Genomic DNA, 115,343 nt, shown 5'->3' with positions numbered 1-115,343 from the left:
GCGATCGGTTTGCCCATGTCCAGCGTTTCCAGCAGTGCCAGCTCTTCGGCATGGGACTGCAAGAGGTCGGAAAAACGCAGCATGACCGCCTTGCGCACTGCCGGTGCCTGACGCGACCAAACGCCGGATTCGAATGCCGCCCGGGCGCTGGTCACGGCCAGTTCAGCGTCCGCGACATCGCAACTTGCAACCAGGCCCAGCAACCGCCCATCCACGGGACTCACGCATTCGAAGGTAGCGCCTGAACGGGCAGGCCTGTATTGCCCATCGATAAAGGCGCGGCCCTCGATGTCCAGTACCTTGGCTCTGGCTTCCCACTCTGCTCGGGTCAAGTGACTCATGATTGAAGTGCTCCTGGGTTCGGATGAATGCGATCTCGGTTCGCTTAAACATATGGAACCATATCTTTTAACCCATGAGAACCCCAGAGAAACCAAATTCAGCCAGGTTTTTTTGACTTCAGCGCCTTTTCGTCCCTAGAATTCCCCGCCAATGGGCCCTGAAAATGCCTTTGAACTATGAAATAGAATTTTTTGAGTCCAGGCGTCGACGGCGCCGCCAATGAATGAAACGACCATGAGCCCTACATCGAGCCTCATACGCCTCAGTCAGGAAGGGAAAACGGAATCCGTCACCCGCCGCCTGGTTGAAATGATTGACCTGGGGTTGCTGGTCGAAGGTGAACAGCTCCCCAGCGAAAGTACCCTGGCCACCCAACTCGGCGTCGCCACGGTCACCCTGCGCGATGCGTTGGCTGCCTTGCGCGCGCGCGGGGTCATCGAAACCCGGCGTGGACGCAACGGCGGCAGCTTTATCTGCGCAGCCCCACAAACCACCGATCAGGCCTTGTTCGATCAATTGCGTGAAATGAGCACGCTTGAATTGCGTGACCTGGCCGACGAGCATGCAGCCATTTCAGGCGCCGCCGCTCGCTTGGCAGCCCAACGCGCCGGACCTGAGCAGCATGCACGGCTGGGCGGCTACATCGATGCGCTGACCACGGCGCAGGAACGGCTGGAGCGGCGACGCGCCGATGCCAGGTTCCACATCGAAATCGCCGTGGCGTCGCAGTCTGTGCGGCTGACCCACAGCGAGGCCCGTTTGCAGGCGGAGCTGGGAGAGTTGTTATGGCTGCCGTTCGATGAGCAACCGGATCCCCTAGTGATCGAACGGGAACACCGGGCGATTCTGGAAGCCATCATTGCGAACGATGCCAACCTGGCGGGGGCACTGGCCGAAGCCCATGTCGCTCGCGGCGTCCGGCGCTTGACCGCCATACGGTTGCAACAGATGGCGCAAGATGCCTGATGACTGGAACAGAACTTGCTGAACAACTGACTTCAAACACCGCCCGACAGCCTGTTCGTGTCGCCAGCAAACACCGCACTGTCCCTTCCGAGGCATGAGTTAGAGCCATGGATAACGAAATGTCAGCAAATGGGTTATCCCAATGCGCAACGTTGATCAACGCTTCCATTGGTAACGTCTTCAAGGGTCTCAACGACCTGGGCGCCCAGGTATCGAGCATTTGGGAACAGCAACGGTGCAAGACCAAGCGACCCAATCAACGCGACCTCAAGCCATTGCTGGCTGGCGTCCGGCAGATCCTGGATTCTGAAAGCCTCAAGTTTCATGGCGCTGGCGTGGTCTTCGCTCCCGGTGAGCTGGAAAATTGCGAGATGCATTTACAGTGGTGGTGCCGGACCCAGAAAGAACAAATCCAGCCCTTGCAACTGAATCTCGATAGCCGCAGCGATCGTTTCTACGATTACCTGCACATGCCTTGGTACACCCGTCCGCAGCAAACTCGGCAGCCCTCCATAGACGGCCCTTTTGTCGACTTGTACGGCACAGAGCAGTACATCGTCGCCTTCTCAGTGCCGATTTTTTTTGATGATCGCTTCATCGGTGTTGCCGCCGCCGACATCTCCCTGCACTCCTTGGAACCCTTGCTCGTGCGCAGCCTGATGAGGGTCAGCAATGAAGCGCTGTTGCTCAATGCCGAAGGTCGGGTGCTGGCCGCCAATACGGCGAGTTGGTTGGCCGGCGATCTGATCCGGGGTGTACTGAGTCAGGACATGGAACACGCTCGCGTTTTGAGCCTCATCGACACATCGTCCTATTGGAGTGTGGTGGAACGGCCAGTACCCAGGTTCTGATGCCCGGGCGTTTCGATTTCCCCTGTTGTAAGCAAGTCCCCCTGTGGGAGCGGGCTTGCTCGCGAAAGCGGTGGGTCAGCTTGCATCCATTTTGACTGGGCCGACGCCTTCGCGAGCAAGCTCGCTCCCACAAGGATTGTTGGGTTGAATGCAGGGTCCTGGGACGCACTATGCCAAGGTGCCGGCCGTCGCGCACAGCGTCCTACCAAAGCGCGATGTCATAGGTGAAGTAGACCCGATTGCTGTCACGACCGCGGGAAAAATCCGAGCGATAGACGTAGTTTCGCAGCTTGACCCCCAGCCCCTTGAACGTTCCCTGCTGCACCACATAGGCGATCTCTGCGTCACGTTCCCACTCTTTGACCGTGGTGTTGGACTTGCCGTCGTTACCGCTCAGGTAGCGGGTGGAGAACGTCAGGCCCGGCACGCCGAGGCGCGCGAAATCGTAGCCGTAACCGAGCATCCAGGTCTTCTCGTCTTCCTCGATGAACTTGCCGATCCCGACGTTGCTGAAGGAGTACACCGTGGCGCCACTGATATAAGGCAGGCCCGCCTCGCCGCTGAGGGTCTGGTAACCGGCGCTCAGGGTGTGGCCGACAACAGCGTAGGCCAGCGACCCGCTGAGCATGTCGTTGTCGATCTTGCCGCCGTAGGCCGAGCCCGAATCGACACTGTTGAAATAGCGCAGGTCGCTGGTCAGTACCCCGGCGCCCAAAGGCAAATCATGCTGGATGCCGGCAAAACTCTGTCGATAGAAATTTTCCAGCTCGCCATAGAAGTAGCTCAGGCGGGTGTTCTTGCCCAGCTTGTAGTCGGCACCGGCGTAGCTGAAATCACCGGATTCATCGCCGCCGTAGCCGTCGGGCACGATGGGCATGCTGTCGCTCGAATCCCGCAGCTTGAAACGCTCCAGATGCCCGCCGGTGACGGTGAGGTTGTCGATGTCACTGCTGCTGATCTGGGTGCCTTGATAAGTCTGTGGCAACAGCCGCGCATCGTTGTAGATCAGCACCGGGGTCTTGGGCAGCAAGGTGCCGTACTTGAGCGTGGTCTTGGCCACCCGGGCCTTGGCGGTCATGCCCGCGCTGGCGAACTCGTTGGCGGCGCGACCGTCGTCATGCACCGGCAGCAGGCCGGTGCCGCTACGGCCACGCCCGGAGTCGAGCTTGACCCCGAGCAGGCCCAGGGCATCGACGCCGAAACCGAGGGTGCCCGGCGTAAAGTCCGACTGGTAATCCAGCAGGAAACCCTGGGCCCATTCGGTACGCTCGCTCTTGGCCGTCCTCGCCGCCCGGGCGCTCATGCCGTGCTCATCGCGGAAGTTTTCGTTGAAGTAAACGTTGCGCAATTGCAGCTTCAGTTTGCTGTCGTCGATGAAACCTTCGGCGCTGGCCGTGGCCAGGGGCAACAGCCCCAGGATTGGAAACAAAGCCCCGCGGGTAAGCAAAGTGGTCATGTCTAGCTACTCGTTGTTGTTATTGGGCATGCAGGCCGGCGCACACCCGCTTGCGGGGGCGTGTCGGGCAGGAAAACCAAGGTTGTCGGGTAAATCAGGAAAACAGCGTCAGCGCCCCGGTCAGCAGGGCCAGCGCGGTAATCACCAGGGAGGTGAGCACCGCCCATTTGACGGTGGCTTTCTGGAAGTCGCCCAGGTCGCGGTCGACCATGCCCACCAGCAGCAGGGTCGACGCCACCAGTGGGCTCATCAGGTGCACCGGCTGGCCAAGAATGGAGGCCCGGGCGATTTCCACCGGATCGATCCCGTAGGCCGCCGCGGCGTTGGCGAGGATCGGCACGACACCGAAGTAGTAGGCATCGTTGGACAAGACAAAGGTCAGCGGCATGCTGGTAATCGCCACCACCAGCGGGAACAGATGGCCCCAGGAAGGCGGAATCCAGTCGACCAGGGTTTGTGCCAGGGCATCGACCATTTTCGTCCCGGAAAAAATCCCGGCGAAGATGCCTGCGGCAAACACCAGCAGGACCACCGTCATGGCGTTGCCCGAGTGGGCGAGAATGCGTTCCTTCTGAATATCCAGTTGCGGATAGTTGATCATCAGCGCCAGGACGAAACCGATCAGGAACAGGATCGCCGAGTGCATGAGCCCCATCACCAGCGCGACCATCACCGCGACCACCAACAGCAGGTTGACGTAGGCCAGTTTCGGACGTTTGTGTGGTGTGTCTTCCATGATCGCGTTGATGTAGCAATTACCGCCGCCGCTTTGCAGTTGGACGTTGCCGATGCGCTTGCGCTCGGCACGGCCCAACAGGAACGCCGTGAACACCACCCATGCGGCCCCACCGATCATGGTCGGCAGCAACGGCACGAAGTACTCACCGGCATCCAGGCCCAGCGCGGCGATCGCTCGGGTCGCCGGGCCGCCCCAAGGGGTCATGCCGCTCATGATGCTCAAGGAGAGCATGGAAACGGTCGCCAGGATCATCGGGTTCATGCCGATGCGTTTATACAGCGGCAGCATCGCGGCACAGGTGATCATGTAGGTCGTCGTGCCGTCACCGTCCAGCGCCACCAACAGCGACAGCAGCGCCGTGCCCACGGCGATCTTCATCGGGTCGCCATTGACCCGCTTGAGGATCTTGCGGATCAGCGGGTCGAACAGACCGGCGTCGATCATCAGGCCGAAAAACAGGATCGCGAACAACAGCAGTGCCGCCGACGGCGCGACCATTTTCAGGCCATCCAGCATCATCTTGCCGGTGGTCCCGCCAAAGCCGCCAAGCACGGCAAAGACGATGGGCACCACCGTCAGGGCGACGATCGGCGACAGCCGTTTGGTCATTATCAGGAAGGTGAAAACCACCACCATGGCCAAGCCAAGTAAAGCGAGCATAGGTCAGATCTCTTGTTGTTATTGAGTCGCTGATGCAATGACGAGGTCTGCCTGGCTATCCGGCCAGGCGTCGGGAAACCTTGGCGTAGACGAAACCGGAGAAAAGTCGGCGGGCGGTGCGTACCACCGAGGCTCGAATGGTCTCACCCTTTTCGCCGGTGTAGGACAACACGACATCGATACCACCGCTGGGGTGCTCGATGCGAACCTGCTGCAGACGTGGCTCGCTGACGCCACCGATCAGGTTGGCCGCGACACTGCCGTTGGTCACGCAAGCCGTCGCCAACCCGATGGAGCCAGTGATCGCCAAGGCGCGATGACAGCTGTGCGGCATGAAGTAGCGCACCTGGAGGGTCCCGCCAGACGTGGCCGGCGACACCAGGACCGGCTTGGGGATCACCTTGTCGCTGACATCACCCAGGCCCATCGCCAGGCCGGCTTTGAGCCGCAAGGATTCCAGGCGCCGCATGAATGCCTTGTCGGCATCCAGTTCAGCGGGGCTTTCGTCACCGCGCTTGCCCAGTTGGCTGGCCTCGACGATCAGCATCGGCATCGCCATGTCGATGCAGGTCACCGCAATGCCGTCGATCACGTCCAGCGGTTGCCCGGTCGGGAAGAGTTTGCCTGTCTTGCTGCCCGCAGCATCGAGGAAGGTCAGTTGCACCGGGGCGGCGGTGCCGGGCACGCCGTCGATGGCGGTGTCGCCTTCATAGCTGACCTTGCCTCGGGGGGTTTGCACGTCGGAATTCACGAACGTCCCGGTGTTGAGGTTGCGAATACGCACCCGGGTCAGGTCGCCGGTAGCCTTGACCAGCCCCTGCTCGATGGCGAACGGGCCAACGGCGCAGAGCATGTTGCCGCAGTTGGGGGCAGTATCGACCCGACGCTGGGAAACCATGACCTGGACGAACAGATAATCGACGTCGGCGTCCGGGTGCAGCGATGGGCTGACGATCGCCACTTTGCTGGTCTGTGGGCTGCCGCCACCGATGCCGTCGATTTCCAGCTCGTGGCCGGAGCCCATCAGGTTGATCAGCAGCTCGTCACGTTCGGCGATGGCGACCGGCAGATCCCAGGCGAGAAACACCGGGCCTTTTGACGTACCGCCGCGCATCAGCACACAAGGAATTCGCTTCATGAACATTAACTCTTGTTGATCAATCTGGATAATTGATGTTCTGGACACAAGAGTGGCAGGGTTTAAAAAGTGTTTCCAATGCAAAGATCGGAGCAATTATTGCGTTTCACAAATGAATTAATTTACGATGATTGACATCGCGCAGCCCCTCTCCTCTGAGGTAAAACAATGGAATATGAACTCCAGGACATACGATCTTTCGTGAAAATCGCCGAATTGGGCAGTTTCCACGAGGCTGCCGACGCGCTACACCTGTCGCAACCGGCCCTGAGCCGACGGATGAAGAAACTCGAGGAAGGCTTGGGAACCGCCTTGCTCGATCGCACCACCCGCAAGGTCAGCCTGACGAGTGTCGGCCGCGATTTCCTGCCCAAGGCACGGCGCCTGCTGGATGATTTCGACGACTCGATCCTCAACATCCGCGAGTTGGCGGAGCGGCAGATTGGCCGGGTGACCTTGGCCTGCATTCCTACAGCGGCGTTCTATTTCCTGCCTTCAGTGATCCGCCTCTACAACGAGCGCTACCCGAAAATCCGCATCCGCCTGCTCGACCTCAGCGCCAACGAAGGGCTCGAAGCGGTGCTGCGCGGCGAAGCCGACTTCGGCATCAACATGATGAGCGGCCAACACCCGGACATCGAATTCGTGCCCCTGGTCAACGAACCCTTTGTGCTGGCCTGCCGGCGTGACCATGAATTGGCCGAACGCAGCGCGGTCACCTGGTCGGAACTCAGTGATTATCGGCTGATCGGTGTCGGTCGCCTGAGCGGCAACCGCATGCTGCTCGACCACGCACTGTCGGGCCTGAGCTGGCGCCCGCAGTGGTTTTACGAGGTGCAACACCTGTCTACGTCGCTGGGACTGGTGGAGGCTGGCCTGGGCGTGTCGGCAATGCCCAGCCTGGCAATGCCGGCCGGGGACCATCCGACACTGGTCAGCGTGCCGCTGATCGAGCCGGTGGTAAACCGCTCGCTGGGCCTGGTCTATCGCCGGGGCGCATCGCTCTCCCCGGCTGCGGAGAAGTTTGTCTCGATATTGCTTGAACAATGGCCGCAATGAGACGAGAGGCTCCACAGCGCCAGCGCGGTGAGGCTGATCGAGGCGCCCAACGCGCTGACCGCCATCCAGCCCCACAGCGCATACACTTGGGTCGCGGCCACCGCGCCCAGCGCGCTGCCCACTGAGTAAAAACACATGTAGGCACCGACCATGCGACTTTGGGCGTCGGGCCGTGCGGCGAAAATCAGGCTCTGGTTGGTGACGTGCACGGCTTGCACCGCGAAGTCGAGTAGCACCACGCCGCAGACCAGCGCGATCAGGGAAGTCTCGGTAAAGGAGATGGGCAGCCAAGAGAACGCCAGAAGCCCCAGCGACCAGCCGGTAACCCGTTGCCCCCACCCTCGATCGGCCCAGCGACCGGCGCTTCTGGCCGCCAGTGCCCCAGCGACGCCGGCCAGGCCAAACAGGCCGATGGCTGTGTGGGAAAGCGCCAGCGGCGCGGCGCTCAACGGCAGCACCATGGCGGTCCACAGCACCGAAAACGCGGCAAAGATCAGCAAGGCCAGCAGCCCCCGGGTCCGTAGGACCGGCTCGGTCACGAACAGCCTGAACAGTGACCGGATAAGCACCCGGTAAGACTGCCGGTTACGTGGCGGCACGGCGGCAGGCACCACGACACAGAACACTGCCGCGATGACCAGCATCAAGCCCGAGGAAACGAAATAAACCCCGCGCCAGCCCGCCAGGTCGGCGATTACCCCAGAGGTGAACCGCGCCAGGAGAATGCCCAGGACAACGCCACTGGTGACCGTTCCCACAGCCTGCCCACGTTGGGTTGGCGAAGCCAGCACGGCGGCATAGGCCACCAGTACCTGGACGACCACCGCCAACAACCCCATTACGATCATGGCGCCGAGCAACGCCACCCAATGCTGGGCTGCGCCGACCGCCGCGAGCACCATCGCAGACAGCACCAACTGAGCCAGAATCAGTCGTTTACGGTTGAGCCTGTCCCCCAGCGGGACGATGAACAGCAACCCTAGCGCATACCCCACCTGGGTGGCCGTCACCACGCCCCCGATCAATCCTGACGCAACGCCCAGGCTCTCGGCCATCGAGGCAAGCAAAGGCTGGGCAAAGTAGACATTGGCGACAGCCAGTGCGCAGGTCACGGAAAACAATAACGTGAGCGACGGCGAAAGCCCCGGGCACTGCTGCGCACTCAAGGAGCCCGATGCCCTCCTGTAGGAGCTGCCGAAGGCTGCGATCTTTTGATCTTTCACTTGAGATTCAAGCGCTTGAGGAAAGATCGCAGCCTCGCTTCGCTCGGCAGCTCCTACAGGGGAGCAAGCTTCCTCGCCGCGCTGGTTTTCCGAAGGCTGCTGGTTGAAACAATCGGCCTCTGCTGTCATGCACGTCTCCTTGGCGCTAAACTGGTTTCAATTAAAAACCTGATCGAATTGTTGTCCAATTAGGTTTTATTTTGCAACCACAAATTCCGGCCAACTTGGCAGTGCTTTTCCAAAGGGTCAAAACATGGAAACCGCTTCAACGCAAAACAACGAATGCCCAGTGGCCAGGACACTGGACGTGATTGGCGATCGCTGGTCGCTGATGATCATCCGCGACGCATTCGACGACATCCGCCGCTTCAGTGAATTTCAAAAAAGCCTGGGCGTGGCCAAGAACATCCTGGCATCGCGGCTCAAAGCCCTGGTCGAGGTCGGGGTGTTCGATGTTCGCCCCGCCTCGGACGGCAGCGCCTACAAGGAGTACGTCCTGACGGAAAAAGGCCAGGAGATTTTTCCGGTGGTGGTGAGCCTGCGACAATGGGGCGAACGCTTTCTCTTCGAACCGGGAGAAACGCGCTCCGTGCTGTTGGACAACGCGTCCGGCCAGGCCGTCATGCCGATGGAGGTGCGCTCGGCAAGCGGCGCAAAACTTGGGCCGCTTGACTGCCACAGATTGAGACGGGTTGACGGCGAATCGTAAAGCGACAGCAGAACCGCCCTCTGCCAGGACGATTCCGATGTCATTACCTCGCGGCCTTTTGACTCAATCCGGTCAGGGTTTCCAGCAACTCCAGCGCCTGATCGAAATCGAAGCGCTCAGCGTGCTGGACGACCCGGCGTAACTGCTCGGCGAGCCTGGGGTCTGACGTCAACCCAGGTAAGGGGTGCAGGACAGTCAGCGCTTGCGTGTCACTCTCGGCCAGCAAGTCCCTGGCTTGGGCCAACCGCGCCTTCAACTCGGCGTCGGCATGTGACACGGACAGCGACTCGCTGGATGGCGGCTCGGCCAACCCCCCCAGCCCTTCCAGCACCAGGCTCAGGCAACCCTCTACCGCCAACAGCCGATCAACCACGACCTCTTCCCGAGCGTCGGCCAGACAAGCCTGTTCCAGAAGGATGGCCGCCTCCGCGACAGCCTTGGCTCCGATGTTACCTGCGGTGCCTCGCAGGGTATGGGACAGTCGCGTTGCCGCCGAAGGATCTGCGCCGCCTCGTGCGAGCAGGAACTCGGCTCGGAAAGCGCGCTGGCTGGAGTCGAACTTGCGCAGCAGGCGCAGGTAGAGGTCGACCTTACCCATGCAAGTGGCCAGGCCGGCTTTCTGGTCGATACCCGGAAGTTCAGCGGGTAGGTGCTCGCCAGACGATATGGACAGCGCTGAAATTTCCTGCGCCTGAGCGTTGCGACCGGGCTTGGGATGAATCCACTTGGCCAGCGTGACGAACAGACCCTCGACGTTCAGCGGCTTGGAGATATGGTCGTTCATGCCGCACGCCAAGGCTCGCTCGCGGTCTCCCGCCATGGCGTCGGCCGTCATGGCGATTACCGGCAGCCCGGCCCAGTGCGACTGCTCGCGAATTTTGCGGGTTGCGGTATAGCCGTCCATCACCGGCATCTGACAGTCCATCAATACACCGTCGATATCCCCGTCACGCGCCAACTGATCGAGGGCCTCTTGGCCGTGGGTAGCCAGGCACAGCTCGATCCCGGCGCTCTCCAGCAGCTCGCAGGCCAACTCGCGGTTCAGTTCGTTATCTTCGACCAACAGCAAACGCGCGCCACGCAGGCTGGCCATTGCCTGGGCGCTTTGCCCGGATCGCTCGCTGGCCCGGCTGTCGGCCTGGGGGGCCTTGCCGAGCACCGTGCCGATTGCCTCGAGCAGCGTGGACGGCGTCACCGGTTTGGTCAGCACCACCGGCAACTGGATGCCCTGCCGGCTGGCTTCTTCGCGCGCCTCCTCGCGCCCGAATGCGGTGACCATGATGACCGAAGGTGTTTGCGCCAGGTCGGTGACGTACATCTGTCGCACCGTTTCCACACCGTCCATGCCGGGCATGCGCCAATCCATCAACACCAGGTCATAGGGCAGTGCCTTGCGCTCCGCCTCCACCAGCATCCCCAACGCCGCGCGACCACTCTGTGCCACGTCCACCTCGACACCAAAACTGCGCGCCATGCTGGAGAGAATCTCGCGGGCGCTGGCGTTGTCGTCAACCACCAGCACGCGAACGCCGAGTAGCTCATCGGCCGTAAACATTCGCCGCGGCACAGCGTCGCGCTGCACGCCGAGGCTCACCTCGAAATGGAAGATCGAGCCCTGGCCGAGTTCGCTTTCTCCCCAGATACGTCCGCCCATCAGCTCCACCAAGTGCTTGGAGATGGCCAGACCCAGACCGGTGCCACCGTACTTGCGCGTTGTGGAGCTATCGGCCTGGCTGAAGGGTTGGAACAGCCGACTGCATTGCTCGGGGCTCATGCCTATGCCACTGTCGCGCACCCAGAAATGCAACTGTGCCTGTTCCTCGCCGCCACCCAGTCGCTCCACGCCCACCACGACCTCGCCCTGCTCAGTGAACTTTGCCGCATTGTTGCCCAGGTTGATCAACACCTGGCCCAGGCGCAACGGATCGCCGATCAGCGCCGTCGGCAGCCCTGCCGGGGTATTGAACAGCAGCTCCAGGCCTTTGTCCTCGACCTTCAGGCCAATCATGCTGACGAAGCCGTCGAGCACGTCTTCCAAGTGGAAGGGAATAGCCTCGAGGTGCATCCTGCCGGCCTCGATCTTGGAGAAGTCCAGGATGTCGTTGATGATCCCCAGCAGATTCTCCGCCGAGCGGTGCACCTTCTCGATGTAGTTGCGCTGCCGATGGTCCAGCTCGGTGCGCAGGGCCAGGTGGCTCATGCCAATAATGGCGTTCATCGGCGTGCGGATCTCGTGGCTCATGGTGGCCAGGAATTCGCTCTTGGCCCGGGTCGCTTCCTCGGCGATCTCCCGCGCCAGGTGCACCTCGGCCTCGGCGGCCTTGCGATCGGTAATGTCGAAGTACCAGTTGGCGCGAATGACTCGCTCGCGCTGCTCCAGCGTCGCCGCCGAAACCAGTACCTCGAAGCGCTCACCCTCGCGACGCTGCAAAGTGGCTTCGAAGTTCAGCACCGCGCCCTGCTCTGCTGCTGCGACAAAGCGCTGGTGTGCCTGCTGATCAACCCAGAAACGCCCCGGATCGGTGCCTTCGAGTTGAACGATATCGACACCGAACAGGTTTTCGAACTGTGGGTTGCAGTAGGTCGGACGACCTTCAATGTCCCTGATCAACATGGCCACCGGGCTGCTGTCGAGTACCGTGCGCAGTTGTTCCTCACTGACCTTGAGCGCCGCCTGCAACTGGCGACGCTCGGTGACGTCACGCACCGAGGCACACACGCATACCCCACGGCCCTCCAGGCTCGGCAGGCGCGACAGGCCGATCTCCACCGAAAACAGACTGCCGTCCTTGCGTACCCCCTGCAGGTCGTCCAGGCCGGCACCCATCTGCCGAGTATCGCCATGGGCAATGAAGCCGTTGCGCAACTCGACGTGGCGCCCGCGACTCGCGACCGGCACCAGACGCTCGATAACCTCGCCCACCAACTCGCCAGCGCTGTAGCCGAACAACCGATCCAATTGCTGGTTGGTCCGCAGGATGCGCCCGTCAGCCCCCACGACCAGCATGCCGTCCGGTGCCGCCTCGATGATCCCGCGATACCAGGCCTCGGTGGCGCGCAATGCCGATTGCTGGGCTTCGAGCTCCTGGGCCTGGCGCTCCAACTGCTGCGCCTGTTCCGCCATTTCATCGGCTTGCCGACGGGTTTCCGCCAGCAGTACCTGGACGGCCTGATTACGCTCCAGGATGGCCATCGCTGCAGCCAAACGAGGGGTGGCCTCCTGAAGCAGCAGTGACTGATCATCATCCAAGGGTTCTAATCCAGCGAGTTCGAGCACGCCGAGCAGCCGCTCTCCACGCTGAATCGGTTGCAGCAGCAGGCACGTGGCGGGGATCTCACCGAGCTGCGAATGCAGGCGCCAATAGTGTTCAGGCAACGCGTCCATCTGGCGTGCCTGACGATCAACCGCGCATTGGCCCAGCAAACCATCGCCGAATATGACCTGCGCCTGCGGCGGCCGCTCGGAATCGGTGGCATAGCCGCCCATCAGCACCAGTCGGGTAGCGTCCTGATGAGCGCTATAGAGAACGCCCTGGCAAATGCCGAGCAGGTTCGCCATATGCTGTAGGAACACTTGCGCCAGTTCGCCGGGCGCCTCAGCTTGCTGCAGGTCAATCTGTAACTGAGCGATTTGCGCCTTGACCAACCGCTGGCGCTCCAGCTGTTGAGACTCGATTTGCAGTTTGGCGATGGCCCGCGCCAGATCGCCGGTCTCGTTATTCAAGTCCGTATGCGGAATCGGTTGGTCGAGCTTTCCCGCAGCCAACTGGTCCACGGCAACTCGAACTCGGTTGAGCGGGTGGCGGATCGACTGGCTGACCAGCCAGCAAAGCAGCAGCGCCAGTGCCAATCCGCCGAGCAACAGGGTGTAGGTCAGTGCGGTACTGCGCTCGGCAAAGTCGGCAATCTCCTTGGCCGTGTCGCGGATCGAGGCCTCCTTGACCTCAGCGATTGCGTGCAACAGGGCATCGGCCTGCTGATCGAGGCGTTGGAACTCGCTGCTGTTGAGCAGCAACATTGCTTGGCTCTGGCGGCCCAGATCGATCAATGCAAAGGCCCGCTCCCCCTCTCGCTGCAACTGTTGCAGCAGCACATCGAACTCGGCGAGACGTGCCAGGTTTTCCGCGCGCCTCAAGGTTGACTTGGCCTCGGCCAGCGACCGGTGCAGCCGGGTTTGGGTGTTACGCAAATGTTGCAGCGACTCAATGCGCACGTCCGCGCTGTCCGTCCCCACGGCACGCTGCAGCGCCTGCACCAGACGCGGCAGTTGCACCCGGGCTTCGTGCAGGTGCTCCATGCCCACCAGTTCCTGGGTATAGAGATTCTGCATGTCTCGCTTCAGCGACTCTTGAGTACGCAGGCTTTGCACGCCGAGTACCAGGACCAATAGCAGTAGCGTGGCAAAGCCGAGGATCAATTTGTGGCGAAGCGCCAGACGTTCAAGCAGGCTGCGTAATCTGACCATGACATTCCCCAATGACCACGATTAGGAAGTTGGAAAAACGGCTCGCAGTCGTTCGCTCAAGGTTTCTGGGCGATACGCTCCAGAGCGGCCACCTGTTTGGCCATGTCCTGATCGCTGTCGGCGAAACGCTGCGCAATCGCCTGAAACTGTTCGACATTCGCCAGGAAGGTGTCGCAAATATCCGGATCGAAATGCGAGCCGCGCCCCTGCCGAATGATCTCGACAGCCTCTTCATGAGGCATGCCCAATTTGTACACTCGTCGACTGATCAGGGCGTCATAGACATCCGCCACCGCCATCAACCGGGCACTGATGGGAATTTCATCGCCTGCCAACGCTTGGGGATATCCGCTGCCGTCCCATTTCTCCTGGTGGCTATAGGCGATCTCCTTGGCCAGGCAGAGGAAATCCACTTGGACGCCGAGCTGATCCTCTGCGCGCTGGATGGCATCGCGCCCCAACGTGGTATGGGTCTTCATGATCTCGAACTCCTCTGCGGTGAAGCGCCCCGGCTTGAGGAGGATATGGTCCGGAATGCCGATCTTGCCGATGTCGTGCAACGGCGCCGACTTGAACAACAGACGGATCGTTTCGTCGTTGAGGAAATGCCTGAAGCGAGGATGGTCGCGCAACCGTTCGGCCAGCACCTTCACGTAGTGCTGGGTCCGTCGGATATGGTTGCCGGTCTCGTTATCGCGAGTTTCTGCCAGTGAGGCCATGGCCTGGATGGTTACGTCCTGGATGGCCATGACCTCGCGGGTACGCCGCGCCACCTCCTTCTCCAGGTAGTCGTTCTGATCACGCAGGAAGTCCGCCGCCGCCTTGAGCTTGAGCTGGGTATCCACCCGCGCCAAGACCAATGGGGGACTGATTGGCTTGGTGATGTAGTCGACCGCGCCCAGTTCCAAGCCTCGGATCTCGTCCTCGATCGCCGCCAGGGCGGTGAGGAAGATGATCGGAATCTCGCAGGTACGCGGATCATGCTTGAGCTGGTCCGCCACCTCATGGCCGGACAGCCCGGGCATCATCACATCCAGCAGGATCAGGTCCGGTAGCGAATCACCCTGCAGCACCCGCAGGGCTTTCTCGCCACTGTTCGCGGCCTTGACCCGATAGCGATCCTTGAGCAGATCCGTCATCAACATCAAATTATCAGGCGTGTCGTCGACCACCAGAATGGTGGCGTGGGGATAATGGCTCTGTTCGGCACTCATGGCTCGCGGCTCCCTTGCCAGAGATTTGGGCATCCCTAGGAGGGACTTATTTCTGTCCCCTCAATGGCCGTGAGCTTAGCTGCACTTCTGCGAGGCTGCCGCCGATTCCCCGGCCCAGCGCCCACTTCCTGCCGTTGCAGAGGGCCGCTATCCGTTCAGTGTCAGGGACAGGTCCGGGTACCTGGCACACATGAAATCGACAAAGGCCCGCACCTTTGGCGCAGCAAGCCGCCTGGACGTATGCAAGACCCAGAGCTCGGCTTCTTTCCCCGTGACCGTGCCCCACTGGACCAACTCGCCACTGGCCAACTGGGTCCAGGCCATTGACTGCGGGATAAGGGCTGCCCCGCCCCCGGCGACGGCCGCATCGCGGATCATCAGGAACGAAGAGAACCGCAGCCTGGGGATCGGCTCCAGGACCAGGCCGTCATCAAGTGTCCAATGGGTGGGCTCGAAACTGGACACCACGATACCGGGGACTGAGCGAATGGCGCCGGGGGCAGGCATCGGCAGATCAGGCGCGGCCACGACCACCAGTCGGTCCTTGGCGAAGCAGCGGCCGACCAAGCTGCTGTCCGAGCTGGGGTTGATCCGGATGGCGACATCAAATTGTTCCTCGACGAGATCGACCACACGATCCTCGGCAATGACCTCGATCGTGACGTCAGGATAGACCGCGCAAAACTCGGCGCCTATGCGTCCCATCGCAAGCTGCGAGAACAGGACCGGGGCAGCGACACGCAAGCGTCCGCGCGGCGTCGATACGCCCTCCTTCGCCGCCGCCATGGCTTCCGCCACCTCGGCCAATGGCCCTTCGGCCCGGGCCATCAACAGCGCGCCGGCCTCGGTGAGCTTCAGGCCGCGGGCGCTGCGCTCGATCAGCCGGACACCCAATTGTTCCTCAAGGTCAGCGATACGACGCGACAAGGTGGCCTTGGATATTCCGCTGGCACGGCTGGCCTTGCCCAACCCCTCGTTCGCGGCAACGAGGGTGAAATCGATCAGCGCGTTCAGGTTCATGGTGTTCCACTTTTGCAACGGAGTGTCTACATCCTGGCGTCTTCGCTTTAATCCTGCAACACAATATCGTTTGTCCATCGCAACGGACCGACAAGGTCGTAGCGGACTTTTCTGACTTCCCCACCTTTTGGCAGGAGATTCAAAATGAGCATTCTCGTTACCGGCGCCACGGGCACCATCGGTTCACTGATCATTCAACGCCTCGCCAGCGCAGGTGCCGACGTCAAGGCCCTCGTGCGCCAGCCGGGCAAGGGGACTTTCCCGGCGGGCGTTACCGAAGTCGTTGCCGACCTCACCGACGTCCCTTCGCTGCGCAACGCACTGGTATCGGTGCGGACGCTGTTCCTGCTCAATGCCGTGACGCCCGACGAGGTGACGCAAGCCCTCATCACCTTGAACCTCGCTCGCGAAGCCGGCATCGAGCGCATCGTCTACCTGTCGGTGATCCATGCCGACAAATTCACCCAGGTGCCGCACTTCACCGGCAAGCACACGGTCGAGCGCATGATCGAAAGCCTCGACATCCCGGCGACCATCCTGCGTCCGGCTTACTTCATGCAAAACGAATCGATGGTCCAGCAGACGATTCAGAACTACTCGGTGTACCCGATGCCGATCGGCTCGGCAGGTGTCTCCATGATCGATGCCCGCGACATTGCCGACATCGCCGCTGCCGAGTTGCTGCGCCGCGACAGGGCCTCTTCGGCCCTGGATCGGGTGACCCTGGAACTGGTTGGCCCGCACGCACTGACCGGTGCCGCCGTGGCGAATATCTGGAGTGCCGCGCTGGGTCGAGAGATCGCTTATGGCGGTGACGACGTGGCCGCCTTCGAAGCACAATTGGCCACGTACGGCCCCGCCTGGCTGGCTTATGACATGCGCTTGATGATGTCCGGTATCCAGACGCTTGGCATGCAAGCGGCCGAGGGAACCGTGGAACGGCTGCAGGCGATCCTCGGGCGCCCGTTGCGCACCTATGAAGCCTTCGTTCGCGAGGCCGTCGCCGGGGTTTGAACAGCGCAGGGCACTACTTTCCAATCGCCACCAGCGAGTCGAACAACAGTCGTGCGACAGGAGGCAGTGCCCGCCCACGCCGCGATATCAACCCCAGGGTCCTGCTGATCGAGGGGTCGGTGAGTGGCCGAGTGACTAAGGTCGCATGGCCGTTGGCTGGCATCGCCAACTTGGGCACCACACCGACCCCCAGCCCCGCCTCAACCAGGCTGACGAGGGCAGGCACGTGTTTCACTTCGCAAAACGATCGGGGACGAACATCGCGGTTGGCGAGGGCCTGGTCGATCAGGAAACGATTGCCGCTGCCTTGCGCCAGACTGATGTAGTCAACGCCGGTCAGGTCATCCCAAGTCAGCGACGCACGCTCGGTCAGCGGATGACCGACCTGAAGTGCAACGACGAAGGCCTCCTCCAGCAATGGCTGGAAAACCACGTCGGCATCCTGCGTGCCGATGTAGGTCAAGCCAAAATCTGCCTCGCCCCGGGCCACGACAGTCAAGATCGCGGAGGACGATTCATCGATCACTCGAACCCGTATGCCCGGGTATTTGGCGTGGTATTGCCGAATCACATCCGGGAGGAAATACGCCACCGCCGAGGGTACGCAGGCAATGGTGACCTCGCCGGAAAGCCTGTAGGCCAGTTCGTGAAAGCCGATCAGCGCACTCTCAAGTTCGTTCAGGACGTTTCTCGCACGGGGCAGAAAACCACGGCCGATGGTGGAAAGCTCAACCCGTCGCGTGGTGCGTTCGAACAGCTGTACACCCAATGCCAGCTCCAGCTTATCGACTCGACGAGAGAGCGCCGACTGCGACAGGTGCAACGCCTGAGCCGCAGCGCTGAAGCTCCCCAAGTCGGCCACCGCGAGAAAACCGCGAAGATCCGAGAGATCGAAATTCATGCGTTTTCCTCATAGATCGCACTTTTATTTGCATTTCTCTTTTTAATCGTCACCCCTCACCCTGTCAACTCGTCGCCACAACGACGCTCACACCCACCTCATAAACAAGCGGAACTGCGCCGTTCAGCGTGCGTGGATTCGAGTCGGAACGAGCCTATCTTCATGAATGACAACAACGAACATTCTGCTGTCGCGGTTGATGATCTACGCCAACTTGGGCGGCTTGCCTTCCAGGGATTGGGATTGAGCCATACGGCGGCCGAACAGGTCTCCACGGTACTGGTACTGGCCGACTTGTTCGGCTTGACCACCCATGGCTTGAGTCGCATCGAATCCTATGGCGAGCGGCTTGAATGCGGCGGTATCAGTGCCTCGGCCGAGCCTGCAATGGAAACGCTCGCCCCTGCCATCGCACGGATCGATGGGCGTAATGCCGTCGGCCCCTTGGTGGGCATGGCGGCCCTGGAGGCCGGGATGAAGATGGCCAGACAGTTCGGTATCGGCTTGGTCCTGGCGCGGGGCAGCAATCACTTCGGACCTGTTTCCCCGTATTCCTACATCGCGGCCGAGCAGGGTTTCGCCAGCATCATCGGCAGCAACGCGACCACCACCATCGCGCCATCGGGCGGCAGTGACGCCCGCCTGGGCAATAGCCCCCTGGGGTTCGGCGTGCCGAACCCGGATGGCAATCACTTCATGCTGGACATGGCCATGAGCGTGGTCGCACGCGCCAAGATCCGCAATGCACTCACACGCCAGGAACCCATTCCGGATAACTGGGCAACGGATGCCAACGGCAAACCCACCACGGATCCCCGAGCGGCGCTGGACGGTTTCCTGCTGCCGATCGGCGGTCACAAGGGTTACGGGCTTGCACTGGTGGTGGATCTGCTGGCCGGCCTGCTTTCGAATGCTGCCTATCTGACCCACGTGAAATCCTGGGTCGATGCGCCGGATCAGCCACAGAACCTGGGGCATTTCTTTATCCTGATCGATACCGCACGCCTGGGCTCCCCTGACTGGCTGCAAGGCCGGATGACCGACTTCGCCTCGATCCTGCACCAAAGCCCCGCCGTCGAGCCCACCTCGCCCGTCATCGTCCCGGGGGAAATCGAACTGAAGAAAATGCACCGCCATATGCGTGAAGGTGTACCGGTTGACGCGACCACCCAGCGGCTGCTCGACCTGTACGCCAGCCGCGTAGCCTGAGGGGATCGATATGAGCCCATTGAACACATTAATCGCTGCCACTTTCGCACCCACCGGCGTACTTCGGGCGTCAATCAACGTGGGCAATCCGATTCTCGCCGGCCTGGATGAAGCAGGTCATGCGCGGGGGGTATCCGTCGACCTGGCGACCGCCTTCGCTGCGGAACTCGATATACCCCTTGAACTGCGGGTCTTCAAAAGCGCGGGTGAATCTGTGGCGGCGGTTTCCGAAGGCCGGGCCGACGTCGGTTTTTTCGCCATTGACCCGGTTCGCGCCGAACAACTGGCCTTTACCGTACCGTATGTACTGATCGAAGGCTGCTACCTGGTCAGGGACGATTCGCCTTTGCAAGACATCGACCAGGTGGATCAGCCCGGTATCGAACTGGTGGTGGGCAAAGGCAGTGCGTACGACCTGCACCTGACGCGCGCACTGAAGCACGCCACGATCATTCGTTCACCGACCTCGCCAACCGTCGTCGAGACCTTTCTGGCCGAGGGTGCCGCCGTGGCGGCGGGTGTCAAGCAACAGTTGGTATTCGACGCCCAGCGCTTCCCCGGCCTGCGCCTGTTGCCAGGGCGTTTCATGGAGATCCGCCAGGCCATGGGCGTTCCCCAGGCCTATGGCCGGGAAGCCGCTGAACGATTGCGACAATTTGTCGAGCAGGCCAAGGCCAGCGGCTTCGTTGCTGAGGCACTCCAGCATCACGGCATCACGGGCGCCACGGTCGCCCCCTGACCCTTCGCGTCCACTGGCAAGCGACACCCCCCAATAAAAACAAGAGTATCTGACATGTTGGCATTTCTCGGCTTATCAATGGTCGTGGTATTTACCTACCTGATCATGGCAAAGCGGCTTTCGCCCATTGTTGCGTTGATCGTCGTGCCGGTGATCTTTTCGATCATTGCCGGTTTTGCGCTGACCACTGACAAGATGATGATCGACGGCATCAAGATGGTCGCGCCGTCGGCAGCGTTGTTGCTGTTCGCGATCCTGTTCTTCGGTGTGTTATTCGACGCCGGATTGTTCGATCCGATGATCAAGATGATCCTGAAGGCGGTGAACGGCAATCCGGTGAGGATTGCGATCGGCACGGCCATTCTGTCGTTGACCACGGCACTGGACGGCGACGGCACAACGACCTACATGATCACTTGCGCAGCGATGCTGCCCTTGTATAAACGCATTCAGATGAACCCCATGATTCTCGCCAGCATCTGCGTGCTGTCATTGAGCGTGATGGGCGGCATGACCCCTTGGGGAGGACCGGCGACCCGCGTTATCGCAGTGCTCGGACTGGATGCCGCCGAGTTTTTCATTCCACTGCTGCCGACCATGGCGCTCGGCGCGGCCGGTGTGCTTTACGTCGCGTTTGTGTTGGGACGGCGCGAGCGTCGGCGAATCGGCGTCATGACGTTGTCCAGTGGTGGCGATGACTGCTACATCGATTCCATCATCGGCCACGGCGAGCATAAAAGACCGAAGCAGGTGGTGCCCAACCTGATCCTGGTACTGGCGGTGATGGTCTGCCTGGTGACCGGGCTGCTGAATTCAGTGATCAGTTTCCTGCTGGGCTTCATCGTCGCCCTGATCATGAATTACCCACGCCTGGACTTGCAGAAAGAGCGGATGCTCGCCCATGCCGGCAATGCCATGGTCGTGGTACTGCTGGTGTTCGCAGCGGGGGTGTTTGCGGGCATCTTCTCCGGTACGAAGATGGTCGATGCGATTGCCCAGCTGCTGGTCCAGACCATCCCCCCTTCCTGGGGGCATCTGTTCCCACTGGTGGTGGCGATCACGAGCATGCCGCTGACATTTTTGCTGTCCAACGATGCTTATTATTTCGGTGTCGTCCCGATCCTCGCCAATGCCGCGGCGGCTTACGGCATCAGCCCCATGGAAATCGCCCGTGCCTCCGTGCTGGGCCAACCGGTGCATCAAATCAGCCCGTTGGTGGCATCGACCTTGTTGCTGGTGGGCATGATCGATCGAGACCTCGGAGACTTCCAGAAGAGCACGATCAAATGGGCGGTGTTGCTCTCGCTTGCAATGACCGGGTTGTCGCTGCTGACAGGCGCGATCACCTTGTTCACTTGAGAACAACTGATTTGGAGGACCCGGGGATCCATTACTCCTCGGCAGGCCTCATATGAAAAATCGTATAGGGCAGGATCAGCGTATCGGCGACGATACTGAAAGGCAGGTCAATGATTGCAAACGGTGCCAGCGCACGTGAGTAAACGTCGTTGTCGTTCGTCGAGCCCTTGATGATCTCGATATCGGTGGCCGCACCACAGTAAGGCTGGCGGCCGCAGAGTTGCCCCATGCCAAAGGTTTCGTTGGCCGTCGCACAGCCTGCCAGCAGCGCCATGATCAAAGTCATTATTACGATCCGCATGACGCTCGCTCTCCTTGAAAGGCTGGACTGTAGCATGATGGCGGACGACCTAGAGGCGCATGTTGGAAGACAAAAGCGGCAACACCAGGTTCTCCTGTAGGATGCTCACCCTGTCAATCAGCCGCGAATGTGAACAATGGAACTGCACTCGATTCTCGCCTTTACCCTGGTCGCGGCCATCGCCATCGCCAGTCCGGGTCCTGCCACCTTGATGGCGATCAATAACAGCCTGGCCTACGGCCCGCGCTACGCGGTGTGGTCGTCGGTGGGCAACGCCAGCGGGCTGTTCTGCCTGTCGGCCGCCGCGATGCTGGGGCTGGGCGCGTTGCTCGCCAGCTCCGAATGGCTGTTCAACGCCGTGAAAATCCTGGGGGCGGGTTATCTGTTCTACCTGGGCGCCAAACAGCTATTCAAGAAGAGCCCGATACTCGCGCAAGATGTGCAAACGGATGGCACGACCGGCAAGCCATCGCGTTCAAAGCTGTACAAGTCGGCGTTCCTGACGGCCATTACCAACCCAAAGGCAACGATGTTCTTCACCGCCCTGTTCCCGCAGTTCATCGACCAGAGCGCCGCGCTGCTGCCGCAGTTCCTGATTCTGACGTCGATATTCGCCGGCTTGTCGCTGGTGTCCTTGAGCCTGTATGCGGCCATTGCGGCCCAGGCCAAAGGCGTGCTGAAACGGCCCGAATTCTCCGTGTGGATCAGCCGGCTCGTCGGCTCGACCTTCATCGGCTTCGGTGCGGCCATTCTGGCGATGCGTCGACCAGCCGCCTAGGGCGGCTGTAGGCTTGTCCCGGCTCTGCGCCCTTGTGGGCGCAAATCAATAACAGGGGCATCGCGGCGCCCTTGTGGGAGCGAGCTTGCTCGCGATGACGGACTGACATTCACAGCCGCATTGACCGACCCACCGCTATCGCGAGCAAGCTCGCTCCCACAGCGTTCGCGCCGGGCAGAAGAACATGGCCACTCACTCAAGACAGCAGATGAACCCGTGGCGAGGGAGCTTGCTCCCGCCGGGGTGCGAAGCGCCCCCCGGCTCCAGTTGGCCCAATCAATCTGGCGTCCTCGATGTCCGCATTGGGGCTGCTGCGCAGCCCAGCGGGAGCAAGCTCCCTCGCCACAAGGGCTCATCCACAATGGCTCGTACCTCAAGCCTCAAGCCTCAAGCCTCAAGCCTCAAGCCTCAAGTGAACAGCATTTCATCGGATACCGAACCTATACCTTCACCTGGCCAAACCATCCCCTTGCCCGTCGGCCAACGCAGCACCGTTGAGGTAATGATCCCCAAGCAGCCGACGCTGGGTCAGCAAGGCCGGTTCGGGGCTGTCGGGCAAGGGCCGCGGCAGGCTGCGACCGGCCAGCTCGAAATAGACATGGCCGGCCAGGCGCGCGGCCTCGGCGGCGGCCAGGCGAAATGCGATGGCGGCCGACTGGGAGTCGTCGGCGTATGCCAGCAAGGCATCGGCCGCGTCGATACGGATGCGCAATTCGCCGATGGCGGCGATCACCAGGGCTTCATGCCGAGCACTCTGGGCACGCAGAAAGTCGAGCAGCGCCGCCTCGACATGACGGGCATGAGCCAAGTCGCTACGGCCTTGGGAATGTAAGTTGGACATGGGCGATACCTCAGTTCCAGGAGTGACGTTGCGGCTTGATGTCGTTGAGCAGTTGATTGCCGACCAAGTGATATTTCCAGCGCACCGGGTCGTGCAGGGTGTGGGTCCGCGCATTGCGCCAGAACCGGTCCAGTCCTTGACTGGCCGAGACGCTACGGGTGCCGCCCAACTCCAACAGACGGCTGGAAGCCTCCAGGGAAATCTCAGTGGACAGCACCTTGGCCTGGCCGACGATCACCGAGGTTTCAGCCACCCGTTCCTCGCTGGGTTCGGCGACAGCGCGGTCGACCGCGTGCGCCGCGCGACGCAGAATGGCTTCGGCCGCTTGCAGGCGCCAGGCCAACTCACCGATCAGCGCTTGGCCCAGCGGGTCCTGCCAACCGTGTTGCAGCCCGCTGTCCACCCATGGGCGCGCCTGGCGGGCGACGCGCAAGGTCTCGGCGAAGGCGCCACGGGCAATGCCGGTGTCCACCGCAGCCTGGATGATTTGCGAAATCGGGCCGTCGGAGGTGGGTTGGTCATAGGCTTTCCAGGCTGGCACTACGTCGCTCGCCGGCACCCGTACACCGTCGATGCGCACCTGGCCGCTGGCGGTGATGCGCTGGCCGAAACCGTCCCAACTGTCGATCACTGTCAGGCCCGCCGCATCCCGTGGGACGAGGGCGATATGGACGTGCCCTTCCTCATCCACGCCGGCAACCGGCACGATGTGGGCGAACAGCGCACCGGTGCAGTAGGCCTTCTCGCCGTTGAGTACAGCCGTGTCACCGTCGAAGCGGATCTGCGTCTGGAAGGTAGTGACGTACTGGCTGCGCGCTTCGGAAAAGGCATTGCCGAAACGATAGCCCTGCAACACCTTGGCGTAGTAACGGCGCTTCTGCTCCTCGCTACCGGTCAAGCTGAGGTTGCTGAGCACGCCGAAATGGTTTTGCGGCAGCTGACCAAGGGACGAATCGGCCGCGGAAATGATCGCGATCACTTCGCTGAGGGTGGCATAGGACACCTCGGCGCCACCGTACGCCTTCGGCACGCGGATCGCCCACAGCCCGCTGGCGGAAAAGCGCTCCAGTTCCGCCCAGGGCAGCCGCCGCTCGCGGTCGCGCAAGGCCGCCTCGCGGGCGAAATCCTCAGCCAGACGCTGCGCCACCTCAATGGCCTCGGCGTCGCTGCGGATGATATGGGCCGGACTGCGCGGCGCCGGATGGGCCTGCCCAGGCAAATCGAAAGACGGTGAGTCGGTCATGTGCTACTCCATGCATAACGGGTTCATCCAGCGCTAAAGCACAGCCCGTACCAACATTAAAAAGGCTTTATATTCAATACATTGAAGAGATGCCCGGGTACGCTTGAAAGCCCCGGGAGCGGCAAACTGTCGATGAACTGTTGCCCAGCGAACAGTTGCGTCGCGCCTCCCTCAGCGAGCCTTGCCACCCAGGTAGAAATGCTGAAGGTCCTCCCGCGCCGCCAGTTCCGTCGCATCGCCCTCGCTCACCACCCGACCGTTCTCCAGAATGTAGGCATAGCTGACATGGCGCAGGGCGACATTGATGTTCTGCTCGGCCACCAGAAAGCTCATGCCTTCCTCGGCATTGAGCTGCGCGACGATGGCGAAAATCTCTTCGACCAGCATCGGCGCCAACCCCATCGAGGGCTCGTCGAGCAACACCAGTCGAGGCTGGGTCATCAGTGCGCGGCCGATGGCCAGCATCTGCTGCTCGCCGCCCGAGGTCAGTCCGGCCTGAGTCTTGCGCTTGGTCTTCAGCCGTGGGAACCAGGCGTAGATGCGTTCCAGATCCTGCTCCAGCTCACGGCGCGTCGGCTTGCGCAGGAAACCGCCGCTGCGCAAGTTATCCTCGACGGTCAGGTGGGCGAACACATGCCGCCCCTCCAGCACATGGACGATGCCCTGGCGCGCCAGCAGATTGGCCGCAACGCCGGCGGTGTCCTGTCCCTGAAAGACAATCCGTCCACGGCTGACCTGCGCCCGATCAGCCTGGACCAGCCCGGAAATGGCCTTGAGCGTGGTGCTCTTGCCCGCTCCATTGGCGCCGAGCAGGGCGACGATATCGCCTTGGCCGACCCGCAGGGAAACCCCGGCCACGGCGAGGATCGCGCCGTCGTAGATCACTTCGATGTCTTGCACCGCCAGCCACTCACTGCTTTCGGTACCGGCAAGGGTCGCAAAGGTCATGGTTTCTTGCTCCTCGGGCGCAGTCGCACCCGGTCGTGTGTCGCTGTACATGGCTACTGCGCCGCGCAATCGCGGGCAGTCACGCCCTTCTCTTTCGCGTACTCGGCAGCCTTGGCGTCGATCAATGGGCGCAACGTGGCGCGGTCGGCCTGGACCCAGTCGGTGATCAGGTTCCACCGCTGGCCGTCCCATTGCTGCACCTTGGCCGCCCCACCGCCCTCATGGTCGCTGCAGGACAGCCGCAGCGGCTGCATCAACCCAAGAAAACCGATTTCCTTGAGACGCGCATCGTTGAGGTCGAGGTGCTCCAGGCCCCAGCGACCCTCCTCACCGTTGAGCGGACGATTGCCGAAATGCTGCTGCGCGGTGCGGATCGCTTCGACGGCGATGGCAGCATTCACCAGGCCGGAGTTGTAGTAGACGCTGCCAAAACTCTTCGGGTCCTTGAGGTCGCTCTTGCCGGTATCGAGGATGTGCTGGCGAATGCGCTGGTGGATGTCGAAGTCGGCGCCGCCCGGATAGGGGGTCAACGCCAGGTACCCCTTGCCCGCCTCGCCGGCCGGCAGCACGTCTTCGTTGGAGCTGGCCCAGATGTCGCCGACGATGCGCTCCACCGGATAGCCAAAACGCGCCGCGGTCTTGATCGCCACCGGCGTGGACACGCCCCAGGTCCGCAGGAACACCCAGTCCGGCTTGAGTTGCCGCACCTGGCGCCACTGCCCGGCCTGTTCGTTACCCGGGTCGGCCACCGCGATCTGGATGTTCTCGAAGCCGTACTTCTGCGCCAGCAACGCCAGCGGCCCCTGGGTCTCCCGACCATAGGCGGAGTCGTGGTAGACGGTGGCGATCTTCTTGCCCTTGAGCTTGTCCAGCCCGCCCTCGCGCTCGGCCACGTAGTTGATGAACGCCGAGGCCTCGCTGTAGAACGTCAGCATGGCCGGGAAGTTGTAGGGAAACACCCTGCCGTCGGTGGCTTCGGTACGGCCATAGCCGAGGGTGATCAAGGGGATCCTGTCGGCTTCGGCCTTGTCCGCGAGGGCATAGGCGGCCGGCGCGCCATTGGGTTGATAGACCGCCACCGGCGCACCATTGAGACCGTTCTTGAAGCGCTCGTAGCATTCGATGCCCTTCTCCGCCGTCCACTCGGTCTCGCACTCCTGCCAGACCAGCTTGACGCCGTTGATACCGCCTTCCACCTCGTTGATGTAGCGCAGGTAGTCGATCATTCCGGCCCACACCGGAATGCCGCTGGAGGCATAGGCACCGACCCGGTAGGTGGCCAAGGGGAAGAACTGCTCGTTGGCCGCCTGGACAGTCGGTACCAGCGCCGCACAGGCGCCAAGCGCCAGGCCGATGGCGGCGAGGCGACGTTTGAGGGTTGCATGCATGATGGTTTTCTCGGTTTGAGTGCCTGGCCGCGTCATGGCGGCCGGGGGTTGGAAACCTCCTTTCCCTGGGTCGGGTCAAGGTTCGTTGGGTGGTGGGTCGGCGCTCAGAACCGCAGCGGCCAGACCCTGATGCGTTCGCGCAGGTCGCCGAGCAGGCGTGCCAGACCTTCCGGTTCCTTGATCAGGAACCAGATGATCAAGCCGCCGAAGAGCACCTTCTGCAGGTTCTGCAGTTGCCCGGCGTCGACGTTGCCGTTGAACAGCCATTGCCCGGCATGGCTGAGCAGGATCGGCACAAGGCTGATGAAAGCCGCACCGATGAAGCTGCCGGCGATGCTGCCCATGCCGCCGATAATGATGATGAACAGAATCTGGAACGAGCGGTTGATGTCGAAGCTGCCAGCACTGGCTGTCCCCAGGTAGGCGAACGCCCAGAGCGCCCCGGCGATGCCCAGGTAGAACGAACTCACGGCGAAGGCCATGCGCTTGTCGCGCTCGACGGCAATCCCAATCACTGCGGCTGCGGTATCCATGTCGCGGATCGCCATCCAGTTGCGGCCGACCTGGCTGCGCACCAGGTTGACCGCCACCCAGGTCAACAGCACCACGCAACTGAGGGTCAACAGGTAGCGACCGACCGGGGTACCCAGGTTATGGCCGAACAGCTCCAGGCGCGGCGCGCTGATGGTGCCGGACGAGGCGTAGTTGTAGAACCAGGGGAACTTGGCGAACACCCACTCCAGGAAGAACTGCGCGGCCAGCGTGGTGACCATCAGGTAGAAGCCCTTGATCCGCGAACTGGGGATGCCAAACAGCAGTCCGACCAACCCGGCGATCACCCCACCGCCGATCAGCGCCAGTGGCAGCGGCAGGCCAGGCACGCGCAGCAGCAGGCCGTAAGTGGCGAACGCGCCCACCGCCATGAAGCCGGCGGCACCGACCGACGTCTGGCCGGTATAGCCGGTCAGCAGGTTCAGCCCCAGGCCGGCCAGGGACAACACCAGGAAAGGAATCAGGATCGCGTTGAGCCAATAGTCGTTGCCCAGCCACGGCAGCCCGACAAAAGCCACCAGCAGCAACAGCAGCAGGCCCGGTCGCCAGCGTCGGCGCACCAGGGTCAGGGGCGCTTCGTCGAAGCTGGCAGACAGGCGCGGAACAGTAGCGGTCATGGCGTCATACCCGTTCAATGATCCGGTCGCCGAACAGGCCGGACGGACGGATGTAGAGGAAGATCAAGGCAAGGAAATAGGCGAACCAGGGCGTGATGCCTCCGCCGATCAGCGGGCCGATGTACGCCTCGGCGAGGTTCTCGGCGGCGCCGACGATCAGCCCGCCGACGATGGCCCCGCCAATCGAGGTGAAGCCTCCGATGATCAGTACCGGCAGCGCCTTGAGGACCACCAGCGAGAGCGAGAACTGCACACCCTGGCGCGCGCCCCAGAGCAGCCCCGCGACCAGCCCGACCACCCCGGCCACGGCCCAGACGATCTGCCAGATGCGGTTGAGGTTGATGCCCAGCGACAGCGCCGCACGGGTATCGTCGGCCACGGCGCGCAGGGCGACACCGATACGGGTCTTGTTGAACAGCAAGGCCAGCACCGCCACCGTCAGCGCCGACACCCCGGCGGCGATCAGGTCGAACTGGCTGATCATGATCTCGCCGACGAACAGCGGCACGTCCTCGATGCCCAGGTCCAGCGCCCGCACCTGGGCGCCCATCAACCCTTGGGCCAGGCCTTCGATGATGAACGACAGGCCGAGCGTGGCCATGAACAGGGTAATCTGCGAGCGGTTGACCAACGGCCGCAACACCAGGCGCTCGATCAGCAGCGCGCCGACGATCATCACCAACACCGTCAGGAGCAGCGCCAGGGCAAAGGACAGGCCCTGCTCGCGCAAGCTGACGAAGGTCAGCGCAGCGAACAACAGCATGGTGCCCTGGGCAAAATTGAACACGCCGCTGGCCTTGTAGATCAGCACGAAACCGATGGCGACCAGCGAATACAGAGTGCCGGCCAGCAACCCGCCGATCAGGGTTTCCAGAAAGAAATTCATGGGCGAGGCGTCCCCAGGTAGGCAGCGATCACATCGGGATTGGCCTGGACCTCGGCCGGCGAGCCGTCGCCGACCTTGTTGCGCACCTCCAGCAGCGCACTCATGCCGCGCGCTCCAGGTACTGCTGCAACCACGCTGGGCCTTGCAGCACGGCGTCCGCGGGTGCGCTCGGCACCTCGATCCGGCGCAACCGCTGGAAGCCGAGCAGGTGCCGTACCCGCGCCTTGAGCCAGCGTCGCAGGCCACGTCGCGGATCATCCAGGGTCCATTCGCACAAGTGTCGTCGCCAACTGCCCGGCAGTGGCAGGCGCGCTTCGATTTCCGCCGCCAGCGATTCGACTCGCGCAGCGGACAACAGCAAGGCGGTCGGGGCGATCTCGCAGCGATCGCGGCTGGCTGACTCGCAGGTTTCCGGAAACGCCAGTCCTTCGCCGCCCTCCAACCAGCGGCTGAACACATGGGTTAGTCCATCGCGCCATTCGGTGCCCTCATCGACCCACACCACCGCGTCCCCGGCGACCTGGGCCCAGCCCTGGCGCTGGGCGGTCGGCGCCTCGGTGACGAACAGCACCGACAGCGACTGCACCTGCCACAGGCCGCGACTCGCCGCGTTGACCTGGGCCGAATAAAGCTGCAATGGCCACGCCTCGTCCAGGCCGCACTGCAGCCAGTGCGACACGCTTTCGCGGCGCTGGACAAAGGCGAACGCCGGACGGACCAGGCGTAACTGGCGCTGTAGATCCTCACCACGGCTGTCGCGGTCGATCACCACGCTGTGCCCGCCCAGTTGGCGCGCGGCCAATGCCAGGATCAGCAGGCTCGGCTCGAAGGCACCACTGAGCGCCAGCCGCGCACCGGGGGCAAAGCCCTGCTGGCGCAAACCATCGCAGACACGCTCGACCTCGCGTTGCACATCGATCCAGCGCCAGGCCTTCCAGAGGCCGAGGCGCCGATGGCGCAGGGCGATCTGCGTCGGTCGTTCCCTGGCCCAGCGGTGCAAGGCTGCCAGGGCGCTGTCGGTCACGCTGTCGGGCAGCGGCGAATTGAGTTCGTAGACACTCATGGGCTTACTCCTCGCCAACCAAGGCCGGCTCAGCGAGGCGGGTGCGCCGGGCCAGGTGATTCAAGTCCCGATAGCCGGCGCCCGGGTGGCTGGCGGGCAGTCGCGGGCCGTCGCCGAACAGTTTGTCGCGCAGGGTGCCGGGGCGGTATTCGGTCTTGTACACACCGCGCTGTTGCAACTCGGGCACCAGCAGCTCTACTACATCGCGAAAGGTTTCATGAGCCAGGGCGTAAGCCAGGTTGAAGCCGTCCACATCGGTGTCCTCGACCCACGCCTGCAACTCATCGGCCACGGTTTGCGCGCTGCCGACAATCAATGGGCCGAAGCCGCCGATGCCGACCCAATCGGCCAACTCCTGGACGGTCCACTGCTTGTTCGGATCGGCAGTAGAGAACGTTTCCACGGCCGATTGGATGGCGTTGGTATGGATGTGCTTGAGTACTTGGTCGGGCTGGTACTGACCGAAGTCGATGCCGGTCCAGCCGGAGATCAGCGCCAGCGCGCCCTCATAACTGCTGTAGGATTTCAGCTCTCGCCATTTGGCCTGCGCCTTGGCGTCGGTCTCGTCGACGATCACCGTCTGCAGGTTGAAGATCAGCACCTTGCGCGGATCGCGCCCGGCTTCGGCAGCACGCCGGCGTATATCGGCCACGGTCTTTTTCAGGATCACCTTGGACGGTGCCGCTACGAACACGCATTCCGCATGCCCGGCGGCGAAGTCCTTGCCACGACTCGACGCCCCCGCTTGATAGAGCACTGGCGTGCGCTGCGGCGACGGCTCGCAGAGGTGGATGCCCGGCACCTGGAAGTGCTTGCCCTGGTGACGGATCTCGTGGACCTTGCTCGGGTCGCTGAAAATGCCGCGCTCACGGTCGCGCACCACCGCGCCTTCCTCCCAACTGCCTTCGAGCAACTTGTAGAGCACCTCCAGGTATTCGTCGGCGTAGTCATAGCGCGCATCGTGATCGCTCAGCGCCTTCTGCCCGAGGTTACGCGCGCCGCTGTCGAGGTAAGAAGTGACGATGTTCCACCCGATGCGCCCCTTGGTCAGATGGTCCAGCGTGGACAGGCGACGGGCGAAGGGATAAGGGTGCTCGAAGGTCAACGAGGCCGTGAGGCCGAAGCCCAGGTGTTCGGTCACCAGGGCCATCGGCGTGATCAACGCCAACGGATCGTTGACCGGCACCTGGGTCGCCTGGCGGATGGCGGCATCGCCATTGCCACCGAGCACATCGTAGATACCGATCACATCGGCAATGAAAATACCGTCGAACTTGCCGCGTTCCAGCAGCTTGGCCAGGTCGGTCCAGTAATCCAGGTCCTTGTACTGCCAGGCGCGGTCCTTGGGATGCCTCCAGAGACCGGGCGACTGGTGACCGACACAATTCATCTCGAAGGCATTGAAACGAATTTCACGGGGCATGGGGACTCCTGCTCGATAGGCTCGGCACCCTTTCCCGGTGCCTCTCACTGCTCTATCAACACGATTCGTGCCAAGTATTAATTCGTTTACTTACAAAGAGTTAGGTTTGCATCCGATCAATGGAAATGCCTGTATGCGGACACCCTTGTTGATCAACTGTCCGCTGGCAGACAGTGCGTATTCACCCCAAGGGACAGAGCAAGTACTCGGTGAGCGTCGCCGCACACGCAACGATCCCCTCATGGAGCACCATTTCAAAGCCATGGGTGTTTTCCGTCGGAATGGCGATGCAACCTACCCGCGCGGCCACACCCGCACTCATGATGGCGCTCGCGTCGGAGGAAAAATCGACCAGGAGCGCAACTTGTGGCTGATACCCCGAGCGCTGTGCAGCCTTGACCAGGGCGTCCACGACAGAGCGGGTGTAGTAACCCTTCTGATCCCCGGTGTTGATAATCGGGTCTGCCGATAGAACCGTTCCGTATTCCTCCAGCACCGGGCCCACCTCGACCGCGATGGTGGTGTCGCCCGGTACGCGGGCAGCGGCATAGAGCGCACCGGCGTTGGACTCTTCCTCAAGTGTCGTGCAGATGAACCAGACGTCTTGCTTGAGTGCATGCCTTTTGTTTTTCAACTGCTGCGCGGCGGTGATCACTGCTGCCAAGGGCGCCCGGTCATCGAGGAAGTGGGCGGCCACTGTATCTTTCACTTGGAACGGCCGACGCCAGTGTCGGCTGAGCACCACGCGCACACCGGGCCGGACACCGGCGAAGGTCAGTTCTTCCTGGGAGCAGCGGGTGATGACATGGACGTCGCTCCACTGCACCGCCCCTGACAGCACATCCCGCCCTTGGGCGGAGCCACCGGTGTTGTGCATGGAACCATAAGACAGTACGCCGGGCAGGCACTGGCTATCGCCGAGTATGTCTACCGGACAGACACCGAAGCTGATGGGCTGTGCCCCGCCCAGCGCCACGACTTCCAGGTTACCGTCGGGCCTCACTTTTTTTACGATCATGGCAATTTCATCGAGGTGAGCCATGACCCGGATGGGCTGTGTTTGCGAAGCTTCAACCGCCGCCTTGATCAGGCCTCTGATGTTGCCGGCCTCATCGACAAAGACCTCATCGCAGTGCTTGCCCAGCTGCCGGAGGCATATTTGCCGGACTTCATCTTCCTGCCCGCCGGGGCCCCGGGCCAGAAGCAATTCTTCGAGCAAAGGTTGAATGTTCATTGGATGCATCGGATAGGTTCCTGTCACGACCCTTGAACAGCGTAGACCCCACCCGTTTCCCGTCCGTTCAAATCGGTATTCACCCCGTCATGACAGGTCAATCCAGGCCCGAACGGAACGTTTCGATCTTGAGTCCGAATCGATTCATCTTGTTGTACAAGCCACCGCGCGACACGTTCAATCGCTGCGCGGCGAGGCGGATGTTTCCGCGCGTATCCTTGAGGGCGGCGATGATTGCGTTCATTTCATGGGTGCCCAGGTCCGGAGCCGTCCGCGGCTCGGGCGCGCCGCCCCACGCCGATGGCCGCCCTCGCTGTCTGATTTCCAGCGCAAGATCGCCCGGTTGGATCAGTTCGGTCATCGCCAGGTTGGTCGCCCGTTCAATCACGTTTTCCAATTCACGAACATTGCCCGGCCAGTGATAAGCGCCAAGCAACTCCAGCGCCGCGGGCGAAAGGTCCTGCATCGTCTTGCGCAGCGACCGGGCACAACGGGCGAGAAAATGCCGCGCCAGCAACGGCACATCCTCGCGACGCATCCGCAATGGCGGCACCGTCAGGTTCAGCACGTTGAGCCGGTAGTAAAGATCCTCGCGAAAGGCGCCCTCGACCACCGCCTGGCTCAAGTTGCGGTGGGTGGCGGCGATGATACGAACATTGACCCGCAGCGATTTTTTCGCCCCCACCCGTGTCACCTCGCCCTCCTGCAGGACACGCAGCAAGCTGACCTGCGCATCGAAGGACATGTCACCGATTTCGTCGAGGAAGATCGTCCCGCCATCGGCCAGTTCGAACTTGCCGGCCGACCCACCGCGAGCCGACCCGGTGAAAGCGCCTTCGACATGACCGAACAGCTCGCTTTGCACCAGGTCTCGGGGAATCGCGCCGCAATTGACCGCCACGAACGGACCGCCACAACGGTCGCTGGCGTTATGGATGGCCTGGGCGAACAGCTCCTTGCCCGTGCCGCTCTCGCCGAGGATCAGCGTGGTCGAATCACTGCGACTGGCAATCCGCGCCAAGTGCATTGCATCCTCAATCGCCCGCGAGCGGCCCAGGATGGTTTCGAAGGTGTAGCTGGCCTGGGTACCAATGATCCGCCGGGTGATTTCCCGGATGCGCCGGTTCTCGCGCAACGAAACGATCCGCCCGCCTTGCGCCAGCGGGCAGACCGACACCAGGCAAGCCAGATGGCTGCGATCGTGCAGTTCAAAGGTGCAGTCCAGGTCCCGCACGCCTTCCCCGCCTCCGAGCAACACCGCATCGGTCAATTCGCTCTGCCCCAGGCGCTTGAACGGACTGCCGAGCAAGTCATGGCCGACGCGGAACAACTGCCGGGCATAATGGTTGAGGGCCTTGATGCAGCCGCGCTCATCCAATACCACCAAACCCTCGTTGAGCACTTCAAGCACGGTCTGTTGTTCTTCCAGCAAGGCCTGCAGGGTCATCTGCCTGGAGACAGCTTCAGCCGCGGCCTGGACGGTGCCCAGCGTATGAAAATGAAACCAGCCTGGCTCGGCCGTCAAGGTCAACATACCCAGGGTCCGGCCCCGGGCATCGCGGATGGGTGCGGCGGTGCAATGCATGCGGCGCTGGCGCAGGCCAAGCCCGAAATTCTCTTCGGCCAGCACATACACCAAGCGGTCTTCGACAATTGCCAACCCGGTGCAATTGGTGCCCTGCACCGACTCCAACAGTCGGCTGCCAATGGGTGTGAGGTCCAGGCCGCAGAAGTACAACGTGGTGCCTTCGGCATCGGTCAGGTTGATATGGCCCCTGGGGTTATAGGCAAGCAAGCCGTGCATGACTTGCGCCGCTGCGGCGATCAGCAGCCGATTGGCGGCCAGCGTCGCGGTCAAGTCGGCGGGCGCGACAAAACGGTACTCACCGTCTTGCGGATCGAGACCGGCAGTGACGCTGCGCAACCAGGACTCCCAAATCACCCGGCGGATCCCGACAGGGCGCTCGGTCTGCCCTTCCCAGCACGCTCGCCAGGCCTCCTCCAGCGCCGTGCCCGGCCCATCGTTCAACGACGCCGGGCCAAGCGCGGTGAGGTAATCGCGGTCTTCGGCGCTCAATGCTACGGGTTGCTGATCCATTGTCCGGCCCATGTTCATATTTTCAACATGTCAGTATAGACATGTCATCCAAATGAACATTACCTCAAACAAAAACCATTAAATATCAATAGGTTAATTATTGGCATAGCACTTGCTCCCTGCCTGAACAGACGAGGACATTCTTGCCGCCGAGTCGTAAAAACAATAAAGGGAGTCATATTCATGAGCACATCCAAGACCCTCCGCCTGGGTCTCATCGGCGCCGGCCGCATGGGCAGTTTTCACGGCCTGACCGCCGCCCGGCACATCCCCGGCGCATGCCTCGCCGCCATCGCCGACCCAACCCCCGGCCAAGCCGCGCGCCTGGCGACAGAACTGGAGGTGCAGAAGGTCTACACCGATCCCCAGCAGTTGCTGGATGACCCAGACATCGACGCCGTGCTGATTGCCGCCCCGGCGCGCAGCCATGCCGAACTGGTGATCAGTGCGGCCCGGGCCGGCAAAAGCGTGTTCTGTGAAAAACCGATGGCCGTCACCCTGGACGAAGCGGACCGCGCCATCGCCGCCGCTGCAGATGCACAAGTGACGCTACAAGTCGGTTTCAACCGGCGCTTTGCCAGAAGTTTCCGCACCGCTCATCTGGACGTCGTGGCCGGTCGGATCGGTACGCCACAACTGCTACGCTCGCTGACCCGCGACCCGGCGCTGAACAACCCGGCCGCGTCACCGCAATGGGTGATTTTCCTGGAAACCCTGATCCACGATTTCGACACCCTGCGCTACCTGAATCCGGGCGCCGAGGCGGTTGAAGTCTTTGTGATGGCCGACGCCCTGATCGCCCCCGCCTACAAGGACAAAGGTTTTCTCGACACCGCGGTGGTCACGATTCGTTTCGACAATGGCGCCATCGCCACGGCCGAGGCCAACTTCCAGGCCGTGTATGGCTACGATGTCCGCGGCGAAGTGTTCGGCAGCGCCGGCATGCTGACCATGGGCAACGTCAACGACTCCGACCTGCTGCGGTACCTGGCCAATGGAGTCCAGGCCGACACCCAGCGCATGGACACCGACTTGCTGCGTGATGCCTATGTCGCCGAGCTCAACCACTTCGTCAGCTGTGTGCGCAGCGGCGATAAACCGCTGGCCAGTGGTGAGGATGCCCGGGCGGCGCTGGCCATTGCCCGCGCCTGTATCGAGTCCTTCCAACAGGGTAAAACGGTGCGCGTGCAAGGAGCGCTTTCATGAGTTTCATACCGTTCAAACTGGCGATCAGCGCCGAGATGGTCTTCCTCGACCTGCCCTTTACCGAACGGGTCAAACGCATCCACGCGCTGGGCTTCAGCGTCGAGATCTGGAACTGGGCGACCAAAGACATCCAAGCCCTCGCGGCGACCGGCGCAGACTTCACCTCCATGACCGGCTACCTGTCGGGCAACCTGACCGACCCCGACGATATCCGGCAACTGCTCGACAGCGCCCAGGAATCCCTGGCCGTCGCCGCTCATTTGGGTTGCCCAAGCCTGAACCTGCACGGCACCGGCCTGGGTGATCAAGGCTTGCCGGTCAAACCCGTGGCCCAGACCACCGGCCGCATGTGGTTGAGCGCCTGCAAGACACTGGAAAAAATCGCCCGCTTGGGGGAAGACGCGGGCCGGGTGTTCCTGCTGGAAAACCTCAACACTGAAGTCGACCATCCGGGCACGCCTTTCGCTCGCGCTGACGATACCTTGGCGTTGATCGAGGCCGTGGGCAGCCCGCACCTGAAGATGAACCTGGACCTGTATCACGCCCAGATCGGCGAAGGAAACCTGATCGAACTGATCCAGCGCGCCGGCAGCGCCATCGGTGAAATCCAGGTCGCCGACGTCCCGGGGCGCAGGGAACCCGGCACCGGCGAGATCCACTATCCCGCCATTGCCAGGGCCTTGTTCGGCATGGGATACAGCGGTGTCGTCGGCCTGGAAGGCTGGGCCAGCGGTGACAGCGAGGTCGCGCTCGAGCGTTTCAAGCAGGCCTTCACGCTGGATGGATAAAGCCCGCGACGAACTCAACACGCGGCAGATTTTCATCTCCTGGTGACGTTTCAACTCATAACAACAAAAGGACAACCATCATGCGTCGTTGCACACTGCTTTTCGCCACCCTGCTGTCGCTCTTCAGCCAATGGGCCGCCGCCGACTATCGCATCGGCGTCAGCATCGCCAGGGTCGACGACAACTTCATGACCTACGTACGTAACGGCCTGGACGAGGCCGCAAAAAAGGAAAACGTGCAGATCCAGTTCGAGGACGCCCAAGGCGATGTGGTGCGCCAACTCAATCAAGTCCAGGGGTTCATCAACCAGCAAGTCGATGCGGTCATTGTCCTGCCGGTGGACACCTCCGCCACCGCCAACATCACCCGCGCCGCGGTCGACGCGAAGACGCCGCTGGTCTACGTCAACCGTCACCCGGACGAGCGCACCTTGCCCAAAGGCGTCGTCACCGTGGCGTCCAATGACATCGAGGCCGGACAGCTACAGATGCGCTACCTGGCCGAAAAACTCGGCGGCAAGGGCAACCTGGCGATCATCATGGGTGACCTGGCGCAAAACGCTACCCACGACCGCACCGAAGGCGTCAAACAGGTGCTCAAGGATTATCCCGGGATCAAGATCGTCGAACAGCAAAGTGCCGAGTGGCAGCGCAACAAAGGAATGGACCTGACCAGCAACTGGTTATTGGCCGGGAGTCGTTTCGATGCCATCGTCGCCAACAACGACGAGATGGCCATCGGCGCCGCCATGGCCTTGCAGCAGGCCGGCAAGGCCAAGGGCGAGGTTGCGATTGTCGGCATCGACGGCTTGCCGGACGGCCTGGCGGCGATCAAGCGCGGGATGCTGGTCGCCTCGGTGTTCCAGGACCCCAAGGCCCAGGCGACCAGCGCGGTACAGGCAGCCCTCAAGATGATCAAGGGCGAGCCAGTGGAAACGGACGTCTGGGTACCCTTCCAGTTGATCAAGCCTGAGCAGTTGGCTGCGTTCGAGCAACATTACAAATAACCGGCGGTTCGATGCATCGCCATGAAGCTGGCGAGGGGGTCAATGCATTGGCCCCCATTGTCCCTCATCGGTCCCACCTGCGTATTCCCGATATTTAGCTTGACGACAGAGATGACGATCATCATATTTAGCCAAAATATTACGATCATCATGTGGATATCAACTCGACGACAACGGGTTCGCGAACTGGAGTCGGAGCGTTTGGCATCAACGTTTTGTCCACGTCAATCACACGCGCAGGAAATGACGTATGGAAGCCCGAACTTCATTGGCGATTGCCAGTACGCAACCCCACGCCTCCAGCCAACCGTTGACCGGAAAGATTGTCGCGCTGCTTGCAGGCCTGGCAGCGATCAGCATGCTCTCGACCAACATCATCCTCCCGGCGTTTGCGGTGATCGGTGAGGACCTGGGCGTGACGGCTCGCGAACTCGGCCTGACGCTGTCCAGCTTCTTCATCGCGTTCGCCTTGGGCCAGTTGGTGGTCGGGCCATTGGCCGACCGCTACGGGCGCCAGAAGCTGGTGCTGGGCGGGCTGTCGGTGTTCGTCGTTGGTACTGTCATCGCCGGCTTTGCCAGCACGCTCGATGTGTTGATCGCCGGCCGCGTCGTACAGGCGCTGGGCGTGTGCGCGGCCTCCGTGCTGTCGCGGGCCATCGCACGGGATCTGTTCGAAGGCGAGACACTCGCCCGCGCCCTGTCGCTGACGATGATCGCCACCGCCGCGGCACCGGGCTTTTCGCCGCTGGCCGGCAGTGTCCTGGCCGTCACGCTCGGCTGGCGTGCCATCTTCATCCTGGTGGGACTGGCCGCCGTTGCTCTGGCGTTTTTCTACGTGCGCGACCTTGGGGAAACCCACCCCGCCGATCGCCGCGCCCCCCACTCGGCCAAGAGCGTGGTGCTCGCCTATTGCCGACTGGCAGTGGATAAGCGCTTCATCCTCCCTGCCCTGTCCATGGGCCTGCTGCTGAGCGGCCTGTTCGCCTCGTTCGCGGCGGCGCCCGCGATCCTGATGCAAGGCTTCGGCCTGACATCGGTGCAGACCGGTTTGTACTTCGCCTCGACGGTATTTGTGGTGTTCGCGGCCGGTATGGCGGCGCCGCGACTGGCCCATCATCTTGGCGCCCGGATCGTCACGCTGCTGGGCATAACCTGCGCCATGATTGGAGGCGGCCTGCTTCTCGTGGGTCCGGCCGAGCCTGGGCTGTGGTGGTATGCCCTTTCGATGGTCACGTTCCTTTGGGGCATGGGCCTGGCCAATCCGCTGGGCACGGCCATCGCCATGGGCCCTTTCGGCAAGGAAGCCGGGATAGCCTCCGCGCTGCTGGGTTTTCTTTCGATGGGGGCGGCTGCGCTGGCCACCTGGCTGGCCTCGGTCTTGAGCTTCGCGCCGATCACGACGCTGGGCGGGATTCAGGCGACGGCCTGCCTGATCGCGTTGGTGTTGTTTCTGCTGCGAGGCAAGATTTGATCACGGCCAAACACGTCACAGGCAACGTCAATACACGGACCAGGTTTCGACAATCTTCCCCCCGCGCACGGCCAGCAAATCGCCAAACTGCAGCAGCACGGACTCGGTCTGGGTTGGCCGTAAAAACACCTGGTCCTCGACGCTCAACCCTACCGCCGGCGAGCCGTTGACCATTTCCTGATTGGAACTGCGCCCGTAGAGCTCGTTACTTTGCAGCCCCGAGGGAGACTCGAACTCGGCCATCCAATTGCCGCCGTAGATGAAGAATGTTCCGCGCTGATTCGGATTCCACCAGGAGAACAACCGGGACTTGTCATCCAGGGCGGGAAAATTGACGGCGCCGGTGCTCTTCAATACGGGCGTCGCGATAAAGGCCGCCGGCACATGCTCGGCCAGGGATGGCAGGTCGTAATGGGTCGGCTTGAGAAACGCCGTCCCCACCGAGACCTCGCTGCTCAGGCGTTCCTGTTCATGGATGCGGTAGCTGGGGCTGCCGGCGGTATTGAGCGTGAGCCCGTCGTGCCAAAGCGCCGGGAAATGTTCACGTAGGTAGTTCACATGACTGTTGTAAATGACCATCACCTGGTCGAACAACGCCTGGGACGAGCCGAGAACCCTGGGCACGCCCATGCCGACGAACGGGTCATACCCCATGAAGCCTGAAAATTCGAGATGCTGTGGATGGGCGCTGATCAGCGTCAGCATCTCGCCGAGCACGGCTTGATCGGACACGCCACCGCGATGCAGGCCGACATCCAGCTCGATATTGACCCGCATGCGAATGCCCAGGCCCTGGGCCAATGTCCGGTATTCCATCAGCCGCTGGGGGGTGTCGAGCAGCCATTGCAATTGCCTGGCAGGGTCGAAGGTGCCCTTGTGGGTCTGGTAGAACAACTCGGCTGAGCGTACCGGCAGCGGTTTGCCGAGCAGGACGTCGGACTCAGGAAACGTCACCGCATCGTGATTGAGGAACGGCTGATGAAACGACATCAGCCGCCGGGTATCGGTGCGTTTGGCGATATACGACAGCAGCCCCGGTGACGGCAGGGATTTTTCCACCAGGCGCAAGTGTTTACCTGCACGCTTGACCGATTGCATGACCACATTGATGTTGTGATCGAGCAGGTCGAGGTCGATCAGCATCACGGGCCGCATCGGCCCATGGACCTTCAGCTCCTGGTTCAACGCGCGGAAGTACTCATTGTAGGGGCTGCCCCGGTCGCCCGGGCGCAACAGCGCTCCCGCCCCTGCCATCAAGGCACCCACTCCTGCGGTGCCGAGCATAAAGGTTCTACGGTTCATCAGACGCTCCTTCGCGTGCGCAGTCAGGTGCACGTTACGGCAGCGCTACTACGCCGTTGAGGTTATGGGAGGCCAGAAAGGGGGCTTTAGCGGCCACGCTGTGCCAGTGCCCAAAAGAAATACTCTCCTTGGAGAGCGGCTACGACTGACGCAATCCGTTTATGACGCCCCCCTGAGCTTTTTCCAAAGATATCCTGATGGCATATTCACGTCCGCAATGGCAATCTTTCGACCGCAGCCCAGCCCCGTATGCAGTCGGGCAAGCCGTTCATGGTCGAGGCCCGCTGCCATTCACCTCGGGTAACCATCGACTTTTATTCAACTGAGCAAGGATGTCCTCATGAAACTCTCTCTTGGTCCCATCGCCCTGGCCGGGTGCCTGTCCACCGCCCCTGTCCTGGCTTCCACCCCGAGCCACAGCGATCTGTTCAAGGCCTTGGCGCAGTGCCAGGCCAGTGCGCAGCAGGTCAGCGAATTCAACGGTCTGGTGGACGCCGAGCAAGTGTCGCTAGCCAAGGATGAAGCACACACCCCATGGGGCGGTGGCGCCTGGCAAACCGCTCCGGCGGTGACGGTGCACGGCGTGTCGTCGACCACCCTGGTGATGACCGACCGCTTCAGCTTCTTTCTCCAGGCCAAGAGCGGCAACCCGAAGGCCGATGCGGAGAAACTCGCCAGCGCGCTGAAACTGGAAAAAACCCTGGATACCGACGGCTACGTGGACTACCAGCGCAACCTCGACAACGGCGCGACCCTGCGGGTGGTTTCCACCGAAAACAAGGACAGCGACCTCTACGTGGGTTGCACCTATCAGCAGGACGCTTCCTGAGACCAGGCGGCCTCGGCAAGGTCAGGCCATACCCGCCCCCTTGTGGGAGCGAGCCTGCTCGCCCCCACAAGGGAATCTGTGCCAGTCGCAAGGTTGAGTCATAGCCGGAGGCAGCCCCATTGGTTTAGAACGCCCACGCCACCAGCACCTGACCGTAAAGATTGGTGCGGCTATTGCCCACTTGCGTCCCACCGTCCGCCGAACTCTGCTTCGGCTTGTAGAGGCCGACCAATGGCATCAGGGTCCAGTGCTGGTCGATCGCCCATTCGGCATAGAAATCCGCCTCATCGGCATCAAGCTGGTTGCGGCTGGTGTCGAGCGTACGGAAGGCGTAGAGCAACATCCCCAACTTGAGGTCGTCGGCGGCAGCGACCTTCAAACCCAGATGCTGCACGGCCGCGTTGCTGTTGAACGGCCCCGCATAATTGGCCGCGACTTCACCCTGGAACCAAGTGCCCAGCGCCCGGCCGTTCCCATAAAAAAGCGGGTCGTAACCCTCGGAAAAACGGCTGTAGCGGTAGTTGATCGAAGGCGCGCCGGGCAGGTCGGCAAAGGTCCAGCCGGCTTCCAGGTACCAGGCGTTCTCCCTGGCGCTGTCCTTCTGTTCCCAGGCGTATTCACCCGCCAGGAATAACCCGGGAACACCCGCATTGCCCTGACCTCTCACGCTATAGAGCTGCATGCCCTTACGGTCGGGAAACAGCATGTCGGCCATGGCCTGGTCGGTGTCGGTGACGTTCAGGTAGGTCAGGCCAAGGGTGCCTTGGGGGCTGACATGTTCCAGCGTACCGACGGCCAATTCCGGACTGGCCTGGGCCGGATTGTCAGACTTGAGCCACATCAAGTCGCCGCGCCAACCCTGTTGGCCACCCAGGCGCAGCACGGCCGTGCGGTCGAATGCCTTGCGACCGGTCAGGTAGTAAGCCCCACCTCGATTGGCCTGGCCGTCGAGAAATTCCTTGCCCAGGTTCAGGGCATCACCACTGACCAGAAAGCCGTCGCCGATTACGATATTCTGCCGGCCGACCGACAGGTCCACGCCGTTCTCGCCCAAGGCACTGAACAGTGTGCCAGAGCGCCAACCCGTGTAGGCGTCTTCGACTTTTGTCCTGCGCTCGTCACCTGAGGTCCAACCCGCCGGATCGCCATCGCCAAAGGTCGCGGAGCTGACCCAGTTCAGCGAGCCATAGAGCTGCGAACCGGCGTCGAGGGTATGGCGCCAATCAAGGCCGTACTGCAGCACCGCTTCCTGCCAGCGGCTGGAACCCTCACCGCGGGTCCCCGATTGGGAATAATTTTCACCGCTGTAGAACGCGCCAGCCAACGCCAGCAAACGCGCGTCGACCTCTGTCGTCCCATCGTTGTAAAGCGGTTGTGCCAGGCCTGGAACAGCGACGCAGGCGAGCGAAAGCACAACGATTGTTTTTCTATAGGCGTGCATAGGCCGTACTCCGATGTCAGAAAGGGAGAAGCAATGGCGCCGTCAGGCAGCGCCGATCAGGTCATGGATAAAGCGTGTCAGCGGCGACCGTTGCGGTAGCCCGCCAGTTGATGACTGGCCTTGCCCAGGGTGCAGATCAGGTTGCGCCAATGGTCTTTGCCTGGAATGCGTGTGCGAGGAATGGCACTCATCACATCCCAATGCTGCGACCCGCTGGTCATCCCGTCGGCAATGACGCGGCTGACCACGTGGCTCGGCGTCACGCCAAAGCCCGAGTACCCCTGGACGAAATAAGCGTTGTTGCGCCCGGGCAACGTGCCGATTTGCGGGAACAGGTTGGCGCTGCACTCCATCGGTCCGCCCCAGGCCAAGTCAATTTTCACGTGCTCAAGGTATGGAAAAACCTTGAGCATCAGATTGCGATTCCACACTTTCAAATCATTGGGGATGTACTCGACCAGGCGCGTCGCGGAACCGAACAGCAGACGATTTTCGGGGGTTACCCGGTAGTATTCGATCACCGGGCGAACATCGCTGAAGGCCCCTCGAATCGGGCTGATTTGCTCGATCAGCGAGGTGGGCAGCGGCTCCGTCACCAGTTGAAAGGCATAGGTGCTGACCATTGTCTTGTGCAGCTCGGGCTCCAGGCGATCGAGAAATGCGCCGCAGGACCAGAGGATCTTTTTCGCTCGCACTGATCCCTTGGCCGTGCGCACGGTGATGGTGTCGCCGTAGGTCACTTCAAGCACGGGGGTGTTTTCATAGATTCGGCCACCCAGGCCCACCAGCGCCTTGGCCGCCCCCAACAGCATGTTCAGCGAGTGGATATGCCCATTGCCCATGTGTTTGAGGGCACAGCTGTACACGTCGGAACCGACAATGCTCCTGACCTCGGTGCCTTCAAGGTAGGCAATTTCATGTTCCGGGTTGAGCTGCTTGTATTCCTTTTCCCAGGCCTGCAACAGGCGTCCCTGACGCTTGTTGAAGCCCAGATAGCCGTAGCCATGACAGAAATCCGCGTCAATCTGATAACGCTGGATGCGACTCTGGATGATCGAGGCCCCCAGGTCGCTGATCTCGAAAATCGCCTTGAGCCCCTCCTCCCCGACGCTCTTGCGAATCTTCTCCAGGTCATGGCCGATCCCGGCCATCACGTGGCCGCCATTGCGTCCCGAGCCGCCAAAACCCAGGTAGCGGGCTTCCAGCACGACCACGTCCGTCACTCCCCGCTCGGCCAGTTCCAACGCGGTATTGATGCCGGAGAATCCGCCACCGATGACAACCACTTCGGCCTCCAGGTCCTGCTCCAGATCGTCGAATTTCAAAGGGTATTTACGGGTGGCCGTGTAATAGGTCGTAGGTGTTTCAACGGACAACATGGGTGTTCCTCCTGGTCTGCGTTCTTATTGTTGTCGATGCGGTGCCGCTCAATGCAGGGACACCGGTGGCAAGACCGGCTCACGGTCCTGGACGACGCGTCGATAGGCATACAGCAGCAGCGAAAACGTAAGGATACCGACGGCGATCAAGACCTCTTTCAAACCGCCATAACCGGCCAGTTCGGCTGAAGCGGCCCCGACCACGACCACCACGGCGGTGAACAGGCTCAACAACCAGGCCACCGGCAGCCAGCCTCGCCCCAGGCGCACCGGGCGCGGGTGCAACGGTGCGTCCTTGCGCAGCAAGATAAACCCCGAGAGGGCGAAGAAGATGGCGATCAGGTAACCGATATTGGCCGTCACCAGAATCGCCAGGGGCGAAGACAGGAAAAAGATCATCGCCAGATTCACCACCACGGCCACGCTCATGCAACGTCCCGGCACCTGATGCTTGTTGAGCACACCCAATTGCTTGATGGTCAGCCCTTCCAACGCCGTTCCGTACAGCGCCCGCGAGCCATCGGCCAATGCCGCATTCAGGCCCATGAACAGCCCCACCAACAACGTGGCGACAAAAAAGCTGCTCCAGCCCGAGCCCAGCACCGCGTTGAAGGCCCCGATGTAGAAACCGCTGGGGTTTTCCAGGGCCGCTTGTGGGTCCACCAAGCCACCCAGGCCAAAGGCCACCGCAGCAAACACCAGCACGGTATAACCGCCTGAACTCATCAGCGCCAGGCGCATGTCCCGGTGGCTGCGATATTCGGGGCCGAAGGTCGCGCACATCTCGGTGCCGTAGGCGCTCCAACTGATCAAGAACAGCCAGACCAGCGCGGTGCGCAACGATCCCCAGTCAAATGCCTCCTGCGCCTGCCAGGCCGACTGGAAGCGGTCCAGGCTCCAGCCATGGGCCAATAGCGGTGCAACCGCCAGCACCAGGATCGGCACCAGCAATAGTGCTCCCATGTACTTGGAAATCGATGCCGCCAAATGAATACCACGCCGGTTGAATTGCCAGAACAGCAGGATCAGGCCCGCTCCGATCAACTGCGCCAGACCAATGTTGGCCAGGCCGGTGTCGACGCTCCAGGTTTGCTCGGGAAACCATTGGGCCTGAATCAGCGCGCCGGCGCTGACGCCAATGATGGAAAGTACCGCCGACCAGCCTAGCCAGTAGCCAAACGCGGCCAATGGGCCGACCCAGGCACAGCGTTTGCGCCAGCCTTCAGCCGCGATCATCGCAATGCCGCCGGGTTTATCCGGAAACATCGCGCTGACCTCCAGAAAGATCCAGTTCTGACAGGCACCGATGGCTGCCGAGCCGACCCAGAGCAACAAGGCCCCGACCGGGCCAAGTGCACCGAGGGCGAAGCCGAAAGAGGCGAAAATCGAACCCGATACCGCCATCGATAAAGCGAATGCATCGGTCCAGCGCAGGGTCTTTTGCAGGTGCGAAGCCGAGGCCTGGGTATTGTTATGAGTTGTATCCACGGGAATAGACTCCAGCCGAGTAAGAAGCACAATTCCATTAAACGCCCCTCTGGAGGGACAAGGACATGGCTCAGAATGTCGTGCACATGTCTGTCACTGCCATGGCTGGGCGGATGCTTGCCTTTTCAACAGGCCTGTTACTAAATACTTCTGTCGCCGGAAACCTGCCGACGGTCGAACCAACCATAAAAACAGAACCGGCGCTCAGCCGGCAGCCGAGGTCACGATGTATCACGCTTGGCAAGCAGAGCCGCTCTACCAGGGTCCCCAAGGGTTCGAAGCCTGGCATCACGACCTTGGTGAAAAGTGTGGCACCTTTCACGCAGAACCGCCGGCCGGGCCTGGCCTGGCGTGTTTCACCGGTGCGATGAAAAACCTGAACGGTCCCCACCCTGCGCTGGATGGCTCGCGCATCATCAGCAACTGTCAGCACTTGCATCGCGCTCATAGCGACATTCGCGCCGACGACAAGGATTTTTTCTACCTGGTCTTACAAGTGGGTGGCAGTGCGTTGATGAGCCAGGCCGACAATCGCGCCCGGCTCGGCAAGGGCGATCTGGTGCTGCTGGACATTACCCAGCCCTGCGATTTTTATTTCGATAGCCTGAGTGACCAGATGTCACTGATCATTCCCCGCCAGGCACTGCGGCAACGCCTGGGCCAGCGGCAGTTGCTTTTCAATCGGCCCCTGTCTGCCGACAGTGCACTGGGTAGCATGGCTGGCCTGATGACCCAGCGCTTGTTCGACGCCGCCTGCCTGCAACCGGAAGAAACCGCGGCCTTGTTCGACGCCTTGCTAATGCTGTTGCGGCCCGGTGTCAGTGTCGCGCTCGACGGTGAGCACTCCAGTGGCCAGGCACAGAAACTCATCAAGGCAAAAGTCCTGATCGAACGGAATCTGCGCGACAGCGAACTGTCTCCCGAGCGCCTGGCCGAAGCCATCGGCACGTCGGTCAGGAACCTGCACCGGTTGTTCGCCCAACAGCACACCACCATGGGGCGCTACATTCTGGAACAGCGGCTGCAACACTGCGCCGAAGCCATCCGCCAGACTGTCCCCCAGGAGAAAATCACTGCCATCGCCTATGCCTGGGGTTTCAATGACGTCAGCCATTTTTCCAAGGCGTTCAAGGCGCGATTCGGCATTTCCCCTCGCGACTATCGCTATCAGCATCCAGACGAATGCAGTTGATCTCGGCGTTGTCGGCAATGTGTCACTCCAGCACAAGCGATGGCGCCCTGCGCCAAGACATCGATAGCCCCTGCTCCTAGCATGAAACCTCAATCGGCACCGGCCGTGAAATCGAGGAGGCGTTGTGAGCTATCAAATTGAACAAGCGTTGAAAAACCAGCCTTTCGTGCCTGAAGAACACTGGCCAACCCTGGAAGAAATGGCCGACGGCTTCAATGAATACAAATACCCGCCGAGCCAATTCCTGGCTGGAAAAAAAGCCAACCTTCGCTTCGAAAACGGCTGGCTGATCGAGCATCATTTTGTCGATGACAGCACATTGACCTGGACCATCATCGAGGGAGAAGGGACCGGCGCATCCGAAACCGAAACCTACGAAGCGGTGGAAGTACGGCCGGGCATTTTCTTCGTCGAATTCCTGAAACCCGAACACCAGGAATCGGCCACCCTGGTGTGGAAATACGAGACCGGCGACGTGCTAGCGGCAGTCTCCGCGTTTTATAAGCGGGGTAGTGAAAAACGCACCCGTACCGACTTCGTGACCGCCGTGGTCGACGGCAAGCCCGGTGGCTCGCCCATTCTCCAGGCATCCAGCCTGGTCGGTAAGCGCGTGCTGTACCGCTACAGCGCGGACGATTGGTATGAGCACGTCTATTTCGGCGCACAAACCATGGCCTGGCACTGCGTGAACGGTGCGGAAAAAGGCCTGGCCGATGTCGAGCGTTGCGCTTATTTCGACGTTGCCGATGACCTCTACGTGCTGTTCTGGACCGAAACGATCATGCCCGTGGAGTCGGTCATCGTCGTGGACCTTGCGCAAATGCGCTCCATCGGGCGCTTCTTCTGTTGGGATCCAAAGCCTGGAAAGCTGATTCACCTCACCTTTGGTTCGAAGGCGACGGTACTGAACGAGGCAGCGTACCCGACATCATTCTGAACGTCCGAACGCCAGGCAGAACAAACCTCATTGAGTGCAATACCATTCATTTAAGGATTGGATTGAACCCGTGGCGAGGGAGCTTGCTCCCGCCGGGCTGTGTAGCAGCCCCATAACGCCCGACTCCGTAGTGTCAGGGCGATTTTTGGGCGCGCTACGCACGCCAGCGGGAGCAAGCTCCCTCGCCACGGGTTTGTCGACGGCCTTTAAGTGAGCGGTATCGCTTCTTATCCACGCTCGACCGACACCTCTCTCACCCGCGCCAACAGAACCTGCAGTGGATGAAGCACCGTGACACCCTCTTGCCGCTTCACCTGGCTGCGGCAGGAATACCCATCGGCAACCACCCGGCCCGATTGATTGAATTTCTCCAGGAGCGGCTTCCAGGATTGCCCGTAAATCGTATCGGACGTTCCAGCGTTTCGCGTTTCATGCCCGTAGGTGCCCGACATCCCGCAGCAGCCGCTGGCTTGCACGTTGAGCGTCAGGCCCATGCGCTGGAAAATCTTCTGCCATTGCCCGATGCTGCCCGGCTCATTGGTTTTTTCCGTGCAATGCGGCAGGAAGTGATAAGGCTCGTCCACCTTCACGGTTCGATCGTTCGGCAGCGCGTCGATCAGCCACTCCTGCGCAAGCATCACCTGGGGAGCGTTGTCGGCGTCCAATGCCTTGGCGTACTCCTGTCGATAGACCAGGGTCATCGCCGGATCGAGCCCCACCAATGGAATGTGATACTGCTGAAGGCTGAGCAAGGCCTGGCCATTGAAGCTGGCGGCCTTCTCGAACGCCTTCAAGAAACCCTGCACCTGAAGCGGTTTGCCGTTGGGCGCGTACGGGGCCAGGAAGACCTTGTAGCCCAGCCTCGAGATCAGCTCCACCCAATCAACGAGCAGTGGGGTTTCAAAAAACCGAGTAAAGGCGTCCTGAACGAGGATGACGCTTTTCTCCCGCTGTTCGCTGCAAAGCGCATCCAGGCGCTCAGGCGTCGCCACCTCCACGTTCCAGCGCCGGCACACGGCGGCAAAATCCACCAGGCTGAGCAGCGGGCTGTCGACCATCCCCGCCACGCGTTCGAGCCCCCAGCGAACCGGTCGGGCACTCATCACGAAGTTGTACAGGCGCGGCATTCTGGCGAGATACGGAACCGTGTATTCCAACGAGCCAATCAGGTAGTCCTTGAGGGGACGCAGATAGCGGCTGTGATAAAGCTCCAGAAAACGCGAGCGGAACTCCGGCACATTCACTTTGACAGGGCATTGGCCCGCGCAGGATTTGCACGCCAGGCAACCGATCATCGCTTCGTAGACTTCATGGGAAAAATCGGCCTGGCCCATCTTCCGCGCCAGGCTATTCACCGCCCGACGCGCAACGCCCTGTGCCCTGCCAGCCCCTCGAACCCGATCGCTGGCCGCCAGCACATCGACACCCTGCTCCCCTTGCAACCTCAGCCATTCGCGGATCAGCGAGGCGCGTCCCTTGGGCGAGTGAATGCGATTGCGCGTGGCCTTCCAGGACGGGCACATGGCGTCATCCGGATCGAAGTTGTAGCACGCGCCATTACCGTTGCAATGCACCGCCGTGTCATAGCTTTGCCAGACACGTTCATCAATGGTCCGGTCCAGGGCACCGCGCAGTTCCACTTCGTCGACGTGGGTCAATCGTGCGTCAGGCACCGTGTTCGGGGTGGCGATCTTGCCTGGGTTGAGTTGGTTGAAAGGATCGAAAGCCGCCTTCAGCGCTTGCAGCGCAGGGTACAAATCACCGAAGTAATCGGGCACGTATTGCGACCTCAAGCCCTTGCCGTGTTCGCCCCACAACAGTCCGCCATACTGTTGCGTCAAGGCCGCGACCGCATCGGAAATCGGCCGGATCAAGGCGGCCTGGGCAGGGTCCTTCATGTCGAGGATCGGGCGCACATGCAGGACGCCGGCGTCGACGTGCCCGAACATGCCGTACTGCAAGTCGTGGCTATCGAGCAGCGCGCGGAACGCCTGGATGAAATCCGCCAGGTTTTCAGGCGGAACCGCTGTGTCTTCGACAAAGGGCTGGGGCCTGGCCTCGCCCTTGACGTTGCCCAATAGCCCCACGGCGCGCTTGCGCATCGCATAGACACGCTTGAGCGCATCGGCGCCGATCGCCAGGGTGTGGCCCAAGCGGACAACGGACGTATCGCGTTGCAGGTGCAGGACGAACTCATGAACCTGTTGCTGGACCGCCGCTTCGTCGTCTCCGCTGAATTCGATGAGATTGATCCCGAGCGTCGGTGTATCCGGGTCTTCAGGGAAATACTCGGCGACGCCGTGCCAGACAATGTCCTTCATCGCCAGCATCAGCACTTTCGAATCCACGGTCTCGATCGACAGCGGTTTCATGTCCATCAACGCCTTTGCATCACGCAAGGCATCCATGAACCCGGCGTAACGCACATTCACCAGGATGGCGTATTTGGGGATGGGCAGGACGTTCAGCCTGGCCTCGACGATGAAGCCCAGGGACCCTTCGGAGCCGCAAAGCACGCTGTTCAGATTGAAGCGCCCATCAGCTTCGCGCAGATGGGCCAAGTCATAACCGGTCAGGCAACGGTTGAGTTTCGGAAACGTATCCCTGATCAGTTCGGCTTGGGTCTCGGCGATATCCACCGCGCACTTATAGACCTCTCCCACCCGATCCTGGCGTTCGACCAGCGCGGGCAACAGCGCCGCGTCAATCGCGGAGCTGGTGAGACGATGACCGCCCAGCAATACCGTCGAAAGCTCAAGCACGTGATCGCGGGTCTTGCCGTAGGTGCAACTGCCCTGGCCACTTGCGTCCGTGTTGATCATGCCGCCGAGGGTGGCGCGGTTCGACGTCGAGAGTTCGGGGGCGAAAAACAAACCGTAGGGCTTGAGCGCCGCGTTCAACTGATCCTTGACCACGCCACTTTGGACCCTGGCCCAGCGCTCCCCGACGTTGATTTCCAGGATGTTGTTCAGATGACGGGAAAGGTCGACCACCACGCCATCGGTGAGCGATTGCCCATTGGTGCCGGTGCCGCCACCACGCGGCGTGAGCACCACCGCGCGGTGCGCAGGTTCGGCGGCCAAGCGCGACAGGATCATCACGTCCTGTTCATCGAGGGGAAAGACCGCCGCTTGAGGCAGGCGTTGGTAGATGGAGTTGTCGGTGGCCAAGACCGTCCGGGCGCCATGGTCGCGGGCAATCTCGCCTTGAAACCCCGCCACTTGGAGCGCGTTCAGAAAAGCGTCATAGGTCGCTTTCTGGGGATCAGGAGACGATAACCGGGCAATCATGATGTATTCCTACAGGCTGAAAAGCTAATCTATGCATTCACATTACGTATGCTCGATACGAGGCGTATCGAGTAACTGCTCAAGGTTTTCATGATTCTTGCCTTCTTGCACGGTTGGAGCAAACGTAATTCCTGCTTCTTTTGCATGAGTTTTATGAATGAACCCTAGACGCCTGACACCCTCGATGTCGCTGCTGGTTGCCTTTGAGGCCGCCGCACGCCATTGCAGTTTCACCAAGGCAGCGGAAGAGCTGGCATTGACCCAAAGCGCCGTCAGCCGGCAGGTACAAACCCTGGAGGCGCAACTTGAAATCGAACTTTTCCGCCGTGAAGGGCGAAAGATTGAATTGACCGCCGCTGGCGCGCTGTATCAGCACGAGCTGGCGGCCGCTTTGGGGCGTATTCGAAGCGCAACGTTGCAGGCCATCTCGTACAAGAATGACAGCGGCCCCTTGAACCTGGCCGTCCTGCCAACCCTCGGTTCCAAATGGCTGCTGCCGCGAATGCATGAGTTCTATGCCAAGCACCCGGACCTGCTGGTGCACATACATTCGCGGATCATCCGCGAGGACGTGCAATCCTCTACCCACGACATGAACGCAATCATTTGCGCAGGCTCGGGTGAGTGGCCCGGCTACATTGCCCATCAGTTGCTCAGGGAAAAGCTGGTGGTGATTGCCAGCCCGACCGCATTGCCCGAGTACCCGGCCATGTCGCCGGCAAACGTTGCCGAGCATGCCTTGTTGAACGTCGTATCGAGGCCCGGGGTCTGGTCGGATTGGTTTGACCAGCACAACGTCGACCACCGCACCATGCGGTCCGGCCCGAGCTTCGAACTCACCGCCCACCTTATCCAGGCCGTGTCGGCGGGGATCGGGATTGGGCTGGTTCCGCAAATTCTGGTGCAGGATGAATTGAAGAGCGGCGACCTGGTTGCGTTGTTTGAACCGATGGAAAGTGGGCGCAGCTATTACCTTGTCTACGCTAGCCGATACCAGCATTTGCCGGCCTTGAAGGCCTTCAGTGGCTGGCTGCTCTCGTTGCCGTTTCCCGATAACTGAGTTCGGCTCTTCAGAGTTCAGGTTGATTCTCTGTGGGAGCGAGCTTGCTCGCGATAGCGTTCTGACAGCCGCCCTGGCTCTCCGGCCGTCCCCGCCCCTCAGGATGGCGCCAAGTTATTGGCATAAAATCCGACCAACTAAAAATATATTAATACAGCGACGGTTTCCCGACGCGCGGTACTAATATGCCATTGCTGGGGACTTGAACCGAAGCTCATCATCCGCAGGCAATCCCCGTTTAACGTTCGGGCCGCCGACCTGGACGACAGGATGTAATCACTCGCATCGCGCAATGGAGCAACACGGAGATGATGACTGTCTATTTTGTTGTGATGACGATCTGCAGTGGCTTCGAAGGCTGTGTCGATGAACGACAACCAGGACCGACCTTTGCTTCCAAAGCAATGTGCATGGAGACGGCCAGGGTCATGGCGCCGCGCAAAGGGGTGAAATTCAAGTGTCGCAAAGAACGTATATTGGTGGTCGATGAGACACCGTCGGTAGAAGGTTACGGCAAAATTGTCACCACCAAGAGCACAGGCCAGCCTTAGCATTACGAATTCTTTTCGCCGACAACACAGATCAAGTCCCAAGCATCTGCCACAACGACGCCCCCACCCCGGTAATGCTCTCCCCCGCAATCAACCCCGCCGCCGCGGTGATGGCGAAGCGTTCCGTGAGGCTCGGCCAGCGACGGCTCACCAGCCACGTCAGCACCGCACCGAGGGCCATCATCAAGGACACCGAGGCCGGCAGGACGAAGGCCAGGCCCAGGGCCGCCGTGCTCGGCAGGTAGCGGGCCCGATGTGCCGGCAGCAGGCTGTCGAGGATCCCCAAGCACAAGCCGACCAGGCCGCCGATGAAAATCGCCCAGCGAATGCTCGCTGACAACGAATCCAGGCCCAGGGTCAGGGTTTGCGCCACGGCCTTCCAGGTGGCGACCGCCGGGGCCGGCCATTCTTCGGTGAGCAGCATGGTTTGCGGATCCGGGATCAGAGCCAGGTAGGCCAGCACGCCGACGATGCTGCCGATGAAAATCCCCAGGGTCTGGGCGATCAATTGCTTGCGCGGCGTGGCGCCAATCGCCCGGCCGACCTTGAAGTCGTTCATCAAATCGGTGCACTGCCCGGCCGAACCACCGGCGGTGTTGGCGCTCATCAGATTGATCGGCACCTGGCCCGGGGCGACGATGCCGAAGCTCAGCTGGGACAATTGCCCAATGGCCCCGATCGGCGGAATGCCCGTGGCGCCAACCACCCGGGCCGCCACCGCTGCCAGGCAGATCGCCAAGGGAATGGTCAACAAGGCCATCCACGGGTTGATGCCGAACAACAGCACTTGCAGGCTGACCACCAAGGTGATCGACAGAGCGAAACCGGCGGCTGGCCCAGGCTTGGGGATCGTCCAGATCGCCCCGCCGCCTGCCCTGGTCGACCGGTGCAACGCCCACAAGCGAATCGCCAGTGAGGCCAGGGTCGAGCAGACCATCAAGCTCACCCCCGGCCAGAGCAACCATTCCACCAGCGCCGCGAACTGCGGGCCGCTGCTACCGCTTGGCAACTGCACCAAGCCTTGCTCCAGCAACCAGGGCGCCAACCCGCCCCATGCCAGCAAGGCGCCGAGCAGCAGGGTCAGGCCCACGCGAATACCGATGATCCCGCCAAACCCCACCAACAGCAGCGAAGGGTCTGCGGTGAAGGTCAGGCGTTCCAGTTGAGCGGTTGGAGACCAACGCGGGATGGCCCACATGAACGTATCGACCGCCTTGACCAACCCGGACAGCAGCGCGGCGCTGAGCAGCACCTTCAAGCGTGTCGCGGCTTCGTGACCATGGTTATAGATGTGCAACAGGGTTTCCAGGGTCGCCATGCCTTCGGGAAATTTCAGCGCCTTGTCATTGAGCAGCGAGGGGCGCAGGTACCAGGCAATCCAGATCCCCAGGAAACTCACCGAAAAGACCCAGGCGACCATGGGAATGGCGTCCAACTGCTGGCCGGTCAGCAAGGTGTAGGCCGGGATGGGCGCCACCAACCCACCGGAAATGATCGACGCAGCGGCAGAGGCCACGGTCTGGTTGATGTTGCTTTCGTGCAGCGTCCAGGGCAACTGCCCCACCGATCGACTGGCCAAGCCCTGCCAGATGCCATAGCCGATCAGCAACGCAATGATCGACATGTTGAACGACCAACCGATCTTCAACCCGGCGTAGACATTGGAAGGTGTCAGCAGGATACCGAGGACGATCCCCGTACTGACCGCACGCAGGCTGAGTTCGCGTTCGACGGGGGCGGTCAAGGGGAATGTGGACGAGGTCGAGGGCATGCGAAGTCCTTATCGGCACTGGGAGGGCAACCGCCAGCCTCAGACGGATTCCCTGTGGGAGCGAGCTCGCTCGCGATTGCGGGGTGCCAGCCTCAATCTATGTAACTGATCCACCGCTATCGCGAGCAAGCTCGCTCCCACAGGGGGTCATATGGATCACTGAAAGCGGCAACTTAATAAGTGAACGCAATATTGGCGCAAGGTTCACACGACGGCGGCAAACCCTGGCGAGCGTGCTCGCCAGAATCGGCAATCCAGGGGGCAGGAAATGAAGAGTGTCGCGAGCGCTGCCAACGGCCAGACAGCGCATCGCGACCAAGACACCGCTAGGCTTGTTTCGCCCCCTCGCAATTGACCATCCAGGCAATCCCGAAACGGTCTTCGAACATGGCAAAGCGTTCCGCCCAGAAGGTTTCCTCCAAGGGCATTCGAACATTGCCGCCCTCACTCAAGCGCTCGAACAGCCGCTCGGCCTCCGCCACGCTGTCGACATTGAGGGAAATCGACACGCCTTGTGGCTTGCTAAACGGCTGGCCTGGCGGGCAATCGGAGGCCATCAGGCTGAAATGGCCCACGGTCAGGCAGGCGTGCATGATCAGGTCTGCGTCCTTGGGCATGCCGACGTCCTCAGGCGCCTCGGCAAAGGACATGGAAAACAGCTCGCCGCCAAGCACGTCCTTGTAAAACGCAAAGGCTTCCTTGCAGCGGCCGTTGAAGGTCAGGTAAGGGATGATTCTCATGATGGGTTCTCCATAAATCGCATGCTCGTGTCTCCTGAGAATGGATGGATCAAGCCGCCCGTGTGGCGCGGCTCTACGGACTAATCGAATGGCAATGGCCGAGATCGACAGGTCGACGCGATTATTTTTCGATAGACCGTTGGCGGCGAGGGGAAACTCAAGCGCCCTCGCCGTGAAGTCACATCCAACGCTCAGGGATTCCACTGGAATCGATAGATGTCTCGATAACCATTGCTTGGGTCGTACAACAGCTTCTTCCCGCCGTCGAAGGCGATATTGTCGGCATTGACCAAGTGAACCGGTGCCACGAAAGCGCTCACCGGCTGACCGGCCATCAGTCGGTTCAATTCATCGATCACCTGCCAACCATGCACGTTGAGCGGTTCGGCCACGGTGACGGTCTGGTAGTTTTTTTCCTGGATGCGCAGGAACGCCGAAGCGCTGCCGTCACCGGCCGACAACAGGCTGAGGCCATCGCGCGGTATCGCGGCGCTGGCCAAGGTGGCCACTGCGTAGTCGAAATAGATATCGTTGATGGCCAGCGTGTGGGTCCAACGCTTGCCGTGACGCTGCAGCAGTTCCGTGGTGATCGCGGGCATCCTTTCGCGACTTTCGGAGATCGCGACGTCGCGCACTTCCAGCAACGAACATTCCCGACAGGCCCGGATCACGTTTTCCATGGCCTTGGCTTTCGCCATGGCGATGCTGTACCTGGAATCGGTCAGGATAACCACGCCGGCCTTTCCGTTCGACTGCGCCACGGCCGCCATGGCTGTGATGCGGGCCACTTCGAGCGGATCGGTGGTGACGTTCATGGCCATCGGCGTGCCGTCAATCGGCCCGGGCCGCTCCCCGGCGTGCCAGCCCACCACCGGCACGCCCTTGTCGGCGAAGACGGCCAGAGCAGCCTTGTTTTCAAGGGCATCGGCACCGCACAGGACGAGGCCATCAGGGTTCGCCGCCAGGGCATCGGCAAAGGCCTTGGCACGCCCTTCCGGAGACCCGGCGCCATCGAATACCCTCAGTGTCCAGCCCATCGCCTTGGCGGCCTCGCGAGCACCTTGGGCTACACCGACAATACCGCCGTTGCGCATATCTTCCGCGACAATGGCAATGCTCTTGCCGCGCTGGGCGCGCGGGCCGGATTCGGGGCCACTCCAGGGAACGGCGCCAAGGGTGGCCTTGGCGACCATTTCCTGCGCTTGAACCACCGTCACCGTGGCATCCGTTGGCAGGTTCTGGCCGTATCCGGGCGTTGCTGTGAAAAGACAGAAAACCGTCATTGAAACGATCTTGAGCAACCGGGACCTGGTCAAACAGGTTCGATCACCGCGTTTGGTGTCGGGTCTGGAGCCGATGGCGCGATTGTAATGGGTCATGGCGTCTCTTTTTTTTATGGAGGCAGTGTTCAGATTCAATGTCCGCAAGGATAGTCGCTTCTGCTGTCATCGGCCCGAAAGGGAAATAGCGAGTTTGTAACATCCTTCCAGCCCGGATCCTCGCGAGAGATGGGATGACACTTTCTGGAAAAAATTGCGAGGAGCGTGCTCAGTGAACCTGCCAACGTCGCAAAGAGCAGCCCGACGCAGCAGCATGACTATGCTCTTGGAACAGACACGTAGCGGAGAATCAGTCCCCATGACCTCAAATCTTGCAGACATTTATACCGACTACATTGCCTGCCTGAATGCACAGGATTGGGAAAACCTGGACCTTTTTGTGCATCGGGAGGTGATTCACAACGCGAGACACTTAGGGTTGCAGGGCTATCGAAGCATGCTGGAAGCGGACTATCGGGACATTCCCGACTTGCGCTTTGAAGTCGGTTTCCTGGTGGTCGACCCACCCAAGTTGGCGGCTCGCCTGGCATTCAATTGCACGCCGGCTGGAGAGTTCCTGGGGCTTGCGGTCAATGGCGCACGGATCGCCTTCGCGGAAAACGTCTTCTACGCGTTCGAGGACGGCAGGATCCGCGAGGTCTGGTCGATTATCGACAAGCAAGCGATCGAAGCTCAGCTCCAATCAACGTAGCGGACGCTCCAGGGCTGTGAGTTGCAACAACCCGTGCATCGCGCGAACTCGTTCAATGCAGTATCTGGCTCAAGAACAACCGGGTGCGGTCGTTCTGCGGGTTGTCAAAGAAGTCGTTCGGCGCGGCCTGTTCGACGATTTCACCCTTGTCCATGAAGATCACGCGGTTGGCCACGGTGCGGGCGAAGCCCATTTCGTGGGTCACGCAGAGCATGGTCATGCCATCTTCGGCCAGGCCGATCATGGTGTCCAAAACCTCTTTCACCATTTCCGGGTCGAGGGCCGAGGTCGGCTCGTCGAACAGCATGATTTTCGGCTTCATGCACAGGGCACGGGCGATGGCCACACGCTGTTGCTGACCGCCGGAGAGCTGGCCCGGGTATTTGTGCGCCTGCTCTGGAATGCGCACGCGTTCCAGGTAATGCAGGGCGATTTCCTCGGCCTTGCGCTTGGGCATCTTGCGCACCCACATCGGCGCCAGGGTGCAGTTCTGCAGGATGGTCAGGTGCGGGAACAGATTGAAGTGCTGGAATACCATGCCGACCTCTTGGCGGATGGTCTCGATCTGTTTCAGGTCTGACGTCAGCTCGGTACGGTCCACGACGATCTTGCCTTGCTGGTGCGCTTCGAGGCGATTCAGGCAACGAATGGTCGTTGATTTGCCGGAGCCCGACGGGCCGCACAGCACGATCCGCTCGCCCTGGCTGACGTTCAGGTTGATGTCTTTCAACACCTGGAACTGGCCGTACCATTTGTGCACGCCCTCCATGCGGATCATGCTTTCGATCACTTCATTCATCACAAACTCCCCCGTTGCTCTAGTGAAGGACCGCTTGCAGGAACTGCCGCGTCCGCGCTTCTTTGGGTGCGGTAAAAATCTGCGAGGGCGGCCCCATCTCGACAATCCGCCCACCGTCGAAAAACACCACCCTGTCCGCCACTTCCCGGGCGAAGCCCATTTCGTGGGTCACGACGATCATGGTCATGCCTTCGGCGGCCAGCCCCTTCATCACGTTCAGCACATCACCCACGGTTTCCGGGTCCAGCGCCGAGGTGGGTTCATCGAACAGCAGCAACTTGGGCTTCATGGCCAAGGCACGGACGATTGCCACCCGCTGTTGCTGGCCGCCCGACAGCTCGGACGGATAGCCCTCAGCCTTGTGCCGGAGTCCGACGCGGTCCAGCAACGCCAGCGCCTCGCTTTGCGCCTGGGCCTTCGAGGCGCGCTTGAGCTTGACCGGCGCCAGGATCATGTTCGCCATCACTGATATGTGCGGAAACAGGGTGTAGTCCTGGAACACCATGCCCACCTCCTCCCGCAGCTTCGCCAATGCCTTGCGATCACCGGCCTTGATCGACGCGCCATCGCCGATCACCACACTGCCGGCCGAGGGTGCTTCGAGGCTGTTGAGGCAACGAATGAACGTGGATTTTCCCGAACCGCTGGGACCAATGATCACCACCACCTCGCCTTCAGCCACGTCCAGGTCCACGCCCTTGACCACCTCGTGGTCACCGAACCGCTTGTGCAACCCGCGTACCGTCAACATCGTCTTCATAGCCCCGCCTGCGCCCGGGTTGCCGCCTGCAAACGCTCCTGGGCCGCCGCCAGGCGATCACGACGGGCCTGATTGGCGTGACGTTCCGTGGCGATACGGGTGTTGGCACGAAGCAGGCTCGGCTTGAGTGACGCCATCGACGGGCCGCCCGCCGAAATCCGCGCCTGTACGTTGGCGGTCGGGTCGAGGCAATCGCGTACTTTCCGGGCCGGCAGGTTCAGTGGGTATCCCAGTTGCTCCAGGGCACAGGCATCGATCATGACGGTATCGATCTGGTGCGCCAGCAGGCCAGCGTCCATGGCCTTGCGCACCACCCCACCGACCACGTGATGGGCCTCGCGGAACGACAGGTCGGCTTCCTGCACGATCAGGTCGGCCAGGCCGGTGGCGGTCGAAAAATCCTCACCCGCCCGGCGTACCGCCAGCTCGATGTTCGGCGTCGCGGTGCGCAACACCAGGTCCAACAGTTTCAGGCAGCGCAGGCTTTCCTCGGCGGCCTCCCAGAAGCCACGGGTGCCCTCGCGATTACCGTCGCCGGTGTGGGAGAAATTGCTGCCCTTGATGCTGATGCTCGCGCCCATCAGCAAGCCGACGATATGCCCGCTGCGGCCCTTGAGATACTCCAGCACCGTGGGGTTTTTCTTCTGGGGCATGATGCTCGACGTCGCGGCCACGCTGTCGGGAAAATCGATCAGACTGAATTCGTGGGTGCTCCAGACAAAATAGTCCTGGGCCACGCGGCTCCAGAACACGGCCAACAGGCTCAGGTGCGACAGGCTTTCGAGCATGAAATCCCGCGAGCCGACCGCGTCCAGGGCGTTGTCCAGGTACCCATCGAACCCCAGCAGTTCGGCGGTGCGCCCGCGATCGATGTTGAACGGCGTCCCGGCAAAGGCCGCCGCGCCCAGCGGGCTCTGGTTCATCGACTCCAGGGTCTGGGTCAGGCGCTTGCAATCGCGGGCCAGCGCCTGTTCCACCGCCGACAGGTAATAGCCGTAGGTGATCGGTTGCGCCGGTTGCAGGTGGGTATACCCCGGCATCACCACGTCGGCGAACACTTCGGCGTTGTTGACGGCGGTCTGCCGGACTTCCAGCAAGGCATCGATCAAGTCCATCAGCACTTCACGGCAGCGCAACCGGTCGAGCGTGGCGAGGATGTCATTGCGGCTGCGGCCGGTGTGCAGGCGGCCGCCGATGTCAGTGCCGATCTGCCCGATCAGGTGGGCCTCGTAATTGAAGTAGGCATCTTCACGGGACGGGTCGAGCGTCACCTCGCCAGGCCCGGCCTCCTCCATCTTCAGGACTCCCCTGGCCAACACTGCAGCGTGCTCATCCCGGATCAGGCCCTGCTCGGCAAGCATCACGATGTGGGCCTTGTTGATATTGCCCAGCAGGTCGAACCCCTCGGCGAACCCCTGCAGGCGCGGCCGGTAGATGTACTCGTTGACTTCCGGCGCGGTGGCTTCCTTCAGGCGCCGGCTGACTTTGGATGCTTGCATGTTGAAACCTCTTCAGGAGTGGCACGTGTCACTGGGCGACCCAGCCGACGTTCGAGATAACGGCTGAGCCAGCTCAGCAGGGAACAGATGACGAAATACACCAGCAGCACCAGGCCGTAGACGGTGAACGCCGGGCTCACGCCGGTCATGACCGTGTCCCGTTCGATGATGATCTGGCCGACCTTGAGAAATTCGCCGACGCCCACCAGCGCCCCCAGGGACGTGGCCTGTACCAGCATGGTCAGCAGGCCGGTGTACGCCGGCAGGATGGCGCGCATCGACTGCGGTGCGATCACGTACAGATAGATTTGCCAGGGCCGCAGGCCCAGCGCCCAGGCGCTTTTCCATTGATGGCGGGCCACCGATTCCAGGCCACCGCGCACGATCTCGATGCCATTGGCGCTGCCCCACAGGGTCAGGCCGGTGGTCACCGCCACGAACGGGCTCAAATCCAGGCCCAGCATCGGCGCACCGAAAAAGATGAAGAACACGTTGACGATCAGCGGGATCGAACGAAACAGCTCGACGTAACCGTGGATCGTCCATTGCAACAGGCGATTCTTCAGCGTCGCCAGCACCCCGAGAACGATGGAAATCAGCGTGGTGAACAGCAGCACTACCAACGCCAGGCGCAGGGTCATCCACAGGCCCTTGCACACGAAGGCCCAGTTTTCGATCAGAAAATTCATGCTGGCCTCAATGTTGGAAAGGTCGTTGCAAGCGGGCCGAGAGCCGTCCCGTCAACAGCGCCAGGATTCCCACCAGCGCCAGGTAGATCACGCAGATGGCGCTGAACATTTCGATGGCGCGAAAGTCCGTGGCAATGCGATCCACTGCGACAAACGTCAGCTCGGCCAGGCCAATGGCTTGCAAGTAGGAGGAGTTCTTGAGCAGCGAAATGGCGGTGTTCAACATCGCCGGCAGGCTGGTCCGAAACGCAATAGGCAAGGCCACCAGGCAAAAGTAATGCGCAGGCTTGAGACTCAGGGCCACGCTGGCTTCACGCATGCCCTGCTCCACGGTCGCCAACCCTCCCCGCACGTTCTCGATCTGGTAGGCGCCGGCCCAGAGCGACAGGCACAACACGCCCGACCAGAACAACGACAGGCCCATGCCGATGGCAGGCAACCCATAGAAGATGAAAAACAACTGCACCAGGATCGGCGTGTTGCGGATCAGCTCCACGTACAGCGCCACGACCTGCGCCAGCACCGGCACCTTCATCACCCGCGCCGCGCCGCCGAGGACACCGACGAGCAATGAGCAACCGATGGCGAGCACGGACACCTGCAACGTCATTTGCACACCATCGAGCAGCGCCGGCCACTGGGCCAACAGGTAGTTGAAATCGAAATCCATGGCTGACGTCCGCTCAAAGGGCTTCGGCAGGCTTGGGCTGCTCGAAGACGCTGATGTAGTAGCTCTGGATGCCCTGGGGTACGAATTGCTGGATCCAGCCACGGAACAGCTTTTCCTCGTGCATGCGTGCGACCGCCGCGCTGAGGTAGTCGCGCCAGGCCTCGTCATTCTTGCGCACACCGATGGCGGCATCGGAAATCTGGAACGGCTCGTTGAGCAGGCGCGCGTCCTTGTCGTTGTCCGCCACCACCACCAGCGTCGCCGCATCATGGGTGTAAGCATCGGCACGGCCCTGGCGGAAGGTCTGCAGCGCATCGGCCGCGCTGTTCATGCGCAAGGTCTTGACCTCCGGCATGTGGTCCTCGAACCACTTGGCTTGCACCGAGCCCTTGAGGGTGGCGAGGGTCTTGCCCTTGAGGTCGGCGATCTTCTTGATCGCACTGTCCTTCTTCACCACCACGTCGCTGGCCCCCCATCGGTACGGCGTGCTGAAGTCGATCACGCGCAGGCGTTCAGGGGTGACGCCCAAGGTCGCGATGAGGAAATCGACCTTGCGCCCAAGCAACTGCGGGACGCGGTTTTCCGCCGTGACGCAGGTGAACGACACGTTGTCCTTCGAGCCCAGGGACCACAGTGCGATCTGCCTGGCCATTTCCACCTCGACGCCAGCGAACTGGCCGCTGCTGTCCTGGAAACCGTAGGGCGGTTGATCGCAGCGCACGCCGGCACGCAGGTGGCCGGCCTCCTTGATCTCATCGGGAACCGCAGGCAATTCGCTCGCGTGGGCCTGGCCCAGACCACCCAGCGCCAGGCACGAGAACGCCAGCGCACGGCCAAGAATCTTGAATGAAAACGACATGATGCCTCCTGGTTTACATATCGGTATCGATCGCCTGGAGGCTGCTCGACACCATGAAATACAAGGGCAGAAATGAGATAAAGAGCGGCGTTTTTTTATGCTTATGACTGCCGTATGCTCGAACCGCATCGCCGTTCCCGCCTTCGCGTTCACGTCGATGGAAAGATTTATAAAGCCTGTGGCTCATGCAAACAAATGACAATTCATCAGTCATTCATACCGAATTGATATGGGGCGCCATGAACTTCAAACAAGTCGAAGCCTTTCGCGCAGTCATGTTGAGTGGCTCGATGACCGCCGCGGCCGAGTCCCTGCATACCTCTCAACCCAACATCAGTCGATTGATCGCACAACTGGAGCGCAATGCCGGCTTCAAGCTCTTCGAACGGGTTGCCGGACGCCTGCTGCCAACCGCTGAGGGGGCCGCGCTGTTCGCCGATGTCGAGCGAGCGTTCATCGGTTTGCACAGCCTTGAGAAGTCCGCCCAGAACATCCGGCGCGCCGGTACGGGGCGCTTGCGTATCGCCGCGGTCCCTTCCCTGTCGCTGACGGTATTGCCCCGCGTGATCCAGCGCTTTCGCCAGGAGAACCCGGATGTCGCGATCTCACTGCATACCAACGACTCACCGATGGTTGGCCATTGGACGGCCTCGCAGTTTTGCGACTTGGGGTTGGCGTCGTACGTCGGCGAGGACATGCCGGGGGTGACGACCCAGTTGATTTGCGACGTGCCAGGCGTCTGTATATTCCCCAAGGGCCATCGACTCAGCGCACTGGCGTGCATCGGACCGGAGGATCTCAAAGGTGAGGAGTTCATTTCGTTGTCGCAAAATGACGGCTCCCGTGCCCGGGTCGACCGGGCGTTTCCCGAAGACCGGGGCCATCGAAAACTGAGCCTGGAAACGCCTTACGCCGCCACCGCTTGCTCACTGGTGGGACTGGGCCTGGGCGTCAGCATCGTCAGCCCGATCGTGGCGCTGGAGTACCTGCACACCGGCATCGAAACCCGCCCCTTTCGCCCGCAGATACGCTTCTCGACCTACCTGCTGCTACCGGCAGACCGGCCGCAAAGCCTGCTGACGCAACGGTTCGGGCAATTGATCCATGAAATGCTCGCGGACGTCGCGAAGGACTGGCAGTGAGCAGCGAGGCGTCGCCAGGGCGACACCATCACTTTTGCTTATCCGGCATCAGCACTATCAACAGCACCTGGCAAAAAACTCATGGAGAATGCCCGCTGATCAATCAACCAGGTGAATCGACATGTCAGGCGAGAAATCGATAGCGAAGTTGCTCAGCGGAATGAGCCCCTCACTCAACGACGGCGATTACGTCTTCTGCTGCGTCACTGACCGGGACCTCGTCAAAGGCGAAGAGGTGCTTGGCAGCTTCCGCGAAAAAGAAGGCCTGACCGTGATCATCGAACGCAGCAGGGCCCAGGCCCTGGGGCTGGACTTCGACTACGTCGCCGCCTGGATCACCTTGACCGTACATTCCGCCCTGGATGCCGTGGGCTTGACCGCAGCCTTCGCAACGGCCCTGGGAAACGCGGGCATCAGTTGCAACGTCATCGCGGCTTACTACCACGACCATATCTTCGTGGGGCGGGAAGATGCGCAGCGGGCCATTGAGGTGTTGGAAGCGCTTGCCCGATCGGGAGGCAGCGACGACTGCCGGTGATCTCCAAAGACTATACCTATACCCATCCCTCAAGCCGCAACGTGGCACGCACCAGCCGCTGCTCTTCGTTTTCGATTTCCTTGAGGTTTTCGCAAATGCTCTGGATATGCACGATGGCCGCCTTGCGCGCCTGCTCCGGCAGGCGGCCGGTCACGGCGTTGTAGAGCCGGGCGTGTTGACGGTCGATCTGACGCTTCTGCGGTTCACGGTGGTAGAGGTTATTGACCGAAGCAAACACCGAGTTGAGCAGCAGGTCCGTCAGCGAACGCAAGGTTTGCACCAGCACCGGATTGTGCGAGGCCTCGCAAATCGCCAAGTGGAATGCATGGTCGAGCCGAGCGTGGGCGCTGGGCTCCAGGGAACGGTTGTGGGCATCGAGCAAGGCCTCGTAGCTGCGGGTGATGAGGACGAAATCCGCCTCGGTCCCGCGCAAGGCCGCCAGACGCGCGGACTCGCCCTCCAGCAGGCTGCGGACCTCGAATAAGTCATAGAGCGTGCGTGGCTGCGAACTGAACAGGTGCATCAGCGGCGAGGCCAAGCCGTGCCCGGACAAGTCGGCCACGAATGAGCCCTTGCCTTGCTCGGTCTTGATGATTCCGCGAGCGCGCAGCAGCTTCAGGCCCTCGCGAAGGGCGGTGCGCGAGACGCCGAGCTTTTCCGTCAACCGACGCTCCGAAGGCAACAGCTGCCCGGTCTTGAGCACGCCATCGACGATCAGGCGCTCGATGCGCTCACAGACCACATCGGCGACTTGCAGGCTACGGCTCGTTTCTGCGCTGTCCATAGAATCTCCAACTGGTATGACCAGCTTTGGAACAGGGTCTATACCCATCAAAACAGATCAATAAGTCATTGTTTTAATAACGATTTATTCGACATACAAAAATAACCTGATGAATAAACTGGTTCGACCAGCCCAACAGCCCATAGACAGTAGATCGCCCCGGGACAATGATGCAAGTCAGTCGTATCGGAACAGACCTCTAATAAAAACAACTGAGTGTCGCCCACCAACCATGAACATTCTCTACGATGAACGTGTTGACGGCGCCCTGCCTGACGTCGATAAAAACGCGCTGCTGCGAGCCCTGCAAACCCGGTTGCCTGACCTGGAAATCCTGCATCAGCGCGAAACACTCAAGCCGTACGAATGCGACGGACTCTCCGCTTACCGCACCACGCCCATGCTGGTGGTGCTGCCGCGCCACATCGACGAGGTCCGGGGCGTGCTGCGGCTCTGCCATGAGCGCAAAGTGCCTGTCGTCGCCCGTGGCGCGGGTACCGGTTTGTCCGGCGGTGCGCTGCCGTTGGAGAAAGGCGTGTTGCTGGTGATGGCGCGCTTCAACAACATCCTGCACATCGACCCCGCCGCCCGTACCGCCCGGGTTCAACCTGGCGTGCGCAACCTGGCGATTTCCCAGGCGGCTGCGCCGTTCGGCTTGTACTACGCGCCGGACCCTTCCTCCCAGATCGCCTGTTCAATCGGCGGCAATGTCGCGGAAAACGCCGGTGGCGTGCATTGCCTCAAGTATGGGCTGACCGTGCACAACCTGCTCAAGGTCGACATCCTCACCGTCGACGGCGAACACCTGACGCTGGGCTCCCAGGCCCTCGACTCGCCCGGGTTCGATCTGCTGGCCTTGTTCACCGGTTCCGAGGGCATGCTCGGGGTGATCACCGAGGTCACGGTCAAACTTCTGCCCAAACCGCAAACGGCCAAAGTGCTGCTGGCGGCCTTCGACTCCGTTGAAAAAGCGGGGCGCGCCGTGGGTGACATCATTGCCGCCGGCATCATCCCGGGCGGCCTGGAGATGATGGACAACCTGGCCATTCGCGCCGCCGAAGACTTCATCCACGCCGGCTACCCGGTGGACGCCGAAGCCATTCTGTTGTGTGAGCTCGATGGCGTGGAAGCCGACGTCCACGACGACTGTGACCGTGTGCGCCAGGTATTGAAACAGGCCGGCGCCACCGAAGTGCGCCAGGCTCGCGACGAGGCCGAGCGCGTGCGTTTCTGGGCCGGACGCAAGAATGCATTTCCTGCGGTGGGCCGCCTCTCGCCGGATTATTACTGCATGGACGGGACGATCCCGCGCCGGGAACTGCCCGGTGTCCTGCGCGCCATCGCGGCGCTATCGACCGAGTACGGCCTGAGGGTGGCGAATGTTTTCCACGCTGGCGACGGCAACATGCATCCGCTGATCCTGTTCGATGCCAATCAACCGGGTGAGCTCGATCGCGCCGAAGCCCTGGGCGGCAAGATCCTCGAACTGTGCGTGGAGGTCGGCGGCAGCATCACCGGTGAGCACGGGGTGGGCCGCGAGAAAATCAACCAGATGTGCGCGCAGTTCAACAGCGATGAGCTGACCGTGTTCCATGCCGTCAAAGCCGCGTTCGATCCGAGCGGTTTGCTCAACCCTGGCAAGAACATTCCGACACTGCATCGCTGCGCCGAGTTTGGCGCCATGCATGTTCACATGGGTCAGTTGCCCTTCCCCGACCTGGAGCGTTTCTGATGGGCAGCGGACAGGATTTCGACGACAGCGCAGCGCTGCTGGGGCAGGTCAACCAGGCGCTGGAAAACGCCACCCCGCTGCGTATCCAAGGCTCCAACAGCAAGGCATTCCTTGGCCGCAGCGTGGCGGGCGAAGTCCTCGACACCCGTTCGCACCGGGGCATCGTCAGCTACGATCCGACGGAGCTGGTGATCACCGCTCGCTGTGGTACACCATTGGCAGAGTTGTCCGAAGTGCTCGACGCGTCGCAGCAGATGCTGCCTTGCGAACCGCCCGCCTTTGGTGAAAACGCCACCGTGGGCGGCATGATTGCCTGCGGACTCTCAGGGCCACGACGCCCCTGGTCAGGCTCGGTGCGCGACTTCATCCTCGGCACGCGGGTCATTACCGGACAGGGCAAGCACCTGCGCTTCGGCGGCGAGGTCATGAAAAACGTCGCGGGCTACGATCTTTCGCGCTTGATGGCGGGCAGCTACGGCGCGCTTGGCGTGGTGACCGAGGTGTCCCTCAAGGTCCTGCCAAAACCGCGACAGACCTTGAGCATCAGCCTGGAGATGGACGCCGCCCGGGCCTTGCTGCGTCTGGCGGAATGGGGCCAGCAACCGTTGCCGATCAGCGCCGCGTGTCACGATGGCCAGCGCCTGCACTTGCGGCTCGAAGGGGGCGAAGGCTCGGTGGCGGCGGCCCATGACCGTTTGGGTGGCGAGCGGCTGGATTCAGCGTACTGGCAGGACCTCAACGAACATCGGTTGAGTTTTTTCGATGAGGACCTGCCTCTTTGGCGCCTCTCCCTGCCCCATGACACGCCTCGATTGCCCCTGCCGGGCGTTCAACTGATCGATTGGGGTGGCGCCCAGCGCTGGCTCAAATCCCACGCCGAAGCGAGCTTCATTCGCTCGGTGGTTGAAAAGGTCGGTGGCCATGCCACCTGTTACACCCCTGGCCGGACCGACAGCCCCTTCCAACCGCTGCCCGACGCCCTGATGCGCTACCACCGGGCCTTGAAGCAACAACTCGATCCACGGGGTATCTTCAACCCCGGTCGTTTGTATGCGGAGCTTTGAACCATGCAGACCACCTTGAGCGAAGACGCCCGCCAATTGCCTCGTGCTAAAGAGGCCGAAAACATTTTGCGCAGTTGCGTGCACTGCGGCTTCTGCAATGCCACCTGCCCGACCTATCAGTTGCTGGGCGATGAACTGGATGGCCCGAGGGGGCGCATCTACCTGATCAAACAGGTGCTGGAAGGCAACGAGGTTACGCAGAAAACCCAGCAACATCTGGATCGCTGCCTGTCATGCCGCAATTGCGAAACCACCTGCCCTTCCGGCGTCGACTATCACAACTTGCTGGACATCGGCCGGGCAGTGGTCGATGCGGCGGTCCCACGCCCATTCGGCCAACGTCTATTGCGTGAAGGATTGCGCGGCGTGCTGCCCAATCCCGGATTGTTCAAAGGGCTGGTGAGCAGTGGCCAGGTTTTTCGCGCATTGCTGCCAAGCACGCTGCAAGTCAAGTTGCCGCGCAACGTGCATCCAGCGAAGCCACGACCGACCACCCGCCATGACCGGCAAGTGCTCATGCTCGAAGGCTGCGTGCAGCCAAGCCTGTCGCCCAATACCAATGCGGCAGCCGCACGGGTACTGGATCGGCTGGGAATCGGCGTCACCCCAATTCGCGAGGCCGGTTGTTGCGGTGCGCTGGACTATCACCTGGACGCCCAGGCCGCCGGCCTCGATCGTGCCCGGCGCAACATCGATGCGTGGTGGCCGGCCATCGAAAGCGGTGCCGAGGCTATCGTGCAAACCGCCAGCGGCTGCGGTGCCTTCATCAAGGATTACGGCCACCTGCTCAGCACCGATCCGGTGTATGCCGACAAGGCAAAAAGGGTCAGTGCCCTGACCAAGGATTTGGTCGAGGTACTGCGCGACGAGCCATTGGATAAGCTCAGCGTACACAGCGACCAGCGCCTGGCGTTTCACTGCCCCTGCACGTTGCAGCACGCACAAAAACTCGGGGGGGCGGTTGAAGCGATCCTGGAAAAGCTCGGATTCGACCTGACGCCCGTGCCCGACAGCCACCTGTGCTGCGGCTCGGCAGGCACTTATTCGCTGACCCAACCCGAACTGGCTCGGCAGTTGCGCGACAACAAGCTCAATGCCTTGGAAAGCGGACGCCCCGACGTCATCGTCACCGCCAATATCGGCTGCCAGTCCCACCTCAATAGTGCTGGCCGAACCCCTGCCAGGCATTGGATCGAACTGGTCGAAGCCGCGTTGTCTTGACCGAGAAAATCGGAGGGGATTCAAATCGCCTTGGCATGCCTGGGTAATGCCGTGGAAATCAGCGCGGCCAGCAATACGAACGCGCTCGAGATCCACAAGCACACCTCCAGACCGTACAACTGATAAACCCAGCCGGAGAGCACGGTGCCGATCAGTCGTCCCATGGCGTTGGACATGTAGTAGAAACCCACGTCCAGCGATACGCCGTCTTCCTTGGCATAGGACACGATCAGGTAGCTGTGCAGGGACGAATTCACCGCAAACAGCGCGCCAAAGACCATGAGGCCGCCGAGCAGTATCGTCTGTGGTGACCACCCGATGTTCAGGCCAAGCGCAATCAAGGCTGGCAGGCCCGCCAGGGCAAGGGCCCACATAGAGGCGGCACGACCGTCCGGCACATGCCCGCCTTTCTTGCCGGTGATGTCAGGCGCGAAGGACTGCACGATGCCGTAGCCCATCACCCAGGCCGCCAGGAAGCCGCCAACCTTCCAGAAATCCCAGCCGAACACGCTGCTCAGGTACACCGGCAAGGCCACCACGAACCAGACATCGCGGGCGCCGAACAGGAACATCCGCGCTGCCGAAAGGAGGTTGATTGCCCGGCTTTTGGACAAGATGTCACGAAACTTGGGCTTGGCTTTGGCCTTGCCCAGATCCTTCTTCAACAACATCACGCTGCTGACCCAGATCAGCGCCAGGACAGCCGCCATGGCCAGCAACGCACCTTTGAAGCCGATCAAGGCCAGCAAGGCTCCGCCAAGAAAGAAGCCGACGCCCTTGAGTGCGTTCTTCGAGCCGGTGAGGATCGCCACCCATTTGTAGAGCTTGCCCTGCTGCCCATCCGGAACCAGAAGCTTGATGGCGCTTTTGGCACTCATCTTGTTCAGATCCTTGGCAATCCCAGACAGCGCCTGGGCCCCCATCACCCAAGGGATGGTCAACCAGACCAGCGGAACCGTCAGCATCAACAGCGCCGCGACCTGAAGGCCCAGCCCGATGTTCATGGTCCGGTTCAGCCCCAGCCGGGCACCGAGGTAACCACCCACCAGGTTGGTGATCACGCCGAAGATTTCGTAGAACAGAAACAACGCGGCGATGTGCAGTGGGCTGTAGCCCAGCGCGTGGAAGTGCAGCACAACCAACATTCGCAGGGCGCCGTCAGTGAGGGTGAAGGCCCAGTAGTTGCCCGTCACGAGCAGGTACTGCCGCACGTCTGGCGCCAGGGCTGACAAGGCTTTCATGACCGCCCTCCTCAACTGGCCAGACCGACCAGCCTGGCCAGCTCGACGGTGCGGTTGGCATAACCCCATTCATTGTCGTACCAGGCATAGAGTTTGACCTGGGTGCCATTGATGACCAGGGTCGACAATGCATCGATGATCGATGAGCGCGGATCGGTGCGGTAGTCGATTGACACCAAAGGACGCTCCTCAAAACCGAGGATATCTTTCAATTCGTTCTCGGAAGCGTCCTTGAGGAACTGATTCACTTCTTCGACAGTGGTGGCCCGCTCGACTTCAAAGACGCAGTCCGTCAGCGAAGCATTAGCCAGCGGCACGCGCACGGCGTGACCATTCAGGCGTCCGCGCAGCTCTGGGAAGATTTCGGCGATGGCGGTGGCCGAGCCCGTGCTGGTCGGAATCAGGCTCATGCCCGAAGCCCGTGCACGACGCAGATCCTTGTGCGGCTGGTCGAGGATGCTCTGGGTGTTGGTCAAGTCATGGATGGTGGTGATCGAGCCATGACGAATGCCCAGCTTTTCGTGGATGACTTTCACGACAGGGGCCAAACAGTTGGTGGTGCACGAAGCCGCGGTGACGATGCGGTGCTGCGCAGGATCGAACAGGTGCTGGTTGACGCCCATGACGACGTTCAACGCACCGTTCTCCTTCACCGGCGCGCAGACCACCACCCGCTTGACGCCCTGATCCAGGTAGGCCTGCAACACGGCCACGGTTTTCATCTTGCCGCTGGCCTCGATCACCAGGTCGCAGCCCGACCAATCGGTGTCGGCAATCGGTTTATTGGCCGTTACCTTGATCCGCTTATTGTCGATAACGACGCTGTCGCCTTCGGCGCTGGCTTCATTGTTCCAACGGCCATGCACCGAGTCGAAGTTGATCAGGTGCGCATGCGTCGCCGCGTCGCCCGCTGGATCATTGATCTGCACGAATTCGAACTCTGGCCAGCTCCAGGCTGCTCGCAATGCGAGGCGACCGATCCGACCAAAACCATTGATGCCCACTTTGATAGTCATGTTGTTGTGCTCTTTCTGTTGCCGGTGAGGGTTCGACTGGCTGTCGAACTGGCCGGTGTATTCGATAGGGGCTCATATGGAGCGCTGATTGACACGCTTCATGAGCGCTTGCGCCGATTCCTTACGCTCGGAATAACGATCCACCAGATAGTCCTGACGGTCGCGAAGCAACAGCGTGAATTTCACCAACTCTTCCATCACATCCACGACACGGTCGTAGAACGCAGAAGGTTTCATTCGGCCCTGATCGTCGAATTCCATATAGGCCTTCGGCACGGAGGATTGGTTAGGGATAGTGAACATGCGCATCCAACGCCCCAGCACTCGCAGCTGATTGACCACGTTGAACGACTGCGAACCGCCGCACACCTGCATCACCGCAAGGGTCTTGCCCTGGGTCGGTCGCACCGCGCCCATGGCCAGCGGCACCCAATCGATCTGCGCCTTGAACACTGCGCTGATGTTTCCGTGACGCTCTGGAGAGCACCAAACCTGCCCCTCGGACCACAGCATCAGCTCGCGCAGTTCCTTCACGCGTGGATGGTCGTCGGGGGCATCATCTGGCAGCGGTAAACCAGACGGATTGAAAACCCGCGTCTCGGCGCCGAAGTATTCCAGCAGTCGAGCGGCCTCCTCCACCAGCAGACGACTGAAGGAGCGCTCACGCGTGGACCCGTATAGCAGCAAGATGCGCGGCTTATGGGTGGAGGTCCTTTCAATACCGAGCTTGTCTGCCGAAGGCAGATCGACCAGTTCAGTGTTGAGTTGGGGGATGTGGTCATCGTACATAGTCATTGTCCTGCGCAACGGCGCTCTTGGAGTCATCGAACCAGCGGCGTTTCAACCAAAGAGCCACACCAACCAGGGAAATCAGTACCGGCACCTCAACCAGCGGTCCAATCACCGTGGCAAAAGCGACCGGGGAAGCCAGGCCGAAAGTAGCAATAGCCACGGCGATCGCCAGTTCGAAATTATTGCTTGCGGCTGTGAAAGCCAACGCGGTGGTGCGTGGGTAATCAGCTTCGAGCAATTTGCCCATCCAGAAGCTGATGAAAAACATCACGACGAAGTAGATCGTCAGTGGGATTGCGATGCGCAACACATCCAGCGGCAACTGCAACACCACGTCGCCCTTGAGGCTGAACATGGCCACGATGGTCAACAGCAGCGCCACCAGCGTCAGCGGGCTGACTTTGGGAATGAAGCGCTCCTGAAACCAGGCTTCGCCTTTGCGAGCGATGAGGATCTTGCGGGTCAGGAATCCTGCCAGGAATGGCACACCCAGGTAGATCAGCACCGACTCGGCAATGCTGACAAAGCTGGTTTCAATCACGCTGCCTTCCAACCCGAACAGCGGCGGTAGCAGCCCCAGGAAGACCCAGGCATACACGCTGAAAAACAGGATCTGGAAGATGCTGTTGAACGCCACGAGTCCGGCGACGTACTGATTGTTGCCACCCGCGATCTGGTTCCAGACCAAGACCATCGCGATGCAACGAGCCAAACCGATGAGGATCAGACCGGTCATGTATTCCGGCTGGTCCCGCAAGAAGATGATCGCCAATGCAAACATCAACACCGGGCCGATGATCCAGTTCTGCACCAAAGACAGAACGAGGATGCGCTTGTCTTTGAAGACCTCCGGCAGTTCCTCATAACGAACCTTGGCCAGAGGTGGATACATCATCACGATCAAGCCGATAGCGATCGGGATATTGGTAGTCCCCACAACAAGACTGTTGAGCCACTGCGGCCAGCCTTCGAACAGACTTCCCAGACCGATGCCCAGGGCCATGGCGAGAAAAATCCACAGCGTCAGGTAACGATCAAGAAATGCAAGGCGGCCCTTACTCATGGTCATTGCTCCTGTGGTTACAGTGCGCCAATGAGAGCCAGCTCTGCCTTGAGCTGCTCGGCACTCAGCTGAGAAAGCGGTAAAGCCAGAAACGCCTGGATACGGGTTCCGATCTGCTCCAAGGTGGCTTCAAACGCCGCCTCGATCTCTTCTTGAGTTCCGTGGTATTCCGAAGGATCTGCCAACCCCCAATGAGCCTTGGTGGCCGGTCCGAAAAACACAGGACATGCCTCCCCGGCAGCCTTGTCGCACACCGTGATGACGAAATCAGGCGCCAAGCTCATATGGGCATCACTGGACTTGCTGAACAGCCCTAGCGTCGAGATACCGGCCCGTTCCAACATTTTCAGACTCAGCGGATGCACTTCTCCTTTAGGTTGACTGCCGGCGCTGTAGGCGTTCATACCGTCAGGTGCCAAGTGATTGAAAACCGCTTCACAAAGGATGCTGCGGCAGCTGTTGGCAGTGCAGAGAAAGAGGATTTTCATCGGGCAGTCTCGTAGTCGAGGGCGGATTCAAGCGACTGTGTTTTTACAGCACACGGCTGCACGTTCAGGACGGTCACCCATTTCATCAAGGCGTTTGGCATCAGGGCTTAACCAATGCTTGTTGCTTTCGAACGTCGTCGTCAGCACTTGATGAACCCAATCGGGGAGATTCGGGTGCAGACGGTAATAAACCCATTGGCCCTGCCGACGATCCGAAAGCAGACCGCACGTGCGCAACTGCGCCAGGTGCCTGGAGATTTTGGGCTGGCTCTCGTTCAACGCGCAGGTCAGTTCGCAAACACAAAGCTCCCCTTCCCGAGTGATGAGCAACATGGTGCGGATACGGGTTTCATCAGCCAGGCATTTGAAAACAGTGGTGGGTGTCAGATGGTCAGCCATATCGATTCTCAGCGTTTGGTCTTCACCAGGACGAACATCTTGATGTGCTCATGAGGCTCACATACGATTTTTCGAATATATGGATTTCCGTATTAAAGGTAAAGCAATCACCCACAAATAAATCCTCAAAAAGATCGGACTCCAACGCTCTCCTCAGTAAACCCCCTGCCTTAAGGCCTTCGCCAGGGAGATCACGTTCATACCCCCTCGGATATTTGTGGCTTCATATATATGGCTTTTGTAATAAATTCGTCACTTCTGAATGAAGCGCATCAAGCTGGGGATGATGTGAGCAACATCTGGCCCGACGCCTCTAAGGGTGGCCGAAGCAAAGTTGCGCTGCTTCGGTAATCCCACGAAGTACAAACCCGGCAAGTGCTCCGCTTCCCCGTTGCGCTGGGTCAGACTTTCGTCGTCCGCCCTATGCAGACCTGCCAGACAACCCAGGTTCGGCCGAAACCCGGTCGCGAAAACCAGACTGTCCGCCTCAGCACGCTCTCCATCAGCCCAGGTCACGCCCGTCGACGTTACGTGTGTGAACATCGGCTTACGCTCAAAAAGACCGTGCTTTATGGCGCTACGATAGGTGCCGTCATCCAACACAGGGGTGCCTTGGTCATTGAGCCAACGAGTATTTTCCACCCCTGTCCACTTGAGCCAAGCATGGAAATCCACACCAAGGATCTTCTGCGGAAAAAACCGAACCGATTCCCTTGTCACCAATACGACGCGACTGACTTGAGCCAGCTCATGAGCAATTTGTACGGCTGAGTTGGCCGCCCCGATGACCACGACGCGTTGATCCCTGAAGCCCTGCAAAACGGAGCCAGACTCTTCATGTGCTGGAGAATGGCCGCAACGGATCTCGTAGAGCCTGATCAAGGCTAAGCAGTACGAACGCTGCCAATGCCCCCTTACATGCGACCGATTAATCGGACTTGAGCCGGTAATGCCCGGCCATGAAATCGACAAATGCCCTGACCTTGGCGGGCAGGTTCCGGGCGTGGGGGTATAGCGCGTAGTAATGACGGGCGCCGAGCGTGTATCCCGGCAGTATCCGTACTAAGCGTCCAGCCAGCAGGTCGTCCTGCACGGTGGCTTGGGTAAACGCAGCAATGCCACCGCCCGCCAGGGCACAGGCATGTAATGCGGTAATGGTATCGGTGTGGAAGGTGCTGGCGGCGGTCACGACAACCGACTCGTTCTGATCATCCGTGAGCGACCACTGCGTAGCCGAGGCAAATGTCAGTAGCCGATGCTCGCTGAGTTCGGCGACGCTACGCGGCAGGCCATGCCTGAAGACGTAGGCCGACGACGCGACCATGACCAAAGGTGAAACCGTGAGCAACCGAGCGACCAGGCTACTGTCGGCCAGCGGACCGCAGATGCGGACGGCCACATCGAAACCGTCGGCCACCAGATCGACGAACGAATCCGAACAGGACAGATCGACCTGGATATTCGGATAACGCTGCTGGAACGCTGGCAACCAATGGGCCAACTCCAGAGTGCCGATCGCCAGGGGGACACTGATGCGCAATAGTCCGGAAGGTCGTTCCTGCTCCAGTGTGACGGCCTGCGCCGCGGCATCGACGCGATCCAGAATGTCCACGCAGGCCGCATAGTAACGTTCGCCCGCGGCGCTGAGGCTCATGCGCCGGGTATTACGATTGATCAGACGCACGCCGAGCGTGGACTCCAAGTGTTGCAAGTGTCGCGACACCGAGGAGTGAGTTGTGTCCAGCCGCTGCGCAGCGGCTGAAAAACCCTGGGCTTCGACAATGCAACGAAATACACGCATGGCGAACATCTGATTCATAAGGTCTTAGCGCACCGGCAATTTGAGGATTTGGGCAGTGGTCAGCACGTCACCGAAGGTGTCCTCGACTTCGGCCAGTGCAGCCTTGTGCAAGCTATCCTTGTCGATCTTGTCACCGTTGGCCCGGGTAATGTCACGGGTGGCCGATGCATCGGAGGCGACGATGACGTTGTAGCCAAGGGGGGCTGCGTCACGGGCGGCACCGGCGACACAAGCGTGGGTCATGAGGCCGGAAATGATCAGGTTCTCGATGCCTGCGCTCTTCAGGCGTTTATCCAGATCGGTACTGGCGAAGACACTCACGCTGGTTTTCTGCACGACCGAGTCCTGGGCCCGTGGCACCATGTCGGGGTGGAATTTCACGGTTTCACCCTCGATGGCGAACACGGCGGAACCTGCCGGTGCGATGTGCTGGACGTGGTAGACCGGCATTCTGTGGCTGTCGGCGAACTTGATCAGTTCACGCGTATTGGCCAGGGCCTTGGCGCCGTCCGGGATCGGCATCCGACCCGTGAAGTATTCATTCTGGAAGTCGATCACCAACAGTGCCGATTTTCCGGCAGGCAATTCGCTAATAGGCTTGGCGCCCGACATCGCACGGATGGTCGGATGGTCTTCAGCCAAGACACCGGCACTGGCGATAATGCCGGAAAATGCACAAGCGGCAAAAAAACGACGGGTAAAACGTTGCATGGGTATTTCCTTCTTCGATTGAATGAACAAAGGAATAATAGGAAGTTACCCCATGCTCGAACACATCGCCTGCCGAACAGAACATGTGCCATTTCAGCACAAATGTCACCATTAGATTTCCATCCATCGGCAGTGCGGCTCAAGCCGGGTTGGAAACCGCCAGCTTGAGCCCAAACGCGACAAAAACACCGCCCGTGAGCCGATCAAGGGCCTTCAGGGCCGCCGGGCGTTTCAGGAAATTGCTCAGTGGCACCGTCGCCGCCACCAGAATGCCGAACCAGGCCAACGTCAACAGCACATGGAGCGCAGCAAGGAAGAAGGAGTAGCTGGCCACACTCGCGCCACTCGGGACAAACTGAGGCAAGAACGTGATGTAGAAGACACCAATCTTGGGATTGAGCAGGTTCGTCAATAAACCGCGGACAAAGGCGTCACGCGCAGACGCAGCCACGCGCTCGCTCCCCTGCCCTTGCAGCGTTGTCCTGGGTCGCAGCAGCAGTTTAACGCCCAACCAGACAAGATAAGCTGCGCCGACGATTTTCAGCGCAAGGTAAGCCCACTCCGAAGCTTGCAACAGGGCGCCGAGCCCCAGTGACACCGCGGCTCCCCACACCAGGCAGCCGAGCACGATACCGAGGGAAGCCATCGCCGCCGAACGTCGACCGCCAGTTGCGGTAGCGCGAAGCACCATGGCGGTGTCCACGCCGGGGGTCACCGTGAGCACTGACGCAGCGGCGATGAAGGCAAGCAGCAGGGATAAGTCGCTCATTTGGATGTCCATGGCAGTCGGCAGCCCGTAAGGCTACCCACTCTAATCAGCCACTTGAAGTCTGGTCAAACGCTCTGTGCAGGCCGTCGACCGAGGCCATGTCCGCCAAGAACATCTCGACAGCTCGTCGTTTTGGAACGCCCCAGCGTCGACGGATCGTACAGGGCTATTCTTGCGTTCAATTGCCTGCGAGATTTTTCCGAGCCCACTGTTCGGCGGTGGTGACTTGAATCGATTGCTGCTCGTTGAAAGTGGCCGCTTTAGGCCACGCCACGCCTCTGCCTTGTGCAAACACAGCGCGGTACTTCTTGATGTGATGCGTGGGGTCTTTCTCCAATTCCTGGAGCAGGTACGGAACCGTCCACACGTTACGTTTGAATGGACGGTCCAGCACATGTTCGAGGATGCTCGCAACCTGCCCATACGTCACCGTGTCGCCAGAAAGGTAGACGATCTGATTGCGCAGGCGAGGCTCGAAGAAAACGATTTCCGCTGTCAGGGTTCCGATGTCGTCGGGCGTCGTGAGGGTCACGCTGTTTTCAAGACTGCCCAAGGCGTTCACTGTGTCGTTTTCGAAATCAACCACCTCAAATACCGGCTCGAAAAGGAAACTGGTGAACATGCCCGTCGAGACGATGACCCATTCAGTTTTGTCTTGGGCGCGAAGCAGCTCGCGCACATCAAGCTGAGCATCGAACAGATCCTGAGGACTGCCCCGACCAATCACCTCGAAATCAACGCCAAACTGCCAGGGGAAGTAGCGCTTCACGCCGGACTTGAGCGCGGCTGTCGCCAACTTCATCGGTGTCTCTCGACCCGCGACCATGCCCGCGCAGCCTATGACGGTATCGAATCGTGCGAAGACTTCAGCGAGCTGGTCGATGGAATCATTCACCAGGTCTGCGGCGACCATTTGGATGCCGAGGGTCCGAAGCCCATCGATTTCTACCTTTTTCTCAGGCACCTGAGTGTTGATCGTCGAATCCCTGAGCAGGACGCTGATTGTGGAGCCGGGTGCGCGCTTTGCCACTCGCGCAAGGTTGCGCAAGACCGGCAGGCCAAGTTCACCGGCGCCTAGGACAAGAATCGATTGAGGGGAAAACTGGGTCACTTCGGTCATGATGTCTCCTGAGACCTGCTGCCTGTAAGATGAGCAAATGCTTGCACGATCCAGCAGCGCTTGTAAGAAGGCACACGTGTGATACCAGGTAAAGAAATGACCGATCAGGAAGCTCTCAGCCAGGCAGAAGTTATCTGCCAAACGCTCAGAGAAGATGACGATGGCGTCCGCCGGGAAGTCCTCGCTCACGCAGGCAGCCGCTGGGCATTGGGCATTCTGCATGCCTTGGGTGTGTACGGTAAGTTGCGCCATGCCGAGATAAAAAGGCAGATGAAAGGCGTGACTCAGCGAATGTTGACCAAGACGCTACGTACCCTGGAGCGTGATGGGTTACTGATTCGGCGGGAGTTTGGTGAAATTCCACCCCGCGTCGAATACGAGCTGACGCCGCTGGGCATGGGGCTGTTGGTCCGTATGTCGCCTATTTGGACGTGGGTCGTCGAAAACGTCGACGACTTCCGCAAGGCGCGTCGCACGTTCGACAGTCAAGAAGGTAAAAAACCTTCATGGCAAATCCCCACGTCGATAGATCCAGGAACGCCTGAGTAATCGTTCGCGTTACAAGAACGTCTCAAGGCTTATCAGGCCAAACGCCCATCACACCGCCGCAGCCGCCACCAACCTGGAGCGCCAGGCAAAAGCCAACACCATCAGCAGCCCCAGGCCCGCCATTACCGCTCCAGCCAGGGAAATCGCCGGATAACCCAACCCCGCGTTGATCACCGCACCGCCCAGCGCCGCGCCAATTGCGTTGCCGAAGTTGAAGGCGCCGATATTGACTGCCGAGGCCAGGTTAGGCGCGTCCTTGGCGGCTTCCATCACGCGCATTTGCAATGGCGGCACCAGGGCAAAACTGGCGATACCCCAGATCAAGATGGCAACCGCAGCTGGCAGCGGCCAACGCATCAGTACAGTGAAGGCCAGCAAGACGAGGATCAGCACGCTCAGCGAAACGATCAGGGTGCGGTCTATCGAGCGATCCGCGGCCTTGCCGCCCCACATGTTGCCCAACGTCAGCCCCACACCGAACAGCACCAGCATGGCCGTGATGAAGGTGGTCGAGGCATGAGTCTCGCTGCTCAGGATCGGGGCGATGTAAGTGAAGACGGTGAACATCGCACCTGAGCCGACGACGGTCAGGGCCAACGCCCCCAACACCGGACCACGCCCCAGTACCCGGATTTCGGCCAGCACACCGATGCTTTGCGGCGCCGGCACATTGGGCAGGGCGAACCACAACGCGGCCATGGCCACTACGCCCAGGCCGGTAATCCCCCAGAATGCCGTGCGCCAGCCGAACAGTTCGCCAAACCAGGCGGCCAGCGGCACACCGCCGATGGTCGCCAGGGTCAGGCCCATGAACATGGCCGCGACCGCCCCGGCACGCTTGTCCGGGGCGACCACGCTGGCGGCGACGATGGAACCAACGCCAAAGAAGGCACCGTGGTTCAGTGAGGTCACCACCCTGGCAACCATCAGGCTGTAGTAATCGGTAGCCAAGGCTGACATCAGGTTACCCAGGGTGAAAATCGCCATGAGCCCGATCAGCAGATAGCGCCGAGGAATCCTGCCGGTGGTCAGGGTCATCAGCGGCGCGCCGAGCAGTACACCAAGGGCGTAGGCACTGACCAACAGGCCAGCGGCGGGAATGGAAACGCCAAGATCCGCAGCGATGCCTGGCAACATGCCCATGGGGGCAAACTCGGTTACGCCGATGCCAAAGGCACCCATGGCGAGTGCAACAAGTGGTGGATTGATACGCATTGGAAGGCTCCTCATCTATGCCGCAGATGCTACGATCCAGCCTTTCCTGGCGGTAGATAGCATTTCTGGCAATCACCTTTGCGTAAGGAGCACAAATGGACTTCAACGGCAGATCAGGTGAAATGGCGATGTTCGTTACGGTGGCGCAGGAGGGCAGCTTGTCGGCCGCCGCGCGTGCACTGGGGCTGACCCCCTCGGCGGTCAGTCGGGTCATCGCGCGAACCGAACAACGCCTGGGCACCCGCCTGCTGTTGCGCACCACGCGAGCGATCACCTTCACCGCCGAGGGCGAGGCTTACCTGCGCGGCGCCCGGCGTATCCTGGCTGACATGGCCGAGGTCGAAGAAACCGTCGCCGACCAGGGCGTGCCCAAGGGCCGTTTGCGGGTCAGCGCCGCCCTTGGTCATGGGCGGCAGACCATCGTTCCCTTGGTGGCAGCCTTCAGCGCCCGTTACCCGAATATCGTCGTCGACCTCACCCTTGGCGATGAAGTGGTCGACATTCTCGGCGGCCAGGCCGACGTGGCGGTACGCTTTGGCCATTTGCCCGACAGCCCGCTGACCGCGCGCAAGATCGGCGACACCGGTCAGGTGGTCGTGGCTTCGCCCGAGTATCTAGAACGCCATGGCACCCCCCAGGAGCCGGAAGACCTGCTCCGGCACAATTGCCTGCGCTTCAACTTCCGGCGTGCCGAACCCAACTGGCCGTTCACCCGCGACGGCAAAGCGTTTTCCCTGAAGGTCAGCGGCAACATCGAATGCAGCAGTGGCGAGGCACTGGCACAACTCGCACGGGTAGGTGCTGGCATCGCGCGTATCGGCGATTTCACCGTGAGCGAGGACCTGCAGCGCGGCGACCTGATACCGCTGCTGGAAGAATGGAACCCCGGAGACCGGGAGCCGATCCATGCGGTGTTCGTCGGTGGCTCGGCGATGCCGGCGCGGGTACGCGTGTTCGTGGACTTTCTGCTGGAGCATCATCGGATGTGAACAGCCGCCCTCCTAGAACAGGTGCGAAACATCCTCCCCCGCTTCAAGCCCACGGTAATAATCAATCTTGACTTGCAATGCAGCCACGGCGTTTTGCATGGCAACCACTTCGGCTTGTACCTCCTGTAAATGGCTCTCCAGCATCTGGCGGCGTTGGGCAACGGTGGAATCCCCGGCGCTGCGCAGCTTGGCGAACATCTGCATTTTGCCGATGGTCATGTGAGTGGTGCGTAGACGCAGCAGAAAATCAAGCCACGCCATATCAGTCGGTGCATAAAGGCGTTGCCCGCCGGCCGCTCGGGCGACCGGTGCCAACAGACCGATGCGTTCGTAATAGCGCAGGGTATACGCCGTGAGGCCGGTACGCTTGGCGACCTGATTAATCGTCTGGTAGGCGTTCATAAGCACTGTCCTTGGCCATCGGTGTTGGTCATGCAGGGGGCCCGCTCACTGGGGACGCGCGGCGATCTTGATGCCTCGTTTGGCGAACACTTCCCGCGCTGCGCTAATGCCATTCAACGCGCTTGGAAAGCCAGCATACACCGCCATCTGGATGATGATTTCAACGATTTCCTCAGGTTTACAACCGACATTCAAGGCTCCCTCTATGTGCACCTTGAGTTGAGGTTGCGCGTTCCCCAACGCGGTGAGGGCCGAGATGGTTGCCAGCTCGCGTGTGCAAAGCGCGACGCCAGACCTGGAAAACACATCACCGTAGGCGAAATCGACTATCCACTCACCCAGCTCGGGCGAAATGTCGCTAAGCGAGTTCACCACGGTGTTGCCGGTGGCTCCGGTGATTTTTTCCAGGGTCTCCGTGCCCTTTGCTCGTCGACTATCCGGCTCAGTTGCCGGCGCTACAGTTACGCACGCTGAAAGCACGAGCCCGGTTGCAACGCTAAGTTTCTTAAATGTCATGGCCTATCTCCTTGTTTAAGCCGCACAACGGAACTGGCCGTTTTGGCGGTGCAACAAGAAGGCTATTGGTTAGAGCGCGCTCTAAGTCAAGCGCCTGGTGCTAGGGGACTGTTGTTAAAAAAACGCGGCGGCAGTCCAGCTGCTAAGCTCAGTTTTGCTCCAGACCATCCCACAATAATCTCTAAACGAAGGTAAGGCAGCATGACCACGGCTCAGCCCCCGGCAACGTCAAAGTCCGCGAAATGGCGCTTCAAGCTAGGCATCGCCATCCTTTGTCTGATGCTCTCGCTGTGGTTGTTGGTGCCGCTGGCAGCGGCTGCGGATGTCCCCCGCTCCACCATCGCGGCGATCACCGGCGCACTGTTCATCATCAACAAGGTGCTATTGCTGCTGGTCATCGCGGTGATGGGCAAGGCAGGTTTCCAGGAGCTCAAGCAACATGTGTTCGGCTACGTGTCGGGCCTCGTGCCCAGCGCCGAGCTGGAGGTCAGCGTTACCCGCCACCGTATTGGTTTGGTGATGTTCTGCTTGCCCTTGGTGTGCTCCTTTCTCGAACCCTATGTCGACGCTTTCGCACCCGGCCTGCGCCCCAATAGCTGGGCATTGCAACTGCTTGGCGATGCACTGTTGGTGAGTAGCTTCTTCGTCCTGGGTGGCAATTTCTGGGAGAAATTGCGCGCGCTGTTTATCCGCACCGCACGGGTCACTAGCGCTGACCCGGTCTGAGTCAACGCCCGGATCGCCTCCCCCCGGCGCGCTGTCAGCTGTTCTTGAAATGCCATGACTTGCAGGTGCCGTTATGCCCGGAACACAGAATCCGCCCGTTTCCTTCGAGCCTGAACGTCAGACGGAACCGCCGCCTGAAAAACCTGCGCCAGCCAATCCTCTGCGACGCATTGCGCTAGGCGTTGTGATATTGATCGCCGTGCTGTTCACCCTCTCCATTTTCATGGAGCGACGCACGCCCTCGACGTCACAAGCCGTGGTGCAAGCTTATGTGGTCGAAATGGCTGCCGAGGTGGGGGGCCGTGTGACAGAAATCGCGGTGCTCGACAATGCCCGGGTGAAGGCCGGCCAGGTGCTGTTTCGTATCGACCCGCAACCCTACAAGCTTGTCGTCAACGAGGCTGAAGCGCGACTGGAGGAAACCGGCCAAACCTTGGGTGCCAGTACTGCCTCGGTGGATGCCGCCCAGGCACAGCTGGTGTCGGCGCGGGCGCAGCGCGACAACATACGCGAGCAAGCCCGGCGGGTGAATCAATTGGTCGAGCGCGGTGTGTTCGCCCCCGCCCGCCAGGATGAATCCAAAGCCTCGCTGAGCTCCGCCGAAGCGGCCGTGAGCAAAGCCCAAGCCGACCTGGAACGGGCGCGCCAGCAACTGGGGCCCAAAGGCAACGACAACCCGCAATTCAAGCAAGCCCTGGCCGCGCTGGAAAAAGCCCGGCTCGATCTGGTGCGTACCGAAGTCATTGCACCCGCCGATGGCGTGATCACCAACCTCCAGCTCGCCATTGGCCAAGTCATCAGCGCTGGCCAACCGGCACTGACCTTCATCGACAGGGGCACGGTATGGGTGTCTGCGGCCTTCAAGGAAAACAGCCTGGAGCATGTGCAGGCTGACGACCCGGCGGAACTGGTGTTCGATGTATTGCCGGGCCGGGTATTCAAGGGCCATGTTGAAAGCGTTGGCTGGGGTGTCGCACAACAAGATAGCAGCAACGCCGCACTGCCCTCCGTGCGCAACCAGAGTGGTTGGGTGCGCGACCCGCAACGCTTTCCCGTACGCCTGATCGTGGAGGAACCGCACCCGATCGGCCCACGTTACGGCTCGCAGGTAACCGTGGTGATCTATACCGATGACAACCCCATGACGAACGCGCTGGGGGCATTGATGACACGCCTGGGCGCCTGGCTGAACTATGTCAATTGATGGGTCAATCGATGGGCAAGCGGCGCTGGAACTGCTGCGGATCAAACGCCAGGGATTGCGCGTCGCCCTGGCCGCGACCGTAGGCTTGTGCACGGGTCTGGTCCTGGGTGACATCCTGCCCTTTCTCGCGCCCTTGTTTGCCATCCAGTTCCTCTTGGCCAGCCGCCGCGCGCCCGCATTATCCCAGGGATTGATCACGTTGCTGGTGAGTCTGCTGACCGGCGCGCTCTTGGTGGTGATGACCGGCATGTTCGGTGAGCGCCCGTGGGTGCTCCTGCCGTCGCTGTGGCTGTTTTATTTTGCCTGCTTTACCGCCCAAGGCCGACAACTGGGCGGCGCGGGACCGGCGCTGATGCTGGTGATTGCCATTGTGGTGCCGATGCTCGATACCGTGCAGCGCGATCTGGGCGAGTCCATCGTGCTCGTTCTGGTCAAGGCGGTCAGCCTGGGTTTGCTACTGACCTGGGGCGCCCATGCGCTGCTGCCCGACCCTGCGGGTGAACAGGCCGACCCGCAACGCGCTCAGCCGCGCGAGCTGACGCTGGTGATTCGCCAGGCCATGGCCAGCGCGGCGATTTTGCTGGCCATGATTGCGCTGTGCCTGAGCGATCCACGATTGGCCACAGCGATGGTGGTGCCCATCACGGTGGCCTCGTTGCTCAGCCAGTTCTCTCTGGACATGAGCAGCCGCAGCGCCTTCGGGCTGGTGATGGTCAATCTGCTGGGTGGGGTCGTGGCTTCCTTGGCCTTTACGCTGTTCGAACTGCGGCCGACCTTGTGGCTGGTGGCGCTGATCCTGCTGCTGGTCAGCCTGCTGTTTGCCGGCAAAGCCACCATGGGTAACACCGCTGGCAAGGTATTCGGCGGAGGGCTCATGACGTTCCTCATCTTGTTCGGGCTCGGTGTATCACCGTTGCCGACAGAAACGCCCCAGCTGTTTTCCACCCGTATCGCCTACGTGCTGTTTGCGGTTGTCTATGCCATTGGCCTGGCCGCGCTGCTGTGGCCCAGCGCGCGCGTGCAGCAGCCCATCGCAGCCACCAGGTCCGGCGGGTAAAACCTTCACTCATGGGTCGCGGACATATCGTCGACCGGCTGGATGTGCCGGTTCGGTGTGCTTCGCTGGCTCAGCGAAGCATCAAGAGGAATATCGAGGGTAAAGGTTGCGCCCTGTCCGGCCCCGTCGCTGTGCACGGTCAAGCTGCCACCCATTTCCTGCGCGGCCAGCGCGCAACTGTGCAGGCCGAAACCGTGACCGTCTTTGCGAGTCGTGAAGCCATGGGAAAAAATACGCGCCAGATGCTCAGGCGCAATCCCATTGCCGTTATCGGCCACCGTGATACGCAGTACGGCCCCGTCAGCGAGGGACGCGCTGAACGTGACGCAGGGGCTGCGATCGATCGCGCCGCCCAACGCCTGCTTGGCATTGTTGATCAGGTTCACCAAAATCAGCAGCACCCGGTGCCGATCCAGCGGCAGCAGGGGCAAGTCGGCAATGTCCTTGACCACCGTCACCTCCTGGCGCGCCAGTAATCCCGCACTCATGCGCAAGGCATCGTCGATCAGCTCTGGGACCGGCACTGTCTCGACAATACTGATGGCAACGGCATAGGACTGCTGGGCCGCGACAATGGTTTTGATGTGGTCAATGCCCTTGGTGAGTTGCCCGAGCTCCTCGATGATGCCCTCTTGCTCTTCCGCCACCACCTTCGCCAGCTTGAGCAGGTAATCGGGCAGCATTTTTCCCTTGTGGTCCTTGGTGAGAAAATCGCTCAGGTCATGGACGTGTTCGCTCATCAAATGAGCCACCTTGCCCAGCCCCTGGGCTTTGGAGGAGCGCATCTGACTGCTGACCAGTTCTGCCGATACGTTCACACTGTTGAGGACGTTGCCGACGTTGTGCAACACAGTCGTGGCGATTTCGGCCATGCCCGCCTGACGGGATTTTGCGTGCAGTTCGGTTTGCACCTGGCTCATGCGTAGCGCCGCGCGTACACGAGCCTTGAGCTCCAGCGCCGAGAAGGGTTTGGCGATGTAGTCATCGGCGCCACTTTCCAGCCCGGAGACACAGGCCTCGCTACCGCCGCGGGCGGTCACCAGAATCACAGGTAAATGGGCAAAACCGGCGCTGGCCTTGATTCTGGCTGTCAGACCGAAGCCGTCGAGCTCCGGCATCATCACATCCGAAACCACGACATCGATGGGGCTACGCTGCAGAAGCGCCCAGGCCTGCTCTCCATCCGTTGCGGTGGCGACAATGTAGTCGTCGTGCAACAGCTCGCTGAGATAGCTGAGCATTTCCGGGCTGTCGTCGACCACCAGCACTTTGGATCGCAAGGCGTACTGTGGGTGCTGCTCGTCGTCTGTGCCTGGCGTCGAAGCCCGGTCGTTGCGACGGCCCTGGCGGCCGTCGTCGAAACGCAGGTGGCGCTGCTCTATTGTGCGGGTTGTGCTCGGCGGCGATCGCTCGTGCAGATGGCTGGCTTCGGTCGGCACGGCGTTCTGTTCAGCCCCCAGCGGAAGTCGAACAAAGAAGCACGAACCCCGTCCGGGCTCGCTGTCGACACCGACTTCGCCCCCCATCAGTTCGGCCAGATCCTTGACCAGGGCCAGACCAATGCCTGTGCCGCTGTAATGGCGCGTGGCGGAATTGTCGATCTGGGAAAAACGCTGGAACAGCAGCGGCAGTTTGTCAGGCGCAATGCCAATCCCCGAATCCTGTACCGCGAGTTCAAATCGCTCGCCATCCATTGGCGTCACGGCCAGGTGCACGGTGCCGCCTGCGGGCGTGAACTTGATGGCATTGCTCACCAGGTTGAGAAGAATCTTCTCGAAGTGTCGGGGGTCCAGAAACACCGTGCCGAGCGCGGGATCGATGCTACAGGTCAAGGTGCAACCTTTGCCTTCGGCCACCATGGCGGCATCCTCGGCCAGCACCCCTACCGCCTTGTTCAAGTCAACTGGCGCTGGGCACAACTCAAACTTGCCCGCTTCGGCCTTGGAAAAATCGAGAATGTCGTTCACCCGGTTCATCAAGCGCAGCGCATTGCGTTGGGCGCGTTCGATTTGCACGTGCCAGTCCGCCGGCGGGGTGGCCGCCGTCGAGAGCTGCTCCAGAGGGGCAAGAATGAGGGTCAGCGGCGTGCGCAGTTCGTGGCTGACCGTGGCCACGAAATCGCTCTTGGCCTGGTTAGCTGTCTCGGCCTGGTTGCGCGCCTGAATGAGTTCGACGGCCTGTGCCTCCAGCACTTCGGTCTGTTGGTGCAGCGTCTCGGTCCGTTCGGCGACCATTCTCTCCAAGGAAGCCTGGACTTGCTGTCGTTCGGCCTCGGCCTCGGCCTCCAGCACCCGGATGCGCAGGGCATTCTCCTGAAACACCCGTACGGCGCGGGTCATGATGCCAATCTCGTCGCCGCGTCCGGCGCTGGCGATCTCGGCGTTCAGGTCACCGGCGGCCAGCCGGCGCATGACCGAGGCCAAGGCCACGATGGGTTGCGCGACAAATCGCGACGTGCTCCAGGCGATGGCGCCGGCCAGCAGAATGGCGACGGTGCCCGCAAGTATCGTCGCAAGCATGCTGCGATCGTTGTGGGTCAAGGCGTCGGAACGTGCTTGGCCAGCGAAGCGCGCCACCAACAGGCCGGCGCTGCGTGCCTCGTCGCGAACCTGATCGCGCGCGCCACTCAAAGCGTTGCTCGCCTGATGGAACCTGGCGAAAGCCGCCCGGTAACCGGCAATCTGATCGCCGACAGTCAGGGGCGTAGCCTTGGCTTGCAGCCCCACGGACGAAGGCAGAACGCGAGACAGGCGGGAAAGCTCGTCCAGGATAACGCTGACCGAGCTGGCAATCTCGACCGACGGCGACAGGCGAAACGACAAGGTCTGCGCCTCCAGGGTGGCAACACGCTCGGCGAAACGCTTGGACAACGCGGCGGCATTTTGCAGCAAACCGGTTGCTGCCTGAATGTCGCTTGCGTCATGGGCAACCTGCCCCTCCACGTCACCCAGCATTATCTCGAGGCGCTCGACCGCATCCCCGACGGCGGCGAGATGCCGCAAAGCCTCGCCTCCCCGGAGCTTGGGCGCCTCACCAAGATGCTCGACCGCCAGGCTGGCAGCAGCGAGCGCCGTCGCCAACTGGTCCAGGGCCTCTCTCTCCAGTGGCGCTCCCATCAGCTCGCGCAACTGCTCGGCCACCGGCTGGAGTGCCGCGCCGGCATTGCGCGCCGCAGTGGCGGCCGCCCCGTCACCGGTCACCAGCATCCTGGCCACATTGGTGGTGATGATTCGTTCGCCGTTGCGCAGGATATCCAGGATGCGATGAGCGCTTTCGATGTTGCTCGCCCGCGTCTCGTGCTCAGCGGCGCGGGACTCAAGCCCCTTCAATCCATCGGCAATGCCCTGTTCGACCAGGATGGTCGCCTCTCGCATCCGGCCGTAGTGGGCTGTCATGTTCTCCGTTTCACCGTCCATGGTCAGGCTCGCCGCCCGCAAGGCGGCGATCGCCGCAGCGAGCCGTTCCAGACTGCCCTTGAGCGATTGCGCCTCGGCCACCGGAATGGCGGTGAGACCGGCGATAGCCGTCGCCACCATGCCTTCGGCCTGGGACAGGCTTTCCTGGTCGCGGGTGGCGATGAAGTTTTCCACCCGTCCGGTGGCCCCGTTGACCGAGGCCAGGATTTCCGCGGAATGGCTGGCGGAATCCACCGCACGTTCCATGCCGCGCAGGCCGTAGAGGTTCACCAGCGACACCGCCAGCATCAGGAACACCAGCGCAGCGACCGCCAGGCCAATCCTGACGGCAATGGGCCTGTCTGTGGCGAGTTGGAATGTCGCCATGGCGCCTCTCCGCTTCCCGTCCGCCACTACTGCTTGGTAATTTCCGGCAATGGCGTCGGCACCGCCGTATTGTTGATGGCCGCGTCGATCATCGCCGCAACGGAAGCCTGGCTGTAGAAAGGATTGGCAGCACCGCCCACCGGCATCGTGGCGAGCCAGGCGTCCAGGTCTTTCCCATCGATACGCACCAACGGCACTTCGACGAACTTCGGCACCTGCTTGCCCGCCAGGATCTGCTGGGCTACCCAGAAACCCACCTGGGAGACGCTCGGAGAGGCGGAGACCGAGACGGTCTCGTAGCCATTGGCATCGCGTTCCTGTTTCCACAGGGCGAGTTCGTCCTGACGGTTCCCCATCACGATGATCGGCAATGGGCGTCCCGCCGCCTTGAACGCCATGGCTGCACCATAGCCGTCGCCCCCTTGAGTCGCGACGGCATCAATGCCGGGCAGCGACGGCAGCGCCAGCGCCACTTCCTTGCGCGCCACAGAAGCCGTCCAGTTCCCGTACACAGTCTTGGCGAATTTGAGGCCCGGATAGTCGCCGGCAGCCTTGCGAATGCCGTCGCTGATGTTTTTATCGGTGGCATCGCCGGCAATGCCACGGATTTCCAGCAGCGTCCCGTTCCCCTTGAGGCGCTCGGCGATGTAGTCGATCTCCACGCGCCCCATGGCGGACCAGTTGTAGTCCACGGTATAGACGCAACTTTCAGTGACCAGGCTGGCCATGACGACTACCACGATGCCAGCGTTGCAAGCGTCGCGGATCACCCCATTGAGGGCCGTGTCGGAAGCGGCCAGGATGACGATGGCGTTGACGCCCTTGACGATCAAGTCCTGGATATGGGCCGCTTGTTCCGACGCGGAGTTATTGGCGCTGACCACCGGAGCCTCGCGGATCAAGCCATTTTTTTGCGCCTGGACCGCAATCTCCTGCCAATTGCGCACCATCACTTTGCGAAAATCGCTGCCCGCGTAGGAGTTGCTGAAGGCAATGCTATAGCTTGCGGTAGGGCCGCCGGCGATGCCGCCGTCGGCCGCTTGGGCTGGATGGGTGGCAACCATCGCCAGCCCGACCACGCAGCCGGCGAAGCGCCACAACATTTTATGGATCGGTCTAGTGTTCATGCCGCTCTCCATCGTGCTTGGGGTTTTACAGCCCAATGATCAAAATGCGTCGATGGAGATGGCGTGACAGACCGCTCATTCGGCCATTCCAATAATGGAACCGGGCAGGAAAAACCAGACACATACAGACTCCTTCCTTGAGCAGCCGATAATTGAAACCAACACATTGCTGCAGTGGCAATGAGCATAGTCTCAACATGCCCGCTCCGCGCGGCCATGGGGAATTTTAGCCAACTGGGCGATCCACACGCTCACAGCGACTACGGCACCGGGGGGATGCGCGCGCAGATCGACGGCACCGCCGAGGAACAGACCGCCGTCGTCGAAGAGATCAACCAGAGGGGGCTGAATAAAAAACACCCGCATCGAAACTTAGGGTGTGAGCGGTACTACTCCCCTCCGCGCCTTTGGTAGCAGGCGCTATTGTAGCGTTGACACTGTTATTGAGCCCTCGCAATACTTCCCGCCGCAAAACCAGCCACGCTGATGTTTTTCGTACATATCTATGGCGCAGTCAAAAAGATCCAGCCTATTACCGAAACACTGGAAATCGGTTTCTGGATGATCCTCTTCGTACTCAATATCCTGTTCTACCCCAGCACCAGCATCACGTTGTAAACCTACACGCCGGGGTGAACTACAACGCCATGCACCACAGAGTGTGGGGACTAGCAATTGACGTGTCGCCAGACGGTCATGGACAGACACGTCAACACATCCAGAAGGACCTCTTTTCAACGACGCTTGGCTTTAGCCAGATCCGCGATCAGAAAATCCCTGAACGCAGAAACTGCCGCCGGTAAATTGCGGCCCGCCATGCTTTGCAGTTCGATGCGCCGTGCCTGCATGCCTTCATCGAGGATCGGCACGCATTGCAGGGCCTTGTCCGCCACCTGCTTTTGCAAGGTCATTTCGCTGGCCAGGCTGATAACGCCCTCTTCGCGGACGAAGCTATAGAGCGCGGCCACGTAATTGGTGGTCAACACCGGGTCGAACAACAACCCCTGTACACCGCAACAGATGTCGAACAGCTGCCGTATCGTGGTATCGGCCTTGGGTAACGCAATGGGCCAGGGTTGTAACTCAGCGAGGCTGACCGCTTCACGGCCGGCCAAGGGATGGGAATTGGCGACCACGGCGAAAATCGCCCCGCTCAGGACATGTTCGACCTTGATTTCCTTTTGCGGCGTCAGGCTGAAGGTCATCGCCAGATCGGCTTCGCCGGAACGCACCTTCTCGGTCGCTTCGGCAGGCGCGCAGACTTCCAAGGTGAAATGAATGCCCTGGTACTCGCGCCTGAACGCGCTGATGCTCCTGGGCATGTATTCCAGTGCAAACCCTTCCGAGCAGGCAACGTGCACATGGCCCCGCTGCAAGCCATGCAGCTCGGTAATCTCCAGCACCACCTGCTCAGCCTCAAGCTGCGACTTGCGCGCATAGGCCGCCAGTCGCCCACCCGCCTCGCTGAGCACCATGCCTCGGGCACGACGCTCGAACAGGCTGGCATCCAGGGCCAACTCGAGCTTGGCAATTTGTCGGCTCACCGCTGACGCCGCGACATTCAAGCGCACCGAGGCTTCACTGATCGATCCGCATCGCGCGACTTCGAGAAAATAACGCAGTGCCGTGGACTGCACACCATACAGCTGCATCGGCGCCTCCAGGGAATTGCCTTTTCGGCAACGCAAGTATCGAAATTTTATTCTTGTGGCATTGATAGCCTTTCCCTACATTCGTGTCTAGACCAAAAACATTACCCGACCTCTTCATCCTCTTTTACGCATTTGCGATTCGCTGCCCTTTGATTCAACCACTCTCGCCAACGGAGACGACGGCATGGGCATCAAAGGTTTCGCCTGCAGCATTGCGCTGGCAGGCCTCATCAGCAGCTTTCCGGCGCATGCCGGTAAAGCCAACGACACCCTGGTTTACGCTTCCGACAGCGAGCCTGAAAACATCAGCCCCTATCACAACGATCTGCGCGAAGGGGTGATTCTCGGCCGGCTGATCTGGGACAACCTGATCTATCGCGATCCCAGCAGCGGCGCATACAAACCCATGTTGGCCACCCGCTGGACACAGGTCGACGACACCACCCTCGACTTCGAGCTGCGCAAAGGCGTCACATTTCACAACGGCGACGCCTTCACCGCCGACGACGTGGTGTTCACCCTCAACTACGTGGTGTCGCCCGAAGCGAAAGTCGTTACCGTGCAAAACGTAGACTGGATCAAGAGCGCCGAAAAAACCGGTGACTACAGCGTTCGCCTGCATTTGAAGAAACCTTTCCCTCCGGCACTGGAATACCTGTCCAACGCCGTTCCGATGTTTCCCAAGCAGTACTTCGAGAAGGTCGGCCTGGCCGAATTCAGCCGCAAGCCCATCGGGACCGGCCCGTATAAAGCCGTGTCGGTAGTGGCTGGCGAAGGCGTGAGCATGGAGATCAACAAGGACTACTTTCCGGACAGCCCACAGGGCAAGCCCCATATCGGCCACCTGAAATTCCGGGTGATTCCGGATGCGGAAACCCGCCTGGCCGAGTTGATGACCGACGGTGTCGACTGGACCTGGCGAGTGACCTCGGATCAGGCCGTCGACCTCAAAGGTATGCCGAACCTGACCGTGACCAGCGGCGAAACCATGCGCATCGGCTTCCTGATTCTCGATGCTCGGGGCACCTCTACTGAAAACTCGCCGATGAAGCACCTCAAGGTGCGCCAGGCCATCAACCATGCAATCAACCGCAATGCGCTGGCCACACAATTGGTCGGTGGCGAAGCCAAGCCCTTGCAGGTTGCCTGTTACCCAGGCCAATTCGGCTGCGATACCTCCGCGGCCACGGTCTACAACTATGACCCGGCCAAGGCCAAGGCGCTGCTCGCCGAGGCCGGTTACCCCAATGGCTTCGAGATAGAAATCTTCGCTTATCGCGACCGTGACTACGTCGAAGCCATCATCGGCAACCTGCGTGCCGTGGGCATCAACGCCAAGCTGCGCTACTTGAAGTACGCCGCCCTGCGCGATCAGCAACGTGGCGGCAAGGTGCCCATGTCGTTTCAGGCCTGGGGCTCGTTCTCGATCCTCGACACCTCGGCGTCGGCCGGCACCTGGTTCAAGGGCAACCCGGACGACAACATCAAGGACCCGCAGGTCCAGGGCTGGTTGCAGACCGCTGACAACGCCCTCGACCCGCAGGTGCGCAAGGACAACTACCGCAAGGCGTTGCAGCGCATCAGCGAACAGGCGTACTGGGCGCCGCTGTTCAACTACTCGATGAACTACGCCTACACCTCCGAATTGGCGTTCACGCCGTATCCGGATGAGCTGCCGCGTTTCGTTCAATCCAGCTGGAAGTAATCCGCCACCGGGCGGATTGATCGAAAGGCGCCGTGGCTCGCGGACTGACCCGCACCACGGCACCGTCCTCACACCTGTCATCCATTGGATATGAGGAAACTTGCCATGCTTGGATTTCTTCTGCGCCGTCTGGGCATCGCTATTTGCGTTGCCATTACCGTGTCGGTGATCAGCTTTTCTTTGTTGCACCTCTCCGGCGACCTGGCCACGGCCATTGGTGGACCGGAAGCCACCAGCGAACAGATCGAACAGATCCGCGTGCAATACGGCTTGAACAAGCCGCTACCGACCCAGTATTTCAACTGGCTGGGCGATTTGTTACGGCTGGACCTGGGCGACTCTTTCTTCTTTCAGGAATCAGTCTACAACCTCGTCGCCAGCCGCTTGCCGATTACCCTCGGGCTAGGTGCCATGGCGCTGGCTATCGCCTTGCTGGTGGCGATTCCGCTGGGGGTGCTGGCCGCGGTCAAACGCGACACCTGGATTGACCGACTGGCCTTGAGCATCGCGGTGCTGGGCCAGGCAATGCCGAGTTTCTGGTTCGCGCTGATGCTGATCGTGGTGTTCGCGGTGACCCTCAAGTGGCTACCGGTTTCCGGTAACTCGACGATGTTGCACTTCGTCATGCCGGCCATTGCCCTGGGCTACTACGCGACGCCGGCAATCATGCGCCTGACCCGTGCCGGCATGCTGGATGTGCTCAGTTCCGATTACATCCGCACCGCCCGCGCCAAGGGCCTGCGCCCTGCCCGCGTGTTGTTCAAGCACGCACTGCGCAACGCCTTGATTCCGGTCGTCGCACTGGCGGCGGTGGAGTTCGGCTTCATGCTCGGCGGCTCGGTGGTGATCGAAACCGTGTTCTCCCTGCAAGGTATCGGACAACTCGCCTGGGACGCCATCGCCCGTGACGACTTTCCGGTGGTACAGGCCGTGGTCCTGCTCATCGCGGTGATCTACATCATCCTCACCTTGCTGGCCGATGTGCTCAATGCACTGCTCGACCCGCGCATTCGCGTGCGCTAGGAGGCTTCCATGAGCACCCCCACTACCCTCGCAATCAATGACTACCTGCCACCTCCCAGCAGCCTGAGCCGAATCCTTGGCAAGAGCTTTCGTCATCGTGGTTTCGCCATCGGCGCGGCGTTATTGCTGATCATCTTCGCGGGAGCACTCTTCGCGCCATGGCTGGCCCCTTATGACCCTTATGCACAAGACGTGATGTTGCGCATGAAACCACCGGTATGGATGGCCAACGGCACCTGGGAATACGTCCTGGGCACCGACAAGCTGGGCCGTGATTACCTGTCACGGCTGCTCTACGGCGCCCGTATCTCACTGTTCATCGGCATTGCCGCGGCGCTTATTTCCGGGTTCATCGGCACCGTCATGGGGCTGTTGGCGGGTTATTACGGCGGCAAGGTCGACGCGTTTATCAGCTACCTGATCACCACTCGGCTGGCGATGCCGGTGGTGATGGTCGCGCTGGCCTCGGCCTCGCTGATGGGGGGCTCGCTGAAAGTGGTGATCGTGCTGCTCGGCTGCCTGCTCTGGGATCGCTTCGCGGTGGTGGTCAGGGCTTCGGTGCAACAGATTCGCGATGCTGAATATGTGGCGTCGGCCCAGGCGCTCGGGTGCTCGACCCTGCGCATTCTGCTCAGTGAAATCCTGCCCAATCTGGCCGGCGCGCTGATCGTCGTCGCGACCCTGGAAATGGCCCACGCGATCCTGCTGGAGTCGGCATTGTCATTCCTCGGGGTGGGCGTGCAGCCGCCGACGCCGTCCTGGGGTTTGATGATCTCGGAAGGCAAACCCTACATGTTCTTTTCCCCGTGGGTCATCGCCATTCCCGGCGTCGCCCTGATGATCCTGGTGCTGGGTATCAACCTGGTCGGCGATGGCCTGCGCGATCTGATCCTGCCCGATGGCCGTAACTGATAGACGGCCGTAACTAATAGAAGGTACCGAACATGGCACTACTCCATGTAGAAAACCTGCGCGTGGATATCCCCATGGGCAACAGCCCGACGCCGGATGACCTGCTGCATGCCGTGCGCGGCCTGAATTTTGAAGTCGAGCGCGGTGAAATGCTGTGCATCGTCGGCGAATCCGGCTGCGGTAAATCCCTGACGTCGCTGGCGCTGATGGACCTGTTGCCACGCAAGGCCCAACGCACGGCGTCTCGGCTGACGCTGGACGGTATCGACATGATCGGCCAGAGCGAACGGCACATGTGCGACCTGCGCGGCAACCGTCTGGCGATGATCTTCCAGGAACCGATGACCTCGCTGAACCCAGCCTACAGTATTGGCGATCAGCTCAGCGAAGTGCTGACCCGGCATCGCAAGGTGTCGCGCAAGGATGCCCTGGTTCGCGCCGGGCAGATGCTGGAGAAAGTTGGGATCAGCAATGCCACCGAACGCTTGCGGCAGTATCCGCATCAACTGTCTGGCGGTTTGCGCCAGCGGGTGATCATTGCCATGGCGTTGATGTGCGAACCTGACCTGATCATCGCCGATGAGCCAACCACCGCATTGGACGTGACCATTCAAGCGCAGATCCTGCGCTTGATTCGCGACATTCAGAAAGAACTCGGCCTGGCGGTGATCTTCATCACTCACGACCTGGGGCTGGTGGCACGGATCGCCGATCGGGTTGCCGTGATGTATGCCGGGGAAATCGTTGAAACCGCCCCTGCCCTGCAACTGTTCGAGAACCCGCAGCATCCGTACACCCGTGGTCTGCTGGCGAGTATTCCGATCCCTGGCCAGACCAAACCGGGAGCGGCGCTGGGTTCGATTCCAGGCCTGGTGCCAAGCCTGGTAGGCGAACAACAAGGGTGTGCGTTCCGCAATCGTTGCGGTCAGGCGATACCGGCCTGCGCGCAAGACGTCCCCGAAGTCGAACAGGACGGACACATGGCGCGCTGCCTGTTCGCCGCACCGGCCCCGGCTCCGATTCGCCTTCAGGAGCGCGCAAGGTCATGAAAAAAGACATCGCTTTGGAGCTGTGCGACATCCGCCGCGAGTTTCGGATCAACCAGGGCTTTTTCAAACCCGCCGCCACCCTGAAAGCCGTGGATGGCGTTTCCCTGCGTCTGATGCGTGGCGAGACCCTCGGTCTGGTCGGTGAGTCCGGTTGCGGAAAAAGTACCCTGGCAAAGCTACTGCTCGGTCTATTGCCGCCTACCAGCGGCGATGTGCTGGTCAATGGCAAGCATCTGGCGGCGACGGATCGCAAGGCAATGTCCCGGCACATCCAGCCGATATTCCAGGACCCGTATTCCTCGCTGAACCCACGCAAGACGCTGCGCGAAATCATTACCCTGCCGCTGATCGTGCATGACATCGACAGCCCCGCCGAGCGGCGCAAGAAGACCGAAGCGATGCTGGATGTGGTCGGCCTGCCCAAGCGCGTGATCGACAGCTACCCGAGCCAGTTGTCCGGCGGACAACGCCAGCGGGTCGCGATCGCGCGGGCGCTGATCATGCGTCCCGATGTGTTGATCTGCGACGAGCCCACGTCAGCACTGGATGTGTCGGTGCAGGCGCAGATTCTCAATCTGCTGCAAGACCTCAAGCGTGAATTTGGCCTGACCTATCTGCTGATCAGCCACAACCTCGCGGTCATCGAACACCTCGCCGACCGGGTGGCGGTGATGTACCTGGGGCGCATCGTCGAAGAACGCACACGTGAATCGTTGTTCGCCGAACCCGGTCATCCTTATACCCGTGCCTTGCTGGATTCGGTGCTCACGCCCGACCCGCGCCTGGGCATTCCCGATATCGGCTTGCATGGCACCTTTCCCAATCCGATGTCACCGCCGTCCGGTTGCGCGTTTCACCCGCGCTGCCCGAGCTGCTTCGCACCGTGCAAAACGGCCTACCCGGCCAATGATTCCATTATCGGCGGCAACGTGCGTTGCCACCTTCACGACAGTCCTGCCCAAACACTGGAGCTTGTCCACTCATGAGTCGCTCATTGGCCATCAGCAACACCACCGCGCAATTCGACAACGGTGCATTTTTCAATCTACTCGAACGCAGCGTCGCCTTGCACACCGAAAGCCAGGCAACGGACAGCCAGCCCGAGCTGTATCGCTACCTCAATGACTTCATCACCCCGCATGTCGAGGCGATGGGCTTCAGCGTCAAGATCTATGACAACCCGGTGGCAGAGCGTGGCCCCTTCATGATCGCCACACGCATCGAACATCCAGAACTGCCGACTGTGCTCAGCTACGGCCACGGTGATGTGGTGCGCGGCTATGAAGCCCAATGGCGTGAAGGCCTGTCCCCGTGGCAAGTCACTGTCGAAGGCGATCGCTGGTACGGCCGCGGCACGGCGGATAACAAAGGCCAGCACCTGATCAACCTGACCGCACTGGAGCAAACGCTCAAGGCGCGCGGCGGCAAGCTGGGCTTTAACGTCAAACTGTTGCTGGAAATGGGCGAAGAAGAAGGCTCGCCGGGCTTGAACGCGTTCTGTGCCGCCCACAGCGAAGAGCTCGCCGCGGATATTTTCATCGCCTCGGACGGCCCGCGCCTGGCGGCATCACGACCGACGATTTTTCTCGGTTCACGCGGGGTGTTCAACTTCGAGCTGGTCGTCAATTTGCGCGAAGGCGCCCATCACTCTGGCAACTGGGGCGGCTTGTTGGCCAACCCCGGCATCATTCTGGCCAATGCCATCGCCAGCATGGTCGATGAACAGGGCCGGGTGAAAGTGGCAGGCCTGCAGCCCGAGACATTGCCGGAGCCGGTTCGCCAGGCACTGGCTGATATTGAAGTGGGTGGTGGCCCGGGCGATCCGGAAATCGACGCCAACTGGGGCAACCCGCAGCTCTCATTGAGCGAAAAGGTGTTCGGCTGGAACACCCTCGACGTCATCGCCTTCAAGACCGGCAACCCGGACGCCCCCGTGCATGCGATCCCTGGCAAAGCCAATGCCCACTGCCATATCCGCTTCGTGGTGAACAGCGACTACACGACCTTCATCCCGGCGGTTCGTGCCCACCTGGATGCCCATGGCTTCAGTAATGTCGAGGTCAAACAAAGCCGCATCGATGTGATGCATGCCACTCGGCTGGACCCGCAAAGCCCGTGGGTCAATTGGGCACTCAGCTCACTGACACAGACCACCGGCAAAAAACCTGCGCTGCTGCCAAACCTCGGGGGCTCGCTGCCCAACGACGTGTTCGCGGACGTGCTCGGCCTGCCAACCTTGTGGGTGCCGCACTCGTACCCGGCCTGTTCGCAACATGCGCCGAACGAGCACTTGCTGGCACCGGTGGTCAAGGAAAGCCTGCAAATCATGGCCGGTCTGTTCTGGGACCTGGGCGACGATGCGGCACGCCTGACTGAGGAACATCACATGCGGGAGCAGGCGCAATGAGCGCCACGCCACAACAGGCGCTGGACTGGCTTGCCGGCCAGCGCCACGCCATGGAGTCGCTGCTACAACGTATCGTTGACACCGACTCCAACAGCTATGACAAGGCGGGCGTCGACGCGGTGGGGGCGCTGCTGGCGGCTGAACTGGAAGCCGACGGCATCCTGCTCAAGCGCATGCCGGTCGACGATTTTGGCGACGTGCTGCTCGCAGAAGTGCCAGGCGCACCTGGAAAGCCGGTGCTGTTGCTGGGCCATCGCGACACGGTGTTCCCCAAAGGCACCACCACGAGTCGCGGCTACAGCCGCGACGCCAACCTCGCCTATGGCCCCGGCGTCGCCGACATGAAAGGCGGCCTAGTGCTCAACTGCTTCGCGCTCAAGGCACTCAAGCGCGCCGGTGAGCTGCCCTATCCGGTGCAGGTTCTGTACACCGGTGACGAAGAAATCGGCTCCGGCAGCGCCAGGATCCATATCGAAAAAGCCGCCCGTGGCGCCCGTGCCGTACTCAATACCGAACCCGGCCGGGCCAGCGGCAACGTGGTCAGCGCACGCAAAGGGGGCGCCACGCTGATCATCGAAGTCTGCGGCCGCGCGGCGCATGCCGGGGTCAACCATGCCGACGGTGCCAGTGCCATCGAAGCCCTGGCGCGCAAGATCGTCAAGCTGCATGCCTTGACCGATTACGCGGCAGGCATTACGACCAATGTTGGCCTGATAGCCGGTGGCACCTCCAGCAACACCGTCGCGCCTAGCGCCTCCGCCCGGCTGGACGTGCGCTTCATTGAACTCGAGCACTGGGATCAGATTTTTACCGCGATCCTGGGCATCGTCGCGGAAGAAGAGCTGATCGGCACCCGCGCCATCCTCAAGGAAGCGACTACTTTCCTGCCGATGGAAGCCCGTCACAGCGAACGGCTGCTGCACATCTACCAACAAAAGGCATTGGCGCTGGGTTTCAGTGTGGAGGGCGAGTTCACCGGTGGTTGTGCTGACTCTGGATTCACTGCCAGCCTGGGCATTCCGACGCTGTGTGGGCTGGGGCCGGTGGGTGGCAAGGTTCATACCGAGCGTGAGTACCTGGAACTGGATACGCTGGTGCCTCGCGCTCTGGCGTTGGTGGCGACTATTCTGGCTGTTGGCTAGGGTAGTTGAAGCTTTTTTTGGGGGGGAAATCTATTCGCGTTTTTCCGGATGGGTGGTGTGTATATCCGTTTTTTTGGTAACGGCGGCTGGCGGTTCCGCTCTTACAGCGGCTCACTTTTGAAGAGCGCAAAAGTGAGCCGCTGTAAGAGCGGAACCATAAGCGGCCGTTACCGCAACAACGGATATACCCCCCCTATTGAAATCAAGCGTCCCAGGGGGCCACCGCGTCCACATCAATGGCGTACCGCTCAATGGCCTCAGCACACACACTGGCATCGAGGCGCCCCATGTGCACCAGTGCAGTCAGCGCACTCAAGACGATCTGGTAGCGGTCCACTTCGAAGAACCTGCGCAACTGGTCGCGGGTATCGCTGCGACCAAATCCATCGGTGCCAAGTACGGTGTAGCGGGCATCGAGATAACTGGCGATCAACTGCGGCAAGGCGCGAACGTAGTCCGTGCAGGCAATGATCGGCGCCGAGTCGTTGAGCGACGCCTGAACATGGCTGCATCGGGGAGATTGTCCAGGATGCAGTCGATTCCAGCGCTCCACTTCACGGGCATCACGGGCCAACTCGGTGAAGCTGGTCACGCTCCAGACCTGACTGTCGACCCCCCAATCGCTGGTCAGCAACTCGGCGGCGGCAATCACTTCGCGCAGGATGGCACCGGAACCCAACAACTGGACACGTCCACGCGCAGCCTCGACTTCATGCCGGGCGAACCGATACATGCCCTTGATAATCGCCTGTTCGACGCCTTCAGGAAGGTTGGGTTGCGGGTAGTTCTCGTTCATCAGGGTGACGTAATAAAACTCGTCCACCTGACGTTCCAGCATCTGGCGCATGCCGTGATCCAGGATCACCGCGAACTCACCGGCGAATGCCGGATCGTAAGCCCGGCAATTGGGGACCATCGCCGCCATCAGATGACTGTTGCCGTCCTGGTGCTGCAGACCTTCACCGCCCAATGTCGTGCGGCCGGCGGTGGCCCCGAGCAGAAAGCCACGGGCCCGTTGATCCGCCGCCGCCCAGATCAGGTCGCCGATGCGCTGGAAGCCGAACATCGAGTAGTAGATGTAGAACGGCAGCATCGGCAAGCCATGCACCGAATAGCTGGTCGCCGCCGCAACCCAGGAACTGATCGCCCCGGCCTCGCTGATGCCCTCTTCGAGAATCTGGCCGTCCAGCGCTTCTCGGTAGCTCAGGATCGAACCGATGTCTTCCGGCTCATATCGCTGTCCCACGCTGGAATAAATGCCGATCTGCTTGAACAGGCTGGCCATGCCGAACGTACGCGCTTCATCCGCCACGATCGGCACGATACGCGGGCCCAGTTGTTTGTCCCGCAGCAAACCACCGAGCATTCGAACGAACGCCATGGTGGTGGACATTTCCTTGCCGTCGGCGGCAATGGCAAACCCGCCATAGCTGCTGATATCAGGCACCGCCAATGATTCGGCGGTCGAAGGCCGCGATGGCATGTACCCGCCCAATGCACGCCGACGCTCATGCAGATAGCGCATTTCAGCACTGTCTTCATCGGGCTTGAAGAAGCTCAACGAGGCGGCCTGTTCATCGGTCAGCGGCAGGTTGAAACGGTTGCGGAAGGCGATCAGCGCCTCCCTGTCGAGCTTCTTCTGCTGGTGCACGGTCATCTTGCCCTGTCCGGCATCACCCATGCCGAAGCCCTTCTTGGTCTGCGCCAGAATCACGGTGGGCTTGTTGCCTTCGCGCAGTGCGCTTTGATAGGCGGCGAAGATCTTCACCATGTCGTGACCGCCCCGTTTCAGGCGGTCGATCTGCTCATCCGTCAGGCCGTGTGCCAGCTGGGCCAATGCCTCGTTCTGGCCAAAAAAATGTTCCCGGTTAAAGCACCCGTCTTTGGCCGCGAACGTCTGGAACTGCCCATCGACGGTGCTGGATAACGCCTTGACCAGCGCGCCCTCTGTATCGCGGGCAAACAAACTGTCCCAGTCGGCCCCCCAGACCAGTTTGATGACGTTCCATCCTGCACCACCAAACAACGCCTCCAACTCGTCGACGATGCGACCATTACCACGAACCGGCCCGTCCAGCCGTTGCAGGTTGCAATTGACCACCCAGACCAGGTTATCCAGCCCTTCCCGCGCGGCCACCGTCAGTGCCGACATGCTTTCCGGCTCATCCATTTCCCCGTCGCCAAACACGCCCCAGACGGTTCGACCCGAGGAGTCTTGCAGGCCACGATGTTCCAGGTAACGCATGAAACGCGCCTGGTAGATCGAGCTGATCGGACCAATGCCCATGGAGCCCGTCGGAAACTGCCAGAAGTCCGGCATCAACCAAGGATGCGGGTAACTCGACAACCCTCGGGCACCCTTGGCACGTGCGCCGATCTCTTGCCGGTAATGCAGCAGGTCCTTTTCTTCCAGGCGTCCCTCAAGGAACGCCCGCGCATAGACCCCGGGCGCCGAATGCGGCTGATAGAACACCAGATCGCCACCGCTACTGTCGGTCCGCGCTTTGAAAAAATGGTTGAAGCCCACTTCGAACAAATCCGCCGCGCTGGCATAACTGGCAATATGGCCGCCCAATTCACCATAGGCGAGGTTGGCCCTGGCAACCATGGCCAACGCATTCCAGCGCATGATCGAGGCCAGCCGTTCTTCGATGGCCAGGTCCCCTGGAAAAACCGGTTGGCGCTCAACACCGATGGTATTGATGTAAGGCGTGCCATGGCTGGGCCGCCAACCGATGTCCGAGGCGCTTGCCACAGTCACCAGCATGTCGAGAATCTGTTTGGCCTGAGCCGTGCCGCTATGGGCAATAACCGAGAGCAAGGCGTCCCGCCATTCAGCCACTTCTTGCGCATCTTCAATGGTCTGGCCCAGCAGTTGGGCATGAATATCGGACAGATCGTTCATGGGCTTATCCTGCAAATGTCGGGTGACGTTTCAAGGCGCGAATAGCTCAATCGGGCGAGTTTCTTGACCTGCTCTACCGCTTCAATCACGGAGCGCACGGCCCAGCTGCCTTGCCCTATCTGGTAGATGCACGGATTGCCAATGGAAAGATGGCTTAACAGAGATTCTTCAAGTTCACCGCAAACCAGAAAGCTGTAATCACACCCCGCGACGTGTACTTCAACGCACTTGTGCGCCCCCATATCCGAAGGCTCAACCTGTACCAGCGCGATATTGTCAAAACAGCTGAACCCGTGATGCATCAGGTCAATATGATCGCTGTCCATGGCAGACACGATGACCACGATACGTGTACCGTTCGAAGGCTCACGCATCCACTTCAGGGTTTTGGAACGACAGTCGGCAGATCGGCTCATGGGTGTGGCCTTTCTATTTGGATAAAAAATTCAGGCGTGAATGGCGATGACGTTTGCTAGCTGAAACAACGTTCCTGCAACCCGCTTTTTACCAGTGTCCGGGTCACCGATAAAATCTCTTCCACCTGTGTATCAATCGCTGCCTGGGAGGCTGCCTCTCCCAATTTGAGGACACGCAGCGGGTGTCCGCAGACTGATCCCAGCCAGGTGAGACGGGGTATTGGGGTGTCTTCGATATCCAGTAAAAAGCAGCCTTTGGATACGCCGCGCAACAGTTGGCTGGCCCGACAGGTGCTAGCCGGCACCGGCTCTATCGAGTGGGCCCCAAACTGCAGCCAGTCGTGCATGAATGCCCTGGATTGCTGGACCACCAGATAGGCAACCTGGTCCCAGTCGTCGATCGCCATGTGCAACGTGTCAATCATGTACTTGGGCAACGCGGCGCTGGTCACGATGACAACGCCGGTATCCGCCAGTGGTTCTTTCACCCAGATTGCAGACTGCGATAACGCATGCATGGTGGTACTCCCAGCGTGATTCCTGAGCCTGGCTGACGCAATTCCCTGTGGGAGCGAGCTTGCTCGCGACAGCGATTTGTCAGTTACCTCTGTAGGCGCTGAACCAACGCAATCGCGAACAAGCTCGCACCCACAGGGGCTCCCACGGATGACTCCAAAAGCAGCGCTACACTTAGCCGTTACGAAACAGGAAGCTGTAGGCGTTCAGCGCCGGCACCCCGCCCAAGTGCGCGTAAAGCACTTTCGAGCCTTCGGGGAATTCACCACGACGCACCATTTCAATCATGCCGTGCATCGATTTGCCTTCGTACACCGGATCAGTCAGCACGCCTTCAAGGCTGCCGCACAGTCGGATGGCTTCCAATGTGCCTTCGTTGGGCAAGCCATATTCCGGGTAGGCGAAGCGCGTATCGAGCACCACATCCTCTTCGGTAATCTCGCGCCCCAGGTCCACCAGCTCAGCCGTGTGGCGGGCGATGCGCAGGATCTGTGCCTTGGTCTGTTCCGGCTTGGCCGAAGCATCGATGCCAATCACATTCTTCGAGCGACCGTCAGCCGCGAAACCGACCACCATGCCCGCCTGCGTACTGCCGGTCACCGAGCAGACCACGATGTAGTCAAACTTGAAGCCCAGTTCCCTTTCCTGCTCCCGCACTTCTTCGGCAAAACCGACGAAACCGAGGCCGCCGTAGGGGTGCTCGGAACAACCCGCCGGGATCGGAAACGGTTTGCCGCCCTGCTCCACGACATCGCTCATGGCTTTTTCCCAACTTGGCCGAATGCCAATATCGAAGCCTGCTGCGTCAAGCCGTACATCAGCGCCCATGATTCGCGACATCTCGATGTTGCCTACCCGGTCATACACCGCGTCGGAATAGTTCACCCAGTTTTCCTGCACCAACACGCACTTCATGCCCAAGTGGGCAGCGACTGCGGCCACCTGGCGGGTCTGGTTCGACTGAATGCCACCGATGGAGACCAGCGTATCGCAGCCTTGCTCGATCGCTTCGGGAATGAGGTATTCGAGCTTGCGTGTCTTGTTCCCACCAAAGGCCAGGCCACTGTTGCAGTCTTCACGTTTGGCATACAGCTCGACCTTGCCCCCCAGATGTTTACTCAGGCGCTTCAAGGGCGTGATGGGCGAAGGACCGAAGGTCAACGGATAACGTTCAAAACGATTCAGGTTCATGACTCTGCTCCTTGATGTTGGATATCCAAGCGCCAGACCGAAAGGAAAAAGGGCCGTATTCCAGGCTCTTTCAGGAGGGCTTCGATGAGTTAAATATTAAGAAGAATTCAAAAAATATGTGTTGCAAGTTTCCATCGTTTGGAAAAACATAATTTTAATAAATCAGAATCAAACATACTTTTAATGTGTGGAATTCGACATGAAAGCAACAAATACTCACAAGAATCCAGGCACTACAGCCGCGGTGCCGCAGCCACTGGATCGAACCGACCGCGCCATTCTCAAGGCCCTGCAACGAGATGCCTCCATCTCCAATGTGGCGCTTGCAGAGAAGGTAAAACTGAGTGCCCCGGCTTGCCTCAGGCGCGTTGAACGGCTCAAGCAGGCCGGCCTGATCAAGGACATCGTCGCACTGCTGGACAACGAAGCGCTGGATGCGGGGATGGTGGTCTTGATCGGTGTAGTGCTGGACCGCTCCACACCGGAATCCTTCGCCGCATTCGAGGCGGCCGCACAAAAAGTGTCAGGCTGCATGGAATGCCATGTGGTGACGGGGGAGTTCGACTACTTCATGTTGCTGCGCACCAAGGACAGCAACAGCTTCAACCGGCTCCACGCGGAGCAATTGCTTTACCTGCCCGGGGTTCGCCAGATTCGCTCGTTCATGGGGTTGCGCCAGGTCTTGTCGACCACCCACATCCCCCTTTGAGGTTCACATCATGGGCGCATCAGCCATGGGTTTGGTACGGTGATAGGTGTGCCGTGAGCACGCATGATCGGTATGCAAGGGGGTCCCGGTTTTCCGCGCCCTGTTTAAACGCAATGGCCTACGGCGGAAGATGATGTCAACCTGCCTGTACATTTTTTGAGCGCCCGTTGAAACGCGCTGCCTACCTGGCATCGGCGCGGTTATCCACAGACATACTCACGGATTTCTTGGATAACTAGGTCGGAGTCATAGCGTCGCTTCTGCCGTGGCTGAGCCCTGGGGTCGATTGGTTGTCGCGTCAACCGTTTTGCTATGCCGCTTTTTTATCGGTCTGCTGTTCCCGATCCGTACTAAGGTTTATATCGCCCGCTGAAATCAGCGCGATTTCCTACACACTGCCACAGTGCGACATACAAGGATGGACAGTATGAATGCCAGATCGGACCCTGGCGGTGACGGCATCGCCCTGACACTGGGGGCCACCGATAGCGTCGACAGCGTGGCCTACGCCTACGGACATGCGCGTTCGACACTCTGGGAGCATCCACGCAATGCCGACCTGCGCCGTCAACACCCGGACGGGACGGTGCTTGCGACGGGCGATCAGTTGTTCGTCCCCCCGCGCATGGCAGCGACCTTCGAACAGAACGCCACCGGGCAGAGACACACCTTCCGCGTGCTGAACACGCCTGCCCTGCTCAGGTTCCGTCCTTATGCCCTTGCCGGACAAGGCCTGGCGCGCCACTTCGAAGTCCTGCGTGGCGACACGCTGCTGGGGAGTGGCACGGCCGAAGCGAACGGCGATATCGTCTGGCCGCTGGAGCCAACGGCCGATGACATCACCGTTCGCGTAGCCTTTGACGGCTTCTTGCGCGACTACCACCTGAAGCTCCGCGCGCTCGACCCGATCAGCACCCTGAAGGGGGTGCAACAACGTCTACGTGGCCTCGGCTACTTCAACGGCGAATGCGATGGTCAGATAAATGAGGCGACCCGCGCGGCCATCGGTGCGTTCAAGATGCAGGCCGGATTGCCCGACGATGATGAGTTACTGAGCGATGCCGCACGCGCGACACTCCACGGCTACCACGGAGAGGCCTCCCTATGATCCGGGTTCATAAAACGCCAACGGCCCCTCCCGCACTACAGCGCTCGCATGCTGAGATGCAAAAATACGTCCAGCAGGCGGTCCGGGCTGGCGCAATGGTGGTCCTCTGCACCAAAGGCACCAGCGCCGCCAAAACAAAAGGTGTCCCGAAGGGCTCGATGAAGATCGTCATCGACGACGAGCAGTACAAGCCGCCTCACGCCAAGGCGCTGCTGAAAGTGGACCAACATGGCAAATGTGCCTTTTGCGAGGCGCGCTTCATGAGCACCGCAGGCGGGGATGTCGAGCACTTTCGGCCGAAAAAACGCCACGACGGTTTCGTCCCAGTGGGCGCCCAGGCACTCGATAACCTCGGCTATTTTCAATACGTTTACGACTGGAGCAACCACTTGTGGTCATGCAAGGAGTGCAACGAGACCTACAAGAAGAACTACTTCGACGTGATACCGGACAACCTGACGGTTCCGCCGCCGAACCTGGACGACTTCGACACCGAAGACGAGTTCTGGGAAGCCATCGACGAATGGGGGCGTTTCACCCCACCGCAACACGACGCGTGGAATAACCCGAGCAAGGTGGAAAAACCGGTATTGATCAACCCTGTCACCGAAAATCCGCGCGAACACATCAGCTTCGATTCAGAGACAGGGAAAGCCCTGCCCGCGCCGCTCAATGATCTGAACCAACAAATGCAGCCCACGAGTGACAGAGGTGGCAAGAACATTCTTGTGCTCGGCCTGAACCGCAAGGAGCTTGTGTTCGCCCGCGTGCGGCACCTGGGGATGTTGCGGGGCGTGTTTCTGGAGATGACCCGCAGCCTCGACCTGACGATCGAGTTTCTGAAATGGCAGCGTGGAGAAGAGTGGTTCAAGACCCTGACGGTGCCGACATTACGCTACCAGGTGAAGTACCCCGACGCTTGCCCCGTGTCGGAGAATCAAACCCGCTCGGCCATCGAGTTCTTGTACTACTCGACGACACCCCAGGCGCCGTTCTCGGCCTTGGCGATGGATGCCTTTGCCTGCTGGAGCCTGGAGCTGGCCAGGCACGTGATGCAGTCGCGCGAACACATTACTCAACTGCAAGCCGCACAAAGCGGGAATGCCCCACCCACCCGCAGCGTCCACGAACTTCCCCGACTCGGCCTGCATGCTGTCATCCTGGCTACCTATCAGGCGGACATGAAGGCGCTGCAAGCGTTGCGCAACACCCTTGATACGTATGCCCCGCTATGGGATGACGGCTTTGAGCAAACACACATCGAATACGTCTGTCGGGACCGCCTGGCAAAGGTCATGGCCCTACACGCCAAATTTTACCAGGACCAAAAAGGCTACCCCCGTTACGACCCGGCTTTTGTCACGGCGTTTCTGAACCACGAACGCGATGTCCATGATGTCTGGAATGCACTGGAAACCTACGAGTGCAACAAGGACACATGGAGCAGCGCGATAGACGCGATAAACAAAAACCTGACGGAATACGGGCCGGATCTCGCAGAAGACCTCACCGCCCATTGCAACCAGATCGTCGCCAGACTCCAGTTAGCGACGCAAGCGTTCACTCGGAATCCAAACGTGAGGCAGACAGCGCCCTGGTGCAGCGAAGTGGTCAAGATCGAGCAAGATGGTGAGTTGCTTACCGCCGAACTTGACCGTCGGTGCCAGGCCTGTGCGAACGAAAACATGAGCAATAGCACCAGTAGCATGCGCGTCACACTGACGGAAATTGCCGAGGCCATCGGCACTTTGAAAATGGGCAATATTCCCGAAAACGTGTTGCCATTTCCATTGCCAGCCCCACCGAAACCCTGGATCACACCGAAAGCCACCGGGCTGCGCAAGCGCGCCGGCATGCCCCAGAACCTGGACGCCGCGTGGCAGCATATCCGCCAGCGCTCCAGTTCATGAGCCTTTCCAGCGCTCCACCGCATGCCGGTCCAGCTTCGGAAACGTCACCTGACAGTTGCCCGGATCGAGGCCATCCACCCTCGCCCGGCCAAGCTCGTCAAGCACACCGCTGTGCTGGGTCCCGTTGGGCAGTGCAATGACGTAGGACTCCCCTGCAACGGGTTGCCCCTGCATATCCAACAACTCGATCTCCACGAATGTCAGCGCTACCGGCTCGGCTCGATTGGCAGATTCGGATGAGGCTTTTACTACCGGCAGACGCTTGCGAGTTGCGGCGGACACCGGCGCAACAACCTCTTCTACAGCGCCTGAGGCCGGTGCGCGAACGTGCATCGGTCGCAGGTATGGATAAACGTAAGCACACAGCTCCCCGCTCCATAGCTTGCTGGCTACCTGGCGGCGAACTTCATGATCGTCCAGCAGATGGACCAGAGACTCCAAGGCAGATAACAGCACGCGTAAACGGTGTATCTCATCGCTCCCGGCAAAGTGTCGGCAAATAAAGCTGTCTGCCTGCCACGGCTCACGCAACTCGATCCTGCTCGCCCCGCTCCTCTCTCCCAGCATGGACGGGGCGTCAGCAAGGCTGGATCGCGGGCCCAACTCGATGCGATCGGCGCCATCAAAAAAACATATCCGCATGGGCTGCCAGTCCTGGGCAGGAGGATGAAGAGGCAGTGTAGATGATCTAGACACCCTGGCTCAGCAGCCATCGGCCGAAAGCAGCCTGTCGACAAGCGTGCAGGCATTTTTCAGGCACAAAAAACCACTCATCCAAGTGGTTTTTTTCTGAATCCTGAAGCGAGAAACGAGACTCGTATCTGGTGTCCGACTCGTTGAAATATAAGGGGTCTACTTTATTTCCTGCACGGCAGGACGGGCTTCGGTCACCTTCAGCCAATTGCCGCTCCAGGAACCGAGGAAGTTGCATGTATGCTCACCGACGCGGCGGAATGTACCATGCACGCCGCACAGACTGGCAAAGGTCAGATCAAATATCCGCCAAACCCCAGATACATTTTTAACAATTCCTTGCCCATACGCATATTCAACTTACGCAACGCCGGCTGCTTCTGCCCACTGCTTGCCTTAAGGCTGCGCATGTACTTTTTGGCGATCTGACGCACCGACGTCCCTACCTGACAACAGCGCAACACTTCACGTGCTTTCGGCGACGGCAGGCCTGAAATTGGATATTTGAGCAATATTAGATTTCGTTAGGGCGAGCGAGACCGCAGCGGAGTTTGTATCTTACAACAACAACTGACAACGAAAACCGTCATTCGCGAGCTCGCCGCTTAGCGACAATTACGCACTGCCATTTCGTTTAACGCCACACTTGATCTACCACTTCAACTTAAGTAATCTGAGGAAAGGATAAGCATCAGGTACGCACGCATGGAACTTGCAACTGCCATACCGGTTTTCAGGATTTCCTCAGAACGACTCGCTCGAGAGCATTACATTGATTGCCTGGGTTTCACAATAGACTGGATCTATCAACAGAGAAACCATCCTGTATATTTGCAAATCCGCAAAGACAAACTAGTTCTACATCTCACCGAGCATGAAGGTGATGCAGAGCCAGGCGCAGTAGTAATGGTTCATGCATCAGGCATTGATCAGTTTTATCTTGAACTGCGTACCCGGTTACCCGCTGGAAAACTTGTATTTGTAAGTCATACCGAAGCATCGACCACACTGCAAATAGCCGATCCTTTTGGCAATCAACTTAGACTGACGGAAAACAAGTTAAGCTAAAAAAAAACGCTGCTAGAAATAGCAGCGCTTTTTTTGCATTCAAATTTTTCTAGATATAAATAATGTGCGCTTGTTATGAACCGTAGCCAACGGATATGTAACCTGCAGCACATTGAGAATTTTGCTCACCCTCTCTATATGGGTTTGTATCCAGGAGTATCCTTCTATGCATTCAAAAATCAAGATTCCATTTTCGCCACAGAACTCACATGCTTTATCGAATAGATCTATAAAAGATTGATTGTCAGCCTGTGAATAACCAAATCCGATACCCGCCCATACGACGCAGGCGAAACTTTCCTCGGGAAACCTGACTGTACGAACATCGCCAACGGTAAAGCTAGTATGTTCAATATGGGAATAACTCTTTTGAGCTTCTAATATCGCATGCGCTGAGATATCGATTCCGTGGTATGCCCTGTGGCGATTCAGAGAAGCTCTTAACCCTCCGGTGTAGCAACCGATGTCAAGTATTCGGTCGCAGTTGTGCTCTTCGATAATTCCGGAAATTACAGAGTATCTGGCAGTCAAAGCGGTAGTGGACAGATATGCATAGGCGCCTTTTAAAAATGCTTCGTCCTGCCTTGCCGGATTAGCCGTCATTGACTCGCGCTCATCGTCTGACAACAGAGTTTTCTCTAAAGCGGACATTACCTTCTCCTTGGTCTCAAGCATAAAAAATTCAGACGTTTACGTCACTTGCCTTCCCTCTGTACTGGGCACGGGGGACGCGCTCAACTGGGCACCGGAAAATTGAGCAATGAGGGTACCCGCCAATATCAAGATGCATCCTAAAATCTCCCTGGCGCCAAGCGTTTCTCCGAGAATTGCCCATGCTGCGACTGCGGCGATCACAGACTCCGTGCTAAGAATGATCGCGCTATGTGCCGCCTTGATATGTCTTTGAGCCAGAATCTGCAGGGTAAAACCCACCGCGACAGACATCACGCTTCCATATAGCAACGGAATGTAGGCGTCTCGAACCATCTGGCCGGATATAGGCTCTACAACAAGTGCAAGCATCAACGACATTAGCAAGCACGTACCTGACTGGATTATCGCAAGCTTAATCGGCGGCAAGCTGTGGCAGAACGAAGAAAGAGCTATCACTTGTAACGCCCAAAAAAGCGAACTCAGCAATGTAAGCAGGTCGCCGGGATTAACCTGTAATGCACCATGAACACTAAGCAAATACAGACCAATTACCGCCAAAATTACACCGACCCAAAGTCCTGCGCCATGGCGCTGTCCAGCAAACAAGCAAAGTAGAGGTACGAGCGCGACGTAGAGACCAGTGATAAATCCAGTATTCGCTACTGACGCATAGATTAATGCCACCTGCTGAAGATTTATACCACCAAAAAGGATGACACCTACAGCAACCCCTTTCATCCAATCCTTTGAAGTGAGCTTGACGGTATCTTTCTCAAAATACAGCAAAGGTAGTATTAAAATTGTTCCGACAGTAAAGCGTATTGCTGTAAACCAAAAAGGCCCAATCGAATCCATACCAATTTTTTGAGGAACAAACGCACACCCCCAAATAATCGCAGCCCCCATGAGCAGAACGTTTGACGTAATTGTTTTGCTTTTCATAGTACCCACGTGACAAGGCGCGCTGCACACTTCCAACATGAGCAGCCATAGGAGTCACTGGAGTTATCACTAGTGCAGCCATTACTAGCAGCGCATAGTCAACATCCAGATTCATGCGACCCGTGAAGGATGAATACACATCAGACAGCTATCACCCACCCCTATCCCTTGACGCGCCATGCCTATGAAGCCCAGTAAATATTGGGTTCAAATCAACCATCCTTGGGACTTACGTCCTCATTCATAAAGGTATATGAACGACAATCACAGCCTAGGCTGCTAAAAGAGCCTGACTCCTCATTGGATCCAATTTTTAACCTTTATTTTTCATGAGCACAAGCTTTTTTTTCTATCAAAAATGGCAATAGATCAATTCGATGATAATGATGCTAAACGGAATGGAGCATCATATGTAACCGTTTGGTGACAGCTTCAAGAATAGTGTATGAAGCCATGGGATAGGCTCGAATTTCTTTATAATAAAAACCAAGGACTCTACCTCGTTAGGATATAAGGGGATTGTTACCCCGCCGCCGACCGCAGGCACGTGCTCTTGATAGGTTTCGAACAAACTCATTTCATTATCTGTGCTTGTAAAGGCGCCGCTCCGCCCAGCCTAAACTTATTTTTCCGCCTCATCGAACCGGACTGACCGGATCTAGCTGCACCTGCTAACACCGCCCGAGGCCACAGTACTGCCAATATGATTGTGCACACCACCCTGACGCGAGGGAAACACGGTTGCATACGTCGATGCCCAGATTAAAACTCTGGCCCACTCCGCCATACCCATCAGATGAAGAATGTACTCAGTATTTTGCACAACGCGGGAGCGCCGCTGCCATCGGCTCCAAAACGAATACCAATAACTGAGATTTATGACTTCGAAATTGCCTGGAGACCACGGTGCCATGGGAGCATTGGTCCGCAGTTTCTTGGGCAACGACGCGCCGCGTGCTCACCACGGCTCGGTCTACATCAGCTAGCTACGAGCCGCCGATCGATCACGCGCGCGTCCCCAAGACAGCATCACTGCCGATAGCATTGCGCGTCCCAATGCTCACTCATTCCGGCCGACCATGACGCCGCCAGCCAAAAGCTCACACTGATGACGCAAGCAACAATCCTCGCCAGCCACATACTTTTCAATGACGTTCTCTCGACGAGGAAGGCTGCTACACGATATCGCCATCATCCTGAGCAGGCGGACGCTCGGGCGCTGAGGACGATGCTGGGACCTGCGTAACTGCGAGCGGCTGCATGGGCACGCTCTGACCATGAACGGCTTGGCTTTGAGAGGTGGCCGCGGTGCGTCGCCTCAGGGCTCCCATGCTTTTGTCCCAGGCCGATTGGGAGGTGGTGCCAATGGCGCTAGCAACGCTAATGACGCCATCTCCTGCCGCTTGGGCTGCACTTTTTGTGTGGTTGGTCGCTGAAACAGCTGTCTCCTTGGCAAATCTGGCGCCGGTGAGCGATGTCTTGACTGCAAGCTCACCGCCCTTGACCGCCACCCTGCCAGCTGCATCTGCGCTCCCTTCTACTGCTTTTGGTACATGGGCATCGACAGCTGCGACGGCTTTTTTCGGCAATGATCCACCTAGCGAGGCGCCAGCTGCCCACAGCCCGAAAGCCAGGGTACCCAATACGTTTTTTACAGCCTCCGAGGCTGCGGTAGCCGCCATTTTTCCCAGCTCCTTCGACTTGGCCAGGTTAGCGGTGGCGGTAGTACCCGCGCCCATCGCAGAAAACCCGCCAATCAGAAGACCATTTCCTAAAACACTGACCGGGTCAGCTATCTCTTTCAAGGCTTCGCCGCTGATGACCGCATTCAGAGCCGTGGCCGCGCCTTCACCAAGCCGCGCGGAGACCATCTTGACCAGGGCAGTGGCATCGAGATCCTTCAAAGTCCTGAAGTCATCCAGCCATTCGGTATCTTGATCGATAGGCTTATGAGCCTGCCCTTCCGGTACAGCATCTCGACGACCATAGAGCATTGCAGGGTCAGCTAAATGGTTAGTGCGATCGCGGCTCACCTGGTAGTGCTCGATTGCCATACCCACGATGATAGCCGTGACCGGTCGTAGGGCAGGCTGCAGGACGGCATCCAGGTGCTCTTTGCCAGCAGCCGTCATGGCAAGCGTTGACGCGTACATTGCAGTATTACGTACGGCAAACCCGGTAAGCCACTTGTTGGCTTCGTCGAAAGCATTACGCAATGGACCTTTGTCCAACTCCAGCAGCTTTTCCGCCACGGATGCTTGAAGCGCCGGGTGCAGCGTATTGCTCTCGGGTTTAAGGTAATAACCAGGCTTGAAGCCCGCAATCATCTTGTTACCGCCAGCATCCGCCATACCGGCATACAAGCATGCCATAGCGTTCTCGATGGCCGCTTCGCGTACGGTATTGGCATGCAGGCCCGCTACCTGGAGGATTGACGGCTTGAAATTACCTGCCTCGGTCAGCGCCGCAAAGGGCGTCCCCCCCATCCCTGACTTTATTGACGCAAACAATCTGTCGGCTCTGGCTGCGTTTTTTTCCGCCTTTTCCATGTCATGGACGTTATAGCCCCCTGCCTCCAACCGTTGAGCACGGTCATCGCGAATGGCGTTCAGCTCCGCGTTGCGGGCGCTTGAAGCAGGGGCAGCGGGTTGATCGGAGCCAGCTTCTGTTTCAAGGTGAGCCTCAAAATGATTTTGAAGCCGCATGCTCATCGCTAACCCGATAGAGCCGAGGTCAGGAGAGTGAGAGGCCTGTTGCGTCGCTTCCTGCTGTATCTCATCAGGCACACGAGTCAGCTCGCGGCTTGCACGTACATTGGGCGTATCCATGGCATGTCCCCTTAGTGATCGGCAGATGGAAGAATGCAAATGAAGCCGGTATGAGCGGCGACATCCTTACACCTGAGTGACCGTGCCGAGAGAAGCGTTCCAACGGATGTAATAAAAATGAAAACTAAGCGGCTTCCGAATAACACGCGCACTCGCCGTACGTACCAAAATGACCCTGGAATACTTCTGAAATATCCTGTTACGACATCTTGAAGCAATTCACTGGTTGGAAAGCCGACTAGCCCAACGCCTGACATGTTCCTGTCAGCCTCCGGTCACTCTGACGTCAGATCCCTCCCCTTAAAGTCCCCCCAAGGACACATCGCTTTAGCTGGACCTCTTGCCATCAGCCGGAAGGAGAAACGCAATGAGCCATCCTGATGCGCACGTCAGTGCTCTTGATCCATTCACTTGGCAATCGACGCTCGACAGCAATCTGGACAGAAGAGGCCTGTTGCTCCGTCTGTTCGCCGAACAGCGACTCATGGCCGCGCAGGTGCGAGCCTGCAAGCTGGATCACAGGGACTATCTGCTTTCGCTGATTGATCCGGCATCGACGGTGAACGACGACACTCGGCACTCATCAAGCATCGATGGCCATCGAATGCGGAGCGTCATCACCGAAGCGGCAAAGAAAGCTCATTGGGGCAAGCCCCCAAGACATGGTCGGACGCAAGGCATCGCTGCCCACTATGACGCGCAGACCTGCATGGCGGTCGTTCTCGATATCGAGGTGAGCGACGAAGGCCGCTTGATCATTCATGACGCGGTCGTTGTCGCGGACTTGGGTTTCTTGAAAAATCCTGGTCGCGTGCGCTCGCAGCTCGAAGGCGCTTGCCTGATAGGGATAGCGTTTGTGACATCCTGCGA

At 60.3% G+C, this 115,343-nt stretch carries 102 protein-coding genes and 4 pseudogenes (2 of these 106 running past the window's edge); 42 read left to right on the top strand and 64 right to left on the bottom strand.

The window, feature by feature from the left end:
• Positions 1-341, bottom strand: the beginning of a protein-coding gene (locus tag AD659_RS13395) for an aldehyde dehydrogenase (protein WP_053121922.1). It extends 1,153 nt beyond the left edge of the window; 341 of the gene's 1,494 nt are visible here — the first part of the coding sequence; its start codon is at positions 339-341; its stop codon lies beyond the left edge, outside the window.
• 235 nt (positions 342-576) lie between these two features.
• On the opposite strand from AD659_RS13395, the gene AD659_RS13390 reads away from it, so the two are divergent.
• Both AD659_RS13390 and AD659_RS13385 read left to right on the top strand, forming a co-directional pair.
• Entirely contained in the window at positions 577-1,308 is a 732-nt protein-coding gene (locus AD659_RS13390; RefSeq protein ID WP_053121920.1) for a FadR/GntR family transcriptional regulator, read from the top strand.
• A gap of 107 nt (positions 1,309-1,415) precedes the next feature.
• Positions 1,416-2,159 (top strand): PDC sensor domain-containing protein, encoded by a 744-nt coding sequence (locus AD659_RS13385; RefSeq protein ID WP_053121917.1) that lies wholly within the window; start codon positions 1,416-1,418, stop codon positions 2,157-2,159.
• Positions 2,160-2,361: 202 nt separating this feature from the next.
• Here AD659_RS13385 and AD659_RS13380 read toward each other — a convergent pair whose 3' ends face one another.
• The 3 genes from AD659_RS13380 to AD659_RS13370 form a co-directional block, all read right to left on the bottom strand.
• A complete protein-coding gene (locus AD659_RS13380) occupies positions 2,362-3,615 on the bottom strand; it encodes an OprD family porin (RefSeq protein WP_053121915.1) in 1,254 nt (417 codons plus the stop codon).
• 94 nt (positions 3,616-3,709) lie between these two features.
• Positions 3,710-5,014: a CitMHS family transporter gene (locus tag AD659_RS13375; RefSeq protein WP_018600453.1), complete on the bottom strand. Its 1,305-nt coding sequence runs from the start codon at positions 5,012-5,014 to the stop codon at positions 3,710-3,712.
• Positions 5,015-5,069: 55 nt separating this feature from the next.
• On the bottom strand, positions 5,070-6,152 hold the full coding sequence (locus tag AD659_RS13370; protein WP_053121913.1) for a 4-oxalomesaconate tautomerase: 1,083 nt from the start codon (positions 6,150-6,152) through the stop codon (positions 5,070-5,072).
• Positions 6,153-6,320: 168 nt separating this feature from the next.
• On the opposite strand from AD659_RS13370, the gene AD659_RS13365 reads away from it, so the two are divergent.
• Entirely contained in the window at positions 6,321-7,211 is an 891-nt protein-coding gene (locus tag AD659_RS13365; RefSeq protein WP_003200706.1) for a LysR family transcriptional regulator, read from the top strand.
• Here the strand turns inward: AD659_RS13365 and AD659_RS13360 are convergent.
• Positions 7,136-8,377, bottom strand: coding sequence for an MFS transporter (locus AD659_RS13360; RefSeq protein ID WP_153044017.1), 1,242 nt, complete (start codon positions 8,375-8,377; stop codon positions 7,136-7,138). The genes AD659_RS13365 and AD659_RS13360 overlap by 76 nt on opposite strands.
• A 310-nt stretch (positions 8,378-8,687) precedes the next feature.
• Between AD659_RS13360 and AD659_RS13355 the strand changes: the two genes are divergently transcribed.
• Positions 8,688-9,143 carry a winged helix-turn-helix transcriptional regulator gene (locus tag AD659_RS13355; protein WP_053121911.1) on the top strand — a complete coding sequence of 152 codons (456 nt, stop codon included), beginning with the start codon at positions 8,688-8,690 and terminating at the stop codon, positions 9,141-9,143.
• Positions 9,144-9,186: 43 nt separating this feature from the next.
• Here AD659_RS13355 and AD659_RS13350 read toward each other — a convergent pair whose 3' ends face one another.
• The 3 genes from AD659_RS13350 to AD659_RS13340 form a co-directional block, all read right to left on the bottom strand.
• Positions 9,187-13,608: a response regulator gene (locus tag AD659_RS13350; RefSeq protein WP_053121909.1), complete on the bottom strand. Its 4,422-nt coding sequence runs from the start codon at positions 13,606-13,608 to the stop codon at positions 9,187-9,189.
• 56 nt (positions 13,609-13,664) lie between these two features.
• Positions 13,665-14,822: a response regulator gene (locus AD659_RS13345; RefSeq protein WP_053121907.1), complete on the bottom strand. Its 1,158-nt coding sequence runs from the start codon at positions 14,820-14,822 to the stop codon at positions 13,665-13,667.
• Between the two features lie 147 nt (positions 14,823-14,969).
• Positions 14,970-15,842 (bottom strand): LysR family transcriptional regulator, encoded by an 873-nt coding sequence (locus AD659_RS13340; protein WP_053121905.1) that lies wholly within the window; start codon positions 15,840-15,842, stop codon positions 14,970-14,972.
• A gap of 144 nt (positions 15,843-15,986) precedes the next feature.
• On the opposite strand from AD659_RS13340, the gene AD659_RS13335 reads away from it, so the two are divergent.
• Entirely contained in the window at positions 15,987-16,856 is an 870-nt protein-coding gene (locus tag AD659_RS13335; protein ID WP_053121903.1) for an NmrA family NAD(P)-binding protein, read from the top strand.
• Positions 16,857-16,869: 13 nt separating this feature from the next.
• Here the strand turns inward: AD659_RS13335 and AD659_RS13330 are convergent, their stop codons facing one another.
• Positions 16,870-17,757 carry a LysR family transcriptional regulator gene (locus AD659_RS13330; RefSeq protein ID WP_053121902.1) on the bottom strand — a complete coding sequence of 296 codons (888 nt, stop codon included), beginning with the start codon at positions 17,755-17,757 and terminating at the stop codon, positions 16,870-16,872.
• 162 nt (positions 17,758-17,919) lie between these two features.
• On the opposite strand from AD659_RS13330, the gene AD659_RS13325 reads away from it, so the two are divergent.
• From AD659_RS13325 to AD659_RS13315, 3 genes are read left to right on the top strand one after another with little or no spacing between them, the layout of a single operon-like run.
• The gene (locus AD659_RS13325; RefSeq protein ID WP_053121900.1) at positions 17,920-18,966 is read left to right on the top strand and encodes an Ldh family oxidoreductase; all 1,047 of its coding nucleotides are present in this window, start codon (positions 17,920-17,922) and stop codon (positions 18,964-18,966) included.
• A gap of 10 nt (positions 18,967-18,976) precedes the next feature.
• Positions 18,977-19,705, top strand: coding sequence for a transporter substrate-binding domain-containing protein (locus AD659_RS13320; protein WP_053121898.1), 729 nt, complete (start codon positions 18,977-18,979; stop codon positions 19,703-19,705).
• A 54-nt stretch (positions 19,706-19,759) separates the two neighbouring features.
• Positions 19,760-21,064 (top strand): CitMHS family transporter, encoded by a 1,305-nt coding sequence (locus AD659_RS13315; RefSeq protein WP_053121895.1) that lies wholly within the window; start codon positions 19,760-19,762, stop codon positions 21,062-21,064.
• 31 nt (positions 21,065-21,095) lie between these two features.
• On the opposite strand, the gene AD659_RS13310 is transcribed toward AD659_RS13315, so the two are convergent.
• Positions 21,096-21,350, bottom strand: a complete 255-nt coding sequence (locus AD659_RS13310) for a YceK/YidQ family lipoprotein (protein ID WP_231987714.1) — start codon at positions 21,348-21,350, stop codon at positions 21,096-21,098.
• A gap of 151 nt (positions 21,351-21,501) precedes the next feature.
• Here AD659_RS13310 and AD659_RS13305 point away from each other — a divergent pair, with 151 nt between their 5' ends.
• Positions 21,502-22,143 carry a LysE family translocator gene (locus AD659_RS13305; RefSeq protein ID WP_053121892.1) on the top strand — a complete coding sequence of 214 codons (642 nt, stop codon included), beginning with the start codon at positions 21,502-21,504 and terminating at the stop codon, positions 22,141-22,143.
• Between the two features lie 448 nt (positions 22,144-22,591).
• Here the strand turns inward: AD659_RS13305 and AD659_RS13300 are convergent, their stop codons facing one another.
• The 11 genes and pseudogenes from AD659_RS13300 to AD659_RS13255 form a co-directional block, all read right to left on the bottom strand.
• On the bottom strand, positions 22,592-22,984 hold the full coding sequence (locus AD659_RS13300) for a hypothetical protein (RefSeq protein WP_053121890.1): 393 nt from the start codon (positions 22,982-22,984) through the stop codon (positions 22,592-22,594).
• Positions 22,985-22,994: 10 nt separating this feature from the next.
• A complete protein-coding gene (locus AD659_RS13295; RefSeq protein WP_053121888.1) occupies positions 22,995-24,227 on the bottom strand; it encodes an SfnB family sulfur acquisition oxidoreductase in 1,233 nt (410 codons plus the stop codon).
• A 171-nt stretch (positions 24,228-24,398) separates the two neighbouring features.
• Positions 24,399-25,175, bottom strand: a complete 777-nt coding sequence (locus tag AD659_RS13290; RefSeq protein ID WP_053121886.1) for an ABC transporter ATP-binding protein — start codon at positions 25,173-25,175, stop codon at positions 24,399-24,401.
• A 53-nt stretch (positions 25,176-25,228) separates the two neighbouring features.
• Entirely contained in the window at positions 25,229-26,563 is a 1,335-nt protein-coding gene (locus AD659_RS13285) for an ABC transporter substrate-binding protein (protein ID WP_053122503.1), read from the bottom strand.
• A 104-nt stretch (positions 26,564-26,667) separates the two neighbouring features.
• Entirely contained in the window at positions 26,668-27,732 is a 1,065-nt protein-coding gene (locus AD659_RS13280) for a branched-chain amino acid ABC transporter permease (RefSeq protein ID WP_053121883.1), read from the bottom strand.
• Between the two features lie 4 nt (positions 27,733-27,736).
• The gene (locus AD659_RS13275) at positions 27,737-28,618 is read right to left on the bottom strand and encodes a branched-chain amino acid ABC transporter permease (protein WP_053121881.1); all 882 of its coding nucleotides are present in this window, start codon (positions 28,616-28,618) and stop codon (positions 27,737-27,739) included.
• Positions 28,615-28,701, bottom strand: a pseudogene (locus AD659_RS29260) (ABC transporter ATP-binding protein C-terminal domain-containing protein); the annotation flags it as partial. The pseudogene AD659_RS29260 and the gene AD659_RS13275, both read right to left, overlap by 4 nt.
• A gap of 17 nt (positions 28,702-28,718) precedes the next feature.
• Complete coding sequence (locus tag AD659_RS13270) at positions 28,719-29,681, bottom strand: AMP-binding protein (RefSeq protein WP_053121879.1); 963 nt, start codon at positions 29,679-29,681, stop codon at positions 28,719-28,721.
• A 4-nt stretch (positions 29,682-29,685) separates the two neighbouring features.
• Positions 29,686-31,104: an LLM class flavin-dependent oxidoreductase gene (locus AD659_RS13265; RefSeq protein WP_053121877.1), complete on the bottom strand. Its 1,419-nt coding sequence runs from the start codon at positions 31,102-31,104 to the stop codon at positions 29,686-29,688.
• Positions 31,105-31,285: 181 nt separating this feature from the next.
• Positions 31,286-32,338, bottom strand: coding sequence for a M20/M25/M40 family metallo-hydrolase (locus AD659_RS13260; RefSeq protein WP_173667196.1), 1,053 nt, complete (start codon positions 32,336-32,338; stop codon positions 31,286-31,288).
• A 97-nt stretch (positions 32,339-32,435) separates the two neighbouring features.
• Entirely contained in the window at positions 32,436-34,436 is a 2,001-nt protein-coding gene (locus AD659_RS13255; protein ID WP_053121873.1) for a sigma-54 interaction domain-containing protein, read from the bottom strand.
• Between the two features lie 183 nt (positions 34,437-34,619).
• On the opposite strand from AD659_RS13255, the gene AD659_RS13250 reads away from it, so the two are divergent.
• From AD659_RS13250 to AD659_RS13235, 4 genes are all read left to right on the top strand, one after another.
• A complete protein-coding gene (locus tag AD659_RS13250; RefSeq protein ID WP_053121871.1) occupies positions 34,620-35,642 on the top strand; it encodes a Gfo/Idh/MocA family oxidoreductase in 1,023 nt (340 codons plus the stop codon).
• Positions 35,639-36,430, top strand: a complete 792-nt coding sequence (locus tag AD659_RS13245; RefSeq protein WP_053121869.1) for a TIM barrel protein — start codon at positions 35,639-35,641, stop codon at positions 36,428-36,430. Before AD659_RS13250 ends, AD659_RS13245 begins: the two co-directional genes overlap by 4 nt.
• Before the next feature lie 80 nt (positions 36,431-36,510).
• Positions 36,511-37,437, top strand: a complete 927-nt coding sequence (locus AD659_RS13240) for a sugar ABC transporter substrate-binding protein (RefSeq protein ID WP_053121867.1) — start codon at positions 36,511-36,513, stop codon at positions 37,435-37,437.
• 250 nt (positions 37,438-37,687) lie between these two features.
• Positions 37,688-38,908 carry a multidrug effflux MFS transporter gene (locus AD659_RS13235; protein ID WP_053121864.1) on the top strand — a complete coding sequence of 407 codons (1,221 nt, stop codon included), beginning with the start codon at positions 37,688-37,690 and terminating at the stop codon, positions 38,906-38,908.
• Between the two features lie 27 nt (positions 38,909-38,935).
• Here the strand turns inward: AD659_RS13235 and AD659_RS13230 are convergent, their stop codons facing one another.
• Positions 38,936-40,141 (bottom strand): DSD1 family PLP-dependent enzyme, encoded by a 1,206-nt coding sequence (locus AD659_RS13230; protein ID WP_162277319.1) that lies wholly within the window; start codon positions 40,139-40,141, stop codon positions 38,936-38,938.
• 409 nt (positions 40,142-40,550) lie between these two features.
• On the opposite strand from AD659_RS13230, the gene AD659_RS13225 reads away from it, so the two are divergent.
• Positions 40,551-41,039 carry a hypothetical protein gene (locus AD659_RS13225; RefSeq protein ID WP_053121860.1) on the top strand — a complete coding sequence of 163 codons (489 nt, stop codon included), beginning with the start codon at positions 40,551-40,553 and terminating at the stop codon, positions 41,037-41,039.
• Positions 41,040-41,163: 124 nt separating this feature from the next.
• Here the strand turns inward: AD659_RS13225 and AD659_RS13220 are convergent, their stop codons facing one another.
• From AD659_RS13220 to AD659_RS13210, 3 genes are all read right to left on the bottom strand, one after another.
• Positions 41,164-42,480, bottom strand: coding sequence for an alginate export family protein (locus AD659_RS13220; RefSeq protein ID WP_053121858.1), 1,317 nt, complete (start codon positions 42,478-42,480; stop codon positions 41,164-41,166).
• Between the two features lie 77 nt (positions 42,481-42,557).
• The gene (locus tag AD659_RS13215; protein WP_053121857.1) at positions 42,558-43,859 is read right to left on the bottom strand and encodes an NAD(P)/FAD-dependent oxidoreductase; all 1,302 of its coding nucleotides are present in this window, start codon (positions 43,857-43,859) and stop codon (positions 42,558-42,560) included.
• A 48-nt stretch (positions 43,860-43,907) separates the two neighbouring features.
• Positions 43,908-45,347, bottom strand: coding sequence for an APC family permease (locus AD659_RS13210; RefSeq protein WP_231987716.1), 1,440 nt, complete (start codon positions 45,345-45,347; stop codon positions 43,908-43,910).
• 226 nt (positions 45,348-45,573) lie between these two features.
• Here AD659_RS13210 and feaR point away from each other — a divergent pair, with 226 nt between their 5' ends.
• Positions 45,574-46,539, top strand: coding sequence for a transcriptional regulator FeaR (gene feaR / locus AD659_RS13205; RefSeq protein WP_053121855.1), 966 nt, complete (start codon positions 45,574-45,576; stop codon positions 46,537-46,539).
• 124 nt (positions 46,540-46,663) lie between these two features.
• The gene (locus AD659_RS13200) at positions 46,664-47,476 is read left to right on the top strand and encodes a molybdenum cofactor biosynthesis F family protein (RefSeq protein WP_053121853.1); all 813 of its coding nucleotides are present in this window, start codon (positions 46,664-46,666) and stop codon (positions 47,474-47,476) included.
• Between the two features lie 227 nt (positions 47,477-47,703).
• Here AD659_RS13200 and ydiJ read toward each other — a convergent pair whose 3' ends face one another.
• Positions 47,704-50,766 (bottom strand): D-2-hydroxyglutarate dehydrogenase YdiJ, encoded by a 3,063-nt coding sequence (gene ydiJ / locus AD659_RS13195; RefSeq protein ID WP_053121851.1) that lies wholly within the window; start codon positions 50,764-50,766, stop codon positions 47,704-47,706.
• Between the two features lie 157 nt (positions 50,767-50,923).
• Between ydiJ and AD659_RS13190 the strand changes: the two genes are divergently transcribed.
• Positions 50,924-51,826 (top strand): LysR substrate-binding domain-containing protein, encoded by a 903-nt coding sequence (locus tag AD659_RS13190; protein ID WP_053121849.1) that lies wholly within the window; start codon positions 50,924-50,926, stop codon positions 51,824-51,826.
• Between the two features lie 308 nt (positions 51,827-52,134).
• Positions 52,135-52,377, top strand: coding sequence for a hypothetical protein (locus AD659_RS13185; protein ID WP_053121847.1), 243 nt, complete (start codon positions 52,135-52,137; stop codon positions 52,375-52,377).
• A gap of 31 nt (positions 52,378-52,408) precedes the next feature.
• Here AD659_RS13185 and AD659_RS13180 read toward each other — a convergent pair whose 3' ends face one another.
• From AD659_RS13180 to AD659_RS13170, 3 genes are all read right to left on the bottom strand, one after another.
• Positions 52,409-54,148, bottom strand: coding sequence for an OPT family oligopeptide transporter (locus AD659_RS13180; protein WP_053121845.1), 1,740 nt, complete (start codon positions 54,146-54,148; stop codon positions 52,409-52,411).
• A gap of 326 nt (positions 54,149-54,474) precedes the next feature.
• Entirely contained in the window at positions 54,475-54,888 is a 414-nt protein-coding gene (locus AD659_RS13175; RefSeq protein ID WP_053121843.1) for a VOC family protein, read from the bottom strand.
• Positions 54,889-55,079: 191 nt separating this feature from the next.
• A complete protein-coding gene (locus AD659_RS13170; protein ID WP_053122499.1) occupies positions 55,080-56,099 on the bottom strand; it encodes a substrate-binding domain-containing protein in 1,020 nt (339 codons plus the stop codon).
• A gap of 427 nt (positions 56,100-56,526) precedes the next feature.
• On the opposite strand from AD659_RS13170, the gene AD659_RS13165 reads away from it, so the two are divergent.
• Positions 56,527-56,919: an ester cyclase gene (locus AD659_RS13165; RefSeq protein ID WP_053122497.1), complete on the top strand. Its 393-nt coding sequence runs from the start codon at positions 56,527-56,529 to the stop codon at positions 56,917-56,919.
• Positions 56,920-56,971: 52 nt separating this feature from the next.
• Here the strand turns inward: AD659_RS13165 and AD659_RS13160 are convergent, their stop codons facing one another.
• Genes AD659_RS13160 through AD659_RS13135 form a run of 6 tightly spaced genes read right to left on the bottom strand, consistent with a single transcriptional unit; the run spans position 56,972 to position 62,195 of the window.
• A complete protein-coding gene (locus AD659_RS13160; protein WP_053121841.1) occupies positions 56,972-57,718 on the bottom strand; it encodes an amino acid ABC transporter ATP-binding protein in 747 nt (248 codons plus the stop codon).
• Between the two features lie 19 nt (positions 57,719-57,737).
• Positions 57,738-58,478, bottom strand: coding sequence for an amino acid ABC transporter ATP-binding protein (locus AD659_RS13155; protein ID WP_153044016.1), 741 nt, complete (start codon positions 58,476-58,478; stop codon positions 57,738-57,740).
• Positions 58,475-59,977, bottom strand: a complete 1,503-nt coding sequence (gene argH, locus AD659_RS13150) for an argininosuccinate lyase (protein ID WP_053121839.1) — start codon at positions 59,975-59,977, stop codon at positions 58,475-58,477. The genes AD659_RS13155 and argH overlap by 4 nt, the downstream gene beginning before the upstream one ends.
• Entirely contained in the window at positions 59,947-60,666 is a 720-nt protein-coding gene (locus AD659_RS13145; protein WP_053121837.1) for an amino acid ABC transporter permease, read from the bottom strand. Before AD659_RS13145 ends, argH begins: the two co-directional genes overlap by 31 nt.
• 7 nt (positions 60,667-60,673) lie before the next feature.
• A complete protein-coding gene (locus AD659_RS13140; protein ID WP_053121835.1) occupies positions 60,674-61,336 on the bottom strand; it encodes an amino acid ABC transporter permease in 663 nt (220 codons plus the stop codon).
• 13 nt (positions 61,337-61,349) lie between these two features.
• On the bottom strand, positions 61,350-62,195 hold the full coding sequence (locus tag AD659_RS13135; RefSeq protein ID WP_053121832.1) for a transporter substrate-binding domain-containing protein: 846 nt from the start codon (positions 62,193-62,195) through the stop codon (positions 61,350-61,352).
• A 239-nt stretch (positions 62,196-62,434) separates the two neighbouring features.
• Between AD659_RS13135 and AD659_RS13130 the strand changes: the two genes are divergently transcribed.
• Positions 62,435-63,337, top strand: coding sequence for a LysR substrate-binding domain-containing protein (locus tag AD659_RS13130; protein ID WP_053121831.1), 903 nt, complete (start codon positions 62,435-62,437; stop codon positions 63,335-63,337).
• Between the two features lie 121 nt (positions 63,338-63,458).
• Complete coding sequence (locus AD659_RS13125; RefSeq protein ID WP_053121829.1) at positions 63,459-63,875, top strand: ACT domain-containing protein; 417 nt, start codon at positions 63,459-63,461, stop codon at positions 63,873-63,875.
• A 16-nt stretch (positions 63,876-63,891) separates the two neighbouring features.
• Here AD659_RS13125 and glcC read toward each other — a convergent pair whose 3' ends face one another.
• Entirely contained in the window at positions 63,892-64,659 is a 768-nt protein-coding gene (gene glcC / locus AD659_RS13120; protein ID WP_053121827.1) for a transcriptional regulator GlcC, read from the bottom strand.
• A gap of 232 nt (positions 64,660-64,891) precedes the next feature.
• On the opposite strand from glcC, the gene glcD reads away from it, so the two are divergent.
• From glcD to glcF, 3 genes are read left to right on the top strand one after another with little or no spacing between them, the layout of a single operon-like run.
• The gene (gene glcD, locus AD659_RS13115) at positions 64,892-66,391 is read left to right on the top strand and encodes a glycolate oxidase subunit GlcD (protein WP_053121825.1); all 1,500 of its coding nucleotides are present in this window, start codon (positions 64,892-64,894) and stop codon (positions 66,389-66,391) included.
• Positions 66,391-67,455: a glycolate oxidase subunit GlcE gene (gene glcE / locus AD659_RS13110; protein ID WP_053121823.1), complete on the top strand. Its 1,065-nt coding sequence runs from the start codon at positions 66,391-66,393 to the stop codon at positions 67,453-67,455. Before glcD ends, glcE begins: the two co-directional genes overlap by 1 nt.
• Positions 67,456-67,458: 3 nt before the next feature.
• Positions 67,459-68,676 (top strand): glycolate oxidase subunit GlcF, encoded by a 1,218-nt coding sequence (glcF, locus tag AD659_RS13105; protein WP_053121821.1) that lies wholly within the window; start codon positions 67,459-67,461, stop codon positions 68,674-68,676.
• Between the two features lie 20 nt (positions 68,677-68,696).
• Here glcF and arsJ read toward each other — a convergent pair whose 3' ends face one another.
• From arsJ to AD659_RS13050, 11 genes are all read right to left on the bottom strand, one after another.
• The gene (gene arsJ / locus AD659_RS13100; protein ID WP_053121819.1) at positions 68,697-69,917 is read right to left on the bottom strand and encodes an organoarsenical effux MFS transporter ArsJ; all 1,221 of its coding nucleotides are present in this window, start codon (positions 69,915-69,917) and stop codon (positions 68,697-68,699) included.
• Between the two features lie 11 nt (positions 69,918-69,928).
• Positions 69,929-70,933, bottom strand: coding sequence for an ArsJ-associated glyceraldehyde-3-phosphate dehydrogenase (locus tag AD659_RS13095; protein WP_053121817.1), 1,005 nt, complete (start codon positions 70,931-70,933; stop codon positions 69,929-69,931).
• A gap of 72 nt (positions 70,934-71,005) precedes the next feature.
• Positions 71,006-71,722, bottom strand: a complete 717-nt coding sequence (arsH, locus tag AD659_RS13090; RefSeq protein ID WP_053121815.1) for an arsenical resistance protein ArsH — start codon at positions 71,720-71,722, stop codon at positions 71,006-71,008.
• The gene (arsB, locus tag AD659_RS13085) at positions 71,712-72,788 is read right to left on the bottom strand and encodes an ACR3 family arsenite efflux transporter (protein ID WP_053121813.1); all 1,077 of its coding nucleotides are present in this window, start codon (positions 72,786-72,788) and stop codon (positions 71,712-71,714) included. Before arsB ends, arsH begins: the two co-directional genes overlap by 11 nt.
• A 17-nt stretch (positions 72,789-72,805) precedes the next feature.
• Complete coding sequence (locus AD659_RS13080) at positions 72,806-73,276, bottom strand: arsenate reductase ArsC (protein WP_053121811.1); 471 nt, start codon at positions 73,274-73,276, stop codon at positions 72,806-72,808.
• A gap of 27 nt (positions 73,277-73,303) precedes the next feature.
• Positions 73,304-73,675: a metalloregulator ArsR/SmtB family transcription factor gene (locus AD659_RS29255; protein ID WP_082341912.1), complete on the bottom strand. Its 372-nt coding sequence runs from the start codon at positions 73,673-73,675 to the stop codon at positions 73,304-73,306.
• Positions 73,676-73,927: 252 nt separating this feature from the next.
• On the bottom strand, positions 73,928-74,557 hold the full coding sequence (locus tag AD659_RS13070) for an NAD(P)-binding domain-containing protein (RefSeq protein WP_331716625.1): 630 nt from the start codon (positions 74,555-74,557) through the stop codon (positions 73,928-73,930).
• Between the two features lie 46 nt (positions 74,558-74,603).
• Positions 74,604-75,494 carry a LysR family transcriptional regulator gene (locus AD659_RS13065; protein ID WP_053121807.1) on the bottom strand — a complete coding sequence of 297 codons (891 nt, stop codon included), beginning with the start codon at positions 75,492-75,494 and terminating at the stop codon, positions 74,604-74,606.
• Between the two features lie 6 nt (positions 75,495-75,500).
• Positions 75,501-76,187 carry a cysteine hydrolase family protein gene (locus AD659_RS13060; RefSeq protein ID WP_053121805.1) on the bottom strand — a complete coding sequence of 229 codons (687 nt, stop codon included), beginning with the start codon at positions 76,185-76,187 and terminating at the stop codon, positions 75,501-75,503.
• A gap of 139 nt (positions 76,188-76,326) precedes the next feature.
• A complete protein-coding gene (locus AD659_RS13055) occupies positions 76,327-76,956 on the bottom strand; it encodes a LysE family translocator (RefSeq protein WP_053121803.1) in 630 nt (209 codons plus the stop codon).
• A 178-nt stretch (positions 76,957-77,134) separates the two neighbouring features.
• Complete coding sequence (locus AD659_RS13050; RefSeq protein WP_053121801.1) at positions 77,135-78,076, bottom strand: aromatic alcohol reductase; 942 nt, start codon at positions 78,074-78,076, stop codon at positions 77,135-77,137.
• Positions 78,077-78,172: 96 nt separating this feature from the next.
• Here AD659_RS13050 and AD659_RS13045 point away from each other — a divergent pair, with 96 nt between their 5' ends.
• The gene (locus tag AD659_RS13045; protein WP_053121799.1) at positions 78,173-78,625 is read left to right on the top strand and encodes a winged helix-turn-helix transcriptional regulator; all 453 of its coding nucleotides are present in this window, start codon (positions 78,173-78,175) and stop codon (positions 78,623-78,625) included.
• A gap of 48 nt (positions 78,626-78,673) precedes the next feature.
• Here AD659_RS13045 and AD659_RS13040 read toward each other — a convergent pair whose 3' ends face one another.
• Positions 78,674-79,840, bottom strand: a complete 1,167-nt coding sequence (locus tag AD659_RS13040) for an MFS transporter (RefSeq protein WP_053121797.1) — start codon at positions 79,838-79,840, stop codon at positions 78,674-78,676.
• 95 nt (positions 79,841-79,935) lie between these two features.
• On the opposite strand from AD659_RS13040, the gene AD659_RS13035 reads away from it, so the two are divergent.
• Entirely contained in the window at positions 79,936-80,829 is an 894-nt protein-coding gene (locus AD659_RS13035) for a LysR family transcriptional regulator (protein WP_053121795.1), read from the top strand.
• Between the two features lie 12 nt (positions 80,830-80,841).
• Here AD659_RS13035 and AD659_RS13030 read toward each other — a convergent pair whose 3' ends face one another.
• The gene (locus AD659_RS13030; RefSeq protein WP_053121793.1) at positions 80,842-81,231 is read right to left on the bottom strand and encodes a MerR family transcriptional regulator; all 390 of its coding nucleotides are present in this window, start codon (positions 81,229-81,231) and stop codon (positions 80,842-80,844) included.
• Positions 81,232-81,276: 45 nt separating this feature from the next.
• Positions 81,277-81,747 (bottom strand): carboxymuconolactone decarboxylase family protein, encoded by a 471-nt coding sequence (locus AD659_RS13025; protein ID WP_082341911.1) that lies wholly within the window; start codon positions 81,745-81,747, stop codon positions 81,277-81,279.
• Between the two features lie 201 nt (positions 81,748-81,948).
• On the opposite strand from AD659_RS13025, the gene AD659_RS13020 reads away from it, so the two are divergent.
• The 3 genes from AD659_RS13020 to AD659_RS13010 all read left to right on the top strand — a co-directional run bounded on the left by AD659_RS13020 (position 81,949) and on the right by AD659_RS13010 (position 84,734).
• Positions 81,949-82,473, top strand: a complete 525-nt coding sequence (locus AD659_RS13020) for a transporter suffix domain-containing protein (RefSeq protein ID WP_053121791.1) — start codon at positions 81,949-81,951, stop codon at positions 82,471-82,473.
• A 73-nt stretch (positions 82,474-82,546) separates the two neighbouring features.
• A complete protein-coding gene (locus tag AD659_RS13015; RefSeq protein WP_082341909.1) occupies positions 82,547-83,677 on the top strand; it encodes an HlyD family secretion protein in 1,131 nt (376 codons plus the stop codon).
• On the top strand, positions 83,667-84,734 hold the full coding sequence (locus tag AD659_RS13010; RefSeq protein WP_053121789.1) for a DUF2955 domain-containing protein: 1,068 nt from the start codon (positions 83,667-83,669) through the stop codon (positions 84,732-84,734). The genes AD659_RS13015 and AD659_RS13010 overlap by 11 nt, the downstream gene beginning before the upstream one ends.
• A 5-nt stretch (positions 84,735-84,739) precedes the next feature.
• Here the strand turns inward: AD659_RS13010 and AD659_RS30495 are convergent.
• The 4 genes and pseudogenes from AD659_RS30495 to AD659_RS13000 form a co-directional block, all read right to left on the bottom strand.
• A pseudogene (locus tag AD659_RS30495) lies at positions 84,740-85,135 on the bottom strand (ATP-binding protein); the annotation flags it as partial.
• A gap of 519 nt (positions 85,136-85,654) precedes the next feature.
• Positions 85,655-85,990: pseudogene (locus tag AD659_RS30490) on the bottom strand (response regulator transcription factor); the annotation flags it as partial.
• Between the two features lie 213 nt (positions 85,991-86,203).
• Positions 86,204-87,253: pseudogene (locus tag AD659_RS30485) on the bottom strand (sensor histidine kinase); the annotation flags it as partial.
• 1,289 nt (positions 87,254-88,542) lie between these two features.
• Positions 88,543-89,643, bottom strand: coding sequence for an ABC transporter substrate-binding protein (locus AD659_RS13000; RefSeq protein ID WP_153044015.1), 1,101 nt, complete (start codon positions 89,641-89,643; stop codon positions 88,543-88,545).
• 486 nt (positions 89,644-90,129) lie between these two features.
• Between AD659_RS13000 and AD659_RS30370 the strand changes: the two genes are divergently transcribed.
• Positions 90,130-90,261, top strand: coding sequence for a hypothetical protein (locus tag AD659_RS30370; protein ID WP_269457822.1), 132 nt, complete (start codon positions 90,130-90,132; stop codon positions 90,259-90,261).
• A gap of 116 nt (positions 90,262-90,377) precedes the next feature.
• Here AD659_RS30370 and AD659_RS12990 read toward each other — a convergent pair whose 3' ends face one another.
• The gene (locus tag AD659_RS12990; protein WP_053121780.1) at positions 90,378-91,295 is read right to left on the bottom strand and encodes a LysR family transcriptional regulator; all 918 of its coding nucleotides are present in this window, start codon (positions 91,293-91,295) and stop codon (positions 90,378-90,380) included.
• A gap of 184 nt (positions 91,296-91,479) precedes the next feature.
• Between AD659_RS12990 and AD659_RS12985 the strand changes: the two genes are divergently transcribed.
• From AD659_RS12985 to AD659_RS12955, 7 genes are all read left to right on the top strand, one after another.
• Positions 91,480-93,000: an ABC transporter substrate-binding protein gene (locus tag AD659_RS12985; RefSeq protein WP_053121777.1), complete on the top strand. Its 1,521-nt coding sequence runs from the start codon at positions 91,480-91,482 to the stop codon at positions 92,998-93,000.
• A 105-nt stretch (positions 93,001-93,105) separates the two neighbouring features.
• Positions 93,106-94,023 carry an ABC transporter permease gene (locus tag AD659_RS12980; RefSeq protein WP_053121775.1) on the top strand — a complete coding sequence of 306 codons (918 nt, stop codon included), beginning with the start codon at positions 93,106-93,108 and terminating at the stop codon, positions 94,021-94,023.
• Between the two features lie 9 nt (positions 94,024-94,032).
• Positions 94,033-94,935, top strand: a complete 903-nt coding sequence (locus AD659_RS12975) for an ABC transporter permease (RefSeq protein WP_053121773.1) — start codon at positions 94,033-94,035, stop codon at positions 94,933-94,935.
• Between the two features lie 32 nt (positions 94,936-94,967).
• Complete coding sequence (locus AD659_RS12970; RefSeq protein WP_053121772.1) at positions 94,968-95,984, top strand: ABC transporter ATP-binding protein; 1,017 nt, start codon at positions 94,968-94,970, stop codon at positions 95,982-95,984.
• Positions 95,981-96,970: an ABC transporter ATP-binding protein gene (locus tag AD659_RS12965; protein WP_053121769.1), complete on the top strand. Its 990-nt coding sequence runs from the start codon at positions 95,981-95,983 to the stop codon at positions 96,968-96,970. Before AD659_RS12970 ends, AD659_RS12965 begins: the two co-directional genes overlap by 4 nt.
• Positions 96,967-98,391 (top strand): M20 family metallopeptidase, encoded by a 1,425-nt coding sequence (locus AD659_RS12960; protein ID WP_053121767.1) that lies wholly within the window; start codon positions 96,967-96,969, stop codon positions 98,389-98,391. Before AD659_RS12965 ends, AD659_RS12960 begins: the two co-directional genes overlap by 4 nt.
• Positions 98,388-99,533 (top strand): M20 family metallopeptidase, encoded by a 1,146-nt coding sequence (locus tag AD659_RS12955; protein ID WP_053121766.1) that lies wholly within the window; start codon positions 98,388-98,390, stop codon positions 99,531-99,533. Before AD659_RS12960 ends, AD659_RS12955 begins: the two co-directional genes overlap by 4 nt.
• A gap of 202 nt (positions 99,534-99,735) precedes the next feature.
• Here the strand turns inward: AD659_RS12955 and mdeB are convergent, their stop codons facing one another.
• The 4 genes from mdeB to AD659_RS12935 form a co-directional block, all read right to left on the bottom strand.
• On the bottom strand, positions 99,736-102,438 hold the full coding sequence (gene mdeB, locus AD659_RS12950) for an alpha-ketoglutarate dehydrogenase (RefSeq protein WP_053121764.1): 2,703 nt from the start codon (positions 102,436-102,438) through the stop codon (positions 99,736-99,738).
• A complete protein-coding gene (locus AD659_RS12945; protein ID WP_053121762.1) occupies positions 102,435-102,854 on the bottom strand; it encodes a hypothetical protein in 420 nt (139 codons plus the stop codon). The genes mdeB and AD659_RS12945 overlap by 4 nt, the downstream gene beginning before the upstream one ends.
• 56 nt (positions 102,855-102,910) lie before the next feature.
• A complete protein-coding gene (locus AD659_RS12940) occupies positions 102,911-103,372 on the bottom strand; it encodes a hypothetical protein (RefSeq protein WP_053121760.1) in 462 nt (153 codons plus the stop codon).
• A 172-nt stretch (positions 103,373-103,544) separates the two neighbouring features.
• Entirely contained in the window at positions 103,545-104,561 is a 1,017-nt protein-coding gene (locus AD659_RS12935) for a 1-aminocyclopropane-1-carboxylate deaminase (protein ID WP_053121758.1), read from the bottom strand.
• A gap of 199 nt (positions 104,562-104,760) precedes the next feature.
• Between AD659_RS12935 and AD659_RS12930 the strand changes: the two genes are divergently transcribed.
• The 3 genes from AD659_RS12930 (at position 104,761) to AD659_RS12920 (ending at position 108,288) form a co-directional block, all read left to right on the top strand.
• Positions 104,761-105,270 (top strand): Lrp/AsnC family transcriptional regulator, encoded by a 510-nt coding sequence (locus tag AD659_RS12930; RefSeq protein WP_053121756.1) that lies wholly within the window; start codon positions 104,761-104,763, stop codon positions 105,268-105,270.
• Positions 105,271-105,697: 427 nt separating this feature from the next.
• The gene (locus AD659_RS12925) at positions 105,698-106,378 is read left to right on the top strand and encodes a peptidoglycan-binding domain-containing protein (RefSeq protein ID WP_053121754.1); all 681 of its coding nucleotides are present in this window, start codon (positions 105,698-105,700) and stop codon (positions 106,376-106,378) included.
• Between the two features lie 56 nt (positions 106,379-106,434).
• Positions 106,435-108,288, top strand: coding sequence for an HNH endonuclease family protein (locus AD659_RS12920; RefSeq protein WP_231987717.1), 1,854 nt, complete (start codon positions 106,435-106,437; stop codon positions 108,286-108,288).
• On the opposite strand, the gene AD659_RS12915 is transcribed toward AD659_RS12920, so the two are convergent.
• A complete protein-coding gene (locus tag AD659_RS12915; protein ID WP_053121751.1) occupies positions 108,283-108,930 on the bottom strand; it encodes a carboxypeptidase-like regulatory domain-containing protein in 648 nt (215 codons plus the stop codon). The genes AD659_RS12920 and AD659_RS12915 overlap by 6 nt on opposite strands.
• 344 nt (positions 108,931-109,274) lie before the next feature.
• On the bottom strand, positions 109,275-109,493 hold the full coding sequence (locus tag AD659_RS29780) for a LuxR C-terminal-related transcriptional regulator (RefSeq protein ID WP_162277306.1): 219 nt from the start codon (positions 109,491-109,493) through the stop codon (positions 109,275-109,277).
• A gap of 193 nt (positions 109,494-109,686) precedes the next feature.
• Here AD659_RS29780 and AD659_RS29250 point away from each other — a divergent pair, with 193 nt between their 5' ends.
• Complete coding sequence (locus AD659_RS29250; protein ID WP_082341907.1) at positions 109,687-110,049, top strand: glyoxalase superfamily protein; 363 nt, start codon at positions 109,687-109,689, stop codon at positions 110,047-110,049.
• Between the two features lie 39 nt (positions 110,050-110,088).
• Here AD659_RS29250 and AD659_RS12905 read toward each other — a convergent pair whose 3' ends face one another.
• The 3 genes from AD659_RS12905 to AD659_RS12895 form a co-directional block, all read right to left on the bottom strand.
• A complete protein-coding gene (locus AD659_RS12905) occupies positions 110,089-110,700 on the bottom strand; it encodes a class I SAM-dependent methyltransferase (RefSeq protein ID WP_053121746.1) in 612 nt (203 codons plus the stop codon).
• A 39-nt stretch (positions 110,701-110,739) separates the two neighbouring features.
• The gene (locus AD659_RS12900) at positions 110,740-111,645 is read right to left on the bottom strand and encodes a DMT family transporter (RefSeq protein ID WP_053121744.1); all 906 of its coding nucleotides are present in this window, start codon (positions 111,643-111,645) and stop codon (positions 110,740-110,742) included.
• 1,175 nt (positions 111,646-112,820) lie between these two features.
• Positions 112,821-114,473: a RopAA-2 gene (locus AD659_RS12895; RefSeq protein ID WP_053121742.1), complete on the bottom strand. Its 1,653-nt coding sequence runs from the start codon at positions 114,471-114,473 to the stop codon at positions 112,821-112,823.
• A gap of 367 nt (positions 114,474-114,840) precedes the next feature.
• Here AD659_RS12895 and AD659_RS12890 point away from each other — a divergent pair, with 367 nt between their 5' ends.
• On the top strand, positions 114,841-115,343 hold the 5' portion of the coding sequence (locus tag AD659_RS12890) for a hypothetical protein (protein WP_053121740.1). 202 nt of this gene lie beyond the right edge of the window; only the first 503 of its 705 coding nucleotides appear in the window; its start codon is at positions 114,841-114,843; its stop codon lies off the right edge, out of view.

Source organism: Pseudomonas thivervalensis (genome assembly GCF_001269655.1).
GTDB lineage: Bacteria > Pseudomonadota > Gammaproteobacteria > Pseudomonadales > Pseudomonadaceae > Aquipseudomonas > Aquipseudomonas thivervalensis.
This window is presented reverse-complemented; position numbering and strand designations above follow the sequence as displayed.

Excerpts from the sequence above, each read along its gene's own strand:
- AD659_RS13055 (WP_053121803.1), bottom strand. The coding sequence starts at position 76,956 with ATGAGCGACTTATCCCTGCTGCTTGCCTTCATCGCCGCTGCGTCAGTG.
- AD659_RS13160 (WP_053121841.1), bottom strand. The coding sequence starts at position 57,718 with ATGAATGAAGTGATCGAAAGCATGATCCGCATGGAGGGCGTGCACAAA.
- AD659_RS13080 (WP_053121811.1), bottom strand. The coding sequence starts at position 73,276 with ATGAAAATCCTCTTTCTCTGCACTGCCAACAGCTGCCGCAGCATCCTT.
- AD659_RS12895 (WP_053121742.1), bottom strand. The coding sequence starts at position 114,473 with ATGGATACGCCCAATGTACGTGCAAGCCGCGAGCTGACTCGTGTGCCT.
- AD659_RS13255 (WP_053121873.1), bottom strand. The coding sequence starts at position 34,436 with ATGGATCAGCAACCCGTAGCATTGAGCGCCGAAGACCGCGATTACCTC.
- AD659_RS12920 (WP_231987717.1), top strand. The coding sequence starts at position 106,435 with ATGCAAAAATACGTCCAGCAGGCGGTCCGGGCTGGCGCAATGGTGGTC.
- AD659_RS12985 (WP_053121777.1), top strand. The coding sequence starts at position 91,480 with ATGGGCATCAAAGGTTTCGCCTGCAGCATTGCGCTGGCAGGCCTCATC.
- arsH (WP_053121815.1), bottom strand. The coding sequence starts at position 71,722 with ATGTACGATGACCACATCCCCCAACTCAACACTGAACTGGTCGATCTG.
- AD659_RS13220 (WP_053121858.1), bottom strand. The coding sequence starts at position 42,480 with ATGCACGCCTATAGAAAAACAATCGTTGTGCTTTCGCTCGCCTGCGTC.
- AD659_RS13350 (WP_053121909.1), bottom strand. The coding sequence starts at position 13,608 with ATGGTCAGATTACGCAGCCTGCTTGAACGTCTGGCGCTTCGCCACAAA.
- AD659_RS13175 (WP_053121843.1), bottom strand. The coding sequence starts at position 54,888 with ATGAGAATCATCCCTTACCTGACCTTCAACGGCCGCTGCAAGGAAGCC.
- AD659_RS12965 (WP_053121769.1), top strand. The coding sequence starts at position 95,981 with ATGAAAAAAGACATCGCTTTGGAGCTGTGCGACATCCGCCGCGAGTTT.
- AD659_RS13320 (WP_053121898.1), top strand. The coding sequence starts at position 18,977 with ATGAGCCCATTGAACACATTAATCGCTGCCACTTTCGCACCCACCGGC.
- AD659_RS13130 (WP_053121831.1), top strand. The coding sequence starts at position 62,435 with ATGAACTTCAAACAAGTCGAAGCCTTTCGCGCAGTCATGTTGAGTGGC.
- AD659_RS13375 (WP_018600453.1), bottom strand. The coding sequence starts at position 5,014 with ATGCTCGCTTTACTTGGCTTGGCCATGGTGGTGGTTTTCACCTTCCTG.
- AD659_RS13165 (WP_053122497.1), top strand. The coding sequence starts at position 56,527 with ATGACCTCAAATCTTGCAGACATTTATACCGACTACATTGCCTGCCTG.
- AD659_RS13025 (WP_082341911.1), bottom strand. The coding sequence starts at position 81,747 with ATGACATTTAAGAAACTTAGCGTTGCAACCGGGCTCGTGCTTTCAGCG.
- AD659_RS13325 (WP_053121900.1), top strand. The coding sequence starts at position 17,920 with ATGAATGACAACAACGAACATTCTGCTGTCGCGGTTGATGATCTACGC.
- AD659_RS12980 (WP_053121775.1), top strand. The coding sequence starts at position 93,106 with ATGCTTGGATTTCTTCTGCGCCGTCTGGGCATCGCTATTTGCGTTGCC.
- AD659_RS29250 (WP_082341907.1), top strand. The coding sequence starts at position 109,687 with ATGGAACTTGCAACTGCCATACCGGTTTTCAGGATTTCCTCAGAACGA.
- glcF (WP_053121821.1), top strand. The coding sequence starts at position 67,459 with ATGCAGACCACCTTGAGCGAAGACGCCCGCCAATTGCCTCGTGCTAAA.
- AD659_RS13345 (WP_053121907.1), bottom strand. The coding sequence starts at position 14,822 with ATGAGTGCCGAACAGAGCCATTATCCCCACGCCACCATTCTGGTGGTC.
- AD659_RS12960 (WP_053121767.1), top strand. The coding sequence starts at position 96,967 with ATGAGTCGCTCATTGGCCATCAGCAACACCACCGCGCAATTCGACAAC.
- AD659_RS13050 (WP_053121801.1), bottom strand. The coding sequence starts at position 78,076 with ATGACCGAAGTGACCCAGTTTTCCCCTCAATCGATTCTTGTCCTAGGC.
- AD659_RS13095 (WP_053121817.1), bottom strand. The coding sequence starts at position 70,933 with ATGACTATCAAAGTGGGCATCAATGGTTTTGGTCGGATCGGTCGCCTC.
- AD659_RS30370 (WP_269457822.1), top strand. The coding sequence starts at position 90,130 with ATGTTTTTCGTACATATCTATGGCGCAGTCAAAAAGATCCAGCCTATT.
- AD659_RS13330 (WP_053121902.1), bottom strand. The coding sequence starts at position 17,757 with ATGAATTTCGATCTCTCGGATCTTCGCGGTTTTCTCGCGGTGGCCGAC.
- AD659_RS13335 (WP_053121903.1), top strand. The coding sequence starts at position 15,987 with ATGAGCATTCTCGTTACCGGCGCCACGGGCACCATCGGTTCACTGATC.
- AD659_RS13365 (WP_003200706.1), top strand. The coding sequence starts at position 6,321 with ATGGAATATGAACTCCAGGACATACGATCTTTCGTGAAAATCGCCGAA.
- AD659_RS13060 (WP_053121805.1), bottom strand. The coding sequence starts at position 76,187 with ATGCAACGTTTTACCCGTCGTTTTTTTGCCGCTTGTGCATTTTCCGGC.
- AD659_RS13270 (WP_053121879.1), bottom strand. The coding sequence starts at position 29,681 with ATGAGTGTCTACGAACTCAATTCGCCGCTGCCCGACAGCGTGACCGAC.
- AD659_RS13300 (WP_053121890.1), bottom strand. The coding sequence starts at position 22,984 with ATGTCCAACTTACATTCCCAAGGCCGTAGCGACTTGGCTCATGCCCGT.
- feaR (WP_053121855.1), top strand. The coding sequence starts at position 45,574 with ATGTATCACGCTTGGCAAGCAGAGCCGCTCTACCAGGGTCCCCAAGGG.
- AD659_RS13245 (WP_053121869.1), top strand. The coding sequence starts at position 35,639 with ATGAGTTTCATACCGTTCAAACTGGCGATCAGCGCCGAGATGGTCTTC.
- AD659_RS12945 (WP_053121762.1), bottom strand. The coding sequence starts at position 102,854 with ATGAGCCGATCTGCCGACTGTCGTTCCAAAACCCTGAAGTGGATGCGT.
- AD659_RS13225 (WP_053121860.1), top strand. The coding sequence starts at position 40,551 with ATGAAACTCTCTCTTGGTCCCATCGCCCTGGCCGGGTGCCTGTCCACC.
- AD659_RS13125 (WP_053121829.1), top strand. The coding sequence starts at position 63,459 with ATGTCAGGCGAGAAATCGATAGCGAAGTTGCTCAGCGGAATGAGCCCC.
- AD659_RS12975 (WP_053121773.1), top strand. The coding sequence starts at position 94,033 with ATGAGCACCCCCACTACCCTCGCAATCAATGACTACCTGCCACCTCCC.
- AD659_RS12915 (WP_053121751.1), bottom strand. The coding sequence starts at position 108,930 with ATGCGGATATGTTTTTTTGATGGCGCCGATCGCATCGAGTTGGGCCCG.
- AD659_RS13265 (WP_053121877.1), bottom strand. The coding sequence starts at position 31,104 with ATGCCCCGTGAAATTCGTTTCAATGCCTTCGAGATGAATTGTGTCGGT.
- glcE (WP_053121823.1), top strand. The coding sequence starts at position 66,391 with ATGGGCAGCGGACAGGATTTCGACGACAGCGCAGCGCTGCTGGGGCAG.
- AD659_RS12990 (WP_053121780.1), bottom strand. The coding sequence starts at position 91,295 with ATGCAGCTGTATGGTGTGCAGTCCACGGCACTGCGTTATTTTCTCGAA.
- AD659_RS13380 (WP_053121915.1), bottom strand. The coding sequence starts at position 3,615 with ATGACCACTTTGCTTACCCGCGGGGCTTTGTTTCCAATCCTGGGGCTG.
- AD659_RS13000 (WP_153044015.1), bottom strand. The coding sequence starts at position 89,643 with ATGAACACTAGACCGATCCATAAAATGTTGTGGCGCTTCGCCGGCTGC.
- AD659_RS13295 (WP_053121888.1), bottom strand. The coding sequence starts at position 24,227 with ATGACCGACTCACCGTCTTTCGATTTGCCTGGGCAGGCCCATCCGGCG.
- AD659_RS12930 (WP_053121756.1), top strand. The coding sequence starts at position 104,761 with ATGAAAGCAACAAATACTCACAAGAATCCAGGCACTACAGCCGCGGTG.
- ydiJ (WP_053121851.1), bottom strand. The coding sequence starts at position 50,766 with ATGATTGCCCGGTTATCGTCTCCTGATCCCCAGAAAGCGACCTATGAC.
- mdeB (WP_053121764.1), bottom strand. The coding sequence starts at position 102,438 with ATGAACGATCTGTCCGATATTCATGCCCAACTGCTGGGCCAGACCATT.
- AD659_RS13045 (WP_053121799.1), top strand. The coding sequence starts at position 78,173 with ATGACCGATCAGGAAGCTCTCAGCCAGGCAGAAGTTATCTGCCAAACG.
- AD659_RS13015 (WP_082341909.1), top strand. The coding sequence starts at position 82,547 with ATGCCCGGAACACAGAATCCGCCCGTTTCCTTCGAGCCTGAACGTCAG.
- AD659_RS13215 (WP_053121857.1), bottom strand. The coding sequence starts at position 43,859 with ATGTTGTCCGTTGAAACACCTACGACCTATTACACGGCCACCCGTAAA.
- AD659_RS13035 (WP_053121795.1), top strand. The coding sequence starts at position 79,936 with ATGGACTTCAACGGCAGATCAGGTGAAATGGCGATGTTCGTTACGGTG.
- AD659_RS12900 (WP_053121744.1), bottom strand. The coding sequence starts at position 111,645 with ATGAAAAGCAAAACAATTACGTCAAACGTTCTGCTCATGGGGGCTGCG.
- AD659_RS13340 (WP_053121905.1), bottom strand. The coding sequence starts at position 15,842 with ATGAACCTGAACGCGCTGATCGATTTCACCCTCGTTGCCGCGAACGAG.
- AD659_RS13390 (WP_053121920.1), top strand. The coding sequence starts at position 577 with ATGAGCCCTACATCGAGCCTCATACGCCTCAGTCAGGAAGGGAAAACG.
- AD659_RS13385 (WP_053121917.1), top strand. The coding sequence starts at position 1,416 with ATGGATAACGAAATGTCAGCAAATGGGTTATCCCAATGCGCAACGTTG.
- AD659_RS13235 (WP_053121864.1), top strand. The coding sequence starts at position 37,688 with ATGGAAGCCCGAACTTCATTGGCGATTGCCAGTACGCAACCCCACGCC.
- AD659_RS13280 (WP_053121883.1), bottom strand. The coding sequence starts at position 27,732 with ATGACCGCTACTGTTCCGCGCCTGTCTGCCAGCTTCGACGAAGCGCCC.
- AD659_RS13185 (WP_053121847.1), top strand. The coding sequence starts at position 52,135 with ATGATGACTGTCTATTTTGTTGTGATGACGATCTGCAGTGGCTTCGAA.
- AD659_RS13285 (WP_053122503.1), bottom strand. The coding sequence starts at position 26,563 with ATGCATGCAACCCTCAAACGTCGCCTCGCCGCCATCGGCCTGGCGCTT.
- AD659_RS13020 (WP_053121791.1), top strand. The coding sequence starts at position 81,949 with ATGACCACGGCTCAGCCCCCGGCAACGTCAAAGTCCGCGAAATGGCGC.
- AD659_RS13315 (WP_053121895.1), top strand. The coding sequence starts at position 19,760 with ATGTTGGCATTTCTCGGCTTATCAATGGTCGTGGTATTTACCTACCTG.
- AD659_RS13290 (WP_053121886.1), bottom strand. The coding sequence starts at position 25,175 with ATGACCTTTGCGACCCTTGCCGGTACCGAAAGCAGTGAGTGGCTGGCG.
- AD659_RS13065 (WP_053121807.1), bottom strand. The coding sequence starts at position 75,494 with ATGAATCAGATGTTCGCCATGCGTGTATTTCGTTGCATTGTCGAAGCC.
- argH (WP_053121839.1), bottom strand. The coding sequence starts at position 59,977 with ATGCAAGCATCCAAAGTCAGCCGGCGCCTGAAGGAAGCCACCGCGCCG.
- AD659_RS12970 (WP_053121772.1), top strand. The coding sequence starts at position 94,968 with ATGGCACTACTCCATGTAGAAAACCTGCGCGTGGATATCCCCATGGGC.
- arsJ (WP_053121819.1), bottom strand. The coding sequence starts at position 69,917 with ATGAAAGCCTTGTCAGCCCTGGCGCCAGACGTGCGGCAGTACCTGCTC.
- AD659_RS13135 (WP_053121832.1), bottom strand. The coding sequence starts at position 62,195 with ATGTCGTTTTCATTCAAGATTCTTGGCCGTGCGCTGGCGTTCTCGTGC.
- AD659_RS12925 (WP_053121754.1), top strand. The coding sequence starts at position 105,698 with ATGAATGCCAGATCGGACCCTGGCGGTGACGGCATCGCCCTGACACTG.
- AD659_RS12905 (WP_053121746.1), bottom strand. The coding sequence starts at position 110,700 with ATGTCCGCTTTAGAGAAAACTCTGTTGTCAGACGATGAGCGCGAGTCA.
- AD659_RS12935 (WP_053121758.1), bottom strand. The coding sequence starts at position 104,561 with ATGAACCTGAATCGTTTTGAACGTTATCCGTTGACCTTCGGTCCTTCG.
- AD659_RS13190 (WP_053121849.1), top strand. The coding sequence starts at position 50,924 with ATGAACCCTAGACGCCTGACACCCTCGATGTCGCTGCTGGTTGCCTTT.
- AD659_RS13355 (WP_053121911.1), top strand. The coding sequence starts at position 8,688 with ATGGAAACCGCTTCAACGCAAAACAACGAATGCCCAGTGGCCAGGACA.
- AD659_RS13370 (WP_053121913.1), bottom strand. The coding sequence starts at position 6,152 with ATGAAGCGAATTCCTTGTGTGCTGATGCGCGGCGGTACGTCAAAAGGC.
- AD659_RS13275 (WP_053121881.1), bottom strand. The coding sequence starts at position 28,618 with ATGAATTTCTTTCTGGAAACCCTGATCGGCGGGTTGCTGGCCGGCACT.
- AD659_RS13250 (WP_053121871.1), top strand. The coding sequence starts at position 34,620 with ATGAGCACATCCAAGACCCTCCGCCTGGGTCTCATCGGCGCCGGCCGC.
- AD659_RS13240 (WP_053121867.1), top strand. The coding sequence starts at position 36,511 with ATGCGTCGTTGCACACTGCTTTTCGCCACCCTGCTGTCGCTCTTCAGC.
- AD659_RS13140 (WP_053121835.1), bottom strand. The coding sequence starts at position 61,336 with ATGGATTTCGATTTCAACTACCTGTTGGCCCAGTGGCCGGCGCTGCTC.
- AD659_RS13145 (WP_053121837.1), bottom strand. The coding sequence starts at position 60,666 with ATGAATTTTCTGATCGAAAACTGGGCCTTCGTGTGCAAGGGCCTGTGG.
- glcC (WP_053121827.1), bottom strand. The coding sequence starts at position 64,659 with ATGGACAGCGCAGAAACGAGCCGTAGCCTGCAAGTCGCCGATGTGGTC.
- AD659_RS13310 (WP_231987714.1), bottom strand. The coding sequence starts at position 21,350 with ATGACTTTGATCATGGCGCTGCTGGCAGGCTGTGCGACGGCCAACGAA.
- AD659_RS13040 (WP_053121797.1), bottom strand. The coding sequence starts at position 79,840 with ATGCGTATCAATCCACCACTTGTTGCACTCGCCATGGGTGCCTTTGGC.
- AD659_RS12940 (WP_053121760.1), bottom strand. The coding sequence starts at position 103,372 with ATGCATGCGTTATCGCAGTCTGCAATCTGGGTGAAAGAACCACTGGCG.
- AD659_RS13030 (WP_053121793.1), bottom strand. The coding sequence starts at position 81,231 with ATGAACGCCTACCAGACGATTAATCAGGTCGCCAAGCGTACCGGCCTC.
- AD659_RS13010 (WP_053121789.1), top strand. The coding sequence starts at position 83,667 with ATGTCAATTGATGGGTCAATCGATGGGCAAGCGGCGCTGGAACTGCTG.
- arsB (WP_053121813.1), bottom strand. The coding sequence starts at position 72,788 with ATGAGTAAGGGCCGCCTTGCATTTCTTGATCGTTACCTGACGCTGTGG.
- AD659_RS13155 (WP_153044016.1), bottom strand. The coding sequence starts at position 58,478 with ATGAAGACGATGTTGACGGTACGCGGGTTGCACAAGCGGTTCGGTGAC.
- AD659_RS12955 (WP_053121766.1), top strand. The coding sequence starts at position 98,388 with ATGAGCGCCACGCCACAACAGGCGCTGGACTGGCTTGCCGGCCAGCGC.
- AD659_RS13180 (WP_053121845.1), bottom strand. The coding sequence starts at position 54,148 with ATGCCCTCGACCTCGTCCACATTCCCCTTGACCGCCCCCGTCGAACGC.
- AD659_RS29255 (WP_082341912.1), bottom strand. The coding sequence starts at position 73,675 with ATGGCTGACCATCTGACACCCACCACTGTTTTCAAATGCCTGGCTGAT.
- AD659_RS13305 (WP_053121892.1), top strand. The coding sequence starts at position 21,502 with ATGGAACTGCACTCGATTCTCGCCTTTACCCTGGTCGCGGCCATCGCC.
- glcD (WP_053121825.1), top strand. The coding sequence starts at position 64,892 with ATGAACATTCTCTACGATGAACGTGTTGACGGCGCCCTGCCTGACGTC.
- AD659_RS13260 (WP_173667196.1), bottom strand. The coding sequence starts at position 32,338 with ATGAACATTCAACCTTTGCTCGAAGAATTGCTTCTGGCCCGGGGCCCC.